This window comes from Geomicrobium sp. JSM 1781026, assembly GCF_041949955.1.
Taxonomy (GTDB): Bacteria; Bacillota; Bacilli; order Bacillales; family Marinococcaceae; genus Geomicrobium_A.
Genome location: NZ_JBHFQF010000007.1, coordinates 1 through 115,343, shown reverse-complemented (window position 1 = coordinate 115,343; position 115,343 = coordinate 1). Strand labels below are relative to the sequence as shown.

96 protein-coding genes are annotated in these 115,343 nt (G+C 45.7%); 65 read left to right on the top strand and 31 right to left on the bottom strand.

Annotated features, from left to right (window positions below):
- Positions 1 to 270: 270 nt before the first annotated feature.
- Positions 271 to 525 carry a hypothetical protein gene (locus ACE1TF_RS13925; protein WP_375017621.1) on the top strand — a complete coding sequence of 85 codons (255 nt, stop codon included), beginning with the start codon at positions 271 to 273 and terminating at the stop codon, positions 523 to 525.
- 97 nt (positions 526 to 622) lie between these two features.
- Here ACE1TF_RS13925 and ACE1TF_RS13920 read toward each other — a convergent pair whose 3' ends face one another.
- The gene (locus tag ACE1TF_RS13920; protein ID WP_375017619.1) at positions 623 to 4,288 is read right to left on the bottom strand and encodes a hypothetical protein; all 3,666 of its coding nucleotides are present in this window, start codon (positions 4,286 to 4,288) and stop codon (positions 623 to 625) included.
- Between the two features lie 228 nt (positions 4,289 to 4,516).
- On the opposite strand from ACE1TF_RS13920, the gene ACE1TF_RS13915 reads away from it, so the two are divergent.
- Positions 4,517 to 5,392, top strand: coding sequence for a tyrosine-type recombinase/integrase (locus ACE1TF_RS13915; protein WP_375017617.1), 876 nt, complete (start codon positions 4,517 to 4,519; stop codon positions 5,390 to 5,392).
- Between the two features lie 241 nt (positions 5,393 to 5,633).
- Here ACE1TF_RS13915 and ACE1TF_RS13910 read toward each other — a convergent pair whose 3' ends face one another.
- Both ACE1TF_RS13910 and ACE1TF_RS13905 read right to left on the bottom strand, forming a co-directional pair.
- Complete coding sequence (locus ACE1TF_RS13910; protein WP_375017615.1) at positions 5,634 to 7,250, bottom strand: glutathione ABC transporter substrate-binding protein; 1,617 nt, start codon at positions 7,248 to 7,250, stop codon at positions 5,634 to 5,636.
- A gap of 16 nt (positions 7,251 to 7,266) precedes the next feature.
- Positions 7,267 to 8,448 carry a M24 family metallopeptidase gene (locus ACE1TF_RS13905; protein WP_375017613.1) on the bottom strand — a complete coding sequence of 394 codons (1,182 nt, stop codon included), beginning with the start codon at positions 8,446 to 8,448 and terminating at the stop codon, positions 7,267 to 7,269.
- 142 nt (positions 8,449 to 8,590) lie between these two features.
- On the opposite strand from ACE1TF_RS13905, the gene ACE1TF_RS13900 reads away from it, so the two are divergent.
- From ACE1TF_RS13900 to ACE1TF_RS13875, 6 genes are all read left to right on the top strand, one after another.
- Positions 8,591 to 9,478 (top strand): LysR family transcriptional regulator, encoded by an 888-nt coding sequence (locus ACE1TF_RS13900; protein ID WP_375017611.1) that lies wholly within the window; start codon positions 8,591 to 8,593, stop codon positions 9,476 to 9,478.
- Between the two features lie 899 nt (positions 9,479 to 10,377).
- Positions 10,378 to 11,157, top strand: coding sequence for an ABC transporter ATP-binding protein (locus tag ACE1TF_RS13895; protein WP_375017609.1), 780 nt, complete (start codon positions 10,378 to 10,380; stop codon positions 11,155 to 11,157).
- The gene (locus ACE1TF_RS13890; RefSeq protein ID WP_375017607.1) at positions 11,154 to 13,073 is read left to right on the top strand and encodes an ABC transporter permease; all 1,920 of its coding nucleotides are present in this window, start codon (positions 11,154 to 11,156) and stop codon (positions 13,071 to 13,073) included. Before ACE1TF_RS13895 ends, ACE1TF_RS13890 begins: the two co-directional genes overlap by 4 nt.
- A gap of 15 nt (positions 13,074 to 13,088) precedes the next feature.
- A complete protein-coding gene (locus ACE1TF_RS13885) occupies positions 13,089 to 13,424 on the top strand; it encodes a YxeA family protein (protein WP_042427942.1) in 336 nt (111 codons plus the stop codon).
- A 638-nt stretch (positions 13,425 to 14,062) separates the two neighbouring features.
- The gene (locus tag ACE1TF_RS13880) at positions 14,063 to 14,356 is read left to right on the top strand and encodes a hypothetical protein (protein WP_375017605.1); all 294 of its coding nucleotides are present in this window, start codon (positions 14,063 to 14,065) and stop codon (positions 14,354 to 14,356) included.
- A 139-nt stretch (positions 14,357 to 14,495) separates the two neighbouring features.
- Entirely contained in the window at positions 14,496 to 15,221 is a 726-nt protein-coding gene (locus ACE1TF_RS13875; protein WP_375017603.1) for a hypothetical protein, read from the top strand.
- A gap of 49 nt (positions 15,222 to 15,270) precedes the next feature.
- Here the strand turns inward: ACE1TF_RS13875 and ACE1TF_RS13870 are convergent, their stop codons facing one another.
- Together ACE1TF_RS13870 and ACE1TF_RS13865 are read right to left on the bottom strand one after the other, a co-directional pair.
- Entirely contained in the window at positions 15,271 to 17,994 is a 2,724-nt protein-coding gene (locus ACE1TF_RS13870) for a purple acid phosphatase family protein (RefSeq protein WP_375017601.1), read from the bottom strand.
- A gap of 17 nt (positions 17,995 to 18,011) precedes the next feature.
- Positions 18,012 to 18,278 carry a hypothetical protein gene (locus ACE1TF_RS13865; RefSeq protein WP_375017599.1) on the bottom strand — a complete coding sequence of 89 codons (267 nt, stop codon included), beginning with the start codon at positions 18,276 to 18,278 and terminating at the stop codon, positions 18,012 to 18,014.
- Positions 18,279 to 18,765: 487 nt separating this feature from the next.
- On the opposite strand from ACE1TF_RS13865, the gene ACE1TF_RS13860 reads away from it, so the two are divergent.
- The 5 genes from ACE1TF_RS13860 (at position 18,766) to ACE1TF_RS13840 (ending at position 23,584) form a co-directional block, all read left to right on the top strand.
- The gene (locus ACE1TF_RS13860) at positions 18,766 to 19,581 is read left to right on the top strand and encodes a hypothetical protein (protein WP_375017597.1); all 816 of its coding nucleotides are present in this window, start codon (positions 18,766 to 18,768) and stop codon (positions 19,579 to 19,581) included.
- Positions 19,582 to 20,353: 772 nt separating this feature from the next.
- Positions 20,354 to 21,055, top strand: a complete 702-nt coding sequence (locus tag ACE1TF_RS13855) for a hypothetical protein (RefSeq protein ID WP_375017595.1) — start codon at positions 20,354 to 20,356, stop codon at positions 21,053 to 21,055.
- Between the two features lie 91 nt (positions 21,056 to 21,146).
- Entirely contained in the window at positions 21,147 to 22,238 is a 1,092-nt protein-coding gene (locus tag ACE1TF_RS13850) for a response regulator aspartate phosphatase (protein ID WP_375017593.1), read from the top strand.
- A 505-nt stretch (positions 22,239 to 22,743) separates the two neighbouring features.
- On the top strand, positions 22,744 to 23,088 hold the full coding sequence (locus ACE1TF_RS13845) for a cytochrome b5 domain-containing protein (protein WP_375017591.1): 345 nt from the start codon (positions 22,744 to 22,746) through the stop codon (positions 23,086 to 23,088).
- 352 nt (positions 23,089 to 23,440) lie between these two features.
- Positions 23,441 to 23,584 (top strand): hypothetical protein, encoded by a 144-nt coding sequence (locus ACE1TF_RS13840; protein ID WP_375017589.1) that lies wholly within the window; start codon positions 23,441 to 23,443, stop codon positions 23,582 to 23,584.
- Between the two features lie 229 nt (positions 23,585 to 23,813).
- On the opposite strand, the gene ACE1TF_RS13835 is transcribed toward ACE1TF_RS13840, so the two are convergent.
- Positions 23,814 to 24,650, bottom strand: a complete 837-nt coding sequence (locus tag ACE1TF_RS13835) for a hypothetical protein (RefSeq protein ID WP_375017587.1) — start codon at positions 24,648 to 24,650, stop codon at positions 23,814 to 23,816.
- A 297-nt stretch (positions 24,651 to 24,947) separates the two neighbouring features.
- Here ACE1TF_RS13835 and ACE1TF_RS13830 point away from each other — a divergent pair, with 297 nt between their 5' ends.
- Positions 24,948 to 26,090 (top strand): S8 family peptidase, encoded by a 1,143-nt coding sequence (locus tag ACE1TF_RS13830; RefSeq protein ID WP_375017585.1) that lies wholly within the window; start codon positions 24,948 to 24,950, stop codon positions 26,088 to 26,090.
- A 974-nt stretch (positions 26,091 to 27,064) separates the two neighbouring features.
- Here the strand turns inward: ACE1TF_RS13830 and ACE1TF_RS13825 are convergent.
- From ACE1TF_RS13825 to ACE1TF_RS13780, 10 genes are all read right to left on the bottom strand, one after another.
- On the bottom strand, positions 27,065 to 27,805 hold the full coding sequence (locus ACE1TF_RS13825) for an amino acid ABC transporter ATP-binding protein (RefSeq protein ID WP_375017583.1): 741 nt from the start codon (positions 27,803 to 27,805) through the stop codon (positions 27,065 to 27,067).
- 25 nt (positions 27,806 to 27,830) lie between these two features.
- Entirely contained in the window at positions 27,831 to 28,526 is a 696-nt protein-coding gene (locus ACE1TF_RS13820; RefSeq protein ID WP_375017581.1) for an amino acid ABC transporter permease, read from the bottom strand.
- Between the two features lie 80 nt (positions 28,527 to 28,606).
- On the bottom strand, positions 28,607 to 29,464 hold the full coding sequence (locus tag ACE1TF_RS13815) for a transporter substrate-binding domain-containing protein (RefSeq protein WP_375017579.1): 858 nt from the start codon (positions 29,462 to 29,464) through the stop codon (positions 28,607 to 28,609).
- A gap of 413 nt (positions 29,465 to 29,877) precedes the next feature.
- Positions 29,878 to 30,120 (bottom strand): FxLYD domain-containing protein, encoded by a 243-nt coding sequence (locus tag ACE1TF_RS13810; RefSeq protein ID WP_375017577.1) that lies wholly within the window; start codon positions 30,118 to 30,120, stop codon positions 29,878 to 29,880.
- A 202-nt stretch (positions 30,121 to 30,322) separates the two neighbouring features.
- Complete coding sequence (locus ACE1TF_RS13805) at positions 30,323 to 30,517, bottom strand: hypothetical protein (protein WP_375017575.1); 195 nt, start codon at positions 30,515 to 30,517, stop codon at positions 30,323 to 30,325.
- Between the two features lie 6 nt (positions 30,518 to 30,523).
- Complete coding sequence (locus ACE1TF_RS13800) at positions 30,524 to 30,658, bottom strand: hypothetical protein (protein WP_375017573.1); 135 nt, start codon at positions 30,656 to 30,658, stop codon at positions 30,524 to 30,526.
- A 705-nt stretch (positions 30,659 to 31,363) separates the two neighbouring features.
- Positions 31,364 to 33,103, bottom strand: a complete 1,740-nt coding sequence (locus ACE1TF_RS13795; protein WP_375017571.1) for a DUF6020 family protein — start codon at positions 33,101 to 33,103, stop codon at positions 31,364 to 31,366.
- Entirely contained in the window at positions 33,100 to 34,038 is a 939-nt protein-coding gene (locus tag ACE1TF_RS13790) for a glycosyltransferase family 2 protein (protein ID WP_375017569.1), read from the bottom strand. Before ACE1TF_RS13790 ends, ACE1TF_RS13795 begins: the two co-directional genes overlap by 4 nt.
- Before the next feature lie 84 nt (positions 34,039 to 34,122).
- Complete coding sequence (locus ACE1TF_RS13785; RefSeq protein ID WP_042398936.1) at positions 34,123 to 34,458, bottom strand: EamA family transporter; 336 nt, start codon at positions 34,456 to 34,458, stop codon at positions 34,123 to 34,125.
- Positions 34,445 to 34,804 carry an EamA/RhaT family transporter gene (locus tag ACE1TF_RS13780; RefSeq protein ID WP_375017567.1) on the bottom strand — a complete coding sequence of 120 codons (360 nt, stop codon included), beginning with the start codon at positions 34,802 to 34,804 and terminating at the stop codon, positions 34,445 to 34,447. The genes ACE1TF_RS13785 and ACE1TF_RS13780 overlap by 14 nt, the downstream gene beginning before the upstream one ends.
- 248 nt (positions 34,805 to 35,052) lie before the next feature.
- On the opposite strand from ACE1TF_RS13780, the gene ACE1TF_RS13775 reads away from it, so the two are divergent.
- Positions 35,053 to 36,045, top strand: a complete 993-nt coding sequence (locus ACE1TF_RS13775; protein ID WP_375017565.1) for a YncE family protein — start codon at positions 35,053 to 35,055, stop codon at positions 36,043 to 36,045.
- A 37-nt stretch (positions 36,046 to 36,082) separates the two neighbouring features.
- Here the strand turns inward: ACE1TF_RS13775 and ACE1TF_RS13770 are convergent, their stop codons facing one another.
- From ACE1TF_RS13770 to ACE1TF_RS13755, 4 genes are all read right to left on the bottom strand, one after another.
- Positions 36,083 to 36,589, bottom strand: coding sequence for a sigma-70 family RNA polymerase sigma factor (locus tag ACE1TF_RS13770; protein ID WP_375017563.1), 507 nt, complete (start codon positions 36,587 to 36,589; stop codon positions 36,083 to 36,085).
- Positions 36,590 to 36,775: 186 nt separating this feature from the next.
- A complete protein-coding gene (locus ACE1TF_RS13765; protein ID WP_375017561.1) occupies positions 36,776 to 37,498 on the bottom strand; it encodes an SDR family NAD(P)-dependent oxidoreductase in 723 nt (240 codons plus the stop codon).
- A 1,252-nt stretch (positions 37,499 to 38,750) separates the two neighbouring features.
- The gene (locus tag ACE1TF_RS13760) at positions 38,751 to 38,900 is read right to left on the bottom strand and encodes a hypothetical protein (RefSeq protein WP_193744669.1); all 150 of its coding nucleotides are present in this window, start codon (positions 38,898 to 38,900) and stop codon (positions 38,751 to 38,753) included.
- A gap of 2 nt (positions 38,901 to 38,902) precedes the next feature.
- Entirely contained in the window at positions 38,903 to 39,994 is a 1,092-nt protein-coding gene (locus tag ACE1TF_RS13755) for a response regulator aspartate phosphatase (RefSeq protein ID WP_375017559.1), read from the bottom strand.
- 319 nt (positions 39,995 to 40,313) lie between these two features.
- On the opposite strand from ACE1TF_RS13755, the gene ACE1TF_RS13750 reads away from it, so the two are divergent.
- Positions 40,314 to 40,763 (top strand): hypothetical protein, encoded by a 450-nt coding sequence (locus ACE1TF_RS13750; RefSeq protein WP_375017557.1) that lies wholly within the window; start codon positions 40,314 to 40,316, stop codon positions 40,761 to 40,763.
- A 60-nt stretch (positions 40,764 to 40,823) separates the two neighbouring features.
- Here the strand turns inward: ACE1TF_RS13750 and ACE1TF_RS13745 are convergent, their stop codons facing one another.
- Positions 40,824 to 42,092: an SLC13 family permease gene (locus tag ACE1TF_RS13745; RefSeq protein WP_042398768.1), complete on the bottom strand. Its 1,269-nt coding sequence runs from the start codon at positions 42,090 to 42,092 to the stop codon at positions 40,824 to 40,826.
- Between the two features lie 12 nt (positions 42,093 to 42,104).
- Complete coding sequence (purB, locus tag ACE1TF_RS13740) at positions 42,105 to 43,463, bottom strand: adenylosuccinate lyase (RefSeq protein WP_375017555.1); 1,359 nt, start codon at positions 43,461 to 43,463, stop codon at positions 42,105 to 42,107.
- Positions 43,464 to 43,679: 216 nt separating this feature from the next.
- Between purB and ACE1TF_RS13735 the strand changes: the two genes are divergently transcribed.
- Entirely contained in the window at positions 43,680 to 44,675 is a 996-nt protein-coding gene (locus tag ACE1TF_RS13735; protein ID WP_081829088.1) for a LacI family DNA-binding transcriptional regulator, read from the top strand.
- A gap of 488 nt (positions 44,676 to 45,163) precedes the next feature.
- Here the strand turns inward: ACE1TF_RS13735 and ACE1TF_RS13730 are convergent, their stop codons facing one another.
- The 3 genes from ACE1TF_RS13730 to ACE1TF_RS13720 form a co-directional block, all read right to left on the bottom strand.
- A complete protein-coding gene (locus ACE1TF_RS13730; protein WP_375017553.1) occupies positions 45,164 to 46,174 on the bottom strand; it encodes a hypothetical protein in 1,011 nt (336 codons plus the stop codon).
- A gap of 549 nt (positions 46,175 to 46,723) precedes the next feature.
- A complete protein-coding gene (locus ACE1TF_RS13725) occupies positions 46,724 to 46,852 on the bottom strand; it encodes a hypothetical protein (protein ID WP_375017551.1) in 129 nt (42 codons plus the stop codon).
- Positions 46,853 to 46,854: 2 nt separating this feature from the next.
- Entirely contained in the window at positions 46,855 to 47,931 is a 1,077-nt protein-coding gene (locus ACE1TF_RS13720) for a response regulator aspartate phosphatase (RefSeq protein WP_375017549.1), read from the bottom strand.
- A gap of 188 nt (positions 47,932 to 48,119) precedes the next feature.
- Here ACE1TF_RS13720 and ACE1TF_RS13715 point away from each other — a divergent pair, with 188 nt between their 5' ends.
- The 14 genes from ACE1TF_RS13715 to ACE1TF_RS13650 all read left to right on the top strand — a co-directional run bounded on the left by ACE1TF_RS13715 (position 48,120) and on the right by ACE1TF_RS13650 (position 64,034).
- Positions 48,120 to 49,484 (top strand): TcaA 3rd/4th domain-containing protein, encoded by a 1,365-nt coding sequence (locus ACE1TF_RS13715; protein ID WP_375017547.1) that lies wholly within the window; start codon positions 48,120 to 48,122, stop codon positions 49,482 to 49,484.
- Between the two features lie 120 nt (positions 49,485 to 49,604).
- Positions 49,605 to 50,210 (top strand): hypothetical protein, encoded by a 606-nt coding sequence (locus tag ACE1TF_RS13710; protein WP_375017545.1) that lies wholly within the window; start codon positions 49,605 to 49,607, stop codon positions 50,208 to 50,210.
- Positions 50,207 to 51,445 (top strand): hypothetical protein, encoded by a 1,239-nt coding sequence (locus ACE1TF_RS13705; RefSeq protein WP_375017543.1) that lies wholly within the window; start codon positions 50,207 to 50,209, stop codon positions 51,443 to 51,445. The genes ACE1TF_RS13710 and ACE1TF_RS13705 overlap by 4 nt, the downstream gene beginning before the upstream one ends.
- A gap of 100 nt (positions 51,446 to 51,545) precedes the next feature.
- Positions 51,546 to 52,838: a flagellin N-terminal helical domain-containing protein gene (locus tag ACE1TF_RS13700; RefSeq protein WP_375017541.1), complete on the top strand. Its 1,293-nt coding sequence runs from the start codon at positions 51,546 to 51,548 to the stop codon at positions 52,836 to 52,838.
- Positions 52,839 to 52,906: 68 nt separating this feature from the next.
- On the top strand, positions 52,907 to 53,869 hold the full coding sequence (locus ACE1TF_RS13695) for a hypothetical protein (protein ID WP_375017539.1): 963 nt from the start codon (positions 52,907 to 52,909) through the stop codon (positions 53,867 to 53,869).
- Between the two features lie 1,028 nt (positions 53,870 to 54,897).
- Positions 54,898 to 55,740: a sugar phosphate isomerase/epimerase family protein gene (locus tag ACE1TF_RS13690; protein ID WP_375017537.1), complete on the top strand. Its 843-nt coding sequence runs from the start codon at positions 54,898 to 54,900 to the stop codon at positions 55,738 to 55,740.
- Positions 55,741 to 55,859: 119 nt separating this feature from the next.
- Complete coding sequence (locus ACE1TF_RS13685) at positions 55,860 to 56,555, top strand: GntR family transcriptional regulator (RefSeq protein ID WP_042398813.1); 696 nt, start codon at positions 55,860 to 55,862, stop codon at positions 56,553 to 56,555.
- Positions 56,552 to 57,481: a hydroxyacid dehydrogenase gene (locus tag ACE1TF_RS13680; RefSeq protein ID WP_375017534.1), complete on the top strand. Its 930-nt coding sequence runs from the start codon at positions 56,552 to 56,554 to the stop codon at positions 57,479 to 57,481. Before ACE1TF_RS13685 ends, ACE1TF_RS13680 begins: the two co-directional genes overlap by 4 nt.
- Positions 57,478 to 58,389 carry a dihydrodipicolinate synthase family protein gene (locus ACE1TF_RS13675; RefSeq protein ID WP_375017532.1) on the top strand — a complete coding sequence of 304 codons (912 nt, stop codon included), beginning with the start codon at positions 57,478 to 57,480 and terminating at the stop codon, positions 58,387 to 58,389. Before ACE1TF_RS13680 ends, ACE1TF_RS13675 begins: the two co-directional genes overlap by 4 nt.
- 5 nt (positions 58,390 to 58,394) lie before the next feature.
- Entirely contained in the window at positions 58,395 to 59,858 is a 1,464-nt protein-coding gene (gene gucD / locus ACE1TF_RS13670; RefSeq protein ID WP_375017530.1) for an alpha-ketoglutaric semialdehyde dehydrogenase GucD, read from the top strand.
- A gap of 2 nt (positions 59,859 to 59,860) precedes the next feature.
- A complete protein-coding gene (locus ACE1TF_RS13665) occupies positions 59,861 to 61,030 on the top strand; it encodes a mandelate racemase/muconate lactonizing enzyme family protein (RefSeq protein ID WP_042429590.1) in 1,170 nt (389 codons plus the stop codon).
- A 20-nt stretch (positions 61,031 to 61,050) separates the two neighbouring features.
- Complete coding sequence (locus ACE1TF_RS13660; RefSeq protein ID WP_375017528.1) at positions 61,051 to 62,043, top strand: tripartite tricarboxylate transporter substrate binding protein; 993 nt, start codon at positions 61,051 to 61,053, stop codon at positions 62,041 to 62,043.
- A gap of 17 nt (positions 62,044 to 62,060) precedes the next feature.
- The gene (locus ACE1TF_RS13655) at positions 62,061 to 62,525 is read left to right on the top strand and encodes a tripartite tricarboxylate transporter TctB family protein (RefSeq protein ID WP_375017526.1); all 465 of its coding nucleotides are present in this window, start codon (positions 62,061 to 62,063) and stop codon (positions 62,523 to 62,525) included.
- Positions 62,526 to 62,537: 12 nt separating this feature from the next.
- Positions 62,538 to 64,034 carry a tripartite tricarboxylate transporter permease gene (locus ACE1TF_RS13650; RefSeq protein WP_375017524.1) on the top strand — a complete coding sequence of 499 codons (1,497 nt, stop codon included), beginning with the start codon at positions 62,538 to 62,540 and terminating at the stop codon, positions 64,032 to 64,034.
- A gap of 49 nt (positions 64,035 to 64,083) precedes the next feature.
- Here ACE1TF_RS13650 and ACE1TF_RS13645 read toward each other — a convergent pair whose 3' ends face one another.
- Together ACE1TF_RS13645 and ACE1TF_RS13640 are read right to left on the bottom strand one after the other, a co-directional pair.
- Positions 64,084 to 65,211: a hypothetical protein gene (locus tag ACE1TF_RS13645; protein ID WP_375017523.1), complete on the bottom strand. Its 1,128-nt coding sequence runs from the start codon at positions 65,209 to 65,211 to the stop codon at positions 64,084 to 64,086.
- A gap of 96 nt (positions 65,212 to 65,307) precedes the next feature.
- Complete coding sequence (locus ACE1TF_RS13640; protein WP_042398832.1) at positions 65,308 to 65,499, bottom strand: superinfection immunity protein; 192 nt, start codon at positions 65,497 to 65,499, stop codon at positions 65,308 to 65,310.
- Positions 65,500 to 65,773: 274 nt separating this feature from the next.
- Here ACE1TF_RS13640 and ACE1TF_RS13635 point away from each other — a divergent pair, with 274 nt between their 5' ends.
- From ACE1TF_RS13635 to ACE1TF_RS13530, 22 genes are all read left to right on the top strand, one after another.
- Positions 65,774 to 66,928: a ParM/StbA family protein gene (locus ACE1TF_RS13635; protein WP_042398838.1), complete on the top strand. Its 1,155-nt coding sequence runs from the start codon at positions 65,774 to 65,776 to the stop codon at positions 66,926 to 66,928.
- Between the two features lie 13 nt (positions 66,929 to 66,941).
- Positions 66,942 to 67,283: a hypothetical protein gene (locus ACE1TF_RS13630; RefSeq protein WP_042398841.1), complete on the top strand. Its 342-nt coding sequence runs from the start codon at positions 66,942 to 66,944 to the stop codon at positions 67,281 to 67,283.
- 320 nt (positions 67,284 to 67,603) lie between these two features.
- Complete coding sequence (locus ACE1TF_RS13625; RefSeq protein WP_375017520.1) at positions 67,604 to 68,359, top strand: 2-phosphosulfolactate phosphatase; 756 nt, start codon at positions 67,604 to 67,606, stop codon at positions 68,357 to 68,359.
- Positions 68,343 to 69,416, top strand: a complete 1,074-nt coding sequence (locus ACE1TF_RS13620) for a phosphotransferase family protein (RefSeq protein WP_375017518.1) — start codon at positions 68,343 to 68,345, stop codon at positions 69,414 to 69,416. The genes ACE1TF_RS13625 and ACE1TF_RS13620 overlap by 17 nt, the downstream gene beginning before the upstream one ends.
- Positions 69,406 to 70,632 (top strand): acyl-CoA dehydrogenase family protein, encoded by a 1,227-nt coding sequence (locus tag ACE1TF_RS13615; RefSeq protein ID WP_375017516.1) that lies wholly within the window; start codon positions 69,406 to 69,408, stop codon positions 70,630 to 70,632. Before ACE1TF_RS13620 ends, ACE1TF_RS13615 begins: the two co-directional genes overlap by 11 nt.
- Complete coding sequence (locus ACE1TF_RS13610; RefSeq protein WP_375017514.1) at positions 70,629 to 71,408, top strand: glucose 1-dehydrogenase; 780 nt, start codon at positions 70,629 to 70,631, stop codon at positions 71,406 to 71,408. Before ACE1TF_RS13615 ends, ACE1TF_RS13610 begins: the two co-directional genes overlap by 4 nt.
- A 149-nt stretch (positions 71,409 to 71,557) precedes the next feature.
- Complete coding sequence (locus ACE1TF_RS13605; RefSeq protein WP_042398861.1) at positions 71,558 to 72,565, top strand: hypothetical protein; 1,008 nt, start codon at positions 71,558 to 71,560, stop codon at positions 72,563 to 72,565.
- A 1-nt stretch (position 72,566) separates the two neighbouring features.
- Positions 72,567 to 74,120 carry a sigma-54 interaction domain-containing protein gene (locus ACE1TF_RS13600; RefSeq protein WP_375017512.1) on the top strand — a complete coding sequence of 518 codons (1,554 nt, stop codon included), beginning with the start codon at positions 72,567 to 72,569 and terminating at the stop codon, positions 74,118 to 74,120.
- Between the two features lie 198 nt (positions 74,121 to 74,318).
- Positions 74,319 to 75,884 (top strand): long-chain-fatty-acid--CoA ligase, encoded by a 1,566-nt coding sequence (locus ACE1TF_RS13595; protein ID WP_375017510.1) that lies wholly within the window; start codon positions 74,319 to 74,321, stop codon positions 75,882 to 75,884.
- 12 nt (positions 75,885 to 75,896) lie between these two features.
- Positions 75,897 to 76,763, top strand: a complete 867-nt coding sequence (locus ACE1TF_RS13590) for a branched-chain amino acid ABC transporter permease (RefSeq protein ID WP_042424785.1) — start codon at positions 75,897 to 75,899, stop codon at positions 76,761 to 76,763.
- Positions 76,764 to 77,765 (top strand): branched-chain amino acid ABC transporter permease, encoded by a 1,002-nt coding sequence (locus ACE1TF_RS13585; protein ID WP_375017508.1) that lies wholly within the window; start codon positions 76,764 to 76,766, stop codon positions 77,763 to 77,765.
- A complete protein-coding gene (locus ACE1TF_RS13580) occupies positions 77,765 to 78,541 on the top strand; it encodes an ABC transporter ATP-binding protein (protein WP_375017506.1) in 777 nt (258 codons plus the stop codon). Before ACE1TF_RS13585 ends, ACE1TF_RS13580 begins: the two co-directional genes overlap by 1 nt.
- Positions 78,525 to 79,232, top strand: coding sequence for an ABC transporter ATP-binding protein (locus ACE1TF_RS13575; RefSeq protein ID WP_042398869.1), 708 nt, complete (start codon positions 78,525 to 78,527; stop codon positions 79,230 to 79,232). The genes ACE1TF_RS13580 and ACE1TF_RS13575 overlap by 17 nt, the downstream gene beginning before the upstream one ends.
- Positions 79,233 to 79,257: 25 nt before the next feature.
- Positions 79,258 to 80,505, top strand: a complete 1,248-nt coding sequence (locus ACE1TF_RS13570; protein ID WP_375017503.1) for an ABC transporter substrate-binding protein — start codon at positions 79,258 to 79,260, stop codon at positions 80,503 to 80,505.
- Between the two features lie 40 nt (positions 80,506 to 80,545).
- Positions 80,546 to 80,929: a PaaI family thioesterase gene (locus ACE1TF_RS13565; RefSeq protein ID WP_375017501.1), complete on the top strand. Its 384-nt coding sequence runs from the start codon at positions 80,546 to 80,548 to the stop codon at positions 80,927 to 80,929.
- Positions 80,922 to 82,046: a thiolase family protein gene (locus ACE1TF_RS13560; RefSeq protein ID WP_375017499.1), complete on the top strand. Its 1,125-nt coding sequence runs from the start codon at positions 80,922 to 80,924 to the stop codon at positions 82,044 to 82,046. The genes ACE1TF_RS13565 and ACE1TF_RS13560 overlap by 8 nt, the downstream gene beginning before the upstream one ends.
- 19 nt (positions 82,047 to 82,065) lie before the next feature.
- Positions 82,066 to 83,241, top strand: a complete 1,176-nt coding sequence (locus ACE1TF_RS13555; protein ID WP_042398873.1) for an acyl-CoA dehydrogenase family protein — start codon at positions 82,066 to 82,068, stop codon at positions 83,239 to 83,241.
- Positions 83,242 to 83,360: 119 nt separating this feature from the next.
- Positions 83,361 to 84,122 carry an SDR family oxidoreductase gene (locus ACE1TF_RS13550; protein WP_375017497.1) on the top strand — a complete coding sequence of 254 codons (762 nt, stop codon included), beginning with the start codon at positions 83,361 to 83,363 and terminating at the stop codon, positions 84,120 to 84,122.
- A 12-nt stretch (positions 84,123 to 84,134) separates the two neighbouring features.
- Entirely contained in the window at positions 84,135 to 84,584 is a 450-nt protein-coding gene (locus ACE1TF_RS13545) for a MaoC family dehydratase N-terminal domain-containing protein (RefSeq protein ID WP_375017495.1), read from the top strand.
- On the top strand, positions 84,581 to 84,982 hold the full coding sequence (locus ACE1TF_RS13540; RefSeq protein ID WP_375017493.1) for a MaoC/PaaZ C-terminal domain-containing protein: 402 nt from the start codon (positions 84,581 to 84,583) through the stop codon (positions 84,980 to 84,982). Before ACE1TF_RS13545 ends, ACE1TF_RS13540 begins: the two co-directional genes overlap by 4 nt.
- A gap of 219 nt (positions 84,983 to 85,201) precedes the next feature.
- Complete coding sequence (locus ACE1TF_RS13535; protein ID WP_375017492.1) at positions 85,202 to 86,680, top strand: sodium:solute symporter family protein; 1,479 nt, start codon at positions 85,202 to 85,204, stop codon at positions 86,678 to 86,680.
- Between the two features lies 1 nt (position 86,681).
- A complete protein-coding gene (locus tag ACE1TF_RS13530) occupies positions 86,682 to 88,370 on the top strand; it encodes a M3 family oligoendopeptidase (RefSeq protein ID WP_375017490.1) in 1,689 nt (562 codons plus the stop codon).
- Positions 88,371 to 89,225: 855 nt separating this feature from the next.
- Here the strand turns inward: ACE1TF_RS13530 and ACE1TF_RS13525 are convergent.
- Positions 89,226 to 89,939, bottom strand: a complete 714-nt coding sequence (locus tag ACE1TF_RS13525) for a nuclease-related domain-containing protein (RefSeq protein ID WP_375017488.1) — start codon at positions 89,937 to 89,939, stop codon at positions 89,226 to 89,228.
- Between the two features lie 1,111 nt (positions 89,940 to 91,050).
- On the opposite strand from ACE1TF_RS13525, the gene ACE1TF_RS13520 reads away from it, so the two are divergent.
- The 12 genes from ACE1TF_RS13520 to ACE1TF_RS13465 all read left to right on the top strand — a co-directional run bounded on the left by ACE1TF_RS13520 (position 91,051) and on the right by ACE1TF_RS13465 (position 112,016).
- Positions 91,051 to 96,450: a S8 family serine peptidase gene (locus tag ACE1TF_RS13520; protein ID WP_375017486.1), complete on the top strand. Its 5,400-nt coding sequence runs from the start codon at positions 91,051 to 91,053 to the stop codon at positions 96,448 to 96,450.
- A 616-nt stretch (positions 96,451 to 97,066) separates the two neighbouring features.
- Positions 97,067 to 98,152 (top strand): YecA family protein, encoded by a 1,086-nt coding sequence (locus tag ACE1TF_RS13515; protein ID WP_375017484.1) that lies wholly within the window; start codon positions 97,067 to 97,069, stop codon positions 98,150 to 98,152.
- A 634-nt stretch (positions 98,153 to 98,786) separates the two neighbouring features.
- Entirely contained in the window at positions 98,787 to 101,471 is a 2,685-nt protein-coding gene (locus ACE1TF_RS13510) for an S-layer homology domain-containing protein (RefSeq protein ID WP_375017482.1), read from the top strand.
- Positions 101,472 to 101,994: 523 nt separating this feature from the next.
- The gene (locus tag ACE1TF_RS13505; RefSeq protein ID WP_375017480.1) at positions 101,995 to 104,145 is read left to right on the top strand and encodes an S-layer homology domain-containing protein; all 2,151 of its coding nucleotides are present in this window, start codon (positions 101,995 to 101,997) and stop codon (positions 104,143 to 104,145) included.
- 19 nt (positions 104,146 to 104,164) lie between these two features.
- Positions 104,165 to 106,309 (top strand): S-layer homology domain-containing protein, encoded by a 2,145-nt coding sequence (locus ACE1TF_RS13500; protein WP_375017478.1) that lies wholly within the window; start codon positions 104,165 to 104,167, stop codon positions 106,307 to 106,309.
- Positions 106,310 to 106,852: 543 nt separating this feature from the next.
- Positions 106,853 to 107,167 carry an RNHCP domain-containing protein gene (locus ACE1TF_RS13495; protein ID WP_202963220.1) on the top strand — a complete coding sequence of 105 codons (315 nt, stop codon included), beginning with the start codon at positions 106,853 to 106,855 and terminating at the stop codon, positions 107,165 to 107,167.
- A gap of 67 nt (positions 107,168 to 107,234) precedes the next feature.
- Positions 107,235 to 107,528: a hypothetical protein gene (locus ACE1TF_RS13490; RefSeq protein WP_375017476.1), complete on the top strand. Its 294-nt coding sequence runs from the start codon at positions 107,235 to 107,237 to the stop codon at positions 107,526 to 107,528.
- A 446-nt stretch (positions 107,529 to 107,974) separates the two neighbouring features.
- The gene (locus ACE1TF_RS13485; protein WP_042398916.1) at positions 107,975 to 108,355 is read left to right on the top strand and encodes a hypothetical protein; all 381 of its coding nucleotides are present in this window, start codon (positions 107,975 to 107,977) and stop codon (positions 108,353 to 108,355) included.
- A gap of 119 nt (positions 108,356 to 108,474) precedes the next feature.
- Complete coding sequence (locus ACE1TF_RS13480) at positions 108,475 to 109,653, top strand: DNA-processing protein DprA (protein ID WP_375017474.1); 1,179 nt, start codon at positions 108,475 to 108,477, stop codon at positions 109,651 to 109,653.
- A 16-nt stretch (positions 109,654 to 109,669) separates the two neighbouring features.
- Positions 109,670 to 110,374: a gamma-glutamyl-gamma-aminobutyrate hydrolase family protein gene (locus ACE1TF_RS13475; protein WP_375017472.1), complete on the top strand. Its 705-nt coding sequence runs from the start codon at positions 109,670 to 109,672 to the stop codon at positions 110,372 to 110,374.
- Between the two features lie 54 nt (positions 110,375 to 110,428).
- A complete protein-coding gene (locus ACE1TF_RS13470; RefSeq protein ID WP_373900462.1) occupies positions 110,429 to 110,881 on the top strand; it encodes a YaiI/YqxD family protein in 453 nt (150 codons plus the stop codon).
- Positions 110,874 to 112,016, top strand: coding sequence for a M20 family metallopeptidase (locus ACE1TF_RS13465; protein WP_375017470.1), 1,143 nt, complete (start codon positions 110,874 to 110,876; stop codon positions 112,014 to 112,016). The genes ACE1TF_RS13470 and ACE1TF_RS13465 overlap by 8 nt, the downstream gene beginning before the upstream one ends.
- On the opposite strand, the gene ACE1TF_RS13460 is transcribed toward ACE1TF_RS13465, so the two are convergent.
- From ACE1TF_RS13460 to ACE1TF_RS13450, 3 genes are all read right to left on the bottom strand, one after another.
- The gene (locus ACE1TF_RS13460; RefSeq protein ID WP_375017468.1) at positions 112,013 to 112,672 is read right to left on the bottom strand and encodes a GntR family transcriptional regulator; all 660 of its coding nucleotides are present in this window, start codon (positions 112,670 to 112,672) and stop codon (positions 112,013 to 112,015) included. The genes ACE1TF_RS13465 and ACE1TF_RS13460 overlap by 4 nt on opposite strands.
- 1,446 nt (positions 112,673 to 114,118) lie before the next feature.
- A complete protein-coding gene (locus ACE1TF_RS13455) occupies positions 114,119 to 114,907 on the bottom strand; it encodes a TerC family protein (protein ID WP_042397823.1) in 789 nt (262 codons plus the stop codon).
- Positions 114,908 to 115,184: 277 nt separating this feature from the next.
- Positions 115,185 to 115,343 (bottom strand): transposase (locus ACE1TF_RS13450; protein WP_375016289.1); only part of this gene is annotated, 159 nt, incomplete at its 5' end.

Sequence of the window (115,343 nt, the reverse complement as noted above, 5' to 3'; positions counted from 1 at the left end):
CTTCCTTTTTGTTATGCAAAAATAAGGTATTTGTCAGTTTATGTGTCTTGAGTGGGCTTTTATTTGATAAATATTCTAAACTAGACACTTTGTCCGTCGAAGCTATTGAACATAGGTCTTTCCTTCATCATACTTTTCTCAACAAGTGGGGGCTTGTTGTGCGAAGTTATTGACGGATCGCCGCGTGCGATGAAAGTCGCCTGCGTGGTGAATGCCTGATCGTGAGACAGGAATAGCGAATCCGTACCAGACAATTTTGACTTTCGAGAGGTGATACAAAAAACAATACATCAAGCATCCATTACTGTCACTTTTAATTTTGATGAGCCACAAGATGGAAGTGTAATCGTAGAAATGATTACTCCAGAAAGCCGTGAGTGGGGTCAGATCGAGTTGCGTGAAGATGCCTATCATCTCCCTATAAATCAACGTGCAGAAACAATGTTCCGCTTACGTGTTGACGGTGGAGTGTACAATTGTCAATACAGTCGAAAGTACATCTTAGAAGATATTAAAGCAACGTAAAGTTAAGCGTTCAAGGTAGAATTTATATATTGTGCGCACATAAACTTAGAAAAAGACAGGGTCTGCTTAAGTGCAGATCCTGTCTTTATACTTATGATTATTGAATTTCAAACTCTGCAGCGTTTGCGAGAGCATTAATAGCTTGACTAAAGCTACCAAATGTTTCCCCATCGAATGCTTCGTTATAAATACTACGCTTAATAGCATTACTATTCGAGTTTACTTCTGCTACTAAGTCTCTTACTACATTAAGAGTTCGTTCATTAGCTGTGGCTGGGTTGTCCCCAGGAGCAACTGCTAAGAAATCGTTAGGAATAGATTCTAAGGCAGTAACAGCATCAGCCAATCCTTGGTCAACCGAGCTAATCGATGTAGAAGAAGTATATTCATTTGCTAGTGTGTTAACGTTTTCTGTAACCGTTCTAAACGTAACTGCGTGAGCAAATAGGTTCTGAACTTCTTCAATTGAACCGAAGCTATCACCTTTGTTTGCAAGCACATCAGCAAACACAACGTCTTGTCTCTCAGGGACTAGTGCATTATATGCTTCATTTCCAAGCTCAAGGTCAGTAATGAATAGAGCTTGTAGGTCAGCTGCGGAATCAGCATCATTTAATTCGAAGAGGGTTCTCTCTTCATTAGATACAGTAAACGTAACAGCATCAGAGAATGCTTGATCATCTACTGAGACTACAACACTATACTCACCCTCATCTAAAGCAGGATCAAAAGTAATTGTTGCGGCAAAGTCAGCACCAGACTCTGGATCCAAGTCGCCAGCTACTGTTGAAGGTACTGACTCACCCTCACCATCAACTATTGCAACTTCTACTTCACTTTCAGCATCTACATTAATATTGGTGAATGAAGCGTCTAGAGATACACTATCTAAATCATAGTCATAGTCACCAAGTGTAGATATAGTAATGCTCGCTGGCAACGCAGCGTCATTTACATCATTTACTGCACCTTCAATCCCTGCAAGATCTAAAGCAGTGTTGTCCGGTCCTTGTAACTCATTAATTCTATTAGCATACTCAGCAAATAATGTTTCGTTAATTTCTGCATTGAATTCTGGATATATAGTGTTCAATGTGTTCAGTGCTGGAATAATGTTATCGGCAGTTGCATTGTTTACATTTGCTAGAGAAACAGTTCTGTTTGTTTGATTTACAAAATTAGATAGACTACTAAGTGTACGCTCACCAGTGTACCTGTCTACATATTGATCAGCATAAGCATCAAAAACTGGCATTGCCAAGTTATCTGGTGTAGTACTTAGATCGAATAATCCTCTAAGGTTATTAGTAAATTCAGCATTCCTATTCCCAGCAAATGCATCTCTAATTGCAGTAATTGCTTCTGCTTCGTTTTCAAATTGAGGAGTTTCACCTGGTTCGTCGTCGTCCCCATCTCCATCATCAACAGCCTCGCCATTAATAACTACAATGTCAACAAAGCGTGTACCTGCTTGAGCAAGAAGCACATCAACTGTGTCTCCATCTTCTAAGTTATTAACTAGTGTGCTGAATGAAGTTGTTGAAGGTTGGCCGTCGCCACGATTGTCAATGACGTAACCGCCGCTTTCAAGTTGGAAGTTTTCAGTACGCCCATCAAGAGTGAACTCTCTATTTGTATTGCTAGTAGCTGTTACTGTTGCTCCTGAGATAAGTTGTCCATCAGCAAACCCTGCATTTCCAACAACAACATCGTTATTATTGAGTACAAGGTTTACTACAGTACCTTGAGTAAGGTTAGTAGGAAGCGCGCCAGCTTCTACATTGTAAGTGACATACTCTCCATTTTCTAGAACACGTACTCTTGTCACTTGAGTTCCTTGAGCATTCAACCATGTGCGGTCAACAACTGAGGTAACTCCCTCATCTGCTTGATCAACACCTGCTTGCTCTCTTGTGACTACGATGTAGTCAGCAACACCTGCGTGTTGGTTGTCAGCATAGACAGTACCGCCAGTGATAAGGTCGAAGTCTTCGATGTTGCCCCAAGTGTAAATTTCGTCTACTTGATTAGTAGCTTCGTTGTAAAGGATAACCGGTGTACCACTGTACGTACGGCTGTTTCCAATGAAGTTTTCGCCAACATCTACCGGGAAGTCATTGGTGGTAATGTCGTCGTTTACGTTCAACGCGCGGATACCAACAATATCTCCATCATTGTTCTTGATAAGCTCAGGTACACTTGCAGCTGCAAACGTAGCTTCTAGAGAGTCAATGATCTGTAGAGTATCTTCATTAGTGAAGTTTACAGTTACAGAACCAGTTCCGCTATTTTCTACGTCTGTGTACGTGAAGCTTTGAACAACACGGTTATCATTTGCTAGAGGGCTCACTTGTCCTCTTACAAATCCGTTGATCTGTTGTAAACCTTGGATATGGAGTGATTCACTTGCTGTTTCACCGCTAAGATCAGTGAAGGATAGCTCTAGAATTCCTCTGTTTCCTTGTGTGAATGAGTTTGCATTCGCACTAAGGAAGACGCCGTCTCCAGTTCGAAGCATGCCATCCATGTCACCAAGTACGAAGGAGATTTCACCAGCACGGTTTAGGTAAAGTGTTACAGGCTCGTCTGCATCAACAAATCCTTCTAGGATTGGTGCATCTAGTGGCTGTACATTACCATTCTCATCAACGTAACGTGCACCTTCAAGAGAGTACTCTGTACCATCTACGATTACACTGTTGCTGAATACTTCTTCTACTTCACCAACTACGATGTTGTTGAATACCTCTGCGTACTCATACTCGTCGTTGTAGTAAAGATTGTCACCACGTTGAAGGTCGTTAACATTGATCGTTTGACCACCTTCAATGACTGTGTAATCAGAAGCGTCAATTTCTTGACCGAAGCCAGAAACAATTCCGTCTTCAACTTCTTCAACAAGGATTGGTGCATCAAGATCCCAATCATAAGCATCATAGAATGCTACTTCGCCTGAGCTGTTCAAGACGAACTTCGCGTAGTCAGCAGTTGGCTCACCATCGCCAAGATCTCCAGCTAGTGATTCCCCTACTACACCTTGATAACGCATTGCATAACCTTCTTCAAGGTCATACCATTCGCCATTCAATTCGATTTCAACTGGTGTGCCTCCAGACGTACGAACGTCGGTAACCGCACCGTAAAGTACTTCTTCTTCATCGATAAAGAAGTCAACGATGTCATCGTTGCTATCATACGCAACTGTACCACCAGTACCTAGAACCGCTTCGAAGTCTGTACCTTCTGGCGCGTTTAGAGTTGTATCATCTGAATCATTGAAAGTAAGTGTTCCGTTGCTCGCACTTGAATCTACAACACGTACTTCTTCAAGGAACGCAGGGCGCTCATAGATGTACGTTGCTGGCGCGAAACCAGGAATTGTAAGTCTGAACTCGTATGGTGTTAATGGAGCAAGAAATGCGCCGCCTTCACTCTCTACGAATTGTACTGTAGCCACGTTGCCGTCGACTTCAATATCTTGAATTCCTTGGCGTACACGCGTGTTTGCGTTACGTACAACAAGGTTGTTTGGTGCGATTTCGTCTACTTCTGCGTTGAAGACAACTTCAACAACTTGGCCTTGGTTATCAAGGGTTTCAACAGATGCGATACCGAAATCTACAGTGAAGTCAACACCGTTAACTGTCCATGTACCTGCATGCACAAGTGAAAGTGGTGTTTCGAATTCGAATACTGCTTCTGTAGCGCCTGCTTCGATGTCCTGAGCAACAACTGGAACGTTTGTCCCGTTAGGGTTTGTCACAACAACAGTTGCATCTACAAGGTCTTCAGTAACACCGTCAAGTTGTACTGCAATTCCTTCAGTTGTGATTTCTGTGACTTCTGTTACATCAACCGGAGTTATTCGTCTTTATTTCGAGAATATGTTACATTTTTATGGTAAATATTGAACAGTGTTCATGTGAGACTTTTATCATGATTGGCTTTTACTAGAGAGAGATTATTTACACGTTGGAGAGGAGAATGTGAGATGAGTGAATCCAAGGAATTCAGAAAAGCAATGCTTTTATTTGAAAGATATATGGACAGTCGAGATCGAAGTGATCGAACGATTATCGGGTATCGACGAGATCTCACAATGGTTGAAAATTATTTAAAGAATCGGTACGGTTCACGAATCTATGTTCATGACGTGACGACGAACGATATCGAAGATTATTTGTTGATGCTTAAGGTAGAGAAACAATATAAAGCGAGCAGTCGTAATCGTCATATCGGAGCGTTGAAGTCGTTTTATAAATTTTGCCAGCGGGAAGGTTGGGCGAGCGCCAGTCCTCTGGAACAAATCGAAAAGATTCGCGGCCCACAAAAGGAACGGGAAATTCTGGAGTTTAATGAAGTGAACACCTTTATTACCGCCATTGACCACCCGCTCATTCGCGTCGTTGCCCAATGCCTCTACTATACGGGCCTACGAATCTCTGAATGTTTAGGGTTACGCTATGAGGATGTGAACCTTGAGAGAAGGCGGATATGGGTGTCGGCAGGGAAGGGGAACAAAAGCCGAAGTGTACCAATTAATGAGCGGTTGTTGTTTATTTTGGCAGACTATCTAGATGTGCAAACGGATAGTGGCTCGTCCGAGTATTTCTTTGCAACAAAGAAGTCAGGGCAGCTCTCAAACGTTTATGTGAACCGGATACTTGATCGAACCCGCGTGAAACTAGGATGGAGGAAGCGGGTGAGTGCCCATACGTTCCGACACTCGTTTGCCTCACACCTCGTGCGTAAAGGAGTGAACATCGCCGATATTCAGAAAATATTAGGTCATTCGGATTTAAAAACAACGAGCGTATACTTGCACACCGACCAAGACTCATTATTGGCATCCGTTGACTTGTTATAAATAGGCGTCGCCTTGAAAGGGACGAACGCTAGTGTTGTAGCAGCAGGTGTTCCTAAGATATTCTACGAAGATGTCACCTATTTGCGGTGAATGCTAATCGTTCAGCGTGTTGGGCTATAGCACAGTAAAGTTATGGGTGCTGTATTATGAAAATCAAATGATTAGAAGCGTGTACCGCTGACGAATGGCTAAAATGCCTTGTAGTTGAGTAGCCCACTACAAGGCATTTCTTTTTTCTACATCAATAGCCTTCGCCGTTGCTGCTTTCTTCCAAATAGACTTCACGGAATGAATGATGTTCTGAGGCGAATTGCTGAAACCCTTGAACATCTGCATGCACACCTAAGATGTAGTTCGGATTGACAAAATCAATACGCGGGACGTCTTCTGCTAAGATTGTCTGAACGTCTTGGTACAGTTCTTCGCGATGAGCGTCGTCGCTTTCCTGTCGTGCTTCAATAAGCATTTCGTCAACGTCTTCATTCTCGTAAAACATGCGGTTCCCCGGCCCTCCGAAATTCGCGGAATGGAACTGGCGATAAAGGGCGTCATTTGGGTCTCCCAGGTTGTTCGACCAGCCGAGCATTGACATATCATGCTGACCATCAGCGGTTTCACTTAATAGCGTTCCCCACTCAAGCTGTTGCAACGACACATCAATGTTTAGTGTCTCCTTGAGCCGATCTTGAATATACTCTCCTGCTTGCAAAGCAAGCGCGTCACTTTCTTCGACCCATAGCGTCGTTGAAAAGCCACCAGCAACGTCTGTTTCAGACAACAATGCCTGTGCTTCATCTACATTATAAGCTGGGTAAGCGGCATTCGGGTTATAGCCGAAGATGAATTCGTTAATGGCGGCTGTCGCTTTGCTTCCGTAGTCGCCGTAAAGTCCTTCGACAAGCGAGTCCGTATCAATCGCCGCTGCAATCGCCTGACGGACGGTCGGATCATCAAACGGTTCAGATTGAACGTTAAACCCAAAGTAGTTGGAGCGCATGCTTTCTGTTGCCAGTAAGTTTGCGTGCGTCATGGACTCAACCAGGCTACTGTTTACAGGTTCAATATCATCGGCAATATGAACCTCACCCGTATCAAGCATGGCGATGCGCGTCGATTGCTCAGGGACAATCTGATACGTTAAGTGATCGAGGTGGGCCTCTTCTCCCCAGTAGTCATCGTGTTTAGTAAACGCAATGCTGTTTCCTTGATCCCAAGAATCAAAGATGAATGGACCAGTACCGACAGGGTGAAGATCGAGATTGTGATTGCCTGCGGCCTCATCTTCCATTGCTTTTGGACTAATGATGCCGCCTCCAAAGTGCGATAAATTATTCGGCAACGATAAAAATGGCTCTTCCGTCACGATGTGCACGACGTGGTCGTTGATCACCTCGACCTGTTCAATCATATTGAATTGCGAAGCCATTGGAGAGGCAACTTCTGGGTCTAACACACGGTCAAAGTTGGCTTTTACCGCTTCTGCATTAAACGTTTCACCGTCATGGAAGGTGACGTCTTGTTCCAATATAAACTCCCACGTATGATCGTCCAATTGTTCGTAACTTTCAGCTAGAAGGGGTTGCAAATCCATGTTTTCATCAGGAGCAACTAAGGTCTCGTACACATTTAATTTAACCGTTCCGGATGTACGGTCACTTGCACCATGGGCATCAAGATCGGTAATGTCCGCTGGAATGGCCATGGTTAATTCCCCACCCGCAGTGGGCTCGCTAGCAGAATCAGCATTGGCATCGGCTTCTGATTCAGTATCTTGATTCGGTGTTTCTTCTAAATCAGTTGAACAACCAGCAATCATGAACAAAGCGCTGAGTAAAAATACAAATCGTATGTGACGCATTAAAACCATCCCCTTTTTAAGTAATAATGAGCGATTCCAGGTCACGCGGATAATAGGTTAACATTTCCATACCCTCGTTCGTAATCAGGATGGTATCTGAATGCCTAAAGCCACCGAGACCTTGAACGAATAACCCAGGTTCTACGGAGAACACCATTCCTGCCTCAAGAACGGTGGCGTCCCCGGTATCAAAAAACGGGGCCTCGTGAGTGTGAACAAGGCCGAGAGCGTGCCCAGTGTGATGCAGCGACAAGTGGGAAATTCCTTCCTCTTTAAAATAATCTTGGACAGCGATGTCCACAGCGGACGCCTTAACCCCTGGCTTAATGGCATCAAACGCAATTTCTTGTGCGGTTTTCATGTGGTTGAAGTAGCGCTCTTGTTCTTTGCTCACTTCTTCAACGAACATCGTTCGCTCAAGTTCACTAATGTAGCCCCACACATGGGCTGCAGCTTGGGAAATGACATTATAGCCACGTTTTAAAACTAAATTTTGATTTTGTGAGTGTGGAAAAGCGGAATGGGGTCCGATCTGACCACGATAGAAAGCATGAGCTGGACTTCCGTTTGGTAAATATCCTTTCCCGAGCGTTTCAATCATCGCCAATGTCGCTTCCGCTGTTGCCTGTGTCTCAATCTCAACTTCTGTTTTGCCCGCGTTTGAATATTTGACGAGAAGTGAATGGGCGAGGTTCGCCCAGCGGCACGATTCTTTGATCAATTCAACTTCATTTTTAGATTTCACACTTCTCAATTCTTCCACAAGACCGTAGACCGATGTATAATGATTATCGAGCAATTCACTCAGCTTCGGCCCCCGATATCCTTTAGGGGAGCTGTAGCCGTCGCCATCAATCCCAATGGTTAATTGAGTCATACCTATCGAATGAAGATAATCTTTAAAATGTTCCATCGGGTGTTTAAGCCCGGGGTACTCAGGATAATCGTGAACGTGATCAACAAGGGCATACGTCTCTGCATGATGTTTTTCCATTAAAGGAACGAAGAGGTGAGAGCTGCCTTTTTGATCAAAAACTAAGGCAATGGGCCGTTCCGAGGGCCGAAAGTGAAACGCGGTCAAGTAAAAAATATCGATGGATGCGTACAAAATGGCTCCGTCAATGTTACGATCTTGCAATCGCTGTTTAAATATACGTTGCCTCTCTTTAATTTCAGTCTGGGGGATTTTCAGTAGCATGATGAACACCCTCTCATTTTTTCTAAATAGTATTTCATTTAGCATAACAAAGGTGAAGGCGCTTTCATCATACTTATGAGTCGGTGTATAATACGCAATAAGTATTAAACAAATATTTAAATTACGAGGGAGAGATTTATGCGTGGAGCTTAGACATTTACGCTATTTTATTGCGGTCGCCGAAGAACTTCACTTCGGTAATGCCGCCAAAAAATTAAAAATTTCCCAACCTCCACTTAGCGCGCAAATCAAAGAGCTTGAAGAAGAATTAGGTGTTCAGCTATTCGAACGGACAAAGCGGACAGTCGCTCTCACTGAAGCGGGGAAATACTATTACGAAATGTCACGTAAAACATTACAGCGAATTGATAAAGATCGGGATACTGTACAAGTTATCGCCCGTGGTGAACAAGGAAAAGTTGCCATCGGTTTTGGAGGATCGGTCGTCTATGAAATCTTACCGAAAGTATTGAAACAAATTAAGAAGAGTTTCCCGAAACTTGAGCTACACGTCTCGCAGCAGACGACAAATCAGCAAATGGCATCACTAAAAACGGGGGAGATCGACATCGCTCTGCTCGTCCCGCCAGTTGATGATGAAGATATTCATACATTCCCTTTTTACAGGGAGGCACTGATTGTCTGCTTGCCGAAGACTCACCCTCTCGCTAAGGTACCGGAACCATTGACGATGGAACAGCTGCATAAAGAACCATTAATCGTCAGCCCCCGTTCAGCAGGGGAAGGCTATTTCGATGCGATAAATGCCCTCTTTATTAAGTCACATACGACAATGAACATTTCTCAATATTCAACAGAACAACAGACCATGGTATCCCTCGTCGCTGCTGAATTCGGCATTTCCTTCGTTCCAGAGTCAACCCGACTCATCAAACATGAAAACGTTGTCTATCGACAAATTGATGTTCTCCATCATAAAGAAACGGTCCTTGCCTGGAGTAAAGCAACGCAAGTGCCGGTCGTTCACCGGATTGTGGAGTTGCTGCAAAAGATGAAATCGGAGAGGTAACGGACACGCTTTACGCGATCCTCACCCTATTGGCTTCTTTTTTTGACAAATGGATAAAAAAAGCAAAACAAGCTGCCCATGCAAGAAACTGCTTACGGCTCACGTGTAGTTGGATCGATAGAGAAAATAGAGAACCATCAATTCATTAATTTGTTCATCCATATCCTTTGTATAAACGCAGCGAAGAGACACCTTCCCTTCACGTTTTCAATTCTCGGTGGTCAGCAACAGGGATACTCTGCCAGTCTATTTTAAACATAGTAGCGTATGTTGTGAAAAACTGAAATTTTTAAATAGCAATCATCCCAACAAGATTTTCACTATGCGCTGTAGGAAAGATTATTGAACTACTCCACACCACGAAGATGATAATGGCATGTTAAACTAGATTATCTAAACGATTTCACGAGTGAAAACCTATGCTGCGTCATTCAGCAATACCTAAGTACAGGCCAACAAAATGATCGATCTTATTCTTATCCGCCTCCATCAAATAACTTCGTCGACGAAACGATTAGAGATGACAGGTATGGCTACCCCGTTTGTTCAATAAAGGGTTTACTGGAGAATGGAGGGGTGTGGCACTCAGCGACAGAATCGGCTTATCTGGAAAAGAAATAAGAAGGTAGCTACATCTTAGACTTTAGGTTACTTTAGCCGTTGGCTAAGGCATCTCTGTTTTAATGATGCTCTCAAGATATAATTCATTTAACGGATTTGACGATCATTCCAATATTCCGTGCAGGAGGAAGTAGTCAGGATATGAAAGCCTGACTGCTTTTTATTTGGCAAAGTGACAAAAATATCACATTGCCTCCCAAATTATCACCTAAAGCGTACGACCCATACCCATATAACAATTACACTATATATAGAACAACTTGATTGGAGTGTATGGAATGAAAAGTCAAAAGACACCAAAGACCGTTTTAAATGCTGAGGGAGTAAGTAAGTCTTATGGCCAAAAGGGAAATGCACAAGAGGTATTGCAGGGAATTAATCTTCGAGTGATAGAGGGAGAGTTTGTTGGAATTATGGGCCCTTCAGGCTCAGGCAAGACTACTCTTCTTAATACATTAGCTACAATTGACCGTGCCACAGACGGACAAATATTTATAAACGAGCACGAGATTTCGAAAATGAAAGATCGCCAACTTTCAAGCATTCGCCGTCAACATCTCGGATTTATTTTTCAGGATTACAATTTGCTTGATACGTTAACGGTAAAAGAAAATATCTTGCTACCTGTTTCTTTAACAAAAAAAAGCAAAAATCAAGCTGAAACGGAGTTTCATGCCATTTCAGGGATTTTAGGTATTACGGAATTAGCGAATAAGTACCCTTCTGAAATTTCAGGTGGACAAAAGCAACGCACCTCTGCAGCAAGAGCGTTAATTCACTCGCCTTCCCTTGTTTTTGCTGATGAGCCCACAGGTGCCCTTGATTCAAAAGCAGCCTCCAATTTATTGGAGAATTTAGATGAAATTAATCAAACACGACAAGTCACGATTGTCATGGTCACTCATGACCCATTGGCCTCTAGCTATTGCAACCGTGTTGTCTTTTTAAAAGACGGAAGAATTTTTTCTGAATTGTACCGAGGAGAGAAAACGAGAGAATCCCTCTTTAAGGACATTCTGGATATGCAAGCCGTTCTTGGAGGAGGCACGCAGAAATGAACACACAGAAACTAGTGATGCGGAGCATGCGAAAAAACATCAAAATGTATTATCTCTATTTTTTTGCCATGATCTTCAGCATAAGTTTGTATTTTATCTTTTCTACCCTACAAAATGACGAAATGATTGTTACTATGGGTGAAGCTAGCGTGAACTTCTCCATGGCCTTTCAAGTTGCTGGATTATTACTCATTCTCATTACCATTGTGTTTACGATGTACGCGACGAGCATCTTTATTCGAAGACGCAGTCAAGAAATCGGATTGTACCAGTTAATTGGCTTGTCAAAGGCTTGGGTCGCTAGGGTACTGATCTTGGAACACACAATTCTTGGTCTAGGCGCTTTACTCATCGGGTTGCTAGTCGGCGCTTTGCTCTCGCGACTCTTTCTTTTACTATTTATGAACCTGATCGGCATTGAAACTACGATTGGCTTAAGCTTCTCCAGTCAGGCGCTTATCCAAACCATTGCTGTTTTTTCCTGCTTAATTGCGGTTACATCCATTCAAATCATATGGACGACTTATCGAAGTACACTACTGCAATTGTTTCAAGCAAATCATCAAAATGATGAATTTGTCAAACGTCCAAGCATTGTTTCAAGCATTTTAGGGGTAGCAGGAATAAGCCTCATCGGGTTTGGCTATTACGTGTCTACCTTGATAGTAGACAATGCCGATCAGCTGCTGTTTCTTATGCTACTCGTTCTCACAAGTACCATTCTTGGAACCTATGTCGTCTTCCATACGACAATAAGTTGGATATTATATGTTTATCGAAAAAAGCAAAATGGAAACCTCGGTCTGTATAATAGCCTGTCGATCGCACCATTAATGCACAGAATGAAGGGACACGCCAATTCACTAACCGTAATCACAGTATTGTCTGCGATGACCATCACGATGATTTCCCTTTCTTATTCCTTGTATTATTCAATCGAAAATGATACGAGGTTGGCGATGCCTTTTGATTTTGCGGTGGAAAATATGCCGGAGGAAGCTGCCGCGATATCAAGTAGGTTAGAAGAGGAGCAGATTAAGTTCGAACATTATCAACTAGATGCCATACGATTTGATGGCGCGTGGGTGGAGCAGGATCCAAATGAAGACAATCGTCAAACAACGTTTATGCTTTTCTCAGCAGAGCAGGTGGCACAGGCTGGATTAGATGTTGAGTTTCCCCAAGATGGAAACGCCATACTTCATAATAATCGAGCCATTATCGAAGGGATGCAGTTTTCATCTCCAAAAGATGTGCAGTACACATCAAACGATGAAACAAATCGGCTAACTGTCTCCGAGTATCGGTTAGATAACGTAATGAATTACAGGTTCTTTGGCAATCAATTGCTTGTTACTGAAGAAACATTTGAAGAGATAAGAGATAGCATTCAAGACGATGAACGCAAAGAATACTTGAGTTTTGATACATTTCAGTTATCAGAAACTGAAAAATCAGAAATCGCCTCCGAGATCTTTCTAATCAGTGTAAATAGTGATTTTATCATTGACTATTATACCTCATATGAACAATCGGTCCAAAACTTCGGACTTCTCATTTTCATCGCCGGATTTTTAGGTTTGGTGTTTCTCCTTTCAACAGGAAGCATATTGTATTTTAAACAAATGACGGAAGCTGAACAAGAAAAAACCCATTATCGAACACTACGACAACTTGGATTCAATGTAAACGATTTGATGAAAGGCATCGTTCGTAAACAGCTCTTTGTTTTTTTGATTCCTCTAGGAGTTGGGTTATTGCACGCTACTTTTGCTCTTAATGTGGGCTCTGTTCTTATTGCCGCAAGCATGCTCACCCCAATCATCATTAGTATGGTAGTGTATATTGTCATCTATTTGCTGTTTATCATAATTACCATTCGCTATTACAAAAAAATCGTCACAAATGCTTTATAGAAAGGAAGAAAAGTGATGAAAAAGAAGATCATCATTTCTTGTCTCGCTGTCATCGTCACTATAGTTACGATTGCTAGCTTGTACCTGCTATTTCGTGAAACAATTGATCGTTTTAATCCATTGATGGAGCAGGAATATGTATATGTCGAGGTTCGAGAAGAACCTGAAGATGATGACGGAAGATATAGATATAGGGAGCAAGGTGTCACTGAAAGCGGAGAGACGAAACGAGTAGTATTCACCACCAGCACTACACTTGATCAAGGTACATTCGTAAGAGTACTCGCCAAAGGGTCTTATACAGAAGAATACGAACTTATAGAGGAAGAAAATATGCCACGGAATGAATAAACTAGCTAATGTTACGGTGTTCAAATACAGCGCCCTGTGATAGACAAGAGAATACCTTTTCACACGGAGAAGCATCAACAAGTTTGTGTAACTGAGTAATACTATTCCTCAAGTCTAGAGGAGAAGATTCAACTTCCCCTTCGCTTCATTTTCATATCGCGGATTAGGTGGTCTGGGTGGCTGTTCATGGTTCTCGCTTACTGAATGATATTTATTGTATAACCCTTTGATCGAATGGATGAGGGAAACTGAAGGAATGTCAGAGAAGGTTGAAGGACTTTCGGATACTTCTGTAAATGCCTAAAGAATTGATTAGCTTCTGCTCTTGCTATTGCTTTATGCATCGCTTTTTAATCTTTAGCCGTTTTTTAGAATATCATCGTATATTTAAGATTAATTTTATAATTATTGGATCGTGTAATTTTTGCTGTGTTTTTCTGACACCTGATAAAAAATGGAACTTTCATGCCGAAGCGTGTAGTTAAGGGTACTAAAACACGTGTCGTTTCAGGAGGCAGGTCCTAAATCTCTGCAACCCATTAGCCCTTTCGGCTTGTATTGCAAAAATTACTCATTTTTGACGCTCTAACACATAGCCTTCTTACATGGCCTTATAGCCGAAAGGAGATGGGTATGTAATGAGCGAAGAAAATAAGCACCACCATCCAAAAAAGAAGGATAATTTCGTTAAGAATACGTCTCGGGAAGTGACGGACGCATTTGGGAATACGGTCGATTCTGCGGGACGCATCGTCAAATCGGTTTCTGGTGAAGGCGGTCTCGTCGGAAAAGCAACAGACACGTCGGGGCGAATTCTAAAAGGCACGGCAGGAAAAGCGAACCAAGTGATTGGCAAATCGTCAGAAGCTCCCGGTAATCTGTACAGAAAAGCAAGAGGGACACGTAAGAAAAACGAAGATCCTAAGGAATAACCCATGCGTAATATTTCCGACAACAAACCGCCGCTCCCGTTGGGAGGGCGGTTTGTTCGATTCGATGTTTCGACCCTCAGAAGATAGGGAATTTGTACTAGCAATTCATAAAATTACAGCTGTTATTGGGGGTCACATGTTGAAGATGATACCGGTGTTTTGTTTTAGTGTGATGATGCTACCTGCCATGACTGCGTGCGGCGATCCAGAAGAATCGAACGGGAGTGCTGAAGGTGGAGAAGAAATCGATACCGATGACTTAAATGAAGCGGAAGAAGTGGCACTTGAATTCGTTGAATACGTGGAGGGGGTCAATCGTTATCGAATGGAGTATGAAATTGAGGGCACAGAAGCGATGCATGTGATTGAATACGCGGATCTTTTAGAAGGGTTCTCAAGGTCTGAGACTGATGGTGAAGAAGACGGCATCGTATACAGTGCAATGGGTGACGAATATTCGATCACGTATCATGACCATTTCAATATGTACAATGACGAAGAACTGTCAGGTGTTGAGGACAATGTGACGGACTTATCGCTCTGGGCGACTACGTTAGAAGCGAACCTTTCCGATGAAGACGCGACGTTAACATATGAAGGTGAAGAAGAAGTGGATGGGGTGATGACCCATAGAATTTCCTCGAATTACGATGATGGAGAGAGCATCTATTGGTTTGATCAACAATCCTCTATGCTCGTCAAATATTCATTACAACGTGACTTAGAACAAGACGTCACCATCTTTGATTTTGAAGAAATCGACGAATTTGAAGATGGGTTCTTCGAACTTGAAGATATGATTCCTGACGATGCAGAAGAAGGAGACATCACTGAAGCGATTGCTGAAGAGCAAGGCAATGAATAAATACGTCACTCCATCGATGTTTTTTAGTAAACATCGATGGAGCGTGACGTTATTTCTCTATCACATACTCATCGACCGTCTCCCCGTGAATGTTCATCGCTTCTAAGCGAATGTGATCGTTAGTAATGGCAAAGGAGACGATTACCTGCTCATTGTCATCATAGAGCACGTCCGTATACTCGTACGAGACACCGGGATAGAACTTCGGTCCTGCCGACCCACCGATGACATAGATGGTTCCCCCATCATCGGCAACGTTGCCGTCTACCATTGGATAGGTACGCATGTACGAATGGTCATGCCCCATGAGCACGAGGTCAACTCCCCCTTGCTCAAGAACCGGTGCAAAAATGTCAGCGGTTCGCTCTCCGCTCGTGAGCGGATTGCTTGAATAAGCCGGACGGTGGAACATCGCGATCGTCCATGTCGCATCGCTTGCTTGAAGCTGTTCTTCCAACCAATCCGCTTGCGCCCGCATCTCTTCTACCTCTGCCTCGCTATTTAGCAAAAAGAATTCGGCATCCCCATACGTGAAGGAAGAAACCTCGCCTTCTTGCCCCGCTGGTCCGTTGTGCGCGTAAGGAAGCAGCTGTTTGAACGTATTGTAGCCATCTCCATACACATCATGATTGCCTAATACCGCCATGAGCGGTCGCTCCCGAGCTAACCCGCCGACAGCGTCCAAGAAATAGTTCCACTCCGTTAAAGAATCCCCGTTCTCAACCAAATCCCCGGAGTGCATGAGAAAACGATGTTCGTCTGTGGCCACACTGTCGATTAATGATGTGAGCAGTTCAAATTGCTCCGGAGTTTGCGCTTGTGAATCGGCCGCGAATAAAAAGCTAAAGTCGTCGTCACTCGCCGTTTGAAATGTCGATGTCTCGCTCCAATTCTCATCTGTACGCACACGATACGTGTACGATTGTCCTGGCTTGAGATCCTCCACGGTCGCCTGAAACACTTGCACTTCCCCGTCCTCGTGGTAATACAACGCAGAATCTGCCGGGATTGTAATCCCTTCGACTTCCAGTGCACCGCTGTCTACAAGGGGAGACGCTTGCCACGTAACGGTTTGCGACGTGGCCGGATCAGCGCTCCACGTGAGCGTCACATGCTCTGGGTTGTTGCTGCCGAGCGCGCTCACAATGCTGCCATTCCAACGCGCGCTCACGTCCCCATCAGGAGAAACCGCCTGCAAACGCACATCTCCTCCGAGCGCAGTCAGCCGTTCGGTCTGCACCTTTCCGTCCCGATCTGTGACAGGTAGCGACGCCCAGTCCACTTCCCGAATGGCATCAGTACGCACGTATCGTTCAGTTTCCGTATCATCAATCACGCGCGCATAGCGTTCCTCTTCGTCTAGAAGTTGAAACTGCGTGCCTTTTCGAACCGGTAACCAGCGGCGGGTAAACTCGCCGTCTTCTTTCGTGAACGCCCACGTGTTTGTAATCGCCTCCACCCGTGGCGGGTCGGTTCCTACATCGAATCGCACCCCCTCGACCGGTTTGCCGTCCCGGTCAGTCACCGTCAGCTCTGTTGGCGTCCCGATAGACCGGCCGTTCATCTCAAGTGTGAGCGGAGGAATCACCGGAGCCTCGAAGACATCATAAAAGAAAACAGCATCGTTCACCTGGGCTTCGATGAGTTCAATCGCAACATCCTCGCTCACATATCGGTCAACGTCAAACGTCAATACGGCGTGATCGTCCGTTGTGAGGGTAACGGAATCTTCGTCCGCATCATACGTTCCATCCGCTACGTGCACGCGGTCGAGTGTGACTAGGTCGGAGTCAAACTGCAACACCGCCCGCGCGTCTTGGATGTCTTCGGCATTGACGAGGTCGACGGTTAAATCAAACGTCTGATTGGGGCGTACTTCCTCGGGCCCTTGTAACACAAATGCGGGCTGATCTGCCCGAACCTCAAAGCGCCAGCTCGTGTGCATCATATTCCCAGCCTGGTCGCGAACCTGTATCTCGACTTCATGAAACCCATTGGCGAGCGGCTTCTCAGGTGTGAACTTTACCGTCTCTTGTTCGTAAACAAAACCGACTTCTTTTCCATCTAACTGTACGTCAATCGTTTCTGGATCAATTCCTGATTCTTCATCACGTAAGGTAATTTCGATTTCCGGTTGGTTCGTTTGCACGGTTTCGCCAGCGGCTGGCGTTTTCTGTTTGATTTCAGGGTTGGTTACGTCCTCGTCGAAGTCCCGATACACCGCACGGATGTCGTCAATGTACAGCGTGCCTGCTCCTTTCGTTTCTTCCCGCGTGGCCATATAGCGGACGGGCATGTCCATAACATATGGCGCTTCGAAGTCCTCGGAAATCGGGGCCTCGACATACTGCCAGCCTTCCCAAGTCACACCCTCAGGCGCTTCGGGTGTGAAGTCAATATTGAACGTTTGGTCGTTTGCGTCTTTCAGCTGAGATCGGAGCCAATGCCCGGCCGCATCGCCATACACCCACATGCCGATTCGTTCAGGGTCGCCAGGGATGTCAATCCCGCCATCCACAGCTGCATACACCCCTGACGTGCCGGCAAACCCGGTGAAGTCATAGTCGATTTTCAGTGCGTAGTTTCCAAAGCGCGCCTGCTCGTTGGAACGTTCTAACTGTACGTTGTGATGGTTCACACCCGTGGCGCGCCAGCCGTCCATCTCTGTTTCGAAGTCTTCAATGACGACATAGGCGGGATCCTCCGCGCTGGAAAAACCGGCAAATAAGCAGAGTGTCAGGATCAGGAACAACGGTTTGCAGAAACGTTTCAAATGAACCTCTCCTTTCATTATAGGGCGATGGCATTGAGAACGGTTACTACGAGGAACAGAACAGCGAGTAGGGCATAAATGACCACTCTAATGTAATTTTTTCGTAGGAGATTCTTAAATGATTTTATAGAGAAAATTGCGAATATAATGATCGGAACTATTATCGCCATTGTGTTCGTGTACGATTCGATATTTGCAGCCTGTGCGAGCACACTTGAACCGAGGAGCAGCGCGAGAACAACCCATAGAAGGGCTTCAATCCTTGCGAGCGTTCGTGTAGACAATGTATCACCTGCCATAATTATATATTTCTATAGGGCTGGGGTTGCTAGGCGCCTTGAAATCACATGCTTCAACTCAGCTAACCAGCTAAACACACGGCTTTTGCTGACTAGACACCCTCTCTGCCTATTTATGTGACACTTCAATCTGAAAGCGTGTCATTTTAAGGTGCAAACTGCCCCATAAATTTTTATTTGTGACACTGCGCGAAGCTTATGTGACAATTTGCGTTAATCATGGTGCGTTTTACGAAGTGAAATGTCTCAAAAACGAACATTTGTGACACTTTGCGTATTTCTATAAAATTTTGCGCCTGCTGTTGGAGTACCGAAAAATCTAAAGTTTACGCTTTGCAGGTTGCAATGAGCTATCATCTGCACGCCTAGTCATCTAGGTCTAGCGTAGCAAAGAATTCCCCATCTGTGTATAGGTAAAAGTGGTACTGAGTCATTAAAATAGGGTATAAAGGTAGAAAAGGAGGAAGCCTAATTGATTAATCAGCCGGTCAAGCCGCACCGCTCGTCACCGATGAAGGAGGCGAGCGCCAGTTTCTCGAAAGTCGATTCCACCATCTTTGTTGCCATCGCCACTGTGTTAGGCTACCTCGTCGCGTATGGGTTCCAATTGGGTCAGTTCAATTATTACGGAATTAATACGGTGCTCATGGGCCAAATTTATTTGACCGATATTATTATATCCGCGACAGCCGTACTCGTATGTGTGGCGATCGCGCTATTTGTGCAGGCTGGATTGGAGCGGTTGTACAAGCGCGTTTCCCGCTTCTGGTCTGCCATCTTCCGCATCATCCTTCCCATTGCCATCGTGTTTTTATTAACCGCATTCCTGTTCCGCATGATGTTGTTTGTGTACTTGTTAGTTTTCTTTATTCTGCTCTATTTTTTCCTAGCACTCGTCTCTTCAAAAAAAGACTCCTATCGCGAGCGCATCATCGATTTCTTTTCAGCTGAAGGACTCCGTATCAAAAACTACTTGCCTGAAAACGTCCGCAAGTATTGGGTCCAGAAAAAAATGGGCACCGTCATGTTCCTCATATTTATCTTACCGTACCTCGCCTATATGGTCGGAATGTACACCGCGTTCTCCGCAACCAACTACTTAACCTTTGAAGAGGGTGGGTCCGAGTACGTCGTATTGACGAGCACGAGCGATATCCTCATCGCCGCGCCGCTAAACGACGAGCACCAACTCGGATCAGACGTCGTCATCATCTCCTTGAACGGCGTTGGGCACGAATCGTATACGTTCGTTCCGCAGAAATTTGAGGGCGGGTTGTTGACCGAGTAGGGGCGGTGTGAGGCGGCATCGGGCATGGTCTATGGGCGGATTGCGCGGATCGGGGCGGGGGCAAGGGTCTTAGACTTTAGAGATGACTCACCGAACGGGTCACGCCATGCTTATGTGGGTATTTCACCAAACTCCAACCACAAATCTGTCCAAATCCCATCATAAACGCGTTTATGATGGGGTTTCCAGCTTCTATGATGGGATTTGGCACCGGAAGCAGCCATGTTTCAAACGAATCCCCTCATAGAAAATTTTATGGGGGAATTTGCACGGGTCTGAGCAGGAGAGTAAAAATAGTGAAACTCATTCTGCGCACAAGTTTGCTGGACTTCTCTTGAATTGCTGGTTTTCCTTGCCCAACATGTATGCAAATCCCTCGAACACGGGCACAGTTTTAGCTTGAAGAGCGAGGGACATGTCGGCCCCGCTGGGGCCGATACCAAACCGGTCTAGGTTCGGCGCAACCCGCCCCAGGTGCCAGTTGGTTCATTGTTGGTGAGGCATGAGCTCAATCTGTTACCAAGTTCAAGAGATCTGTACTCAAGTTGGTCGTAAATTTCCGTTGAGCGGAAAAAAGAAACAAACTAGAGCACAGATGAACGCAACTAGGTAACAGTTTCTCAGTGTTCGCTAGCCAAGCAACGAGCGACATGTCGGTCCCCGCTGGGGCCGAAACAATACTAGTCCTGGCTTGTGCCGAGGTCATGCAATTTTTTGAATTAGTTAAATAATACTACCAGTATGTCGATGTAAGGAAGAAGGAGGGTGCACTATGTTAGAACTCATCCATAGTAAGTATAAAGAAAGGTATTCATTATGGTCGACATTTTTTAAAAAAACAAAGGTGTACTTCTGGCTTTCGTTAATAGCAGTCATTGCTTGTGCTACATTATTAGCTTACTACATTAGGTATGACCATTTGGCATCTGGGGTGCTAGCACTCAGTTTATTACTGCTATATCTAATAACCATACCAAAAATGGCCAAGAGAGTAAGGAAGCAAAATTATTATGTAAGATCGAAGAAAGGTTATATAGTAAAACAAAAGAATGATTTTAAGCAGGATCTAAGCACATTAGGTCTTGATTCAATAGATCAACTGAGTCAATTTTTACGTATTCTTGAAAATGAAATAAAGAAATTGCAGCCTCTTCCAATATTTAAGTGGAATAGTATGAAATCCATTTTATTACCGTTGTATGTCGCATTATTAGCATCGCTCCTTAATCCAACGGCCAATATGTATCATTCATTCTTAATGGCTGTAACGTTAGCAGCTAGCATCCTTTTCGCCTATATTTCGTATAGTTTGTTCGCTAAAGTTACGTCTACGTTCTTTCGTCCAACACTTACGAGTTATGAAAACATGCATTATGAAATAAGTGGAATTTTAGAGGAGTTGACGTTAGAAACGATAATCAAGCAGGAAAGTTCTGCCGAAATAACACAAAAAATGTCGGACACTGACGATTAATCCCTTTTTTTGCGAATCGGCTGGTATTAAAGGACTAGAAGCAATAAAATGGACGATAGGGGACGTTGAAGTTTGTGTAAAGGGTGATGCTATGAACAAGGAAAGTGAAATAATAGGTAAGATTGGGAGCTGGTTTCGGCTGTTAACGCTGTTTGAAGTAGCTGAGGCAAGTAACAAAAAAAGTGAAGTAGAAGCAGCTCTTGAGAGAACGAATGTTTCTCGTAAAACAATGATGTACTATAACCTTGTAGATTTTAGGCACAAGTTATCCTCAGGTGAGATTGTGCATCAACCGCAGCGTTACATGGACGAAAAGGTCGAGTTTGCTCTTACGGAAACGGATGAAGTGTTGCGATATTTGTATCATTATATGGAAGGTACCATTCATTTTAATTTAGAGAAATATGGGCTTGCATTGAATCATTACAGGCTAGCGGAGAAGTCGTTGCATACGGTAAGTGAACTAGAGCAAGCGGAATATTATTATCGACTAGGGTGTAATTTGTATCGCATTGACCAAAACATCATTGCGATGAACTATTTACAAACAGCTTATAATACCTTCAAAACTAGTCAAAAACATTTGAGAAAACAATTGAATTGCTTGATCAACATGATCGGTATCTACTCAGAAGCGGGTTCTTTTACGAGAGCGTCTGCAATTTACGAAAAAGCAATTGAGGAAGCAGATGGGTATCCTTATCTCCAGTCGTTACTCACCCGTGCTGAGGCACTTAATCAGTATCGGCAGAAGAACTACGAACTTGCAAAGCAGTTGTTCTGTGATGCACTTCAAGTTGGGGAACATCATAAAACCGTTGTAGGAACAAAGACAAAGTTCAATCTAGCGAATATTCTCTTAAAACAAGGAGAAGTAGAGAGCGGCATTTCTTTACTCGACGAGATTGAGGATGAGTTTAATCAGAATGAATTGAACGAGTACATTGCTAAGTGTAAGATAGCCCGAGGGATGTATACTGAGAACACACCTAACATGACGCTCATTCAAGAAGGATTGCACATTCTTGACGAGAACGATTTATATTTTGAAAAATCAGAAGTTACTGATGATGTTTCATCCTTCTTCAGGGAAAGGGATGACTTTGAGAAAGCTTTTATTTTTTTGAAACTGTCCAATCATTCAAAAGAACAACAAAACTTAGTAGGAGTTGATTCGGTATGAAGAAAATTTTAGCTTTATTCTTCGTTATAACTATGGTGTTTGCAACGTCATCCATGGATATGCAACATATTGGAGCACCAGATATTGCTCCACAAGATAAAGTAGATAGTGAGTAACAGCTTAAATTAGAGCTCGTCATACATTCACCAAAATCCAACCAGAAATCTGCCCGAATCCCATCATAAAAGCGTTTATGATGGGATTTCCAGGTTCTATGATGGGATTTGTCACGGGAAGCAGCCATGTTTCAAACGAATCCCCTCATAGAAAATTTTATGGGGGAATTTGCAAATAAAAGCGCCTCCCGACAACGGGAAAGGCGCTTTTCTCATTCATTGAATCTGTTGCGTTTTTGGCACGAATAATTGAGGTCTTCTAAAATATGAACACCATGTGTTTAAAAACTGACAAAACGATGACATGCCTTTCTAGGACTATATGCAGATGTTATATTAGCATCATGAAGTGATCTTAAATATTTATTTTATATAAGGAGTGAATTTCTGTGAATAAATTATTATTGCCGATTATTGGTAGCTCAGTATTGCTACTTGCTGCTTGTGGTGGAGATGAAGCTCCCGAAGAAGAAGCTGCGACTGAAGAAGGAGAGCAAGTATTCACATTGGAAGAACTTGCTGAGTATGACGGACAAGACGGAAACGATGCGTATGTAGCAGTAGACGGTGTTGTTTACGATGTTACAGGTGTTGGCGCTTGGGAAGGCGGCGAGCACGCTCCTGCTGGTGGACTTGAAGCTGGCGGAGACCACACTGAAGAAATCGAAGCTTCTCCACACGGCACTTCAGTATTAGAAGACTTGCCAACTGTCGGTACACTTGAAGAAGAATAAGCTATGAAATCTGACCCTTTGGATCATATGATTCAAAGGGTTTTTTAGCAAGAGAAATTGTACTTGCAAAATGGTTCGCGCCCTATAATAAGCGTTTTCTAAGTGGGATCGCTATTTCTTCCAGCGAAAGCGTACCACATTTCAGGTGGTTCCAGTGCAGAGGGTCAACTGGACTCAAGTCTCCGCTTGGGTGAGTAATATTCCTTCACCATTTCGTTTTCTACGGTTAAGGAGTCAAAGAGTGGCAACTGTATCTTCGTGCGCTTTAGAATACAAGTAATAGCCGTATATTTCTATACAAAATTGAATAAGATGGCAGTTAACGATCGGTATTGATTAGGGGGCGAATTGGATGAATGAAAGAAAAGGAAGGCTACTTAATAAATTCAAGTGTAAAAATACGATAAATCATCTCGTGATTGGCACCAATTTAAAAAATGGAAAGCCGTATGTTCATTATGTGTATGAAACAGAAAAAACGAGAAAGGAACTGTAAATTTCCTTTCTCAAATCATCGTTTATATTTATCGGTGATGTTGTCTCCTAAGTGTAATCTCGTTACTTTTTCTTCGACTGTCTGGTTATCGGATAAAGGCTGAGTTGTCTGATACTTAGCAAGTATTGCTTCTCTTCTTACTCTTTTTTGTTGTGGGGAAATAGGTCGTCTTCTTGTCAACGCATTCGTATGCATGAATGAACTCCCCTTTCTAAACGTGTTACTTACTTTAATTATACTCGATCAAATCTAGCATTTCAATTTCATTTTTGACAATTTCTGAATAATGAATAAGGCCAATTAATGTATGTTTATCCAGATCATCAAATCGTTGATCTGGCTGCTTGAACACGATTACATAGACGGTTTGTTCGGTTAAGGTGAGATCTCCATTTTCTTTAAAGTATTCAACTTCTATTCGGGTTTGAGCGACCATTAAATTCGTCGATTTACTTTTTATACGATTTTTATAGACGACTTTTTGAGCATTTCTCATTCGTTCTAGATCTTCAATTAGGACGTTCTGTTCTTCTGTAAATTTGTGATGGTCGGGAAATACCGAGACATCGATTTCATTATCGTCGTATGCCGATCTTAGTTGAGACTGATAGGAACCCATAATCGCCTTTAATACAGCAAGGTGATCCCTCTTATCTTCTTCTCTCAACATCGCAAGAGCATGTTTATGTGTCTCAATAACTTTCGATAAATAATTAATTGTGTCTCCGGCTTTTTTCTCAGTAAAGTCACTTGTATCAAACTCTACTTCAAAGTTAAAAAAACGTAGTTTCTTTGATGAAATGAGAAGAAGTGCGTTTGTGAAGAAGAAACCGAAGAAAAGGACAATGGCAGCGGCCAAAAATCCAAAAAGGATAGGTGCAACAAAGTATTTTCCTGCAGCTAAATTAGCATACAATGGATGTGAGACATAGTTTACCGAGGTGACAACAAAAGCAATAAAAGCAAGTACCATAAAAAACAGATAGCTACTTAATCGAATGGTTTGTCGGTGTTTTGGAAGATCACTCTGAAGGTTAAAAAGGAAACGTTTACAGGTGGATATCACATAAGTCCTCCTCACTTGGAGCGTTACGAAGAATGGTGATGCGGGGTTTTGTACATTTTTCAAGTGGTTTAACTATTATAATATCTTATTATTATGAAAACAATATTTCACAAAAGTTTAATGTAAAAATGGTAATAAAACAATTCAGCTCCCCGTTACAAAAACTATTGGTGAAGTGCTAGACCCCAACCCCTTTGTCGAAAAAAGCTGTCGAGAAGTATTTGCGGATTGTATATGTAATACATGGTATAGTCTGAATGTGCAGAAAATTACACCTTCTAAAAAGGGGAGAACAAAATGAAGAAGCCATTCAGGTTCTTATCAGGTACGGCAGTGATTGCGGCAACGCTATTGTTAGGTGTCTCTACGACGGATGCGAGTGAAGCGGAAAAAGAAGCCTTTTTGATTGGGTTTGAAGAGATGACGATTATGGCGGATTTTATTGAGGAGAATGAAGAGGCAGAAGGCGCGCTTTTAGCAACGGTTGCGGATGAGGAAATTGCCATTGACGTGCTATATGAGTTCGAACAAATTCCTGTGTTATCGGTGGAAATGACAAAAGAAGATGTGAGCGAATTAAAAGGCGAAGAGAGCATTTCATACATTGAAGAAGACATTGAAGTTTCCATCTCACAAACGATTCCATGGGGCATTGACCGGGTTCAAGCAACAGCTGCACATAATCGCGGGATTACAGGGAATGGGGTGCGAGTAGCTGTGCTAGATACGGGGATCTCCAATCACCCGGATCTAAACATTCAAGGTGGGACAAGCTTTGTGCCTGGTGAACCAGGTATAGCAGATGGTAATGGCCACGGTACGCACGTTGCTGGTACGATTGCAGCGCTTGATAACAACGTTGGTGTCTTAGGCGTCGCGCCAGACGTTGATTTGTTTGCAGTAAAGGTACTCGGTAGAAGTGGATCCGGAAGCATTAGTGGCATTGCTCAAGGGTTGCAATGGTCAAGCAACAACAACATGGACGTTGCGAACATGAGCCTTGGCAGCCCTTCGCCGAGCCCGACGCTCGAGCGAGCGGTCAACCAAGCAACAAATAGCGGCGTATTAGTCGTTGCCGCTTCTGGGAATTCAGGGGCAAGCTCAATTGGCTACCCAGCAAGGTACCAAAATGCAATGGCTGTAGGTGCCACTGATCAAAATAACAACCGTGCCAGCTTCTCACAATTCGGTGCCGGTCTCGACATTATGGCACCAGGTGTAGGCGTGCAAAGTACGTATCCTGGAAACGGCTACCGCAGTTTAAGTGGCACATCGATGGCTGCTCCTCACGTTGCTGGTGTAGCAGCGCTCGTCATGAGCAACAACCCGGCTTGGTCTCCTGCCCAAGTACGAAGTCACTTAAACCAAACCGCAACACCAATCGGTGCGTCGAACCAATACGGAAACGGCTTGGTAAACGCAAACGCTGCGACACAATAAGGGAAACGCTCGGTACTAAAGCATGACGAGATGTCTTAGCGGCTCGTTATAAGCTGTATTAATGAAATTCTATAGTTCTTGAGAGTATAACTGCATCAACCATTTTCTAGTCACTTGGCGTTTATGTGAATAAAATAGAGCTGAACGTTCATAGAATTGCCGAGTATCTGGTATGTGGTGGTGTTCTGTAGAGATCTAGATCGCCCAGTATTTGAATAAACCCAGCATTTTAACGCGATCTATATGGAATGAACTTAACATTTTCTTGATTTGCACTGATGGGTGTTGGGTTGGAGGGGTAGCGCGGTGCTATTTTGCGCAGTTTGTTCCAACTTGAGCGCAGATTCGATGCCCATAACCGAGCAACCTGTCGGCTCCAGTGGGACCGAAGCCATATCGAACTCGGTTCGGCGCGGTTCGCGCCGACGTCTTGCTAGGTTTTTGGCTTGGAAATGCAAAGGATGGTTCTCTGAACCCGTTGCCGCAGGGGGTGGCGGTGCATGCGGGGAAGACGAACGACCGTTCTGCGCGCTAGTTTCCCCCCATCTGCGCGCAAGTTTGCGCTTTTGACCGATTTTAGCGTGGATTTCACCAAACTTGCGCGCAGTTTATTCCAACTTGCGCGCAGATTCCAGGCTGAAGCGCCAACGACACGACAGCCCCGCCGGGGCCGAAACGGAACCGCACTCGGTTCGGCGCGTTCGCGCCGACAGCATGTGGGTACTTCGGGGCGGGGATGTACACATGACCCGGTGATCTGTTACCGAATACACCGCTTTTCCTGCAATTTTCTCCAACTTGAGAACAAGTTCGGCCCCAACTCGAACACAGTTTCCACTTTACCAAGCTTACCATTGGTTCTTGAAGGATTTATTTAGTTCAACTTATCTAAATTGCTACTACCTAGAAACCCCCAATTGCGCGTATGCGCGCTGTTGGGGGTTTTCATGACCTTGACTACCGGCGGCGCGTCGTTATTCTTCCTCAAGGAGGGATAAAAATGATTTTGTCCGCTCTTCTTGGGGATTGGTAATGACTTGATCCCCGTTACCTTCTTCGACGATGTATCCTTCGTCCATGAAAATGATCTTGTCTGCGACTCTTTTGGCGAAGTTCATTTCATGGGTGACGATCACCATCGTTTGTCCTTCGTTTGCTAACCCTTCAATCACTTTCAGCACACCTCTTACCAATTGCGGGTCGAGCGCAGAGGTAGGCTCGTCGAAGAGCATCACTTCCGGCTCCATTACTAATGCTCTAGCAATGGCGACACGCTGTTGCTGTCCGCCCGATAGGGCATCAGGGTATTTATGTTTGTGCTCAATCATGCCTACTTTTTCGAGCATCGCTTCGCTTTTCTCAATGAGCGTTTGTTTAGAATTTCGTTTCAAGGCGACCGGAGCGGTATATAAATTCTCCAATACGGTTTTGTGAGGAAACAGGTGAAAGCCTTGAAACACCATTCCTGAGTACTGGCGAATCTTTTTGATGTCTGCTTTTTTAATATCAGTGCCGAATGTTAACGCCGATGTCCCGATCGAAATTGAGCCGGCATCCGGAGTTTCTAATAAGTTTAAACACCGTAGCAAGGTGGTTTTGCCAGACCCCGATGGGCCAATTAGCGCAATCACTTCGCCTTTGTTCACTTGAAAGTCAATGGACTTCAATACTTCCGTTGGGCCAAATGACTTCTTTAGTGCCTGTACCTCAATCATGTGCGGAAACCTCCATGCCTCTTTTTTAGCTTAAATAGCGGTTATATCTCTTTTCCAAACGATCTTGGAAATACCCAATGATGATGCATACAGCCCAATAGATGAGGGCTGCGGTAATGTACATTGTCATGCTGTCATACGTTCTTCCTGAGATGAGCCTGGCGCTATACAACAATTCTTGTACTGTAATGACGGATGCTAGGGAGGTTCCTTTCACCACATCCATAAAGATGCTAAATGTCGGTGGCAATGCAATTCGGGTCGCTTGGGGGATAATGATTTTCGTCATCGTTTGGACGTAGTTCATTTGTAAAGATGCTGCCGCTTCCCATTGCCCTTTCGGCACAGACATGATGGAGGAACGAACGACTTCTGCGCTGTAGGCGGCGAAGTTCAAGCTGACCCCGACGATTCCGGCAACGATGGCGCTTGTGAATTCAATACCAATGACCGGAAACCCATAATAGAGAATAAAAATAAAGACGAGTAGTGGCGTTCCGCGCATAAAAGAGATGTATACCCGAGCCGGTAAGCGAAGAAACCAAAACTTTGACATGCGGGCGACGCCGAGCAGAATGCCGAGGACTAACGAGAAGAACATGCTGAAAGAAGCAATAATAACCGTGATCTTTAAACCTTCCATAAGGAAAGGTAAGGAGTCGACGGCTAGCTCGAAGTCATACAAATACTCCCATTGTATATTTGAAAACCACTCAAACATTTTTTCTCTCCTGACTTTATTGATGTAAGGAAATTCGTGAGCACTAAGGTAATGTGTCATCCGTCATGCTCACGACGCGTTTATCCTTCTAAACTAACGATGTCCGCATCATCATTTGGTTGTGAGACATCCTCTCCGAGAAATTCATTTGAAAGTTCAGCGACATAGCCTTCTTCAATCAGTTCGTCGATGACGACACTTAACTCATCGCGAAGCGCTTCGTTCCCTTTAAGCAAGGCAATGGCGCTTTCTGTTGCGTGGTAACGTACATCTTCAGCTAATACAAGATTGTCGTCACCAAACTCTTCGAGGGTTTGGCCGAGCACGAGGTAATCATTTAAATACGCGCTTTGATTTCCGTTCAATACGTCTCTTAAAATGGCTTCGGTTCCGCCATCATAAGCCGTACCATCTGCGCCAATATTATCGGCAAAGATGGCGTAGTTGCTCGTTAGAGAGCCGAGAGCGACCTCCACACCTTCCAAGTCATGAGCAGAAGTAAAGTGGTCCACGTCTTCCGCCCGTACAATCGCTGAACCATACGAATATTTGTGCGGTTCTACAAAGTCAAACGTCTCCAACCTTTCTTCAGTAATTGCAAAATCGTGTGCAGCCACATCAATTTGCCCATTTCTTAAAGCAGGTAGAATGCCATCAAAGTCCATCGTGCTAAATTCAATGTCTAAGTCCAGACGATTTGCTACTTCTCTGACTAATTCAACTTCAAAACCGGTTAATTCGTTATTTTCATCCATGTATGTGATTGGCGCGTATGTCCCTGATGTACCGACCACTAGTGTTCCTGAATCTTGAACATCTGTCCAAGACGTGTCGCCGTCCCCAGCTTCGCTACCCGTATCTTGTTCGTTTTCCCCACCGCATGCAGCTAGCATTACCGTGGCCATTCCTAGGTAAAATAATAATCCGCTCTTCTTCATCCTCATCCACCCACTTATTTTATAATGCATATCAGTTTACTTGGTTTAAAGTAGCACCTTATCAGAAAATTGTCAATGGTTTGGGCGTGGGATGGGGTGCTTTATGTATGGGGGTGATTTAGAAAAGGCTTAGACAAAAAGTTATAATAATGCTAAAGCCTAATCCGTGTTTATAAAAGTACAAGTAATATAAAGTAAAAAAAGTAGGGATATAGTATATTTTCAATAGTGATAGTATGAAAAAGTTTAGTGTAGCATTTGCATTTGTATTGGCAATTAGTTTCTCTTCAGTAGGCATTGGTGAAGCACAGGAGGTAAGTCCTGATGGCAAAGTTGATTCAATCTTTTAATGCAATTAGAAAAAAGCTTGCCAGCACCCCTTTGCTGAGCAAGCTTTTTCTGTTTTAATGATTCTATTCCTCAAACACATACCCATACCCGCGTACATCAACGTCAGCGACCTCGCTCAAGCTATATGGATAGTAGTTAAGGTAGGCTTCGAACGTCTGAGTTTGTCCAGGCTTGAGTGTTTCAATATAGCTAAATGTGATACTCAAAAGTTCCTCGGCGTCATCGTACGTAGCAACAGCAACATCAACCATGTCGACAAACTCGTCTGTTTGATTTTCGGCTCGTCCAATTACGCCTTCCCCCATTTATGTGCGTTTCAAGTAGGTCTAGTTCATAGGCATCCCCATATGTACGGTCGGTGAGGAAGAGGGTGAGCTCATGACCTTCAATGCTGTCATCTTCTCAGAATGTTTGCGTGAATATCCAAGCGGTTTCGCCTGGTTCTACTGTTTGTGGAATGTTTGTTACATTTTCATTGACATCGACCATGCCCCCATCAGAATTGAGCTATGTTAGACTGCCATCGATATTGACAGCTTCGTCGTTATCGTTTTGTACTATAGCAAAGAACATACTCATAAAGTCTTCAGAGTACTCTCGTTGCCAAGATTCACTTGATTCCAATAGTATCGTTATTTCGCTGGATGTAGGGCCTTCAGCAATTTCTTCCTCCTCTTCCTCAGCAGGCTCTTCCCCTTGCACATCGTCTTAATCATCTTCCACTTCTTCTGTATTTTTCTCTGTCGTCGCCTCTGCTTCTTCGACCGTTGGTGCCGCGTCACCAGTGCACGCTGCAAGTACGACTGCCGAAGAAAGTGCCGTTAAAGCAAACATCTTCTTCAATAAAATTCTTCCTCTGTTAAGACTATAGTATTCATAATATTTATATAATAATAGTGTAGCCTATATATTAGAATGTTACTAGCTAAATATTAGGTTTATGTGCCTATTATTTTATGATGATGTGAGAGAGCACGATGAGTTTATGGCTAAAGAGCAAATAATCTAATTCACTCAACATAAATCGTTATCGTAGCAAGTATAGGTGTTAAACAAGAGCGTACATCTGACCAGTGAGCGCAGATTGGCAGTGTGATCGGCCTAGCCCGTTCTCCGTAGCAGAACCCCAAATTCCCATCGGCGCGAGCTGCGCCGAACCCAGACCGGTTTTGTTTTGGCCCCGCTGGGGCCGACAGGTTGCCAGTCGTTTGGCTTCAATCTGAGCGCAAGTTGGAACAAACTGCGATCAAGTTTCGCGAAATGAGCGCTAAAATCGTTAATAAAAGCAAACTTGCGCGCAGAACGTGTAAACTAGAGCGCAGATTGAGGTGTTAAGCGACTGTGCACGAGCCACGCCTCTGGACTTGACTGTCGATAGCTCTTCAGCATAGTTTTGCCTTAAAACTGTTACCTAGTTAATACCATCTGTGCTCAAGTTTTCATCATTATTCCGCTCAACGGAACCCTCACCTCAACTCGGTAACAGAATGAACGCCGCCCCGCTCCATCACACAGAAAAACCCCCGCACGTTGCGTGCGGGGGTTCGATCATTCGCGACGGTATTTTCCGAGCGAGAACAGGGCGACGACGAATAGAATAAAGTAGTTTCCGAGCAGGTATCGGAAGTCTTGGGCCGGTATGGCTGCAAGCATCGTTGCCCAATTGAGCAGTACTGGGGCGCTGACAACGAGTGCGGTCATGCCGTTTTTGATCACGCCTGCTGCGGTAATGAGAATGAGCAGCAAGGCGAAGAGAGCAGGGCGCCAAAGGAGCTCAAGGGTGTACTCTTCGGTATATTCGAGATAGCTCATCAGCTCGGTGTGTAGCCGATCGCTGACGGGGTTCATTTCAATGCCATGTTCGTTATCAAAGACTCTATGTGCGTAGGCGGCTGTATACCCTTGTTCAGGCAGGTGAACTTGCCAGACGACGGATGTTTGCAATAGGTAGCCATCAACTGCTAGCCCAAAGTTACCTGAGACAATTCCAGCCCAATTGCGAATATATTGGGGGATTTCTTCAGCCAGCTTCTCTCGATTTAAATCATCATGGAATTTAATATGGTCCGACAAAAATGGATGGTAAGCTTCTTTCCAAGTTTCAATTGGCATTAACCGTTCCAAATAGGCTTCTTGTTCGTCTGTAAGCTCCCCTTCGTTATTAAGGATGTAGCCAATCTGTTGATGCGGGATACTGAGCGACTCAATTGATTGAGCGGAGTTAACGCTCATAGCATCAAACACGGGCCCCGTAATGATTACATACGTGAGAACAGTGGTACCTATAGGTATAATGATTCTCTTCCAATGCTTGAAATAAAATATCCCAAGAATTAATAATGAAACAATTACAATCGGTAGACCGTTATTTCTAAAGAAAGAAAGCATGATCATAGTAATTGTTAGGAGGATAATTGATCGCCATGAGAGCAACCATTTACCTTTTGACATTACGATGTTCATAAAGAAAACTGTAAAGAGCATTAAGAAGATACTATAAAGAACGTCTTTCCAAAAAGTTACAGCATAGATGCCCGCCGCAGGCAAAATTATGAAGAGCGCAGTTGCTATTATGAGTGGCAAATAAGGTAGTCCAATTCTTCTCAATGAATACATGCTGTAACCGTAGACGCTAGCTAGTACGAACACTTGGAAAAGGGTAACGACTGCAGGATTATCCCAAAATGTTGTTAAGATCATAGTTAAAGTTGTATAAATCATTGGATGCCAGTTACTAAAGTCGTGGTCTATGGACTGACGCCAATGGTTGAAGGAGTCGGGCGTCATTGGACCAGGGAAAAATCCAAACCAATAGACGGTGCCCATTATAATGACTGGAATAGCGAACCATAGGATGACAAGTTTTGACGGCATTTCTTGCTGCCAACTAATACGCCAACTCACGTTAATAATCGTATACAAGATCGTCCATGAAAGGACTGCATATGTGAGGATGGCGAGTGTTGTAATTGGAAATATGCCAATACTTCCTCCGATTTCAAGGTGCTCCATCTCTCCAGCTGTACTGAAATAAAACAGATAAGTCATTAGAGCAACAACAATGAAATGATATGGTTTGAATAAATCTAAAAGAAACTTACGCCCGTTATGATAAAGCTGATGGAAAAATAGAAGATACATGGTTATGAATAGTAGTGTAAAGATAATAAGCCTTGATGGTTGCTCCTCCCATGTTATATATACAGGCTCAAACAACGTCAGAATCGTACGACCGCTGATCACGCCCAATAGGATGGCAAGTAACAGGTAGGTGATTAATCGTTTCATCTTAAATCTCGCCTCAACTCACTAGCAATTCTATTTAGCTCAACTTCATATTGCTTTTTCTGATTTGCTGCTACTGTGTCGAGAATAAGCCCACAAATTATGGCTAGGACACTAAGAACAATTAGCCCAACGGCAAGGATTGCTGAAGGGATTTTCGTAATAAAGTCAGTTTGGAAAAACTCAACAATAACTGGAATCCCAGCAGCTAAACCGAGCACAAGAAAAAGAACACTCCAAATCGTGAAAAAAGAAAGCGGTTTGTATTCTTTGAACAATGTGAAGATCTTACGCAACACTTTGAACCCGTCCGAATACGTGTTCAGTTTCGATTCACTGCCTTCTGGCCTGTCTTGGTAGTCAATGGGTACTTCTTTCACATTCAGGCGCTTGTCCAACGCATGAATCGTCATTTCCGTTTCAATCTCAAAGCCTGGACTCATGACCGGCATCGTTTTTACGAATAACGGATCAAACGCCCGATAACCTGTCATAATGTCTTTCACGTCGCTCTTGTATAGGAAGTTAATCGTATTCTTTACGAGATTGTTCCCTAAGTCATGGAAGGCGCGTTTGTTCTCGTCGGTATATGTACCGTTCGATAACCGGTCACCGATGACCATGTTTGCGTTACCTTGTATAACGGGTTCGATGAGCTCGTGAACGAAAGTTGCTGGGTAGGTAAGGTCGCCATCAACGACGACGTAGCAATCGGCGTCGATGTCGCGAAACATGGAGCGGAGCACGAACCCTTTGCCTTGGCGGGTTTCGGTTCGTACGATCGCTCCATGTGCGCGGGCTACTTCTGATGTTTTGTCTTTTGAGTTGTTGTCGTATACGTAAATCGCTGCGTCAGGCAGTTCGCTTTGGAATTCGTCAATGACGGCACCGATCGTCTGTTCTTCGTTATAGCAGGGAATTAATATGGCTACGTGCATGGTGATACACCCCGTTCTTCTGTGACTAAATGCCTCTATTAGTATATCAAAACACGTCAACAAGCACACACAATAATTTACAAATTATAGGACTAATAGCCAAGCTCCGACAAGGATGAAGATGGCACCAACAAGTTTCCTGCCGGTAATGGCTTCTTTAAGGAACAAGTAGGAGATGATGAATGTCCATAAGTACGTAATGGATGTGAGCGGGAACACGACGGTAAGGGGGAGATACTGCAGCACGTAAATGTTGAGCAGTGCCCCGAACCCGTAAAACCCAGCGCCTATACTTAAGTTCATGATAAATGTTCGGTGCAATCCGATGCCCCGGCTCGTTGCCCGTTTAAAGAAGTAAGCCCCGATGGAGCCGAGCAGTGTGAATACGAGGATAAGGCCAATCCAACTAATGATCGCCACCCCCAATTAATACCGCGCCACACACGATTAGAATTGTGCCGGCAACATTTGCGATGGACAACGTTTCTTGCAAGAAGAATACGCCAAGAAATACAGCGACGACATAGCCGATGCTAAGCAGCGGATGCAATACGGACAATGCGCCAAATCGAAAGGCAATGATCATAAGAACGGCGCCAGCGCCGTACAACATAAACCCAGATATAAGAAAGGTATTTAGTTCTGATCCAGAGAGCTTCCAAAAGAATTGTCCAAATGCTGTAGAGAATGAAGCGCAAATCATAAGTGTTATGCCCAACCAATTGCTGCGAAGTGAGGTGGTAAGCCGATGTATTATAGTCGTCATCTAACGTTCATCTCCTCATCTATAGGATATTTTACGTGATCTAGCGGGAGAAGGGAAGGTGAGAATTCGACAGTTTTTTCCATTATTTATAAAGGTAATGTTTTTTAATTCGTTCACTAACAGGATATGGACCTTTCTCATATCGTTTATCGGGATGTCCAATTGTTGGGTGAGAAAGATAGGGTACCTTCCCACACTACTGTCAATTGTCGACATATGCTGTATGTAGTAGAAAGGAGTGTACTTGGGTGAGTATAGAAATTACGATTAATCTTATTAACGGTCCGGGGAACGTGCCCCCGCCAACGCCGCCGACCGCCCCCACATCCCCGACGAGTCCAACACCACCGGTTCCGGCAGTTTGTGGAAGGGTGTTTGTCGGTGTGGATGGAACGTTATACGTCATTGATGCGGTGACGGGTCTAATCATTGATCGTATTGAATTGACTGATGGCTCGAATGCTTTGAATGTAACGGTAAATCCGTTTAGAGAGCAAGTGTACGTGTCAACAGGCTTAGACAGGTTATTCATTATTCTCGATGTGCGTACGCTGACGATCGTCGCAAACATTGCCTTAGGGTATCAAGTGAATGAAGCAACGTATAGTCCAATTGACAACCTTATTTATGTCAATGCCGGTTCAGGATTCATTGACATTCTTGATGGGGATACGTTCGAGCAAGTAGAGAGAATTACCGGTTTGAATACACCTGCACGAGTGGTCTATGATTCGCGTACGAATTATGTGTATTCTACAAATAACTTATCTAATGATGTTGTTGTCATTGAAGGAACAAATGAAATACTACGAATTGTTGTCGGGCGAAGACCAAATCAAATTGCTTTGAACCTTGTAACGGGACTGATTTATGTTTCAGTAAGTGGTGAGGGTTCTATTGCAGTTATTGATACGACTACAAATACTGTAATAGAAAACATTTCAGTCGGTGCAACTCCTTATGGAATAGCTGTTGATACGATTACAAACCGAGTGTATGTCGCAGTGTCGGGCAACAATGTCAATGTATACGATGGCGCAACAAATCAGCTTATCGATACATTATCGGCGGGTGGGTTTACCTGGGGCGTTGCCCTAACACCGACTTTACAACGAGGGTTTGTGACGAACCGCAATAGTCGGACTGTGTCAATGATTGATCTGACTACGGATGAAGTGCTCGCTGACATCCCGGTAGACGGAACGCCGATAAACATCACCGCACTAGAATTTATATGTTAAAAAAGAGGGTGCCCTTTTCCGGGCATCCTCTTTTACTTTAAAGCTCGAAAGTCAACGTTCTCAACTTCTTTAATGCACGTTTACGCCAATCTTTTACTGCATCAACCGTAACTTTGTGTTTTTCCGCAATCATCCTTGGCGGCAAGTCGTTCACGCTGTGCTCTACGACCCAAATGCTTTCTTTTTCACTTAAGTGAGGAAGAATCTGTTGTAACCATTCATCATCATTCTTTTCGTCGACGTGGCCAAAATCATCGTCATGCTCCCCAAACTCAGTCGGTTGATGTCGGTTCGTGTAGGTTGATTCTTTTCGTAGATGCGTCAACATTTCATGTTTTACGCAAAGTTTGGCATACGCCGGAAAAGGTCCCCTTGCTGTGTCGTGTGTTTCGTATGCTTTCCATAAACCGATATACCCGACTTGCATAAACTCCTCGTGGTTTTGGTAGATCTGAAGTCGGTGCAACGTAGCTTTAATTAGTCTGGTGTAGTGCTCATAAACAACCTCGAAAGTGAACTGTTGACGGATCGATTCGTGTGACACTGAAAAACAACCTTCCAGTGACGGATCCGCCCCGATAGATTTCTCGAGATAAGACCATTATACCTTTATATATGAACAAAGTCTCTTTATTTTATGTAAAAATAAGAATAATTAGTTAGTATTTCTAGTACTTATATCTGGCATAAAAAAAGCTGACCTGTCTTCAGGTCAGCCGAGCGGGAGTGGTTACGCTGAAATTCCACCATCAACGGGGATTGTAACCCCTGTAATATAATCTGCACCATCGCTAAGTAAAAACAATACGCTATTTGCGATGTCTTCCATTTTTCCGAGTCTGCCCATCGGGATGGATGCGGCAATTTCGTCTTGTGTTTCAGGATCAATATTGCGGATCATCGGTGTGTCCACACTGCCGGGTGCTACGGCATACTCGAGCGCGGCTGACTTTGTGAAACCGATCACGCCGTGTTTTGATGCGGAGTATGAACTCATGCCCTTTGTGCCATCTAAACCCGCTCCAGAAGCCGTACTTACAATTTTGCCTCGACCGGCCTTGACCATTTCAGCAAGTACATATTTCATGCCGTACATCGAGCCGAGCAGATTGATTTCAATCGTTTTTTGGATCTGTTCAATCGGCTGTTCGGCAAGATTGGCAGTGTCACCAACAATGCCAGCGTTGTTGAAAAACAAATCGATCTTTCCATGCATCTCTATTGTTTTATCCACATAATTCTTCACATCATCAGCGGACGTAACATCCGCTCGTATGAAGGTGGCTGTCCCGTTGTTGTTAATAATTTCTTCAACCGTTTCTTTGCCACCGTCTTCAACAATATCTACCGCTACGACACATACACCTTGCGCGGCGAGCTTCGCGGCAACCGTTCGCCCCATACCGCTTGATGCACCTGTAACAATTGCTACTTTGTTCGTAAATTCACTCATCTATATAGGATGAACTTAACATTTTCATGATTGCACCGTTTGTTGTTGCTTTCCAATGCAGGCGGATGCTTGCACTCCAGAGCACAAGTGCAACATCGGTGGCCAAAGTACGCCCACCGTGTTTTCTTGACAATCCGTAGCATAAGGGCGACATCGATGGCGAACTCCTGCCTAGAGGTCACTAAAAAAAGAGAAATTAAAAATCATATAAAAGTGTTTGCCTTGATATAAATGGTGAAAATTCCATCATAGATCAGTCTATGATGGAATTTTCTTCATTTAAGAACATTTTTCGTCAGGAATCCCCACATAGAAAGGCGATATTCCCACATAGACGCTTCTATGATGGGATTCTTAACGATCGTAACACGATAAATTGTTGATATCCCCACATAGATGTAACCAATACATCGAGTTAACGAGTCACTTATGAAGAGACACGTTAACTTTTCAGCGCCGCCCGTGCTACGGTGTGTGGAAAGAAGTCCAAATGCCCCATATATTCATATTTGTGACATTTGAGAAAGAAAAATCATGATTTTAAACGTGAATGCGCACATAAACAGTGTCAACTGTCACAAATCGTGCGATTTGTGACAGTTGCGTGCCGCAAGTGCCCGGTTTGAAGGCTGGATTGTCACATACGTAATCGACTGTCACATGCTTGTGGCAGGTGGTGAGCCTTGGTCACGACTTTTTACTCTTCGGCAAACGTTTTTCGGGTTGCCCCCAACCCTTGCAGTGACGAACAACGATTGGCAACGAGATGAATTTCAACACGCAATATGCAAGCACTCACCCGCAAAGACCCCTCTCGGTCATCCGATTCAGTGAATTTCTTTAGTTCAACTCATCTAATCACTCTTTTCATATAGTAGTTAGTGACTATCTAACCTTATTTTCAGAAAATGAAACAATCGAATCGTAAACAGGGATCAAACAGTTAGAAATATAGAGGGAATGTGGGTTGGTTTGCCTACTTGTGGATAGATTGGGTATATAGGTGATACGGTCCGTGAGTTTATCCACAAACAACCAATGCTACTGAAGAGGTGGCGACTCAAAACCAAATAGTCCACGGCATGCGGGTTATGCATAGGGTAATCGAATGGCCTACACTGAGTACGCTTGGTATAGAGGTGTGTGCAAGTGTCCACTGAATAGCCATGACCTATGCGTTTCATTCAATGACAAGTTAAAACCCCCTGGTGATGATCACCAGGGGGTAGGGGGGACGTTTTGTTATTTAAAATTACAATTTGCCGTCAGCTTTTGATTGGATACCGATGCTATCGAACACTGTGACATCAGCTTGTGCGTCTGTTCCGAAGTCGCCACCGGATGCGCCAACGCCAATCGTTAATACTGCAGCGAGTGAAACCGTCAAAAATAGTTTCTTCATATTTATTCAACTCCAATTGAATTTTGTTTAATGCGGAGCTCATTCGCAATTTTTAAATAGTGTAAAGAGCACTGAAACTCACCATGATCTTCTAGGATTTTGGCAATTTGTTCAGCTGCCTCTGTCGCTTCAAAGTAAAGTTCGTGATCAATCAGCTGGGTAACCCCTTCCTCAATGAGTTCGAGGTTGTAAATATCGACATAAAGTCCACGTGTAATTTTGTTCAATGCTGTAAATTCGACCATACTGTATTGTTCAGCAGCAATTTCTGCGTCCCTCAGCATTGCTAACCCCTCAGGGTCTTGAAGTCGCATGAGAATATTAGCTAGGTTGGTTTTGGTTTTGATGCCGATTAATGTCTCTGATTGATTTCCAGTATAAAGAGAGTCAAAGAGCAATTGCTTTGCACTCTCAAGTTCATTGTGGCGTTCTTTATGAAGGCCATATGCTCTCAGTAACAAAGAACGAGTATATTCGTCTAAGCTGGTATTAGCTAGACTCGCATTAAATGTTTCCTCTGCCTTATCATAAAAGTTAAGCTCCGAGTATATGGCTGATTGTAGGAAATTACACGTATGCACTCGATCAGCATGTTGTGGACTTTGGGAAAATAGCTCTTTTGCTTGATTAAAATAGGAAGTAGCGTGCATATATTGGTTAATACGATAGAATCCTTGTCCAAGCAAATAGTAGAACTCGGCTTTCTCCAAGTCACTAACATTTACAAGAGAGAGCTCAGCTTCTTGAAAATGCCGAAGTGCCAACAAATAACGTTCCTTGTCGAATTCTTGTCTACCTTCCATATAATGATACAAATATTTAAGCACGTTATCGGTATCAGTAATGGATTCGTCAACGATTGCTTTGTCTTGGCCTAACGGTCGATGGAGAATCTCTTCTGTGAGAATCTTGTGACGAAAATCGACGAGTTGATAGTACGTTTGCACCTTCTTGTCGGGAATTACATGTCTGCGCAATTCCTCCGTGTACGTTTTCTTCTGTTTTGCCCCGGCAATGTCGTGCTGAACGATGGCGTTGTACCACTCGCCAATCGCTCCGACGAGCATGTCCGTGGATGCAGCTGTTTCGGTCATCAATAACCTCCCATCTAGCAATCCTCGATCTTGCTGTGTGTCGAGTATACAAAATTGTGTCGAAGAATGCTATATTATCTGATTAATAAAAATATTATTTCCAAAAAACTGACAAGAGTCGTCGTTGTTCGTCAAATTCTTACAGTGATCTTGCAAATATGTGAAAATTTAACATATGTCGTAAAAGTTATCAATTATAGAAAACAATAGAGTCTAGGTTATCATAGCAAAAAATTCACCGCTCGTCACTTAACGTGACTCGGTCTTCTAACAAGCCGTGCGTGCATACGTTTATGAGGGATATGAAAGGAGATGACGCATGAGAAAATGGACCGCTTTCTTATTCTTCATATTAATGGCCGGGTGTTCAGGTGGCGACGATGAAGTGAAAGGCGTGGCAGAGGCATATTACGAGCGAATGCTTGCGGAAGATTACGCGGGCGTGCATGACATGATCCACGACGATTTCCTCGAATTCATCGGCTTGGAAGACAAACAAGAATTCCAAGAATACTTCTCCGGCGGGGACATGTTCGCCACAGAATTCGACGTCGTTGATGTGATTCCGATGGAAGAAACCATCTTGAGTTCCGCGTATGAAACGTCGAACTTCTCAGCCGGCGTCGCCGAGCACGAAGACATTTATTTGGCGCGAGTGGAGTTGTTGTACGAAGAAGACGGCGGACTTTATCCAGGTGTCGACGATGTGCTGCTTGTAAATGAAGACGGGGAGTGGCAAGTGTTGGTTGTGTTTAGTATGTTTAATTGAGGTACAGAAGAAGACCCTCCGTACGAACGTTATCGTGCAGAGGGTTATGAACTATAGTACTTACTGGAATGGCCAAATTAATGGAACGATCGTGACGCAAATGATGAGTTGAATAATGAGAAACGGCAACCCACACTTGATGTAATCGAGGAATGTGTATTGACCAGGTCCAAAGATCATCGTGTTCGGGGGAGTTCCGATCGGTGAAGCGTACGCGGCAGAAGCGCCTACGCAAACGGTCATGAGAATTCCTTTCGGATCAACACCCATACTAGCTGCGATAACGAGGCCAATGGGAGCCATAAGGGCGGCGGCCGCGGTATTGGACATGACTGACGTTAATAGCGCTGTAACACAAAACAATAGCGCAGTAATAAGGTAAGGCCCTGCGCCTTCACCGGCCAGTGTGAGAACAAAGTCTGCGATCATCTGCGCTGCACCTGTATCAGCCAAGGCAGTCGCCATTGGCATCATGGCTGCGACGAGAATAATTGTAGAAAAATCTAGGGATCGATACGCCTGCTTTTCCGTCATCGTTCTAGTGATGATAATGATCATCGCCCCCATAATGGAAACGATGTGAAGCGGAATGCCGATTTGTGATTCGAATACCATAAAAAGTACCGCAGCAATGAGAACGGAAACGGCGATGATTTGTTTGGTGATACTTTCATTTTTAGGTTCTTCGAGCTCTTCAGCAGTCGAATCTTCTTTCATGCTCTGATGATCGGGAATTAGCCGATATCCGATCGTCATCATGTAAATGATGCCAATAATGGTAAGGGGAATGCCGATGTAAGCGAATTCAAAAAAGCCAAACACAGGCACATTTTCATTCTCCATAACACCTTGAACCGCTAGGTTACCGTTTGTTCCAACGAGTGTAATCATCCCACCGAGTGCAGTTGCATAGGCGAGAGGCATGAGAAGCTTCGATCTAGAAAAGCCGGCAGTAGCCGCAATGGCTATGACAATCGGCATCATAACGGCGGTAGTGCTTGTGTTCGACAGGAACGCTGACAAGCCAGCACCAATAATCATAATGGCTAAAAGCAATTGTTTTTCAGTTTTTGCGAATTTTGTAATGATGTTTCCCATTCTTCTAGCGATGCCTGTTTCGAACAGTGCAGCACCAATAATGAACATACCTGTTATGAGCAACACAACGTTGTTTGTAAATCCAGCAAATATCGTGTCAGCATCAATAACACCTGTGATGTACAACAACATGGTTGCTAGAAGAGCAGTCATTGCCACTGGAATGACGCCAGTTAAGAATAGAATTGCTGCCAGCAGCAAAATGAGTAATGTAATCATTGCGGCACTCATTTACATACCTCCTTAGATTGACCGGTGCGCCCAACGTTTGTGAACACGATCTACAAATGTTTTGCTCAATCCGATGTAGCTTTTCGGGTCTAACAAGTTTCGAATTTCCTGCTCTGAAATATGTTCAGTAATGCGCGAATCTTTAACGGCAATGTCTGCGAGTGGTTGATTTTCTTCGAATGCCTTCATCGAAACATCGTAAATAAGGTCATGGGCAGTGTCGCGACCGACAAATTCTCCAAGAGATAACATGAGATTCTCTGAAACGATTAAGCCTTGCAGTTGATTAAGGTTGCGCTCCATGTTGTCTGGGTACACAATCCAGCGGTTTAATACGCCGGTCATCTGTTCAATGCCACCACTCGTCAACATGCAAATCTGTGGAATATACGACCATTCCGTCGTCCAAAACGTCATGTCTCGCTCGTGTTCTTGGATCATGGCATCAAAACTCAAACTTGCATTTCGTTGCACGAGTCTTGTAAGCCCGACGACGTATTCACAGATCATTGGATTACGTTTGTGAGGCATGGTGCTACTCCCGACTTGCCCCATTTTGAAACCTTCTTCAATTTCCCCGATTTCTGATTTCTGTAGATTGATAATTTCATTCGCGATTTTCCCTATCGTCCCTGAAATCATCGCAATAATACTTGAGAATTCAGCAAGGCCATCTCGTTGTACATGCCAAGTAATGGTAGGTTGTTCTAAATTTAAAGATTCACAAAATGCTTGTTGAACATCTAAACCATCCTCGTGGATGGAAGCAAGCGTACCTGCTGCACCGCCCAGTGAACCAACGAGATACCGTTTTTTGCCGTCTTCTAGCCGATCAAGGTGTTTCCCAATCTCATCAGCCCAAATTGCGATTTTGTAACCTAACGTAATGGGTAATGCATGCTGACCATGAGTTCTTCCTGGCATGACAGTTGATTCATGCTCTTTTGCCAGCTTTAATAGTTGGTCTAACAGGCTACGAAGTTGCTTTTCTAATAAAATTTGTGCATCTTTCATTTGCAGGACTACGGCTGTGTCCATGATGTCTTGTGTAGTCGCCCCCCAGTGAATGTATCCACTCGCTTTGCCGCCAACCATTTTCGTGAAATGACGAATTTGTACGATGAGTGGATGTGTCGTATCAACAATTCCTTCTCGGATGGCTACCTTATCAAACTTAGAAACATCCGCATTCTTTTCAATTTCGTCAGCGGCTTCCTTTGGGATAATCCCAACTTCAGCTTCAGCTTTTGCTAGAGCAATCCAAGAATTTACCCACTTTTGTAATAATTGATCGTCTGAAAAGATTTCGCGCATCTCTTCAGACACGTAGATCCCTCTTAAAAGCTCTGAATCTAGCACACTAGATGTCATTATAACTCCTCCATATCATTATAGGAAAACGATTTCCTTTAAGGTAAAAAAATAAAAAATATACGGTATATATTTTCAAGAAAACGTTTTCCTTTTGTTAGTATAAAATGTAAGATAACTGTTGTTGTTTGTCAATATGTTATTTGAGAGAGATATATTTTTCCACGTGTTATAATCTTTCTACATGACATACTGCATGAAGGAAGTGGCGTTGTATTGAGTACATTAAAGGACGTAGCTAGATTGGCGGGCGTGCACCCTTCGGTCGTATCGAGAGTGCTAAACAATGATGAACGTTTGCATATTAAAGAAGAAACGAGAACGAGGATTTTCGAATCGGTGAAAAAATTGAACTATCGCCCGAACAGCGCGGCGAGAAGTTTGAAAATGAATCAATCAAACATGATTGGCATGGCGATTCCTGACTTTCGTAACCCTGTATACTCGAGCATTATACATGGTGCTGAAGATGAGGCGATGGCGAAAGGGTATCATTTGCTCGTCTATAGTATGAAGCAAAAGGCACCGTTGTCCGCATCGTTATTAAAAGAACGCATTGATGGACTGTTAATTGCGACTTCAGATTTTCACGATGATGAGATTGCTCGGGTTGCTAACACTGACAAGCCGTTTGTCCTAGTCAATCGACTTATTGAACAATCCCAACAGTACGTTGTATTAGAGGATTACCTTGGAGGGGAAATGGCGACACGGCATTTGATTGACTTGAACCATGAACACATTGCTCATATTGCTGGACCACTTAATACAGGTACGGCGCTCCAACGGTACGATGGCTACAAACAGACAATTAAAGCAGCAGGCATTTCTTTTCGATCTCACTATGTACAAGAAAGTGATTATACAATGGAGGGTGGGTACGAGGCGATGGGGAAGCTATTATCCTTAAGAACCCCACCGTCAGCAGTTTTTGCATCAAACATTATGGTTGCTATGGGAGCAATGAAAGCGATCCGTGAACACGGAATGGACGTGCCTGGCGATATTTCTGTGATCGGAATTCATGATGTGTTTTTTGCATCAGGCTTATCACCCACACTTACAACCGTAAAGATGCCGCTATACGAAATGGGAGTGGAAGCAGTCAAAGAACTAATTAAAGCGATTCAAGACAAAAATTATAAAATGGGAGGAATTACTATCCCTGGCGCAACACTCATTAAACGAGAGAGTACGAGTGAGTGCCCATGATGCCGTTAAGGCACGGGCTAACCAGCGAAATCTTGCCCGGTTTGCAGTGGACAATTCAACTCTCCTCAGCAAAGAGCATCTGCATGCCCATTAATTCCGGCAGATGTTTTTAGTATTTTGTTTTTTTCCTGAAATCGAGCCACTAAAGGCAATGAATTCTTTTTAATACTATGCCCCCATTTCATACTTGTTGACCACTCTGCATATCAAAAGCCAACGTGATGTCGGCAGGAGGCATACTGTAAACCGATCTATTTCGTTTCGGTGCCGACAGGTAGATAGCCTTTGACAATAAATTGGTCAATCACCCAAGGTGTAAGGATCCGTCAGATTTGGAGGTGACTCCCCCAAACAATGGAATGAGTTTAGCACGAGCCTACCTTCGCCTTATTCTTGTGCCACCAAAGAGGGCTGGGTGATGCAAGCCGGGGCTATCCCAAATCTTGTTCCGCTCAGATAATGAACTTTCCAACACTACCCTCGAAAAATCACCCTTTTCTCTGTGACCGCCCACGCTGTTTAAGCGTAAGTGTCTCCGCAATCGTCCAAACCCGAGCGTCCCGCCCTTTGCCGATACGCTCGTCCAATTCTTCTAGGCGGGCGACGCGGCTGTGCGCGAGCATGAGTAACAGAACGGCGATGTAAGCGAAGGTCATGTGATAGATGCTAAAGGCCATCGCTTCGCTAAAGCCAAACCGTTGCAACGTGTCTGTCGCCAAGCGATCGGTCCGGTAACTGCCGCCTAAAACGAGCACGACACCGGGCGAGAAAGCGGCGAGGTAGACGAGCCAGAATTTACTTTGGACACGCAAATAAAAGTGTTCAAACAACGAGCGTCGTCCCCAATGAATGAGCACTAAGCTGATCATATATATAGCGAGGACGCCGGTAATCACGCCTAGTTGCTCGCTGAAATTTGCGATCGCCATTAAAAGAAGTAGGGCACATACGAAGTGCATGTTGGCGACGATAAATGTTGTTCGCCAGCGAACGAGCATGACTTTGTCTGTTACCGCCCCGTAAATCCCCCAAACGGCCAAAACGCTCAATAGGCCTAACCATACGTACGTGACTGCCTCGCCTGCGAATTCAGGCACGACAACGACACCAACGACAAAAGGCAAAACCGGGGCGAGGGCGCCGATAGCTTTTGTGGCTGCCTGCTGTTTTTCCGATTGGGTACGCCACCGCTTCGGATTCACGACGAGAAAAGCGACGCCTGTAACGATCATCGCGCCGGCAACGAGCATGAAGACGAGTCGATCTTCAGGATCGGTTGTACCGATGATAAGTGCAAATCCACCAACGAGAAAGGGGAGCGATCCCCAGCGGAGCGGTGTAAAAAACGTTTTTCGGACGAATCCCGTCACGCCCCCGATTCCGATGATCAAAAGAACGAAGCCGATTTCCGCAAACGTCACATCGCCGGCGGCGATAATGCCTAGCCCCCCGACAACACCGAGCAAGATAATCAAACTGCCTATGACTTTTCTGATCATCCGGCAAGCCCTCCGATCATCATGAACAAGATGTACAAGAGGGCGGCGAAAAGGATGAATGAAAAGATCAGTTTGCGGCCGCGCGCCCGGGTGACGTGGAAATTAAACGTGTTCGTATACACGTCTGCGGGCAATCGGTGGGCTTCCTTGCAATACGGACACGCCCACTCCGCGGTGTCTCGGTCTTCGAACCTGTCGATCAAGTTGCCGTGTGCGTGACAGTTTCCGCACATGGCGTGATGGAAAGTGGTGCTGCACGTTGAGCAGCGGAGCCGGTGAACGTGGCGCTCGTTCACATCGTGGGGTGTGTCGAACGTTCCGCGAGCGTTGCAAGTCTGGCAAAAACTAGGAACCGAGTATGTATGTGGCATGGAAACACTCCAATGAGCTGTTTAACTCTAGTAAACCATGTAAGCGTAGGGATTCCAAGGGTGGTCGCTTAGAGTATTGGGGTGCTGGATTCAGGGTGCAAGAAAAAATTGAAGGCATCACGCGCAAAAAGAGGCACAAAATCCTCCAAGCTATGTAAATAGCTCGGAGGACTACTGCTTACCTTGAACCATCTGCTTTATCAAGTGGCTGAATCATATCAGCAGCAAGAATGCTTGATTGAATGTCATTTGCTACGAAAAGGGCAACTGCGGCAACTGCTGTAATTACGAATGATAAACGTTTCATGATTAATCGACCCCTATTGTTTGATGATTGATGCGAAATGTATTCGCTTGTTTCATATACTCATACGCAAGTTCGAACTTATCTTTCTGCTCATAATAATTGGCGTTTTCTTCGCAAACTTCAGTGGCTTCAAAGAACAGTTCATTGACCTTTAACATTTCAATCGCTTCGTTGACTTTTTGTTTATTTCTCTCAACATATAACCCTCTTGTTGCCATGCAACGTGCGATATACTCTGTTAGACCGTAATCATTCGCTAACTTTTCACTTTCCTCTAACCAATTGCTCCCTATATCACCCCTTCCAATTCGGAAATATAGGTTGGCAAGGTTGCATTTGGTTTTAATGCTAATGATTTTAAGGTCGTGTTTTGGCAAAGCTTTTTCAAGTAGAGCAATTGCTTCTTCAAATCGTTTTTCTCTTATCCTGTGCAAGGCGATGGCTCGGAACACAAGAGACTGAATGCCTTCAGGTTTCTGCTGACTAACCTCTAGGCAACGATTATAATAACGATTTGCGTCTTTAAAAAGGTATAATTCTGAATGAATAGCACCTGTAAATATTAAGCTTGAAACAATCCGGTGATTCATGCGGAACTTTTCATATAAACAGATGGACTTCTCAAGGTAGGCGAGAGCGATCGTGTATTGATTAATTCGATAATAAGCCTCGCCAACACGTTGAAAAAACTCGCCTTTCTCTTCATCTTTTACACAATCAAGATGCTTTTCAGCAATTAAAAAGAAATGAATGGCTCGCTTATATCGACCACTATAATATTCATACTGCCCTTCCATATATGCATACAAATACCGAAGTATTTGATCCGTTTCGTCGATAGAATCCTGAAATACCCCCGTTTGCTGGGAAGGGGATTGCAGTGACGCTTCGGTCATGACCCGATACCGAAAGTCAATCAATCGGTAGTAGGTTTTCGTCTTTTCATCGGTGCTCATATGCTGCATGAGAAAGTCGGCTTCTTCTTTTTGCTTGTGTGCCAGCGGCATATCCAATTCAACCATCGCCATATACCAATTACTGAGAACTTTCTGAAAATCGATAATTGTGCTTGCCTCCACCATTCCTCCTCCTTAAAATCTGCCTTAATTACCATTTCTAGACAAATTTCGAGATTCCTTCAACTTTTTTAAAATTTTTCGTTTATTCTGTCGTTATTTCAAATAAAGTAGAATAGAACTATAAAAAATATCAAAATCCATTCGAATATAAAGACAATAAGACTATAAAAAGGAAGGGGTTGTGACTTTTGTTCTGTGAATCTTGTGGGTCTAGTTTAGAAACAGATGTTAAGTTTTGTGCAGAATGTGGCACACGAATACATAAAAACGTGGCGAAGCCGTCGATTAAGTTCTCAAAGCCATCCAAGAAGCAGTCCGTCATACTCGCTAGCGCGGCCGTTGTCGTCGGCATCGGTGTGGGCTCCGTCTATATTCTCAATGAACTTCACTCCGTAGATCGTGCGGTCGCTGAATTTCAGGAGCTGTTGCACGAACAAGATCGTGCCGCATTGGCAGCAGCGGTCAAAAGTGAAGGGTTTGGCGAAGCGGAGGCAGAAGGGGTCCTGCAGTTGTTGGACGCCGACCCGGATCTTGCCTTAACCACCCATACAGCATTCGAGGATTATGTTGCGTTTTATGATGCGGATGCGGCGTATGCAGAAAGTTCAACCGGTCTATTCACGATCGAACGAGAAGAGGGGATGTTGTTCAACACATACTCGTTTGACGTGCCGAAGCTTACCTTTGAAGTTTCGGGAGATGCCGGCACCTTTGCGGATGTGAAAATTGGAGAAACTGTGAGCGGGACGCTTGACGAAGATGGATTCTTCTTCACGGAAGTGTATCCGGGTCTCTATGACGTGAACCTCGTATATCCGTCCGAGTATACCGAACTCGCCGTCTCAGACGTCGCTCAAGTGAGCGAAAGTGGAGGTCAACTCGTTATGCACTTTGGTGCCTCTCACCTCGTCATCCACGACGATTGGTCATCAACGGTGCCAAGTCAGCTAATCATTAACGGTGAACAAACGCCGTACACCGTGTCGGACAGTTTCTCAGCAGGGATGTTTCCTTTGGATGGAAGTGTCACGGTAGCAGCAACCTATGATTTCCCGTGGGGCACCGCCGAAACAGAGAGCGTGTCCGTGACAGACATGCACGTCATAGATCTTCCACCGATCACGTCCGCCATTGACGACGCCCAGTTTGAAGAACTCGCCACTTTGCTTCATGACTTTCATTTAGAGTCACGCGACGTTGTTGAGACGGAGGACCAACATCTGTTTACCGTCCCGATGCGCAACGAGCTCTTTAATGATCGGTATTTTCTCAATAAGTTCAGTGGATGGGCAAACGACGATCCATTGCCGTTCACCGTCACGTGGGTGTCTCCGGAGTCGGTCGACGTTTCACGGGTGAACGATGAGTTGACCGTGAAGGCGAGTGCCTTGTTCGGGCAAGCTGACACGGAGGATGCCGACCTGATTCCTGACGAGTATGCCGTGTTTGACGTCACATTCGTATATGACGACGACTGGACGATCCTGAACTTCTCGCTCGACCGTCACCGTTCCTACTTGTTTGAAGAATCCGCCACATTTATTGAAGCCTAAGGAGATGATCCGATGAACTGCCCAGCTTGTAACCACAACGTCAATCCCGCCGCCAAATTCTGTACCCAATGCGGTCAGCCGCTCACCGACGCCGTACCTGTCGCAGCCGCAGCGCCGCCAGTGACCGACGCCTTAAAGGCGCACACAAGCGGTTATATCCAATCCGTCCGTGACGCCATCATCCGCCCAAGTGCATTTGAACACGTGTCAGAAAGCAGATTCTATTTCGCACTCATCAATATTCTACTATTCAGCTTACTCGTACCCGTGGCTATGACGGTACTCATCAATCGAATCGCATTTCTCCCCGTCGCCACGTTCCCGATCGTCAGCCGCATCTTTCTCGGGACCCTCATCATTCAGGCGCTGGCGCTTGGTGTTATTTGGATCGTCAACCGCATGCAAGGCTCAACCGTTGGGATCAAGGCCATCGCGAGCGGCTACGGCATGTTCATTAGCATCAGTGTCGCCAGCGTCGTCGTTGCTCTTCTGATGAGCATTGTCGGAGTGCCAACGTTAACGTATTTGTTTATCGTGTTAGGCGTGCTTGTCGTCAATCTCGGCATCATCTTAACCGGCTACGCCTACCAAAAACAAATCGAGAGCCCACGGTTTGATCCCTTGTACGGCGTCCTCGCCGTACAAATCAGCATCATCCTCGGCGTCTATTGGATCGTTGAGAGTGCAGTAGCGGATGTTGTGGGCACTTTTGGGATGTTCTTATGAGAAAACAGATGATGATTGTTGGTACGCTTCTACTCACCGTAGCTTGTAGTGACGCTGAACCCGAAATGACAGCTTCCCAAGAGATCGTAGAAGACAAACCCATTGAAATAGAAGAAGAACAAATAGAGAAAGAAGATGAAGAAGCACACGCGGATGAAATCAATATAGAAGTGGAAGATAAAGCAGTTCTAGAGTTAGGGAAAGATGAGATTCGTACGGCCATAGACGAGTATCACTTCGGTCAGAACCGGGAACGTGAATTGCACCTGTTATATGTAGAGGAGCTCGAGTTGGAAGGGCTAAATCAACCTCATCTGCTCGTCTATACATCTCCTGGACAAATGGATTCGTCAGATCTCTTCAACGTCGTTTATTCCGTAAATGAAGTTGAAGTAATTGCGTTCGAAGAAGGGGAAGTGATTCAAATCTATTCATCGAATAACCAACGAGACGTATCCCCTTTAGACGATCATTTCATCGTCAACAATGATGTTTTACTTTACACAGATGTCTTGCAAAGTGACTCCTATCACATTGTTGAAGTCTATACAGCCTTCTCGTCCACAGGTGCTATGAGTCACACAGCGTATCTTTATGGCATTCATGAATATGACCCAAGTACTCAAACGTTTGTATATCAACAATACGCACATACGTTTAACGACTGCCATGACACGTACACAACTGAGTGTGGACCAGACCGAGAGATGGAAGATGATTGGTCTGGAAATGAGCAGTATCAGTATTTAAACGATGTGTTTGTGAATGAAGGTGCTGGGCTCCACGAGAACTTACTGAAAGATGTTGATTCAGATAAAGAAGTACTCAACCTTTCCTACTATGTCGATGAGAACATTCAAACAGATTATGGCATAGGTTTCCCTATCGATTCCATCGATAATGTTGACCAATTAGATATGGACTATTTCACAGGCGGAGCCTTCCTGTATGGCGACCATTTGGATGCTAGTTATTTTTATAATGAAGTGAGTGAAACAATTAATGGATATATGATCGCTGATCCGAGCATCTCAATATTTGGGGCGCATATTGGCATGAACCTAGATGAATTAAACGAGCATTTTCCTCGAAATGCTCGTTCAGAAACATTCGAGTCAGAGACTTCCGGATATATTTATGTATATAACCTTCCAGACTTGAGAGTGACTTTCTGGGCTGATGAATATGACGGTCCAGCGACGATGGCCACCATTATTTATCTCCCAGACAGATAAATTTTTATTTTTCTATTAAACAACAAAGCCACACAGCCGATATAAAAAACAGGCACACAAGGACGTGGCCTGATACTTAAAACTCAAGGAGGAATTACACATGATTATCAACAACAACATGTCCGCAATGAACGCACACCGTCAACTCGGTGTCAATCAGAACCAAATGCAATCTTCAATGGAGAAACTATCTTCAGGTCTCCGCATCAACCGCGCAGGCGACGACGCAGCCGGCCTTGCAATCTCAGAGAAAATGAGAGCGCAAATCAGTGGTCTTGATCAAGCAAGCCGTAACGCGCAAGATGGTATCTCTTTGATTCAAACAGCTGAAGGTGCGTTGGATGAGTCTCATAGTATTCTTCAACGTATGAGAGAATTGGCAGTTCAAGCATCAAATGATACGAATCAAGATCAAGTAGACCGTGAAGCTATCCAAGAAGAAATGAATGCACTAGCAGAAGAATTAGACCGTATTGCTGGTAACACAGAGTTTAACAATAAAAATTTGCTAGACGGTACTTTCGAAGGTAAATTCCATATTGGTGCAAACTCAGGTCAAAGCATTGACGTTGCAATTGGAAACCTAAATGCGTATACACTAAACGTAGCTGGTACTGGTGAATTTGATACTGCTTCCACTGAAACAGCAAGCGTAAAAGGAATTGATGGGCAAACTGTTCTTCAAGATGAAAGAGGCAATAACGTAGCTGTCAGCATACAAGACGATGACGGCAATGCTCAATGGTATAATCTATCAGACGTTAGTGTAAATGAAAATGGCGATGGGTTAGTAGTGAACAGTGGTGCGGAGGCCTTAGAAATACGTGAGTCAACAACATACACTCAAGATGGTGAAACTTTAACACGCGAGAGCCATAGTGAAATACTTGAACATGCAACAGGAGATGATGTAACTTTTTCTGGTGACGTACTAAGGAACGAAGCAGGAGATATTGTAGCTTACTGGAATGACTCAGATGATCAGTGGGCAGCTTCTATTACTAATGATGGTACTGATGGAATTACTTTCGGAACAGAAGTTGGGGATATTGATGAAAGTACGTTAAATGTTGTTGATGCAACCTATGGTGGAATAAGTGTTTCTAGTCAAGAAGATGCAGATTCTGCAATCAACGATATTAACAATGCAATTAATCAAGTATCTGAACAGCGTTCATATCTCGGTGCAATTCAAAACCGCCTAGAGCACACAATCAACAACTTAGACAACGCTTCTGAAAACCTACAAGCTGCGGAATCTCGTATCCGCGACGTAGACATGGCAAGTGAGATGATGGAATTCACGAAAAACAACATCCTTTCTCAAGCTTCTCAGTCTATGCTTGCGCAAGCGAACCAACTTCCACAGTCAGTACTTCAATTGCTTCAATAATTTCAAATTAGGTAGTGGGGCAACCCGCTACCTTTTCTTATATCAACGTCAAGGAGGTATTGAAACATATGACTTTAGAAATGGGATATGAGTTTCGGAGATTTAATCAAGTTTCCCCGGATAAAAATATTTATAATGTATCTAATGGTGTATCTAATTTAATATTTACAAAAAATGAGTTGCTAAGGGCTGCTTATACTGTTGGTAGAAGCTGTATGGATCATGTTTATAGTTATCCATTCTATTCTGAAAAAGAAGTAAGTCTCCGAATAGCAATAATGGAAGCTTATATTGATCTAAACTCTAGCCCTATCACTATCTCACCAGCGTTTGATCTACTTGACCCCTCAGAAAAGGGAGGATTCAGATTCTTAATTGCTTCTGCGTTCTCCAAGTTGTATGCAGAAAAGTTTTTGAATGTAGAGTTTCTTATGCACTTAGATGTTTATCGAAGAAATGCATATGATGACAACGGTGTAGAAATAAAATTAAAAGATGGAGATCGTAGACCTGACTTTATCGGCAAAAGTCCTAGAGGGTGGGTTGCGGTTGAGTCTAAGGGGAGAGTTAATAAGGTTGCGAATGCAATAACAGCTGGTCATGAACAACTAGAGAACCTGAAGACAATAAACGGAGAAGCTCCTATATATAAAGTGGTCTCCATGATGCACCAAAAAGGGAGGCAAATAAAAATGTTCCTTTCTGATCCTGAAGAAGCTGAGGATAATTCATTTAATTTGCAAATTAAAGAAGCTAATTTCATACGTGATTACTATGCAGTTGTGATGCTGGAATTAAATGAAGCTAATGTGGACACAGTTAAAGAAAATGCGATTGAATTTTACATAATTAGAAATACGTGTAATCAATATGAAATCGGTTTGGCGAAAGTGATTTATGAGAAGCTTAAACATTTTTTGGATTCAGATATTGCAAATGAAATTAATTCTCTATTAAAAGGTGTTGTTGCTGAAACTACCGATATTGATTACATAGGCAATGACGGAATCTACTTCAAATCATTACATTAAAAAAGGAGCCTGCCCACCCATGAACGTTCACTACTTCCTGGGCTACAAACAAACGAAGATACGGTAACTAACAATAAGTCGTTGTCTACCAGCATGACGCGAAGGTGTTTCAACGGTTTTAGGATGAGTTGATTTCCACGACGCTCATTTCAAAAAAGACAGTCCAGGCGGCATGCCTGGCAACCGTTACTTCGATCTCGGAGAGATTCTTTACCCCGACAACCCTGAACAAGTTACCAACCATACCACCGAACACATCGCCCGAATGTTACAAACAAAAGTGTGGATGTAGGACCCTACTCCTCCACCAACACCGGATACCAGCACACATTCAAATCCCCGTCGCCGAGGTCAATTACATAAAAATCTTCCTCCATCTGCCTCTCCTCCTTGCCCCCAGTGTCGCCATTGATCGCAACTTTTAATCTATGAAACTTCATGTTTAGGAAAGAAAGAAGAAGGGTAAAAAGAAGCACTCGGCTGTGGAGGAGATGACGAATTGACCCGTTCGTTCTATACGGTTTTCTTTTATTTTATAATGATTACAGGAGTGATGGTCGTTTCCGTGTTCCTCATGTACATCGTTCTTTTAGGGTATAACTACATCCGCTGAGTGGCTCCGGCCGCCGGCTTTTTTTGTATGAACAAAACCGAAACCTCTTGATGGACTGAGCCGACAACAGTTATGTACATGTGACCTTGTAGTCTGTTCCCGAGCTCGCCCATTCTGTCAGCAAGTTTACATGAATGGGCGTTCTTTATTACGAATTCTCCCAACGACATATCGGCCCCTTTGTGGCTGAGGCCAAACCGGCCTTCGTTCAGCGAGGCTCGCGCCGACAGCAATTTGGTACTTCGGCTCAGTGAGTCTTCGCTAATGTGCGCTCTAGTTTACGAGTTCTGCGCTCAAGTTTGCACTTTTTACAGATTTTAGCTTCGATTTCGCGGAACTTGAGCGCAGTTTATCCCAACTGGATCGCAGATTGAATTCATCTGAAACGCCCGCCGACAGGATATAGCCGTATAAATTGTTGCCGAGTTTACTCATTTCGAGTAAAGTTGACGATTTTTCCGAATTTTTCCTATACTATAGAGAATATACGTCTAAGTGGGGAGATGATCGTCTGCTTGAGAAGCCAGTAGCAATTCAATTGTACACGTTGAGAAATGAGCCATTCCAAGATTTCGCTGCCTTGCTGAGTACGGTGGCACAGATCGGTTTTACGGGTGTCGAGTTTGCTGAGTACTGGGGAGAGGACGCGCACCAAACGAGGAGGATCCTCGATAAAAATGGGTTACGCACCACAGGTAGCCACGTACCGTTTGAAATGCTTGAAACGAGGCTTGAAGCAGTCATTGCCGATCAGCACATTCTTGGCAGCAGTCACATCACATGCCCAATTCTGCCCGAGCAGTATCTTCGCTCAATTGACGACTACAAGCACGGGGCGGAGCAGCTGAACCGGTTTGGGAAGCGGTGCAAAGATGCCGGCATCACCTTTAGCTATCATCACCATGACTTTGAGCTCCGACCGTTGGATAGGCAGATTCCACTCGACGTCATCTTTACTGAGACAAACTCCGAATACGTGCAAGTAGAACTCGACGTGTATTGGCTCCAGAAAGCAGGGGAGGACCCGCTAGATTGGCTCAAGAAGTATGCCGACCGCACGCCGCTCGTCCACGTAAAGGACATGGACGCCAGCGGGCAGTTTGCGCCGCTTGGCACCGGGGGCGTGGACGTTGCCGACATACTAGTATTCGGTGAGAAACAGCTAGACCGCTTAGATTGGTGGATCTTTGAGCAGGATGAGTCAACGAACGCGCTTCATGATGCGAAACGAAGTTTGCAGTATTTATATACACTCTAAAAGACGACATAGTTGATGTCGTCTTTTTTATTCAGAATTGTTTTGACAAAAAAAGAATCTTGCTTTATTCTGTGATATATCAGATATTATATTTCATAAAACCAACTGGGGATGATGGCATGACAGAACGAAATGAAGCATTCTTCTCGGTCGATCCAAACTTGGTTAAATCTTTGCGAGAGCTTGTCGTGGAGAAGATTCGAGAAGGAATTGTAAGCGGATACTTTGAAGAGGGAGAGCACTTAAAAGAGCGAGAGATTTCAAGCATGATGGGCATTAGTACGACGCCGGTGAAAGAAGCGTTTCGTATCCTTGAAAATGAAGGCATGCTCGTAACGGTTCCTCGAAAAGGCACGTTCGTCTCTGAGTACGCATCTACGTCGATTGAGGAAATCTTGCTGTTGCGAGCGTCGGTGGAGTCTCTTTGCGCACGTCTGGCTGCGCTGAAGATGACGGATGAGGAATTAAATGAGCTTGAGCAACAGATGCTCATTATTGAAGGCCTTCATAATAAAGGGGATTCAGAAGCGTTAATTGAACAGAATTCCATTTTCCACCAACAAATTATTGATGGAGCTCGCAATGTGATGATGCACAATATATTGGGCAATCTGCGAAATATTGATAAAGCGTTTCGAAAACGAGCATTAAAGATTGAAGTCGAGCGTGAGGTTGGTTTCCAAGAACATTACGCTGTGTTTGAAGCGATTCGTGCGCGAGATCCGGAACGAGCAGAAGCCACCATGAAGGCGCATATTCTACGAACGAAAGATAACATTCTTGCTGCTGAGCAGCATCGGAGTGAAAAAGGATGAACGTACTTGTACCACAAACCATCCACCCTGATGGCATTGACTATTTAGAGCGTCATGGGCTAGAGGTGACTGTTCTTCCTCAGGATACTCCGGCACAAGTAGCCAAGCACATTGTCTCCGCGGATGGGGTGCTCATACGGACAACGCCATTGCCTAAAGACATTCTACAGAAGGCACCTCGTCTAAAGGTCATAGCAAGACATGGCATCGGGCTAGATGAAATTGACCAAGCGTACTGCGTTGAGAAGGGCATCGGTGTTTACAATACGCCTCGTGCGAATGTGAATTCTGTCGCTGAACATGTTACCTCGTTTATTCTCTCGCTTGCACATCGAATTCCAGAAGCGGTTCATGCCTTGCGAAGAGATGACTATGCGAGCCGCAATCGCCTCATTGGGATGGAGGTGGCTGGGAAGACACTTGGATTAATTGGGTTTGGGAACATTGCTCAGGAAGTGGCGAAGAAATGCGGCACAGGGCTTGGAATGAAGGTCGTCGCTTATGATCCTCAAAAAGAGACGTTTCCCGATGGTGTTGAACACGTTCATACGCTCGATGCGCTTGCGAGGCGGTCTGCTTTTGTATCGGTTCATGTCCCGTTACTTCAGACGACAAGAAACATGATTGACCGCACGTTCTTCGATGCGATGCAGCCGGCAAGCTATTTTATTAATGCAGCGAGAGGCGGAATTGTAGATGAAACGGCACTGATCGAAGCGATAACTTCTGGGAAGCTTGCAGGCGCGGCACTCGATTGTTATGCCGAAGAGCCGATGCCGGTTTTTTTTCCACTAAAAGGTATGGACAATGTTTTATTAACGCCTCACATGGCCGCCCACACGGAGGATAGTATGCGGGCGATGGCAGTAGGGGCAGCGGAGGCAATTGTCCGCGAATTAATTTCTGAAAAGGGTGAGGATTCATGACATTAGCGAGCAAGCTGGAGACGATTTCTGGCATTCCGATTACACCGTTTCGGCAGTCGGATGGCGGAATTGATTGGAATCATTATGAGGAGACGTTGAACCGTATTGTTGAACAGGGCATTGAAATTGTTGTTCCTTGTGGCAATACGAGCGAATTCTATGCGTTATCGCTTGACGAGGCGAAAGAAGAGATTCGACGTACGGTGGAAATTGTGAATGGTCGCGCGCTTGTAATGGCAGGTATTGGGTATGCAGTGCCGACAGCTATTGAACTTGGGAATTATGCGAAGGATGCAGGTGCCGATATGGTCATGATTCATATGCCGGTGCATCCGTATGTGACGTCTGGCGGTGTGAAAGCATATTTTCAAGATATTATTGAGGCCATTGATTTTCCGACTGTCGTGTATTTTAAAGACCCGGAAGTCTCTGATCAAGTACTCGTTGAGCTTGCACCATTGGAGCATTTTATCGGTGTGAAATATGCGGTGAACAATTTGCCTCGTTTTGCGAAAGTTGTTCGATCAGTACCGAAAGAGCACGGGGTGACATGGATCTGTGGGACTGCGGAGAAATGGGCGCCATTCTACTGGAATGCTGGAGCGAAAGGATTTACGTCAGGGCTAGTGAATATATTGCCAGGCAAGGCACTTGAGATGTTGGAGGCACTTCGACGTGGCGATGAGTCATTGACGTGGAAGTTGTGGGAAGAGATTCTTCCTTTTGAAGATTTACGTGCAAAGTACAACCAAGGAAACAATGTGGTTGTCATTAAAGAAGCGATGGAAATGATCGGTCAAAATGCCGGGGTGACAAGAGCACCGGTCGACCAGCTAAATGACGAGGACAAACAGCTCGTTGAAGAAATGCTTCAAAATTGGAACTTGTTACAACCAACGAAAGGGTGAGGACGATGACGGTAAAAACAGATGTTGTTTATGGAAACTATATTGCAGGCAAATGGCAAGAAGAGCAGGGAGAAGCAATTGCAAGCATCAACCCGTCCGACATGCATGAGGTCGTCGGGTATGTTCAGAACTCGAGCTCTGACACGGTCAATCAAGCTGTACGTGCAGCGGACGCAGCTGCCCGTGCGTGGCGAAAGCTCTCTGGTGCCGAACGAGGAAACTACTTATACCGTGTGGCAAATGTACTTGAAGAACGGTTGGATGATATTGCCGAGACGTTGGCAAGAGAAATGGGGAAGACGTTGCCGGAGTCAAAAGGGGAGACGGCTCGCGGAGTTGCCATTCTTCGATATTATGCTGGTGAGGGGATGCGGTCAGAGGGTGACGTGATTCCTTCTACAGATGCGGATGCGCTTATGTTCTCAACACGCACGCCACTTGGCGTCGTTGGTGTGATTACGCCTTGGAATTTCCCGGTAGCGATTCCAGTATGGAAAATTGCTCCTGCGCTCATTTATGGGAATACGGTCGTGTTTAAACCAGCCACTGAAGCAGCGGTAACGGCTGCGAAAGTGATGGATTGTTTTGATGCAGCAGGATTGCCAACGGGTGTCATCAATTTTGTGGCCGGAGCAGGTCGGGTCATTGGCAATGCCATCGTGGATCATGAAGCGGTACACGCTGTGACCTTTACTGGGTCTGAAGGGACGGGCCGTACGATTGGACGAGTAGCCGCCGCACGCGGTGCAAAATACCAACTAGAAATGGGTGGCAAAAATCCAGTCATTGTTGCTGAGGACGCCGATCTTGAACTGGCAGTGGATGCGACAATTAGCGGTGCGTTTCGCTCCACGGGTCAAAAGTGTACCGCGACGAGCCGAGTAATTGTTGCAGAAGCCGTATATGAAGCGTTTCAACAGCGTCTATTACAGAAAACCGAGGCAATTCAAATCGGCAATGCTGTAGAAGATGGGGTGTGGATGGGGCCATCGGCAAGTGAAGCACAGCTGAATACAGTGCTTGATTACATTCAAGTCGGAAAAGATGAAGGTGCCAGATTACTGTTGGGCGGAAATCGCTTAACGGAAGGTGCATATGCGTCTGGATACTTTGTTGAACCGACCATTTTTACAGATGTACAGCCGGAGATGCGCATTGCTCAAGAGGAGATCTTTGGTCCAGTCATTACGCTAATCAGAGCGAAAGACCTTTCTCATGCGCTAGAGGTTGCCAACAATAATCGGTACGGTCTCAGTGCATCAATCTTTACGACGAACATTCAGAAGATGCTCACGTTTATTGATGATATGGATGCAGGACTCGTCCGTGTAAATGCCGAGAGTGCAGGCGTTGAATTGCAAGCACCATTCGGAGGAATGAAGGCATCCAGCTCACATTCGAGGGAACAAGGGCAAGCAGCAAAAGAATTCTATACATCGATTAAAACTGTATTCGTAAAGGGGTCATGACGATGAGAATTACGGATGTAAAACTTACAGCGATTGGTATCCCTCGTTTAACAGGATTTGTGAACAAGCATGTGATCGTACAGATTTTTACAGATGAAGGGGTGGAGGGTATTGGTGAGATGTCCGATTTCTCCCATCTTCCAAAGTACTCCGTCGATATCGTGGATTTGGAACGGACGTTAAAACAAATCCTCATTGGAAGTAATCCCTTTGACATTTCTCCAATTAACGTTGAGTTAAATGGGAATTTCCCTGAAGCGATGTATTACTATGAAAAAGGCAGTTTCATCCGCAACGGTGTGGATACGGCTTTATATGATGTGTGTGCAAAAGCGATGAACGTATCGGTTTCTGATCTTTTAGGTGGGCGTATTCGAGAGAAGATGAAAGTTTGCTTTCCGATATTCAGACACCGCTTTATGGATGAGGTAGAGGAGAATATTGCGTTAGTTAGAAAGCAATACGAAAAAGGGTTTGATGTGTTCAGGCTTTACGTTGGTAAGAATGTCGATGCTGACGAGGCTTTTCTCGATCGCGTGTACAAAGAGTTTGATGGCAATGTACGTATTAAGTCATTTGATTTTAGCCATCTTCTTGATTGGAAAGATGCACTGCGAATTACTCGCAGGCTATCTAAATATCCAGTCGATCTTATTGAGAGTCCAGCGTTTCGTAACGATTTTGAAGGATTGCGTCATTTCCGGTTGCAATGCGAGCTTCCGGTGAGTGAACATGTATGGAGCTTACGTCAGCAATACGAAATGATTAAACAAGATTCTGTCGATATTTTTAACATTGCCCCTGTGTTTATTGGAGGAATGACATCTGCTAGAAAAGCAGCTGATGCAGCTGGTGTAGCGGGGAAAAGTGTACTCATCGGCACAACTCAAGAATTGTCAATTGGCACGACAGCGATGGCTTATTTCGGCTCAACGCTGGACAATTTAAACTACATTTCAGATCCGACAGGACCAGAGCTATACGTTGGTGATGTTGTAAAGACGAAAGTTCATTATGAAAACGGTTACCTTCATTTGCCGGATCGCTCTACAGTCGGTCTAGGGATGGAACTTGATTGGGATCAAATTGAGCAATATCGTGTGGAAACATTAAGTTGGGACGATGTTTCTGTACATCAACTCCAAGATCGTACCGCTCAAACACGTGTATAAACGGAGGAGGGATTGACGTCATGCCATCGTCTTCACGTAAGTTGGTTTTCATAACTTTGATGCTCATCACGCTCATTCTTACTGGATGCACCAGTGAGAATGAGGCGGCAGTATCTGAAGCAGCGATTGAAAGTTATCCAAATCAAACCATTGAACTGTATGTACCGGCTTCACCAGGAGGACAATCTGATGCTGGAGCAAGAGTACTTGCCCGTCACATGGGAAAATACATGGACAGTGATTTTGTTATTGTTAATCAAGATGCTGCGGGTGGTGCACTCGCATTTGAAAATGTATACCGTGCTCCTAGTGATGGCTACAAATTGCTGTATTACCACCAAGCTCTTCATACGAGTTACGCGGTAGGCCAACTTGATTATCCTGCACTTGATATGCAACCAATTGGAACATTTGCCGGCATTAACCAAGTGTTTGTCACCCGAGCAGATGCGCCGTGGGATTCACTGAATGAACTTGTTGAAGTGGCGAGACAGGAACCGTATGGCGTGCTTTATGGCGGACAAATTGGAGGAACGACGCATTTTATGGGCGAGCAGCTCAGTCAAGTTGCAGATGTTGATATTAAAGTGCTCGACGTTGGTGGAGAGTCCGATCGCATGACAGCACTACTCGGTGGACAGATTGATTTTGTATCGACGGGCATTGGGAATGCGATCAATTATGTGAACTCAGGAGACTTTAAAGCACTTGCCGTGCTCTCGGAAGAACGTGACCCTCTTGCACCTGACGTGCCGACAGCACTCGAGCAAGGGTACGACGTACAATTTCCGATCGTTCACACACTGTATGGTCCTTCTGGATTGCCAGATGAAATTGTCGAGCAATGGAATGAAGCTACCGTCCAACTTTCAGAAGATGAAGAGTACATCGAGGATCTTGCGACTACCTTCCAAAATCATGTGCTTATGGATCATGTTGAAGCGGCCACGTATAACGAAGAAGAGCTAAGAAAAGCAGAGGACATAGCAGAACAGTTATTTACCGACGATTAAGGTAAGGGGGGATTGGAATGACAAAAAAAGACCGTTGGATTGGCCTTGGTGTACTCGGTGTTGGCATTTATATGATATTGGAAACGCTTACAATGAATTATATGAATCTTATGGATGACCCAGGTCCTGTCTTGCTGCCACGAGTCGTCGGAAGTGCTCTTGCACTTTGCGGGGTAGGACTAGTAATTGGAGGAATCAAAGCGACACCTAAAGAAGAGAAGACACCCGAAAAGAAAGCAATGGAAAGAAAGATGTTCACAGTTTTTGGTGCTTTAGTTGTTTATGCAGTCGCATTTCCCATTCTAGGCTACTTGCTTAGTACCTTTCTCTTTTTAGTCGGTACAATGCTTTATTTAGCGAACAAAAGAACAGGTGCACACACGATCAAACTGGGTGTTGCATCAGCAGCACTTACTTTTGCATTGTATTGGGTATTCACGGAATACTTAGATGTTATTTTACCAAGTGGATGGTTCGTATAGGAGGTGTAGGGAATGGATGTATTATTGCAAAGTATGAGTAGTATGTTTACGCCGATGGTTATTGTTCTCATGATTCTGGGTGTGTTTATCGGTCTCATCTTCGGCACGGTTCCAGGATTAACATCAACGATGGGCATGGCCTTGTTTGTTCCATTTACGTTTACACTCGAACCGGTTCAAGGGATCAGTTTCCTAATTTGTCTTCATCTAGGTGGCGTTTCAGGTGGGCTTGTTGCCTCCACCTTGCTAGGTATTCCCGGTACACCATCGTCCATTGCGACGACATTCGACGCGTACCCAATGGCGAAAAACGGTCAGCCCGTTCGTGCACTTGGTATTGGTGTCATTGCATCTTTAGTTGGGGGAATTCTAAGCTTTATTGCTCTAGCGACGATTTCTCCTATTATTTCAAGGTTTGCCGTACAAATGGGTCCTTTTGAATTTTTCGCACTCATCTTCTTTGCTTTATCTTTACTCGCTGTGCTAGCGCAAGGCAGTATGCTAAAAGGCATCACTGCGGGATTTATTGGATTGGCGATTGGTATGGTCGGTTTTGCCCCTGTTGATGGCCTTGAAAGATATACATTTGGTGTTTTAGAGCTTAAAGGTGGCATCGCTTTACTGCCTCTTATTATGGGACTATTTGCGATTGCACAAATCCTATCAGAAATTCGCGCTGGAGATAAGAGACAGGAAATGAACTTTAAGGTAAAAGGCATCGGCATAAAGATGGCGGAATTTTTCGCGAATAAATGGAACCTGTTGCGCTCTTCGGTGATTGGAATTGCCTTTGGGATTTTACCGGGCCTTGGAAGTGGGACGAGTAACCTTGTTGCATATGCTCAGACAAAACAAGCTGCGAAGGACAAAGAGAAATTTGGAAAAGGGGCTCCAGAAGGTATCTATGCCTCGGAGTCGGCGAACACAGCAGCGGTTGGTGGATCTTTGATTCCGATGCTTACCCTTGGTATCCCTGGAGACACTGTAACTGCAATATTACTCGGTGGATTTATGATCCACGGTATTCAGCCTGGACCTTTGTTTTTCGCTGAAAATCGAGATATTGTAAATGTTGTATTTATTGCATTCTTTGTAGCCATTTTCCTTGTGCTACTTTTCCAGTTATTCGCCATGAGGTTCTTCACCCGTGTTCTAATGGTTCCAAAAGAATATCTCTTTCCTGTCATTCTCGTCTTATGTTTTATCGGGGCGTTTGCAACGAATTCATCCTCATTTGATATTGGTGTGATGCTTTTCTTCGGAGTGATTGGGTACATACTGCTACGAAGTGGTTTCCCAATAGCTCCGCTCATATTAGGGTTTATTTTAGGTCCTTTGCTAGAGACTTATTTACGCAGGGCTCTCATGTCGACTGGGGAAGTGACGGATTTCTTTACACGTCCGTTCTCGGCAATATTCATTTTGTTAGGTATTGCTTGTGCAGTGTATACACTGGTGAATGAAATTCGTTCCAAGAGAAGTAAGCAAGCACCTAGCGTTGGTATGTAAATAACAAGGCCATGAACATCTGATCATGGCCTTGTTATATAATGGACCGTCATTCCTTCACAAAATCAACGGCAAAGGTTGCGCTTGCCCCCATGAAGGCGATGCAGCCGATCGTTTCGGTGAGTGATAACTGGTCGGTGTTAAAGTTGAACGTAATCACGCACGGTTCAAAGCCGTCATATTGGACGGTGTAGGTCGCAGTATCGACACCTCGTTCGACGGTACCGCCATCGCTCGTACCGATTGCAGCCACGCCGCCCATTGACAGTACGGTTTCAAATTCAAACGATGTGTCAGTCACGTTCCAAATATTCATGTTCCCGAAATTGCTCACCCATGTCCCTTCAATTGTCGGAGGGGCGGCTTCAAACTGGTCTTCAACGGCTTCCTCTGCGCTGCTAGTATCCGTATCAGAAAAAATGCTCGTCGGTATATCATGCATCACTGGCTCAGCGCCTTCTGTGTATCCATAAATTCCGCGCTCGGCACTTTCGGCGACGAAAATTGTCTCGCCCGCGTCCTCGAACTCACCAAGCACTTCGGCATCGGGATGGTTTTTAGCAATATAGTTTTCAAATTCTTCCAGACTCACTGAAATTGATCCCAAATCTTCCTCATAATTATACCCTGCAAATACCCACGCATCATCCTGAGCTTCGAACATCAGAATGGCCTTTCCTGGCGCAACGGGACCCGTGCCAAACGTATAGTAGGATACCGACAACTCTTCCTCATTTACATCATGCACGTCGGTCGCAATGAGCGCCTCAGCACGGTCCAACCCTTGGTGCCCGTGGGCGAACGCCTCTTCAAATCGGCCACTTTCTATCCAATAAGTATACGTCTCATCCGCAAAGTATGGCTGCACTTTCTCATCCAACACAGCGTAATCAATCGGCTCCAACGTGCCTTCTAAATAAGGATCTATCCAATTTTGCTCTTCTGCGAGAGCGTACAGTTCGGTAACTAAACGATCATACACGTCGAGTGCATCATCCATATGTTCTTCCGGGGTACGTTCAACTGGCTCTTCTTCGACTTCTTCAACCTCGAGTTTTTCGACCGTACTTGCGGTATCTTCTTCGAGCTCAGCATCAACGGAACAACCGGCAAGCACGAGTGAAGCCGTGAAAATGGCGACGATTCCACTAGAGTTTCTTCGTAGTTGTTTTTTCATAGATGTTCTCCCTATATTTGAATAATATGTATCATAAATATGACATAATACCCACATATATGCAACGAAACAAAAAAAAGACACGCCGAAGCGTGCCTAATCTTTGAGTAATGCCCAAACCAATGAGCCTACCCAGCCAAGAAACGTCCATCCTGCTAATAGATTCAAAACAAGAATCGCAATCTTGTTCTGCTTGTTTCTTGCAAAAGCAATAATAGTCGGTACGAAATAGACCGCAACCCCTACGAGGGCACCGATCGCAAGTAATAGGAATAGAAAAATTTCCATCGTGTCACTCCTTCACTTATTATTTCGGCGGAAAGAAAAGGATTTCCAGCCCAAATCTCGAAATGAATAAATGAAGAACAGGTCGGAACGTTTTGTCGAAAAAGGAATCTTTTTGCAACCTTTTGTCAGGAGTCTTGAAAACTACGATAAATTTCTCATTCCATTTCCTAGTAATTTTCAGTATGATATTCCATAAGGAAACCATAGAAAAAGTTTAAAAGATTCCTTTATGGTTTCTTTTGACAAATATGAACGATAAAAGGAGAGCTGATTGATGCTAATCGCAGCCGATCTAGGAAACTCAGAAACAAAGGTATACATGGATGACGTCTTTATGAAACAGCCGTCAGTTATTAAACGACTTTTCTCTAAACCAGAAAACCAAGAACAAGATGTCGAGAAATCAATGATGAACCTCGACGAAGAATTACTCGTCAACGTTTCTTCCACGTCGATTCGACATGACGGACTGTTTATGATCGGCAAGCGCGCAAGCCGCTCGTCTGACGTCGAGAACATGAACATTAAACTCGGCAACAAGTACAAGCATGACTTACCGATCGTCGTGCTGCTCGGTATGGTCGCAAGCCACGAAGTGACGAACCACTACAACGAGAAGAACGAATTGCCATCTTTCCTTGAGGTGAACGCCAAACTATCAACGGCAATCCCTGCAAGTGAGCATACGAACGAGAAAGCGGACAAGCTTCGCTCGAGACTGAGTGACCATAAGCATAACGTCACGCTTCACGTTGGCGAGCAACAAGTCAACCTCGTCGTATCTTTTGACGAAGTAAATGTGACGCAAGAAGGGATTCCAGCGCTGTATGCACTAAGAGGAGCAAATAGCGATATTTTAAGTGACTACGCGAGTCTGTATAGCTACAATGGTTCTCAAGAGAAACTAGACAAGTTCCCGAAAAAGCTTGCTGAGAAAAATATCGTCCACGTCGATATTGGGGATGGTACCACTGAATTTAATTATACAGAAAAACTAAATCCAGTCCTTGATTTGAGTGACGGTCAGCGTTTTGGTGTCGGTCATGCGACGCAAGAGGCGATTCGTCTTTTGAAGGCGGAAGTTGGCGGATATTTGGAGTTGAACCGTCAGCAGTTTATGGACATTCACCGCGACCGCAACAATACGCTCCATAAAGATGCGGTGCAGAAGCTCCGCGAAGCGAAGTATACGCAGTCTCGGTTGTTGCTTGAGGCGGTTCAGGAGAAAGTGTTGCAAACGGCGGGTCGTGTGAATTACATCATGGTATATGGTGGCGGCAGCATTCAGTTTAAGCAAGAGTTGTACGAAGATCTCGTTGATTTTGCTGAAGATGCGAAGCTTGAAGTCATTTGGGTGCCAGAGCAATTTGCGATTAACATGAACGTTGATGGTTTGAAGATTCTCAACGAAAAAGTACTCTATGTATAGGATGTGATTCCGGATGAGAAACAGTTATACATGGAAGCTGAACAAAGAAGAGAACGCTGAAAAGATCAATGAGTGGCTAGATTCCCAGAAGAACATCCGCGACTCGTTGTCCTTTGCCGTGCAGCTCATGCAGCAGCACCTCGGCAACGTTGACATTCGCAGCTTTGAGAACGCCAATGAACTGATGAGGCTTTTCCAAGAAGCTCAAAGTGCCCAACCGCAAGCCGAAAAAGAAACCGCCGCTGCGAGTGACTCCGCTCGTCCCGACCGCCGCCACATCCCGTCGCCATTCGAAGAAGAAGACGACGATTGGGCCGGCGTCATCGACAAAGGCGCCTTATTCGGAAGAAAATAATCATCAGACGCCCCGCACACGTTGCGGGGCGTTTTTGTGCGTGGCGGGGTGCGGTTGAATCTGCGCGCAAGTTTCGGGAAAAGAGCGCTAAAACCGTTAAAAAGCGCAAACTTGATCGCAGAACACGTCAACTAGAGCGCAGAATCCGAGCGCGAGCGTGAACCGACCCCCGCTAGCTCCCCCATCCCCGCCCCACAATTAACTCAAGTTTGACTCAATCAACTCAAATGTGAATTGCCAAGCCGAAGAACGGACGGATATTGTTGTTGTTCTTGGCTTGGCATTTTTTTTGCATCTGCTATCTGTATGGAGGTGTCGATGTGAAGCGTTGCAGGTTGTGGCTTTCAAAGGAAGAGGTTGATCGTGATCGACTGCGAGGGAAGATGGTGATCATTATTGATGCGTTGCTTGCGACGACGACGCTGATTACGATGATGGAGCGTGGGGCTAAACGCGTGTACCCGGTTGATTCGCTAGAGGAGGCCGATCGAGTCCAAACGTCGCTAGCTCCTTCGATTCACGCAATCCGTGGTGGGGAACAAGGTGGGTTTCCTGTGAACGGATTTGAGATCGGTCATCTCCCGACAGAATATCCCGAAGATGTGGTCGCGGATGCACACATTATTTTTTTATCAACGAATGGTACGAAAGCGATTCGTAGGACGGACGCGGCATCCAAGCGGTTGCTGTGCAGTTTTCGGAATGTGCATAAGGTGGCGGAGTATGTGCAGGCGGTGAACCCGGAAGAGGTGGTGATCGTTTGTTCTGGTGCGAGCGGTCATTTCTCAATGGAGGATTATTTGTGTGCTGCCCGGTTTCTCGAGCTGTTAGACCTTGAAAATGTGAAGCTAGATGATGCGAGTATTCTTGCGACGCACACTCGTTATACCGATCGGGAGATTGCCGCACTCGTTTCGAAGAGTCGCATCGGTCGCTCGATGGTGAGAGAAAATCTTCAGGAGTTGCTCGATTTCGTGCTCGGCTTTCGGACGCAGTCGCTTCTCGTTGAAGTAACGAATGAGGGGACGTTATCTGTTTTAGAAGAGGGAGGAATTGTACATGAGTGCGCAGAATGAGACGATTGCGGTTCGCCCGGGAGAAGGGTTGGACGTGTCGGCGTTATCCAACTTTCTTACAGGTGCATTCGACAAATTTCCGGCGGATGAACCGCTCGTAGTGACGCAGTTTCCGGCAGGGGCTTCAAACCTTACGTACTTGCTTGAGTGCGGTTCGTTTGAAGCAGTGCTCAGGCGACCGCCGTTCGGCCCATTGCCAGCAAAAGGTCACGATATGAAACGTGAATATCAATTCTTGAAAGCGCTATCACCGGTCTTTTCTTATGCGCCTAAACCATTTGTTATAGGGGAAGACACAGAGGTGATGGATGCGACCTTTTATGTGATGGAACGAAAGCGCGGCGTTGTCGTCGACAAGAGAACATCAGGTGTCCAGCCAACGGCGGAACAAGCGCGGAACATATCGGAAATGTTTGTACGGCTGTTAGCGGATTTGCATCGGGTTGATCCAACTTCAGCTGGTTTGGATGCTTTCGGCCGTCCGGAAGGCTTTATGGAACGTCAAGTGAAGAGTTGGATCCAACGGTTTGAGCGAGTGAAAACCGAGGATGAACTGGGATATGAGAGGCTGAAGGAATGGATGCTCGCAAACATCGTAACGAGCGGTGAAGCGACGGTCATTCACAATGATTTCAAGCTGAACAATTTGCTCTTTTCTACGGATTTGAGTGGCATCGAGGCTGTCGTTGATTGGGAAATGGCGACCGTGGGTGACCCGTTATTTGACCTTGGGGTAGCGCTTAGTTACTGGACAGAGGCGGGGGACTCGCCTCGGTTGCAAAATGGGTTTAAGTCGGTGACGACGAATGAAGGGTTTTTCACACGAAATCAATTCATTGAGCGATACGAGCAGTTAACAGGCAGAAATTGCGATGATATTTTATTTTATCAAGTGTTTGCGTACTTTAAGCTAGCAGTTATCGTTCAGCAAATCTACTATCGTTGGAAAGTGGGTCAAACCGAGGATGAGCGATTTAAGATGTACGGTCCGATGGCAGGTGAGCTGATCAAGCAAGCGGTCTACATGATGGAAGGGGAGAAGAAGCTTGAATTTTGAGTATAGTGACAACGTCCAACAGCTGCAAAGCGATGTGCGGACATTCATTGAACGCCATGTGTTGCCAAATGAAAAGGTGTATGCCAATCAGCTAAACGAGGCTTCGTCTCGGTGGTTGGTACCGCCGGTCATTGAAGAATTGAAGAAAGAAGCACAATCAGCACGGCTTTGGAATTTGTTTCTTCCTGAATCTGAATACGGTGCGGGCCTTACGAATGTTGAATATGCGCCGTTATGCGAAGAGATGGGGCGAACGAGTATCGGGCCAGAAGTGTTTAATTGTTCGGCACCGGACACAGGCAACATGGAGACGCTTGTCCGTTATGGAAATGAAACGCAAAAGGAGCAGTGGCTCCAACCGCTCTTAGCGGGTGAGATTCGTTCAGCATTTGCGATGACTGAACCCGACGTGGCGTCCTCGGATGCGACGAACATTGAGACGCGTATGGAGCGCGTTGGTGAAGAGTATGTGATCAACGGGCGGAAATGGTGGACGTCTGGCATTATGGATCCGCGCTGTGATGTCCTTATCGTGATGGGGAAAACCGATCCGTTCGGTCCGACGTACACGTCACAGTCGATGATTTTAGTTCCGAGGAATACACCGGGCATTACCGTTCAGCGACATCTGCCGGTGTTTGGTTACGACGATGCTCCCCACGGACACGGGGAAGTGACGTTTGACAATGTGCGCGTGCCTAAAGAGAACATGCTTTGGGATGTGGGCAAAGGATTTGCGATTGCCCAAGGTCGTCTCGGACCCGGTCGAATTCATCATTGCATGCGTCTCATCGGTTTGGCGGAACGGTCGTTGGAATATATGTGCGATCGTGTGTATGCGAGGTCTCCGTTTGGAAAGCCACTCGCAGAGCAAGGTGTCGTACAAGAGTGGATTGCTGATTCACGAATAGAGATTGAACAGGCTCGATTGCTCACACTAAAAGCGGCGCACATGATGGATACGGTCGGAAACAAACAAGGGAAAAAAGAGATTAGCATGATCAAGGTCGTTGCACCGAACATGGCACTGCGTGTTATTGATCGGGCAATTCAAACGCACGGGGGTGCAGGTGTGAGCGATGACTTCCCGCTGGCAAAAGCGTGGGCAGGAGCAAGAACGCTTCGTTTAGCGGATGGTCCTGATGAAGTGCATCGACGTGCCATTGCCCGGCAAGAATTAAAGCCATATCGCGTGAAGGAGGAGGCAGCAAAATGAGTGTGATGAATTTGTTTGACCTTAAAGGAAAAGTGGCGATTATTACTGGTGGTGGTCGTGGACTTGGTGAAGGAATGGCAGAAGCATTATCTGAAGCTGGTGCAACGGTTGTACTTTGTTCTCGCAAGGTAGAAGCTTGCGAAGAAGTGAAAAAACGAATCGAAGAAAAGGGCGGGAAAGCAAAGGCGCACGCTTTAGACGTCACCGACGCGGAACAAGTGGAGCGTGTCGTCGCGGCTGTTCAGGAAGAGTACGGGCACATCGATATTCTCGTCAATAACAGCGGCACATCTTGGGGTGGCTATCCCCCTGAAGAAATGCCGATTGATAAGTTCCAAAAGGTTGTAAACGTCAATTTAGTCGGTGCGTTCATCATGACACAAGCAGTTGGAAAACGAATGATCGCCGCTGGGACGAAAGGGCGGATTGTAAACATTGCCTCAATTGCAGGTTTTCGTGGCTCGAAGCCTGAAGTGATGCAGGCGATTGGGTATAACAGCAGCAAAGGCGGATTAATTACGATGACGAAAGACTTCGCTGTTAACTGGGGCAAATACGGCATTACCGTCAACGGCATCGCCCCTGGGTTTATTCCGACGAAGATGACGAAAGACGTGATCGCGCCAATTGAAGACAAAATGATTGCAAACGTACCGGTCGGCCGTCTCGGTCAAATCCAAGATATGCAAGGGGCTGTCTTATATTTGGCATCCGACGCCGCCTCATTCATGACGGGCCAGATGTTGATACTTGACGGTGGTGTCCTCTCACAATAAAGGGTTACCATGCAAAAAAAGGCGGCGTTGTTCACGACAACCGCCGCCTAAGCTCGATTTAACAAACCTCTTTCCTCCCCTCTGATTTCTAAAATGTGCAGGAATTCCATGTGTAAAGGGAGTAAAATACATAGACGGGGAGGCGATCAATGATGAAGACAAACCATTACATAGTCGTTATTTTGGCGATGATTTTGACAGGGTGCGGGATGGGTGGTGCGGAGAGTGGGCCAGCGGAGCCTGATGTGGAGATTACCGCTTCGGTTGAAGATCAGACGTATACACTTGAAGACACGCTCGCGATCCACACCCGAGTAGAGAACGTTTCAGATGAGCCAATTGAATATACGAGCGGCAGTTGTGATCATCACCCGACGTTAGAGATGGGGGACCTGGGGTATTTTTTCGAAGGTGATTACGGGGAAGAAGGCATGCCGGTCTGTACGATGGAGCTCCGCTATCTCGAATTGGCGAGTGGGGAAGTACTGGAACATACATACACATTTAACGGCCGACGATTTTTAGATGATCCGCGGATTTATCAAGACGATGAGCTATCATTTACTGTTGCATTTAACGACGAATCGATTCGTGAACTGATTGACTTGGATATCAAACCGACCGATTTGGACCGGGTATCACTCACACGTACCTTTCAAATGATTGAAGAGCATGAAACCTTTCAAGCGTACCTTGGCGAACACGACCTATCTGCTCCCGCTGAGGAAAACTTGACGGTCGCAAACGAACAGTATGACCATACCCACGTTGTTTATGAGCTTCAGTTGGATGAACAGACTTCATTTATCATACGTGTAAACGCTGACGAAAATGAGATTCACCACATTTCATATGAACATTCTGATGGGGAAACCGTTTCATTTGGCGACGTGTACACGACAACATTGACGAAAGAAATGGAGAACACGTATATGTCGAAAGGAGATGAACGCTTGACTGCGCTCGTAGAGCTTTACGAAGACGCACAAGACGAATGGGAAGAGTTCATTGATGAATACGATGCAAAAGCGGACCAAGGAATGGTGAGCGTATCCGCTGTGAATTACGTTAAGATGTCCCAAGATGAGCGCGTGCAACACATCCAGTCGATGGAGCACTCAGGCTTAGTCGTACCTTATACAGAGGGGGATGAATGAGGTGGAGCGTTGCTTTGCTCATGTTGTGACCGATATGAACGGTGAAATTGTCCAAGCGAACGAAGTGTTCTATGAATGGTTCGACGTTGCTGAGCCTTCTGTGAGAGGCGAACTCCTGTTGCACTTATATGCTACCCGGTCGCGTGAACAACCTGTCCAGTTCGATGGCACACGCTATCGCACTTTGACGTTTCTTAAAGACGAGGACGGTCTGTTTTCTCACCTTATATTTCAAGATGATTTGTTCGTTGATTTGTACAATGTGGTGGAGCGGTCGTATGATGGCATTTCTATGACGGATGTGCACGGGGTGACGAAGCTGGTGAATGGTGCGGTGGAACGATATACCGGCATTCCGCGTGAGTATTTTCTCGGGAAAAGTGCGGATCGCTTGGTGACGCGAGGGTTCTTGCAGGAATCGGTCACGGCAAAAGTGCTGGCTGAGCGCAAGCCGGTTACGGTTTTTCAAGGTGGGACGAATGATCAACAAATTGTGATGACAGGCTCGCCGCTGTTTAATGACACGGGTGAGATTCAGCAGGTGGTCATTAATTTTCGCGATATTAGTGAGTTGGTGTATTTGTACCAGCAACATTTGCAAGAGAAGCAAGTGAATGATTATAGTGGCGAACGTGCGGAGCATCAAGATGTAGAAATGCAGCAAATTTCATCGATGGTGAAACGTGTCGCGAATGTGGATGCGACGGTGTTGTTTATGGGAGAGACTGGCGTTGGAAAAGATGTGTTTGCAACGGAACTTTATGAAAGAAGCCGCCGTTCTGAACATGGTGATTTCATTAAGGTGAATTGTGGAGCGATTCCGATGGACCTTTTGGAGTCTGAACTGTTTGGCTATGAAGATGGTGCATTTTCAGGGGCGAAGCGTAAAGGGAAGCCAGGCATGTTTGAGTTGGCAGACAAGGGCGTGTTATTTCTAGATGAAGTAGGGGAGTTGCCGAGCACGTTACAAGTGAAGTTGTTGCGTGTGTTGCAAGATGGAGAAATTCGTAGAATTGGTGGTACGAAAACGAAGTTTGTAGATGTGCGCATTGTCTCGGCAACGAACCAGAATTTACGAGAGATGGTGAAAGACGGTACGTTTCGAGAAGATTTATATTACCGGCTAAATGTGTTGCCGATTAAGATTCCACCGCTTAGGGAGCGAAAGAATGATATTGATTGGTTCGCTCAACATTTTATGGATCAATACAGCCGGAAATATCGGGTAGAAAAAACGTATTCAGAAGACTTCAAGATATGGATGCGAGCGTACCATTGGCCGGGCAATATACGTGAATTGGCGAATCTGATTCAGCGCCTCGTCATTACGGTGCCAGACATGATGATCGATGTTCGTCATTTGCCAGCGGACTACGCTAAGCCTGTTCAAGATGGCGGGGATAACTTATTAAAGAGAGCGGCGGAAAATGCAGAGCGGGAGTTGCTAGAAAGGACGTTCGCGGAGCATAAGACGACGTATGAGGTCGCCCGCGCTTTAAATTCTAGTCAGGCTACGGTGGCGCGTAAAATGAAAAACTACGGGATTAACGTATAACAAGACGTACCTACACGACGATGGGTGCGTTTTTGTTTTGCACGCTTCATCATTCCCTGCAACTCATACTTGGATTCGCATAACTCATATTTGAATTGGTACGTTGGCGGGATGTCCGAACCGCGGGAGTTTCAGGTTGGCATGAGTGTTGCAATATAAAAAAGTAAGCGCTTACAAATGATGATTGGAGGTTTTTGTATGGGAAATGAGTTTGTGTACGAAGACATCACGATTCCTGAGATGTCAATGCCTGAGCTTTTGCATGAAAGCGTGGCGAAGCATAATGTAAAACCGGCGATGACCTTTGCCGGAGTCGAGACGACGTATTCAGAGCTGCTGGACCGGGTCCAGCGTGTCGCAAAAGGGTTAAAAAATCGAGGTGTATCCCGCGGTGACCACGTCGCGCTCATGTTGCCGAACTGCCCACAATATCCAATCAGTTATTATGCGACGTTGTATCTCGGTGCTGTCGTTGTGCAAGTAAACCCGATGTATCAGCCCGATGAGTTGCAACACGTGCTTTCCGATGCGGACGTGAAATTGCTCATCGTTCTCGACGATTTACAGCCAGTGTATGAAGCGATTAAAAGTGAGACTGGAGTAAAAGAAGTAATTTCTGTGTCACTGACAACAGCTTCTTCCTTTGATGAGTTGACCCAAGAGGAACCGATAGAAGACGGCCCGGTCATAATTAACCCGAAACAGGATGCCGCGGTTATTCAATATACTGGTGGGACGACAGGGCGTTCAAAGGGTGCTGTCCTCACCCACTTCAACATCGTTGCCAATACGTTGCAATCTTCTGCCACTCAAACCGTTCAACAAAATGTAGGGAACGAAAAGGTTTTGACTGTGATCCCGCTCTTTCACGTCTACGGCATGACGAGTGCGATGAGTCTGACGTTCTATCGCGGCGCTAACATGCTCTTACTTCCGCGTTTCGATGTAGAGCAAGTCGTGGCCATGATCGAGACCGAGAAACCGACGAGTTTTCCAGGCGTGCCGACGATGTATATGGCATTGCTTCAGTATTATCAAAGGAAACCGTTTGATCTCTCTTCCTTATCGGTGTTTACGAGTGGCTCGGCGCCGCTGCCGGTTGAGGTGATCAAGAAAGTGAATGGATTAACGACATCGCCGGTGCTAGAAGGGTTTGGTTTATCAGAGGCGTCGCCAGTTACGCATCGAAATCCGCTGGACGGGATGCAAAAGACGGGGAGTATCGGGGTGCCGATTCCGAATACGAAATCGAAAATCGTTGACATCGCTACGGGTGCGGTTGACTTGCCGGCGGGTGAGGTCGGAGAGCTTGTTATTGCGGGTCCACAGATTATGAAGGAGTATTATAAACTGCCTGACGAGACGAGGAATGCGATTCGTGATGGCTGGTTGTATACCGGGGACTTAGCGAAGATGGACGAGGATGGCTATTTCTTCATTGTCGGTCGTAAGAAAGAGATGATTATTGCGAGTGGTTTTAATGTGTATCCGATTGAGGTGGAGGGTGTGATTTACAAGATTCCGGGTGTGCAGGAAGCGGCTGTGATTGGTGTGCCTGATGCATACCGGGGCGAGACGGTGAAGGCTTTTGTTGTTAAGGATAAGGATGCGTTGCTTCGTGAGGAAGATATTGAATCGTATTGCAAAGAGAAGCTTGCGTCGTATAAAGTTCCAAAGGCGATTGAATTTCTAGAAGAGCTCCCGAAAACGGCCGTCGGCAAAATATTGAAGCGGGAATTGGTCCGCACAGAAAAGACGAAATAGTGAGGTGAGCGAATGGATGTTTTAGCTCAGCAACTGTTTAATGGACTAACGGTTGGAAGCGTTTACAGTTTGGTCGCACTTGGATTGACGCTTGTTTACGGCATTCTGCACATTCCAAACTTCGCTCACGGGGCATTGTATATGGTTGGCGGATACGTAACGCTCATGGCCATGGCGTTGTTAGGCATGCCGTATTTCGTCGCGATGGCGGTCTCGATCGTCGTCGTTGGAGCGATTGCGATGTTGATGGAGCGAATCGTCTTTCATCCACTCAGGCATTCCCCACCGATTCATGACAAGATTGCAGCCATCGGGATTTTATTATTTTTGGAGGCGCTCGTACAGTTCATATGGGGCGCTGAGTACCGGGCGATGTCGACGCCGTTTGCTGACACGGTTTCATTTTTAGGCATTACCGTGACGTGGCAGCGGGTGATGATTATCGTTGCGGCTGTCATTGCGATGCTATTGCTACAACTCTTCTTAAAGAAAACGATGGTCGGTTCAGCTATTGTTGCGATGTCGCAAAACCGTGAGGGCGCCTTTCTTGTTGGCATCAATGCAAATCGGGTAGCGATGCTTACGTTCTTCATTTCCGGAGCACTAGCTGCGATCGCTGCATCGATTGCTTCACCGATCAACCTCGTATATCCGGGGATGGGGCATCTCGTTATATTGAAAGCCTTTGTCATTATTATCATTGGTGGAATGGGGAGTGTGCCTGGGGCCATTGTTGGCGGATATATTTTAGGCTTTTCAGAAAGTCTCGGGGCGACGTTCATATCGAGCGCATACAGTGATCTAATTGCCTTCTTGCTGCTCGTCATTATTTTGACGATCAGACCTCAAGGGTTATTTGTGAAAAAGGGGGCGCATTAAATGAAGACCGCACTGAAGAAACAGCGATTGCCTCTTTTCTTTCTAGGTGTTGCGTTGCTTTTCCCTTTATTTACAGATAATCAATATTTCATTTATGTGGTAGGGCTTTCGTTCATTTATGCAATTGCTGTGTTTGGGCTGAACTTAATTGGAGGTTATACTGGGCAACTGTCGCTTGCCCATGCTGGATTTTTCGCGATTGGGGCCTATTCACTCGGGTTGCTCACTGTTGATGGAGGCGTTCCGTATTGGCTCGCTTTTCTACTCGCTCTAATCATTACGACGGTTGCAGGTACCCTTGTCGGGCTCATCGCTCTGCGCACGAAAGAACATTTTTTCGCGATTTATACGCTCTGTGTTGGTTATATTATTTACCTCGTTATTTATGAATGGGATGCGCTCACGGGTGGGGTGCGTGGCTTAATCGGCATAGAAGGGTTTGCTCCGATTGGCATGCTCACCTTTAACAGCAGTACGTCGTCGTACTATCTCGTGCTCGTCTTTCTCGTTCTGACCGTCTTATTCATGAAGTTCTTAACCGAATCGATTGTCGGTCGGACGTATGTGGCGATCCGTAATTCTGAGGAATTGGCGCAAACGATTGGTATTAATACGATGAAGCAAAAGTTAATTTCCTTCGTGTTGTCTACATTTCTAGCGGGACTTGCCGGGGCGCTATATGCTTCATTCACACGTTTTATCGGACCCGATATTTCGTACACGATGATGATGTTTGACATGCTTACATTTGCGCTCGTAGGCGGGCTCGGTACGTTATTCGGTCCAGTCGTTGGTACGCTCTTAATCGTAATTTTGACGCAATCACTTCAATTTATGGAAGATTATCGGATGCTCATTTTCGGTCCGTTACTCGTTATGATTGTGATCTTCTATCCGCGTGGTCTTGTCGGTGGCTATCTCGTATGGAAGGCGAAGCGCGCGTATAAAAAGCGGCAACACGAGTTCGAGGAAAAAGGTTCCACATATGAGGGGGGAGATTAATGCTCATTGAAACGAGTGGACTGACAAAACAGTTTGGAGGGCTCACAGCTGTTAATGATGTGAACGTACGTATTGAAAAAGGGAAGATCACTGCCATCATCGGACCGAATGGCGCAGGGAAGTCAACATTATTCAACGTCATTAGCGGTTATCATGCAGCGACCGGAGGCACGATCCGATTCAACGGGGAGGACATTACGAAAAAGCGCCCGTACTCAATTGCCAAGCTCGGCGTCGCAAGAACGTTTCAAACGACCCATCTGTTTGAGACGGCATCGGTACTGGACAATGTCATTGTCGGTCACCGCCTGCGCACGCGTTCAACGGTATTTGATGCGATATTTCAGACACGAAGGCTCAAGCGTGAAGAAGAGAAGTGTCGCCAAACCGCTGAAGAAGTGTTGGACTTTGTTGAGCTGTCGGGGCAAGCCGACCGCCTCGTCCAAGATATTTCTCAAGAAGCCAAAAAGCGGGTTGCTGTTGCACTTGCACTTGCGACGGATCCAGAAATTGTGTTTCTGGATGAGCCAGCGGCTGGCATCAATCCTGATGAGACAGATGGTCTCGCGATGTTAATCCGAAAAATGGTCGATCGTGGGCTGACTGTCTGTCTAATTGAACATAAAATGCAGATGATTATGGGGCTTGCCGATCATATCGTTGTGCTAAACTACGGCAAAAAAATTGCGGAAGGGACGCCAGAAGAAATTCAGAATAATGAAACGGTCATTGAGGCGTACTTGGGAGGAGGTGCGTCTCATGCTGAAGCTACGTGATGTGTCGGTGCGTTACGGCATGTATGAAGCCCTCGCTGACGTTTCGCTTTCCGTAGCTAAAGGAGAGCTCGTTGTGTTGCTTGGCGCAAATGGGGCGGGAAAGAGTACGATTTTCAGAACCATTAGTGGTTTGAATAAGCCGACGCAAGGAGAGGTGACGCTTCACGAGAAATCGATTGGTGGTCGTTCGGCGAGTCGCCTCGTGAAGATGGGCATTGGGCACTGTCCAGAAGGAAGAAAGCTCTTTCCACAAATGAGTGTGTTTGAAAATCTAAAAATGGGTGCATACGCCGTTCGCAGAAACAAGAAAGCAACGAGCGATGTGCTCGCACAAGTGTATGAGCTCTTTCCAATCCTAAAAGAAAAACAAAAAGAGAACGCAGGATCTCTTAGCGGTGGACAGCAGCAAATGCTTGCGATTGGACGGTCACTCATGTCCCGGCCAAAAGTAGTGTTATTTGATGAACCGTCGATCGGACTTGCGCCATTAATTACAAAACAAGTGTTTGACGTGATTGAAGAGATCAACAAACAAGGAACGACGGTGTTGCTTGCTGAGCAGAATGCGAATGCCGCACTTCGGATTGCCGACCGTGGTTATGTCATTGAGAATGGTCGAATTGTGATTGAAGGCACTCGGGAACAGTTGCTGGAAAATGATGAAGTTCGAAAAGCCTATATTGGTGCGTAATTAAACGTTAAGGGGGCTGTTCAAAATGAAAAAAATCATGATGAGTGTAGGAGTGACAACGCTGTTGATTGCAAGTGCATGTGACGCTGACGAGACGATTGTATCTAATGGTGGTGAGGGTGATACGCCAGAAGCGGATGTAAACTCTGACGAGGAAGTGGAGCCTGAGGAAGTTATAGAAGCACAAGGAACCGAAGTGGTCAACATCGGCTACTCTGGACCTTTGTCAGGTGCGGCTGCTTTTTATGGAGATAACACATTGAGTGGGTTGTCGGTCGCTGTGAATGAGGTGAACAAAGCAGGAGGGTTTGAAGTAGGCGGGGAAATGTACTCGTTTAACCTCGTCAGCCTCGATGATCAATATTTACCGAACGAAGCGGGTGTGAATGCACGACGGTTATCGCAAGAGTACGACACACCAATTGTTTATATTCCACATAGTGGTGGGATTTACGCCTCACAAGTATTTAATGAAGATGAACAGTTCATGATTGGCGCTTACTCGAGTGAACCAGACCTTACTGACCAAGGAAATGATCTGACGTGGCGGATTCCCCCGACCTATGATCTCTACGCTCGACCCTTCTCTGAATATGCGATGGAGCGGTTTGGGAACCAGCTGGCAATGCTGCCCCCAAGTACCCAGTATGGAATGGACTGGGCAGAGGAGTTGGGACCGTTATGGGAAGAGATGGGCGGGGAAATCGTTTATGACGGTAGCATTGATTTCAGCCGCGAAACAGACTTCTTTACAACGATCACGAATGCGTTGAGTGATGATCCTGATGTGTTATTTGTTGGAGGATCTTCGGAGCCAACCGCTCAAGTAATGCAGCAAGCGAGAGAGCTCGGTTTTGAAGGTGGATTTATCGTCATGGACCAAGCAAAAATTGATGAAATTGAGCGAATTATTGGAGAGGGAAGTGAAGAAGTCATTGAAGGTGCAGTTGGCGTTCCTCCGCTCATCTACGACGTTCATGACGGCAATCAAATTTTCATCGACGATTATCAAGAGGAAATCGGAAGAGAGCCTGGTTCTGAGGCAGGTTATCATTATCTTTCGATCATGATTCTTAAAGAAGCGATGATTGCTGCAGGAACGGTTGAAGATGCCACCGAAATCATGGCTTCACTTAATGACGGGTTAAATAACGTACCGTCAGAACAGCTCGTTTATCGTGTAACCGACATTGACGAGCTCGGTGGAATGAATACAGAGTTACGTTTCTCATATGTAGAAGATGGAGAGATTCTTATTGTCGATCCTGAATAGTTACTTCAGAGGCTTTTAGATAGAAAAAGGGGAGATGAGTATGGAGAAACACAGTCCATTTTACGAACAGCTCGGTTTTCGTAGTGGGGTTTGTGATCCTGAAGGCGTCTATATGGAATTGACCATCAGTAATGAACATCTAAATAGAAATGGCTCACTACATGGAGGCATACATGCCACGATGCTGGACAACGTTTTTGGCGCGACCATCCATCACTTAACGGGCTGCAAAAACGTGACGGTCACGTTGAACATTCACTATCTATCTCCGGTAAACAGCGGAACGATAACGGCTCGTTGTCAAGTGCTGCACATGGGTTACAAACTAGCAGCACTTGATGGCTTTATCCATGACGAAGATGGAAACCAAATTGCGAAGGGTAGCGGCACATTTAAGCTGCTAAGGGAGGGTGCAAATGTCTGAAGTTGTAATCGTTTCGGCCGGTCGCACGGCAATCGGTAAAAAAGGTGGTACGCTTTCCGAACTCGAACCTGCCGTGTACGGAGGCGCAGTCATTCAAGAAGCGCTCAATCGTGCAAGAGTAGAAGGGGAGGATGTTGATGACGTCATCTTTGGGAACTGTTTAAGCGGCGGTGGAAACCAAGCCCGTGTTTCAGCGCTAGAAGCGGGGCTTCCTTATACCGTTCCTGGATTAACGATTGATCGTCAATGCGGATCAGGCATTAACAGTGTGACACTCGCTGCGGAACGAATTGCTAGCGGGCACGGTGAGATCGTTGTAGCCGGTGGCACGGAAAGTATGTCATTGCGACCGCACTTGCTCAATGTTCACGGCCGTGAACCGACATTCTTTAAGCCGCGCCTCGCGCCAGAGGAAATCGGAAACCCACCGATGGGAATTACTGCAGAAAACTTAGCATTGAAGTATCGGATCAGCCGAGCAGAACAAGATGAGTTCGCGATCCGAAGCCGAGAGCGGATGGGTGAAGCACAGAAAAAAGGACGTTTCGACAGTCAAATCATAGCCATTGATGATTTCAGCGTTGATGAACATCCGCGACCAGACGTGACGCTAGCTAAGTTGTCGACGTTGCCTCCTGTCTTTAAAAAAGAGGGAACCGTGACGGCAGGCAACAGCTCAGGTGTGAATGACGGGGCGTCAGCACTCGTATTGATGAGCGGAAAGGAGGCTCGCCGTCGTGGCCTTAAGCCGATGGCTACCGTCAAAAATTGGGCGGTTGCTGGCGTTGATCCGAACATTATGGGCATCGGCCCAGTGCCCGCTGTCCAAAAAGTGTTGAAGCGTTCCGGAGAGACGCTCGTCAACATAGATCTCATAGAATGCAATGAAGCTTTCGCAGCCCAGACACTTGCTGTTGACCGCGAACTGGAGTTTGATCACGCCAAGCTGAACGTGAACGGCGGAGCGATTGCTCATGGACACCCAATTGCCGCAACGGGAGGAATGCTTATCACGAAAATGGTCTATGAGTTGGAACGAAGAGAAGCGCGTCAAGGGCTGATTACGGCATGCATTGGCGGCGGTCAAGGTATTGCTTTGCTCGTCGAAAGACAATAAAAATAAGGAGTGGGTACAGATGGATTTACGCCTGACGGAAGAACAGCGGATGGTGCAGTCAACGATTCGTAGGTTTGTGGAGAAAGAGCTCATGCCGCTAGAGAATGACGTTTTGAGAAACGAATTAGAAGGAAAACCAAGCCTTTCTGTTGAAAAGGTTAACGAGCTGCAGAAAAAAGCGAAAGATGCAGGATTTTGGGGAATTAATACGCCAGCCGAGTACGGCGGGGCAGACCTCGGGCAAATGATGCTCGCAATCGTCTTAATGGAAGTATCAAAGACGTTTGTGCCGTTTAGTTTCGGTGGATCAGCAGATATCATTTTGTATCGCGCCAACGATGCGCAAAAGGAGAAGTACTTACTCCCAACAATCGCAGGGGACAAAAAATCGTGTTTTGCTATAACCGAACCTGGTGCAGGATCTGATACTCAAAACATTAAGATGACGGCGTTCAAAGACGGAGATGAGTGGGTACTAAACGGTGAAAAGACGTTCATTACCGGCGGAAACGAGGCAGACTTCGTCATGGTAATTGCTATCACCGATCGCGAGTTGCACGAGCGTACCGGTCGCGAAGGGGTGACGTGCTTTATTGCAGATCGCTCGATGGGTTGGACGTCCGAATACATCCACACGATGGGTGAATGGGGGCCGGCCTCTCTCTTCTTTGATGATGTGCGTGTACCTGAGGAGAATATTCTTGGTGATATTCATAAAGGGTACGACCTTGGGCTCGAGTGGATTGGTTTTGCCCGCTGGATCGTAGGAGCAAGAGCCGTCGGTTCGGCGGAGCGATTGCTGAACATGGCCATTGATTACGCGAAAGAACGAGAAACTTTTGGCCGACCGATCGCTGATCGCCAAGCCATTCAATGGCAAATCGCTGATTCTGCAGTTGAACTAGAAGCAGCGCGCTGGCTCGTTCTGAACGCCGCATTTAGCTTGGATAACGGTGAAGATAACCGACACCTTGCGTCAATGGCGAAGCTATACGGTGCAACGAAAGGTAACGACATTATCGACCGTGTCTTACAAATTCACGGTGGAATGGGGTATACGAAAGAGCTGCCGATTGAACGTTGGTACCGAGAAGCAAGGCTATGGAGAATTTATGATGGGACAGACGAGATTCAGCGGCTCATCATCAGCCGCAACTTGCTCAAAGGCCACGTGAAACTCGGGCAATTCATTTAATTCATTCATGCATTAAACAATTCAATTCTGCATCAACGACACGCTCAGCGCACCCAATGACAAGACATACAAACTGGCATTGTTTTTGCATTATGTAACGGTGAAACGGAGGAATCGACATGGGAAACTTAACGGGAAGAACCGCACTCATCACGGGTGGCAGTCACGGCATCGGACTCGCCATCGCCAAGCGTTTTGCCGATGACGGGGCGAACGTTGCCATTGTGGACATTAACGAAGACCATCTGGCCACCGCGAGCGCCTACTTTGCCGACAAAGGCCAAGCAGCGAAAACACTGCAAGCCGATGTGACCGATAAACAACAAGTGGAAGCGGCAGTGAAAGAAATCGTTGAAAGCTATGGCCAATTGGACATCCTGGTGAACAATGCCGGGGTAATCCGCGATAACATGTTCTTTAAGATGTCGGAAGATGACTGGGATATGGTGATGAACGTTCATTTGAAAGGGGCGTTTCTTGCGACAAAAGCGGCCCAGAAATACATGGTCGAACAGAAGTATGGCCGAATCGTCAACATTTCGTCAACATCCGCACTTGGAAACCGCGGTCAAGCGAACTATTCTACCGCGAAGGCTGGTTTACAAGGGTTCACGAAGACGCTGGCGATCGAGCTAGGCAAATTCAACATTACGGCAAATGCGATTGCCCCTGGCTTTATTGAAACGAACATGACGCGGGCGACGGCAGAGCGAATTGGCGTTGATTTTGACGACTTCGTGCAAGCGAGAGCGAAAGAGATCCCGGTTTCCCGTAGCGGCAAGCCTGAAGACATTGCGAACACAGCAGCGTTCTTTGCCGATGAAAGGTCATCGTTTGTGAGCGGGCAAGTGATCTATGTGGCTGGCGGGCCGAAGGCGTAAAGGAGGGATCAAATGTTTGAACAGTCGATCGGAAAACGATCTGAAAAGGTGAAGAATACGGTCGAGCGCGGGGCAGTGAAGAAGTTCGCGGAGGCGATTGGCGACTTGCACCCGCTCTACATCGACGAGGCGTATGGTCAGCGTTCTCGCTTCGGCGAAAACATCGCACCGCCAACGTTCCCCCGCGTATTCGCGTATGGCGCGATTGAAGGGTTGGTGCTCCCGCCAAAGGGCTTAATTCATGGTGAACAAAGGTATCACTATACACGCCCCCTTCTCATCGGAGAAGACGTCTACTGTTTTCTCGAAGTGAAGAATTATGAAGAAAAAGCGGGCAAAAGTGGGCAGATGGGCATTCTTACGCTCGGTGGCCATGGGCTTGATGATGCGGGTGAAGCGATTTTTACTTCCGAGCAAGTGATTATTATTTCGGCGGCGGTCAGGAGGATGATGCGTGTATGACGATGCGCACAATGCAGCCGGGCGAGGAGCTGAAATCGGTGACGCTTCCGCCGGTATCGCGACTGGATTTAATCAAGTATGCGGGTGCTTCAGGTGATTTTAATCCGATTCATACGATTGATGAGGAGGCGGAGAATGCGGGATTGCCAGGCATTATCGCCCACGGGATGTGGACGATGGGCAACTTGACGCAGTTGTTTACCCCGTATCTTGAGGACGGTCTCGTCACTGACTACCACATCCGGTTTCGCGGCATGGTATTTCTAGACGACGTACTAACGCTCACTGCCACGTTGACTGAGCGAGACGGGACGCATTTGACGTTTGATATTGGCACAGTAAAAGCGAATGGAGACACCGTTCTTGCTGGGCAGGCGGTCTATGAACTTTATGAATGAGGGTAAGGGTCCGGTTCGGTGAACCGGGCTTTTTTTGTGCGGAAAAAAGGAGATTTTCTTTACTTCTCGAATGGTTCAGCAACTGGAGGTGAGGATATGGGAGACATGACGCTTTTGCTCGTTTTTTGCCTAGTGCCTGTCATGCTATCTTTTGTGCTTGGCGGCTATTGGCTCAAGCATGAACGTTTTCCGTGGGAAAAAAAGTAGGAGGTGAATGCGTTGATCTATGTAGGAGTAGCGATTGTGTTCGTGATCATGATTGTTACAGGTGTGAACTCGTACTTGCAGTCTAAAGGTCTCACGTCATTTTATGTTGCCGCTCGGAGTGGACGCTGGTATTTGCTAACGGGATCGTTATTTGCCTCAGGGGTGAGCGGGGCGACGTTTCTTGGCATGATGGCCTGGTTTTATGATTTTGGGGCAGGAACGATGTGGATTCCAGCAGGTATTGCGTGGAGTTATTTCGTTCTTTGCTTCTTAGTCGGTCCGAAATTACGACGTTTCGGTGAGTTAACGATTTCTGATTATCTTGCGGCACGGTTTGATAGCCCGTTGCTCCGTCCGGTATTTTCCATCATCGTCTCGGTCTGGATGGTCATCCTGCTCGGGTCCTTATACGTGCAAGGCGGCCTGTTGTTCGGAGAGATGTTTGGCTTTACGTATGCACAAAGCACGCTTATGACCGCAGCGATTGTCGTCATCTTTACCGTGTTTGGCGGGATGGTCATCATCTTAAAGACCGACTTTATTGGAACGTTTATTATCATCGGTTCCCTCCTCGTGACGATGCCGTTTCTCATCTCCGCAAGTGACGGCTGGTCGTCGGTCGTCACGACCATTCAAAGTGAATCCCCCGACTATTTCACCTCGAGCGGTGAACTGTCAGCAATGATGGCTTTTTCATGGTTTTTTATTTGGTTGTTCGGATACTTAGGCAATCCTGGGTATTTGACCCGATTCTACTCAGCTGTGAATGAACGAGAAATCATTAAAGCGGGGATTGCCGTTGCTGTCATCTATTTGCCTGCCCTCACCCTATTTTTCATTTCGGCAATGTATGCGCGCACACTATTTCCTAACATTGCCGACCCAGAAATGCTCTGGATTGCATACACGTATGAGTATGCGCCACCGATCATCATCGGCATCGCGATGGCCGGTATGTTCATGGCCGTCCTCACCTCCGCCACCTCTTGGCTGCTCGCCGGTGCGTCTAGTTTAGGTCGAGACATTTACCAAAAAATGATTCATCGGGACGTTTCTGAAGCTCGGATGCTCGTCGTGACGAAGCTGATCGTTCTCGGCTTAGCGGCGTTATCTGTACCCATTGGAATTGCTCGTCCCGGATATATCATGGAAATGATGAATCTCGCCTATTTGATTGCCGGAAGCGCCGGTGGGCTCGTCATTTTAATCAGCATGTTCTACCGGAATATGACGCGAGCGGGCGCTTGGGCAGGCATTCTCTCTGGTGGGGTCATCGCCATCGGTGCCACGGCTTTGCAATATGTTGGTGTTTGGCCGGAAGAGGTCGACCCGATGATTCCGACGGTTGCAACTGCATTTCTCATTATTCTGTTCGTTAGCCGATTTACGCGTCCAAACGATAAAATGCTCGAGGTATATGACCGGATGAATCAGCGTTCAAGTGCAGGGATTTCGAATGATATGTCGAATAAGCAAGACGAGGTGATATGAGATGAAGAGCTTTCATGATATTGAATATGTCGGAATTGATGTTGAGCACGTGAATGTGCGCACGAAAGAAATTACAGACGCTTTTAATGACGCGGAATCTTTTGAGCGACAAGTAGAGCTATTTGACAAGATGACTGTATTGAAAAGCGATGTGTATACACAAGGAACCTTGGCGATGATTCGTCATTCGATGGATACGACAGATGTTTTCTATAAAAAGGAAAAAGCGATTCTAGATGAGCAGATGCCGCAATTGGGCGAGGCGTTTAATCTGTTTTCACGGGCGCTCGTAGATGCGAAGTTCCGTCCGCAGCTGGAAGAGAAGTATGGCCCGCAATTGTTCCGGTTAAAGGATTTGGAGTTGCGTACGTTCTCCCCGGAGATTGTCGGGGAGTTGCAAGAAGAAAATCGGTTAACGACGGCATATTCGCAGCTAATTGCGTCTGCTAAGATTCGTTTTGACGGAAAGGAATATACGCTGGCGCAGCTGCAACCGTTCGAGCAGGATCCAGACCGAAGTGTGCGCGAACGGGCGGTGAAGGCGCGCACGTCTTTCATGCATGAAAATGAAGCGGAACTAGATCGTATTTACGATGAGTTGGTGGCGGTGCGGACGAAGATAGCGAAAAAGCTTGGGTTTGAAAACTTTATTGGGCTTGCGTATGCACGAATGAGCCGCACGGATTATGGTCCGGATCAAGTCATTCAATTCAGGAAACAGGTGAGAGATCATATTGTGCCGCTTGCATCGAGGTTATGGGAAGAGCAGCGACAGCGCATCGGTGTGGATTCGCTCATGTATTATGACGAAGGGTTTCAGTTTCCTGACGGTAATCCGAAGCCAAAGGGCGATGATGATTGGGTGCTCGAGCAGGGGCGTGTCATGTACGATGAATTGTCCGCCGAAACGAAAGACTTCTACCGGTTGATGCTAGAGCAAGATTTGATGGACGTGCAGAGCCGTGATGGGAAGGAAAGCGGCGGATACTGCACATTTTTGCCGAATGAAAACGTGCCGTTCGTCTTTGCTAATTTTAACGGAACGGCAGGAGATGTCGGCGTGTTAACCCATGAAATTGGCCACGCTCTCCAAAACTATGAAAGCCGCGACCTCGGCGTCATGGAATACTTAGTGCCAACGATGGAAGCCGCTGAAATTCATTCGATGAGCATGGAGTATTTCACGTACCCTTGGATGAACAACATCTTCAAGGAAGACACAGACAAATATTTATACAGCCATATTGCAGGGGAAATTCAAGCATTGCCCTACATCGTTGCTGTCGATGAATTCCAGCACATCGTGTACGCCAATCCAGAGATGACCCCCGCTGAGCGAAAACTCGCGTGGAAGAGCCTAGAAGAAACGTACTTGCCGCACAAGAACTATGGCGGCAACGAATACTTGGGTGGCGGCGCCCTTTGGCAGCGACAGCTCCACATCTACGGCGCCCCGTTCTATTACATCGACTACAGCCTCGCGCAAATTTGTGCCATGCAGTTTTGGAAGCGTATGAACGAAGACCGGGAGGCCGCTTGGAACGATTACCTCGCTCTCTGCAAATTAGGCGGTTCAAAATCCTTCACTGAACTCGTCAAGAGCGCCGGCCTCACCCTTCCATTCGAAGACGGCTGCGTCAAAGACGTTGTCGAGGAAGTCGAGAGCTGGCTCGAGACGAATCGCATGTAGTGCGGCTTGCCCGCATGGTGGGGTGGGCGAATTTCTCCGAAGTGCGAGCAAGCTGTCGGCGCGGGTCGCACCGAGGGGAGGGCGGTTTTGGTTCGCCCCCCTGGTGGGGGGCGACGTGTCGCAGGTTGTTGGGATGATGAGGAAACTGTGCCCGAGTTGCGACCAAACTGTTCTCAAGTTTGGGGGAAATCGCCGTAAAAGCGGCCAATACTCATGAACTAGGTAACAGAATTGGCGAACTCGGTAACAGATGGCGCGGTCACGTTCGCATCGATGCATGAAGTGCCAAAATGCTGTCGGCGCGAGCCGCTCCGAGGGGGGCGGGGCGGTTTCGGTTCGGCCCCCGGTAGGGGCCGACAAGTCGCAGGTTGTTGGGATGATGAGGAAACTGTGCCCGAGTTGCGACCAAACTGTTCTCAAGTTGGAGAAAAACGCAGGAAAAGTGGTCAATTCTCATAAACTAGGTAACAGAATGGCTGAACTCGGTAACAGATGAGATGGGCACTTTTGCATCCTTGCATGAAGTGCCAAAATGATGTCAGCGCGAACTGCGTCGAACGGAGACTGGTTTGGCGTAGGTCGTATTTCACTCAATAGGATATGGAATATGATAAGTGGATTTATTAGTATGACCTGTGCGGCTCAAGGCATATTTTCTCAATATATGCTTTGCTTGATGACGGTCTGTAAGTTGTAAGAAGGAAATGCAATCTTGAATGGTAAGTTTTGGAGAGATAAGCATCGCGTAGTCATGTAGAGCGTCCTTCGCAGCTAACGGTGCTCTTACTAGGCAATTCGTGCACGTCCAAGATTTTTTTGGTATTAGTGTCATCTTATTTTGGCAACTTGTACATATCACGCCCCCGGCAAGGTTTTTTGTTTGATATCGAAAGTGCTTAAGGGACTTTTCCATGATGGGGTGTGTTGGTGGAGAATAGTTTTTGAGAGTCTTGTGATTTGATTGGATGTAAGGATGGGCTCGGTAAACCGGCCATTTAACGCGTGGATTTCTGACAAAAGTCCTTCTAGCCGTAATACTCGTTGAAAGACTGCTTCCCTGCACTCTGCGGAAGCAGTTATTTTTGTGTTGTGTGAAGAAAGAATTACGCGACATATGACTGGATATGTGAATGGAAAGTTTTGTGTCTCTAGAAAATTAGAGAATAGTTTTTCTTGACGAAGACATTGATCCAGAGGGTTTTCAAATATATCAATTTTGGGGCCGATCTTGCGGGAGAATTGGTGTAATGTGCCGAAATGAACCGAGCCGTTGATATGCTTATTCTCTAAAATTAACGCATAAAAGGCAGTGAGTACGATGAAATCAATTTGAAAATATGATCCACTCTTCAAGCGTATATTGTGGAAGATAAGGTAACGATTAGAGTCACTAAACAAATGATGAAAAGTTTTTCCAAGTAGTTTTTCGCCAGTATATCCTGCTTCAACATGGCTGAGTTTTTGTCTGACATTTTGTATTACAGGGTTTTTTGTTGGTAGCCGTCGAACCAAGGAACGCAGCATCAGCAGTTGTTCAGGTGGTTTGATGGGTTTTACGTAAGTGATCAATGCATAAATCGCCTCCTTTATTAGTATTACATTCGACTAAGTTTGAATAGATCCTCCCCTTTAAGCTTATAAATTTAAATTGTGTAGAATAATTCCCAAAAATGATGTCGGCGCGAGCCGCGCCGAACGGGAACTGTTTTGGCTTCGGCCCCGGTAGGGGCCGACAAGTCGCAGGTTGTTGGGATGATGAGGAAACTGTGCCCGAGTTGCGACCAAACTGTTCTCAAGTTTGGGGAAATCGCCGTAAAAGTGGGCGATTCTCATAAACTAGGTAACAGAATGAGTGAACTCGGTAACAGATGGCGCGATTACGTTCGCATCCATGCATGAAGTGCCAAGATGCTTTCGGCGCGAGCCGCACCGAGGGGAAATCGCCGTAAAAGCGGTCAATTCTCATAAACTAGGTAACAGAATGAGTGAACTCGGTAACAGATGGCGCGGTCACGTTTCCATCCTTGCAAGAAGTGCCAAAATGCTGTCGGCGCGAGCCGCGCCGAACCGAGACCGATTGCGTTTCGGCCCCGTACGGGGGCCGACGTGTCGTAAGTAGTTTGTTTAGGTTCAATCTGCGCTCAAGTTGAAACAAACTGCGCGCAAGTTTCGGAAAAAGAGCATTGAAATCGCTAAAACGCGCAAACTTGATCGCAGAACGCGTCAACTAGAGCGCAGATTGGAAGACTCCCACCCCCCCACTCGAAAAATACTGGATGCTGCATCCACCCACAAGGAGAATCCCCGCACTTTATGCCAAATGATGTCAAAGAACGGGAATTCGGCATTGTTCTACACGAATCGACAAGAACTGGGATGGTTTCTTTCGGAATCGACAGGTTTTGTCATGACAATGGGCGGGCGGAAGGCTCTATCGTTATGCCTAGATCCCGGTGTATGTTCGACGATTTTGGCTAGGATAGCTACAACGTTCGACCTAAGACTGGGAAAATAGGAAAGTGGTTTATTCTCATTTTTTTAAATATTAAATCTAGTAATATGATAGGACACCACAGACTTAAGGCTCTGGAACATACTGCTCACGAGGAGGTGACGTTCGGTTCTGTTCCCTTGTACATAGGGGGTTGAAAGACCGAGAAAAATTTTAAGGAGGAAACAGATGGGAAAAAAGGTAACGTATCGTCGGAATGTCGCTGTGATGATGATCGGTGCTCTTGTGATGTCTCCGTACGCTGGAGTGTTTGGGTCGGGTACGGCTCAAGCGGCTGAGCGTTCGAATGTGACGGACTTGCAGCGTGAGAATGCGGAAAGAGCGAACGAGAAAATTGATGATGAGGTCGCACAGGCATTCCGGAACAATGACCATGTTTCTGTACTCATCGAGATGTCTGATCAAGTCGATACGTCGGCAGCTGCCCAGCAAGGGTTGCAAACGGTCGGCAGTGACGCCACGCCGCACCAACAGCGTCGCGCGATGAGTAACAGTGTATACAATGAACTTCGCAGTACGGCCATCGACACGCAAGCGACACCGCTTGCGATGTTGGAGCAAGCAGAAGCGGATGGCAAAGTGCTCGAGTATGAGAGTCTTTATATTATGAACGTCATTGCGGCAGAGGTGGACCGTGATACAGCACGGGCGCTATCCTTCCGTCCGGAAATTAGCCGCATCAAGATGGATGAATTTATTGAACTCGATCTGCCGGAAATGTCGCCAGAGAATATGGAATTGGCTGATGACAGTGTCGAGTGGAACATCGACCGTGTGAACGCTCCCGATGTATGGGATGATCTTGGCATTACGGGCGAAGGGGTAACGGTCGGGATTATTGACTCGGGCACAGACTGGACGCACGAAGCGCTACAACAAAATTGGCGTGGTTACAATCCTGATGATCCAGAAAATTCCGACCCATACGGCAACTGGTTTGATGCCGTTGAAGGGCAAGATATGCCTTATGACTTAGCTTCTCAGCCTCATGGTACACACGTCATGGGAACGATTCTAGGACAAGACCCTGACGGCGATAACAAGATTGGGGTTGCACCGGATACCGAATGGATCTCAGCCCGTGCATTCTCGGCACTTGGGGGTACAGAATCTGACCTGCTTGCCTCTGGGCAATACATGTTAGCACCTGAAGATGATCCTAGCTTAGCACCGGACATTGTGAACAACTCTTGGGGCGGGCAACCAGGCGTGGATGATTGGTACCGACCGATGGTTCAAGCATGGCAAGACTCCGGGATTGTTGGCGTCTTCTCTGCGGGGAACTCAGGTCCTGGATCGGAGACGGTAACGCCGCCGGCGAACTATCCAGAAAGCTATGCCGTTGCAGCGGTAGATATTAACGATGCGGTCGCAAGCTTCTCAAGCCGCGGGCCTTCACAATACGAAGACGATCTGAAGCCAAACATTTCCGCGCCAGGCGTGAACATACGTTCATCCGTGCCCGGTGGTTATGAAGCAGGATGGAACGGAACGTCGATGGCCGCACCACATATCGCAGGGGCAGCCGCATTGCTGCTATCTGTAGACAGTGGACTGTCGCCAAACGAAGTGTACGACATTTTAGACGAGACGGCTGAGCCGTTAACCGATAGCCAATACACAACTGTTCCAAATGATGCGTACGGACTTGGGATGCTGAACGCATACGAAGCCGTCGCCTCAATCTCAGGAGACCTTGGAACGTTAGAAGGACAAGTTTTACAAGAAGGCAGTGACGATCTTCCACCGGAAATCGAGCACTCGCCAGTTGATTCCGTTTTTGCTGGGTATGACGTACCGGTAACAGCCACGATTAGTGACGATGTGTCGGTCATTGATGCTGAAGTGTGGATGACAAACGACAACATTAACCACTATTATGTGTTCTCGATGGAGCAAGTCGCAGGAGACCATGAAGAAGGAACGTATCGTGCGCTTCTTCCAGCGAATCTCATCGATGAAGATGGGTTTGAATACTATATTCAAGCACGTGACTACGGTCGAAATATCGCGCAAACCGACACGTACAATGTGGATGTCGACTTCGGTGTCGAGCCAGGCGAATATAGCGAGGACTTCAGTTCTGAGCCTGTCGGCTGGACATTTGACGGCGACTGGGCGTGGGGTGAACCTGAATCAGGCCCTGAGCCTGTGAATGGTGACAAGCTCGTCGGTACAAACCTTTCTGGCAATTATTCTGACGATACGCACGTACTGTATAGCGTGCCACTAGACCTTCGCGACAGCGATACCGCTTCCCTACGTACGAACCATTGGTATGACGTCGTTGGTGGTGTTGACTATGCGAATGTGCTCGTATCCGATGATTATGGTGACAGTTGGGACATCGTCCAAGAGTTCACAGGCACAAGCGATGGTTGGGACTCACTGTATGTCGATTTAGATGAATATGCAGGTTCAAGCGAACCGGTACTCGTTTCCTTCGTCCTAGAGTCAAATAGCTCAACGACAGCTGAAGGCTGGTACTTGGACAATGTGAACCTCGTCGGTGAAGATACAACCGCACCGAACGCACCGGCAAACTTAGACGTGCAATCAAGCACGGCAGGACTTCAACTTAGCTGGGATGCACCGGCGGATGAAGATCTTGATTTGAACAACTACTCGGTATACCGTTCAGTTGGTGACGGGTTTGATGAAATTGGCAACGCGACGTCCACAACATTCCAAGACATGGACGTTGAAGGCGGTACGGAATATACGTACGCCGTAACAGCGAACGATTATGATGGCAACGAAAGTGAAACATCCAATGAAGCGACAGCCATCGCACCGAACATTTCGGTATTCTACCATAGCAACTTCCAAGATGATGACGGTGAATTTGAAAGTGGTGGAACGAACAGCTCATGGGAATGGGGAGAGCCAACCTCAGGCCCGAACGGGGCACTCACTGGCGACAATGTGTGGGCCACAAGCTTGTCAGGGAACTACAACAATGCGGAAGACAGCTATATCGGCAGCCCGGTTTTAGACTTGTCAGACGTTGAGCTAGCGGAACTGCACTTCAACTACTGGCAAGATATCGAAAACAACTGGGATTACGGCTTGGTTCAAGTGTCTTCAGATGGTGGCGATACGTGGGATGAACTTGCAGAGTTCACGGGTCGTGACCAAGAATGGGCACAAGCTGAAATTTCGCTAAATGATTATTTAGGTGAATCGATTCAACTCCGCTTCGCTTTTGATTCTGACAGCATCATTACGTATGCTGGCTGGTACATCGACGATGTAACCGTCGTCGGAACGAGCGAATCGGTCGATCATGTTGCTGAAAACGAAGACGTATCCATCGAGCGTCCAGATGTGGAACGCGTGGAACGTGATCTCGATGCGGTCACGAGTATTCCAGCACCAGACGGGACGTCTGATTATGAAGAATCTGACGTTCGTGAAGAAACGAACGCCCAGCGTCCAACCGTCGCCGGTCTCCCGGTTGATGCGGACGTAACGATTCTAGAAACAAACCGTTCGACAAGCACGAATCCTGCAACAGGCGCTTACAGCTTAAACCATAGCGAAGGTACATTCACTGCGGTTGCTGAAGCGTACGGATTCTATGCAGAAGAACAAGAAGTCACCATCAGCTCAGGTGAAAGAACGACAGCGAATTTCATGCTCAATGAAATTCCGACTGGAGAAATTAGCGGTACGGTCGTCAATGAACGTAACGATGAGCCAATTGAAGATGCAACCGTACGTGTGCTAGAAGATCCTTCTATCGTTGACGGTGTGACCGATGAAGACGGTACATTCCTCATTGAAGATGTGCTTGAAGGAAGCTACACACTGGCTGTTTCTGCACCGAGCTATCACAGCACGCAAGTGAGTGGTATTGAAGTCGTTGGTGGCGAAGTGACCGAAGTATCGGTTGAATTGCGCCCATTCATCGGCTTCGATGATGAAATCGCTTATGACAATGGAAACCCAGAAAATGCACTCGTATTGAATGCCGCGAACAACGGGATGGCCGTTCAATTTACACCAGCGGAAGCTGCCATTGTCAACGGGGTGAACGTGTATGTGTGGGGAGATGACTTCCCAGTACCAGGCGGTACAGAAACGCAGTTTGCCGTCTATGATACCGACGGAAACGGCAACCCGACAGACCGACTCGTTGAACCATTTGTCGTGGACGTCGAACGGGATGCATGGAACTATATCGACCTTTCAGAACATGGCATTGTAACCGATCGTGATTTCTTCATCACTTCCATTCAGACAGAAATCGGTGACTTGTCACCAGCGATTGGTACGGACATGGCAACAGGTGATGCTCAAGCTGAAAGATCGTACTTGTACGTCGGTGGAAGCTTCCAGCAAGAACTTGCTTACGGAAACTTTATGATCCGTGCAGACGTTTCTTATGAACTCGAAGCACCAGTCATTGAAACGCCTGAAGATATGACGTATACGAACGAAGATACGATTTTAGTTGAAGGTACGTTGAATGAAAATGCAGACGCAGAAGTGATCATTTATAACAATGAAGAAGAAGCTGCGGTAACAGAAGCGGATGCGGGATCATTCAGTGTTGAAGTACCTCTTAATGAAGGGGAGAACGAACTTGTTGCCCGTGCAGAAGTTGAAGATGGTCTGAGTGACCCGTCAGCACCTGTAACGGTCATTCAAGATACTGTTGCACCGAACGTAACGATTGAATCACCAGAAGACGGTGACATCACGAACCGTGAAACCGTCACCGTAACGGGCTCAGTCGAAGAAGAGAATCTTGATGAGCTCACCGTAAATGGTACTGTAGTTGAAGTGGACGAAGACGGTAACTTTAGCCACCGTGTGCTCCTTGACCTTGGTGAAAATGAAATTGTCGTTGAAGCGACAGACCTTGCAGGAAACACGACAACGGAGAGTGTAACGATCCGTGCAGGTTTTGAAGCGCCAACGATTGAAAATGTTCAACCTAGTGAAGACCGTCACCTTGATGCAGGAGAAACGGTAACGATTTCTTTCGATTCAGTGTCTGGACTGGACGCGTACTTCTCGATTCGCATGCCACTCATCAATGACCCGAGCAATGTCGTTGAGTTGCCGATGAGAGAGACGTCTGACGGTCATTACGTCGGTTACTGGACGGCGATCTCAAACGCTGTTGCTGAAGGCGCACAAATTGAAATTCGTGCGACAGATGAATTCGGCAATGAAGTCCGCGAAACGGCGGATGGCAAGCTGTACATCAACACGCCTAGTGATGATGAGCCAGCACCAAGTGAGCCAAGAGCGGTCATCGACATGCCGGCATCAATTGATTCTGGCAAGAGCTTTGTATTAGATGCGAGCTCGTCTGAAGCGGATGGCGAAATTGTTGATTACTCATGGTCATTCGGCGACGGCACGCGCGCTTCCGGAGAATCGGTGTACCATACGTACCACCGTTCTGGCACGTACACGGTAACGCTCGGCATTACCGATGAGTATGGCCAAACCGATCAAGTGACGCAACGTATCCAAGCAATTGGAGAAGCGTCCGTCATCCTTCCGGTCCCACGCCCGGGACACGGAGATGTACGCACACCATTCTCCTTCTAAAATAGCCCCCCCTGGCTAAATGAAAACCAACCAAAACCCAACATCTATTATGGATGTTGGGTTTTGGCGTGAGTGGAAGGTGAAGCGAATCCAGACCCAACTTGCTGTCGGCGCGGCTCGATGCTCGGCGGAGAGGGGGCGCCAAGCTGCGCTCCAGTTTGCTCGTTTTAACGATATTTGCATTGATTTTGTAAAACTAGAGCGCAAATTAGCCACATTCTTACTTCAGATGACATGTCGGTTCTTCAACTGCGATGCTTGGCGGGATGCGAGAACCCTGATTCTGTTACCTAGTTTAGGCACTCTGTACTCGAGTTGGGGAAAAGTTTCCGTTCTGTGGAACCATTGGACCAGCTTGGGCTCAGATAGAAGGAACTAGGCGCAGTTTCTTAGCCAAGAAACGAACCCCTCACCCTACACGCCAAATACTGGGAGAGCCGCACGGTCAATGCCTATGATAACGCTTTAAATGATGCATTGTTGGGCGGTTTTTGTTGTTGTATTGGCGCTATGCTCGCTAGGGAGATTGTCATTTTGCAAGGAATGGATTATCGTAGTCTTATAGCATGACATTCGCTTGGTGGTGAGCCAAGCGTTTTATATGTATAAGGAGCGGATGATCATCGAACATGTAGGAAGAAATGAACCTTGCCCGTGTGGAAGCGGGAAAAAATACAAGAAATGCCACGGAAAAGAACCGGCAATGCCGATCGCACAAACGGTTAATGAAAATTTAAAGTCGTTGCAAGAGGAGTTTTTGCAACAAACGATGAAAAAAGATGCGAAGAGAATTGATCGAGTCATTCGGAGTGTATATGACTTGGACAAACTCGATCGGCAAGGCCGAGATTTTGCGTACTTTTTTTCGGGGTTGTGGGTCATCACGAAACATCCGTTTGAGGGCCATACGATGATGGAGCGTTTTGTTAAACATAAACAAAAAAGTATTTGGAGACCTTCTGTTGAGGAAAGTTTCAAACGCTGGCCATCTGTCGGTCCTTCGGTCTATCGTGTGCTAGAAGCCGAGTCAAAGGACCTTATCTTTGTGGAAGACCTGTTTTCTAATGAGAGAAGGCAGCTTATTTTAAACCCTGAGGAGCGTTCGGAAGATCGAGCACCGGAACGTGGTGAAATTTTGCTGGCGGTATTATTGCCAGCAGGCGACAGTTACCAATCACTTGCCGCTCCGTTGCACTTACTCGGAACGGTTGCAAAGGATCGAGAACAACTGATCATTGAGGCCTTCGAAGCGAGTGATCAATCTGAAACGTTTATGGATGATCATTTCATGCATGTGCTTATGCTTAGTTTATACGGAAAAAAAGAAGAGCAAACGAGTGAAACACGCACTGAGCGTTATGATTCAAAAGAACAACAAGTCGTGGCGAACGGGTACAATAGCTACATTGAAGCCCATGGAAAGCCTGAGTATAAAGAAGTGGGAGAGTTGTTGTGGCAGCGGTATACTGAGCGTGAAAATCCGCGCATTCAAAAGCCTGAAAGCTATGCGGCCGCACTCACTTACTTGATTGAAACAAACATCGCAGGTGAAAAGGTCACAAAGAAATCCATTGCTGAACACTTCTCCATTTCGACGAGCACATTATCCAACAGGCATAAACAGATGGTGAGTGTTTTGGAAGAAGATATTCAAGAAGTGAATACAGCTCTGGAACAACTCGAAGCAACTGAATCGGTGTGAAAAAAACAAGCGTTAGGATCGGCAAAGGTCCTAACGCTTGTTTTTATGTATCGTCGAGCATAGCTTGGTTTAGGTATTAATGACCCACGACAAAAGACATACAGAAGCGTCAGTTTCACTTCAAGAAGTGGTGGGAATTTAGTTGTGTGTTGAATTAGTAATATAGAATCTTTATAAGTTGAATAATTCATAAACTATATGTTCATCGTGTTAGATTGAAGTGAAAATAATAGAATAAAACACAAAAAACAGACCATGGAAGTATTTTTATAGAAAAAATCATGAATTCGAGAAATGAGCAAAACGTAGGTTTAAGATAAGGGAGATGAGTGATATGGTAGTTTATGAAATATACTAGTAATGTTTTCCTGTAAAACTATTTTTGGGTCTTGTTAATCCTAGAAATTATTAGCTTGAAAGGTTATAAAACCCATGAAAGCGCTATATTTTCAAGATCAATATTCAGAATATCCAGTGATGACAGGAAAAATAGTACATGGGAAATATATGAAAATATTATTTGACATACTAAATTCATAGTTTATATAATATTTCATGTTAGTATCTTCCAAAAATGATCTTGGGGTCCTAATCCTAAAAACTCAGTATGATAATTTGCTAGGAGGCAATATGAATGGCTTATAATCCGAAGTCTTATCGCAAAGTAATTGCAGGTACAATGACTGCAGCAATGGCGGCATCTGCATTCGCAGTAACGACACCGCAGCAAGTAGCAGAAGCTCAAGAGCAAACATTTGTTGATGTTCCACCAACGGATACACATTTTGAAAATATTGAACGTGCAGCGGAGCGCGGCATTATCACGGGCTATAGCTCAGATAACACATTCCGTCCATCAGATAACATTATTCGTGGACAAGCAGCGACAATGATGGCGCGTGCCCTCGATCTTGATGTTCCTGAAAAAGTAGAAGAAGATCTTTACCCAGATGTTTCATCTGCAAGTAGTTTTGCTCCTGTTGTTAAAGCGGTAACAGAGGCAGGCGTTATGACTGGACGTCTTGGTAATACACAATTTGACACAGGTCTTGATGTATCTAGAGAGCAAGTCGCATCGATGATCGTTCGTGCGTTCGATCTTCAACCAATTGAAGGTTCTGACGCAGTTGTTGAAGATATCGATGATGCATACTCTGCACACCGTGAAAACATCGAAATTCTCGCTCAATACAACATCACGTCAACGAGAGATAACCACTTTAATCCACAAGCGTCTGTAACACGTGGACAAATGGCAACATTCTTAGAGCGCACGTTCGACGTTGTGCACACACAAGATTCTGGTCTTGTAAGTGTTACTGCTTTAGACCAAAACACAGTTGAAGTGGCGTTTGATCACGAAGTTAATGCAGAAGACATCACAGCTGATTTCTTTACATTCAACAACGACCTTGACGTCTTAGATGCTGAATCTACAGACGACAATGTGATTACGCTTACAACGAGTGACCAAGTTGAAGATACAGCGTACACGCTTAGCTTCGACGGCGAGCGCACGACGCTTTCATTTATCGGTAGCGGCGAAGCTGGTGAAGTTGAAGAAGTGGCGATTGAAACTGCTGAAGCAAACGTTGAAGGCTCAACTGCAACAGTTACAGCTGACGTAACAGGTGCTGCTGAAGATGCAGAAGCGCACGTCGCAATCGTTGACGCTGACGGCGAAACAGTTCAAGAAGCAGACGTAGCGATTGAAGACGAAGCAATTTCAGCAGAATTTGCTGGATTCCTTCCAGGCGAATACACAGCTGAAATCACAGTTGGCGACGCTGAAGCAAGCGTTGATTTCGAAATTACAGAACTCATCCTTCCACTTGAAGCAGCAGCAGCTACAACAACAATGATCCGCAACGAAGAAGGCCAAGCGCTTGAATTCACTGTTGACGGACATGCATTTTCTGCAGCTGAGCTTGAAGAAGCTGGGTATGAGGTGGAGTACGTATTCAACGACAACGACTTCGAATTAAATGAAGACGGATTGTTCGATGCAAGCGAATTCAGCCATGAGGACACAATTTCTTACGCTGTTGAAATTACTGACGGTGAAACGACAGTTCGTACAGAGCGCCAAGACGTAAATATCTTTGATGCAAACGTAGCGACAGAAGTTCCAGAAGCTGCACTTTTCATCGGGGAAGATCAGCTTGAGAACAATCAAGCGCCAATTAACCATGACGATGAGGTAGAAGTAAGAGCTGTTGGAGCGGTAAATGCATTCGGTGAAGAGCTGGACGAAGAAGTTGTTGAAGAACTTACAGTAGAAGACATTCGTTCTAGCGTTTCATCAGTTGCGAACTACAACAATGAGCGCTTAAACCTTGTTAATGAAGGAACAACAACTCTTACTGTTTCTTTTGACGGTATTGAAGAAGCGGTAACATTGGATATTGAAGTTATCGGTGCGGAAGAACTTTCTGCAATTAAAGAAGCTGGTGAAACGAATCGCTTCGTTCGCAATGCTGATGGAATTGTAGGAAACCTTACTGTAAATGCAGTGAACCAGTACGGTGGTGTTTGGACAGGTGATGAGAGCGTTGATGTTGAGATCACTGATGCTGAAGGTGAAACTGTGACAGATGATCAGTCGATTAATGACGAAGGTCAAATCATCGTTAACCTTAATGAAGTAACTGAAGGTGGTCTTGAAGCAGGTACGTATACCGTAGACTTCACTCATGATGATGTTGAACTTGGTTCCGTCACTGTTGAAATCATCGAGCATGAAGACAATGGCGTAGATAGCTACTTCTTTGACATGGATGAAGAAGTTCTTGATCTATTCGTTGAAGATGCAGATACACCAACTGGAGAAGTAGTTACTGAGACGTTGTCAGTAAATGGCTCTTATGAAGGTGTACAAGTTGCACAAGCAGATGTCGCCGCTGCGCTTGACGCATTACCTGGCAGCATTGAAGTAACGTCTTCAAACCTTGATGTTGTAGACATCAACAACGGTGAGAACGTTACTGACTACGCTGTAGAAGCTAACGGTGTAGGTACAGCTACGATTACGCTTGAGCAAGTTGAAGGTGGCTTTAGAACAGTGCTAGCTTCAATCGAAGTGACTGTTGAGAACAGTGCTCCACAAGTAACTGAGCTTACTGTTAAAGAAGATGAAGAGCTCGTTGTAAACGCTGAAGGTACGATGATTTCAAACCTTGAAGCTCTTGAGTCAAATGTAGAAACAATCACTGCAGATATGATTGAAGAAATTATCTTCTCTAGCAGCGATGAAGAAGTAACGATCGTTATTGCTGACCTTTACGGCGGTGGAACATTCGTTCTTCCGGCAACTCGTTAATAAATGTAATGGCGAAAGACCGGGCACTTAGCCCGGTCTTTTTTTATGATAATGACTAGATTTTAAAATGCTAGTCCAGTGGTTTACTAGATTAAGATCAACACAATCGAAGATCGAACCACCGCTTCCATGTTTGAACTCATCACCATCTCTATTAAATCTTCCATATCAAGGGTAAACTGTAATTGAGTCATTTCATTTCCTCTTTTCGGATTGTTTTTGGTTGGACAAAAACAGTTTGGTCAAAAGGGAATGATATGACTCTTTCTTTTTACACAATTATACGGACGTAATCCCGAATGAAAAACCTCAGCGTACAAGAATTCCGAGTAGTTACCGAGACAGGGTGGGTTTTGTCGGCAAAATATTAAATCAATATACACCTTTGAATACTAACGTTGTCTTTTTAATTAGCTGTAATCTCTGAAATAAGTTTAAATTATTTGAAATGTGTGTGTAAAAACAAGATACATAGGGTAGTAGAACTATAGTCTGAATTTATAATTGATAAAGGAGAGGTTCCATGAGCTACAAACCAAGGTCTTATCGTAAGTTTTTAGCCGGAACAGTTACGGCCGCAATGGCGGCGACGGCTTTTACGGTGACTACCCCAGCACAGGTAGCCGATGCAGAAGAAGGTGCAGTGTTTAGTGACGTCACACCGAGCACGTTTGGCTACACAGAAATTCTTCGCAATGCGGAGAGAGGCATCATTAGTGGCTACTCAGATGGTACATTCCGCCCAGGTGAAACGATCAACCGTGGGCAAACGGCGAACTTGCTCGTCGATGCGCTAGGGTTTGAACGTGACAATGTTACGGATGTTCCGTTTGATGATTTATCAAGTAATAGTGTGTACGCAGAAGCGGCGACGATCATGCAAGAAGAAGGCATTATGGTCGGCCGTTTCGACGGCACGATGTTTGACGCAGGCAACGGCATTAGCCGTGAGCAGATGGCGTCTGTGCTCGTGCGTGCGTTTGGGCTTGAGAATACAGGTGAAGATACGAACCTCGTCGACTTGGATGACGCATACGCCGCCCATCGTGAGAACATCGAGATTCTGACGCAACACGGGATTAGTACTGTAGAGAGCGGAGAATTCCGTCCAGGAGAGACAGTGACCCGTTCAGCTTTTGCCGTATTCCTAGACCGTGCGCTCATTCATCAGTATACCCAGGAAAGCGACATTACCGGCATTGAAGCGGTAAACCATACGACGGTTGATGTACACTTTGATGTGGTGCAAACGGAAGCGGATGCGATGAACTTCACGTTTGACGGGTTAGAGACGCTCGATGTCGACATTATCGACGACGGCTATACGGTTCGCGTAACGACGAGCGAGCAAGAGGAAGGAACGGAGTATTCGTTCTGGTACGGGGAATCGCCGACGACGCTCACGTTTACCGGTGTCGCCGAAGCGGACGAGCCAGATCCAGAACCTGAACCTGAGCCGGAACCAGAACCAGAACCGGGCACGATTGAAGCGGCAATTGCTGATCTACAAGTGGCGTACGCTGATGAGGATGACGTGGAATTTCTGGAAGCGCTCAATGAAATTTATGAGTTTGAACATGATGATTTGTCTGCCGAAGTGTACGCCGAATACGTGACGGCGTATATGGATGCGTATAAAGGTGAGTCGAGCGTGTCTGACATTGACAGCTGGGTTTCCCGCGTTAACTTAGACACGACACTCGTTATGATTGAAGCGGCAGATGAAGATGATTTACTTCAGGCGTTAAACCGGCTCAGTCAAGTGTCTGACTTTGAGTATTCGCCAATCACTGGTATTGAAGACCTTGATCGATACGTAGAGCAAATTTCAGCGCTAGATTTTGATAGCCCTGACATTATTGATCAAATTCAAGAGACAGTAGAGCGTTTGAATATTGAGTTACTCATTGAGGGTTTGCACGACATGGATGACTTAGATGAAGACATGATTCCGAGTGAAGTGACCCGTGGACTTCTTGAGCTAAGTGAACTTACTGGAGCCTTTGAAAAGCAACTCGTTCTTCCGTATCGAGCGGAGCAATACAGCGAAGCTTTTGCAGATGATGATTATCCAACGGGAACGGTTGAGGATATTGTTGCGATGCTCGAAGACATCAATGCCGGTGACACGATGCCAGACATTGAAATTACCATCGATAGCGTCGATGAATATGATTATCGTCTCGAAGAATTAACGTTTTCTGGAACTATTTCAGAGTGGGACATTGAATGGCCGATGTCGTTCATTCCTGAACTTGGTGATGAAGACGGTGGGATGTTGGATGAACCTCATGGCGGAGCAGGCATGACGATGCACGAAGATGGCGAATTCGTGGGCATGATTGACATGGAGCGAATTGAAGAGTCCGGCATGTTTACCGTGATTTTAAACAATGATTGGGCTGATGAAACGGTGTCGTTCCCGTTCTACTTCCACGTTGAACCCCGTCTAATTAACGACTTGGGAAGTGCTGAAGAGGCGAATGCGGACTATTTTGCCTGGCTAATCGAACATGCTGAAGAGCTTGAGGTGAACGCTGAGGCGTATGAAGCACTGAGCGATGAACAAAAGCGATCGGTCTATGAAACTGTCGTGAATGAACGACCGGATGAAGGTTATGAAACGGTAAGTGACATTGTTGACGTATTTAATGAAGCTGTAAGCAATCAATAAAAAATAAGGGAGAGATTTGATGAGTTATCAACCAAAATCGTATCGTAAATTTTTAGCCGGAACAGTTACTGCCGCAATGGCAGCGACGGCGTTTACGGTGACTACCCCAGCACAGGTAGCCGATGCAGAAGAAGGTGCGGTGTTTAGTGACGTCACACCGAGCACGTTTGGCTACACCGAAATTCTTCGTAATGCAGAGCGTGGAGTCATTAGTGGTTATTCTGATGGCACGTTCCGCCCAGGTGAAACGATCAACCGTGGGCAAACGGCGAACTTGCTCGTCGATGCGCTAGGGTTTGAACGTGACAATGTTACGGATGTTCCGTTTGATGATTTATCAAGTAATAGTGTGTACGCAGAAGCGGCGACGATCATGCAAGAAGAAGGCATTATGGTCGGACGTTTCGACGGCACGATGTTTGACGCAGGCAACGGCATTAGCCGTGAGCAGATGGCGTCTGTGCTCGTGCGTGCGTTTGGGCTTGAGAACACAGGTGAAGATACGAACCTCGTCGACTTGGATGACGCATACGACGCCCACCGTGAGAACATTGAGATTCTGACGCAACACGGGATTAGTTATGTAGAGAGCGGAGAATTCCGCCCAGGAGAGACAGTGACCCGTTCTGCTTTTGCCGTATTCCTAGACCGTGCGCTCATTCATCAATATACCGAAGAGAGCGACATTACCGGCATTGAAGCGGTGAACTATACGACGGTTGATGTTCATTTTGATGTGGCGCAAACGGAAGCGGATGCGATGAACTTCACGTTTGACGGTTTAGAGACGCTCGATGTGGACATTATTGACGACGGCTATACGGTTCGCGTAACGACGAGCGAGCAAGAGGAAGGAATGGAGTATTCGTTCTGGTACGGGGAATCGCCAACGACGCTCACATTTACCGGTGTGGCCGAAGCGGACGAGCCAGATCCAGAACCTGAGCCAGAACCAGAACCAGAACCAGAACCAGAACCAGGCACGATTGAAGCGGCAATTGCCGATCTACAAGCAGCGTACGCTGATGAGGATGAAGCGGATTTCTTATCTGCCCTCAATGATTTGTATGACTTTGATCATGATGATCTGTCGTCAGAGGTGTTCTCTGAGTACGTGAGTTCCTACATGGACGGTTATGATGGCGAGTCGACCGTACTGGATATCGACCGTTTCGTCGCAAGCGTGAACCTTGAGACGACACTTGTAACCATTCAAGGCGCGGATGAAGACGACATCTTGCCTGCACTCAATCGCTTGGAATTGGTAAGTGATGATTTTGAGTATGTGGTCGGTGGTATTGTTGAAGGCCAAGTGTATGTGGATGTGGTGAGCGAGCTAGATTTTGATGCTGATGATATTATCGATCAGCTACAAGCAATGGTGGAACGCATTGCCATTGAGAGTGCACTAGAGCAATTGAATGAGATGGATGAAGAAGACGCTGAGCTGATGGTTATCTCCAATCTCCATAACTTACGAGAAGTTACCGGTGCGTTTGATGCCAATATGGTGTTGCCGTACCGAGCAGAAGCTTATGCAGCAGCATTTGCAGATGATGATTATCCGACGGGTACGGTTGATGAAGTGGTCGCGATGCTAGAAGACGTCAACGACGGCGAAACGATGCCTGAGATCGAAGTGACGATCGATTCAATCGGAGATTATGATTACGTTGAAGAACAGATGGAATTGACGGGCGAAATTGACCCATATGATTCAGAATGGATGGTCAATGTCACACCGACCGTCGTTGATGAAGATGGCGATATTGTCGGTGTTGGGGTGACGATGGAAACAGATGAAAACGGTGAGTTTGAAGCAATCATCATGATGGACTTGGCTGAAGAGTCTGGAGAGTACTATATCGAGTTCTCAACGCTATACGTGGATGAGGAAATTGTAAGCGTACCGTTTTATTTCCATGTTGAGCCTAGAGAAATTAATGAGTTAGATAATCCATCAGATGCAACCTCTGAACATTTTGCATGGTTGATCGAACACGCTGAGGACCTTGGTGTGAATGTGGAAGCGTATGAAGCGCTAAATGAGGAAGAACGCCAAGCAGCGTATGAAATGGTTGTTGAGCGTAAGCCAGAAGGTGGTTTCGCATCGGTACAGCAAGTCGTTGATCTCTTTAATGCAGCAACAGCAGACCCATCATAAATGATCGAGAAGATCCGGGTATCGCCCGGGTCTTTTTTTGTGTTTTCACTTCTCAAACGACTGGTCTCGTGTTTCATGAGTATGGCTCCAGTATTTGCATACGGCTGTGGAGGGAGGAAAACGCTACCGGTCTCGCAAAGGCGTTAAGGTACGATCCGCCACCCATCCTAGCTCACGAGGCGTATATAGAGATGCTCGAATCGTCACAAAAACTAATATTTGTGACAGTTGATAAAGGGAAATTCACTCTTCTTCATCCGAATGCTCACATAAACGTCATCAACTGTCACAATAAGAAATATACGAGGCAGTTGGCTCCTTAAAAGACCCTATTTGCAGGACGGATTGGCATATATAAAAATAGTCAATTTGAGTGATGGTCGTTTTCCTCCATAATATGACCACAGTTGGGGTCTTTTTACAGACGGACGTTTGCACGTAACAATATCGGGACTAGCAAAATCGGCACCGAAATCATCAGAAAGATCTCATTACGTGATTTATGCTACACTGATCTTCAGGTTGTTTATTGGAGGTAAAGACGTGAGTCGTTCAGATGAGAATACGCAATTTGTTTGTGAACATTGTAGGGAACAAGTCGTTCCTTTAAGTAATGGCAGCTATCGTAATCATTGCCCGTTTTGCTTGTACTCAAAGCACGTTGATATTGTACCAGGGGACAGAGCATCGTCGTGTCATGGCTTGATGGAACCCGTTGATGTAAAGTCTCACTCAAAAAAGGGGTATCAACTCCTGCATAAATGTTTAGTTTGCTCACACGAGCAATACAATAAGGTCGCGGATGATACGGAGCAAAGTGATGATTTAATTGGATTTATGAAACGTCTTCACCCGTAGCAATGCACCGAATTCCTTTTCTCGCATAGGCTGATGTATCAGTTGAAAGAAAGGGGTGTTACGTGCAATGAATATTGAAACTGAATACCCATATGAAGGGCAAGAATTTAACTACGAAGAAGAGGATGTACGGCAGTTCGGGCATGGGCATGGACATGGTCACGGTGGAGGAGGGCATCACCACCATCACCATCATCATGGACCACCTCGTCCACCACGCCCGGGGTATGGTTTTGGTGGAGGATTTATTCCTGGACTCATCGTTGGTGGAATTGCTGGCAATACATTTGGAGGCCCTGGGTATTACCCTCCATATCCACCCCCTTACCCACCGTACTATCCGCCGTATTATCCGTATTAAATACTCAGCGCATGCTCCGATTGGGGCGTGCGCTTATTTATTATATATAGAATGAACTAAATATTTTCCTAAATGCACTATTGTTGCTTTCCACTGCTGGTGAATGCTTGTACTCCAAAGCACAAGGTCAACATCGGTGGTCAAAGTACGCCCACCGTGTTTTCTATGTAGTCCAGACTACAAGTGCAACATCGGTGGTCAAAGTACGCCCACCGTGTTTTCTATGTACTCAAGAGTATAAGGGCAACATCACCTTGGTGCTGCACCTGTATCTACTTTGGATGGATGTTTAGTGTTGGTAATTTCTGGGAGATTGGTGATCTAGATCACACCCAAAATGGTCTAGATCACGGTAAAAAAGTCGATTTTCCCAAATTCTTGACGATCTATATGGAATGAACTTAGCATTTTCTTGATTTGCACTGTTGGGTGGAAGGGGGAGCGCGGTGCTGGGTGCCATTTTGCGCGCTAGTTTGCGCTTTTCACCGACTTTAGAGCTGATTTCCCAAGACTCCTGCGTAGATTCCAGGATGAAGTGCCAACGACACGTCGGCCCCACCGGGCCGAAGCCAAATCTGACTCGGTTCGGCGCGAGCCGCGCCGATGTCTTGTGGGTAGCTGAGCACAGTTTGCACTTACCAAGCTTACCATTGCTTTTTGAAGAAATTCTTTCGTTCAACATATTATGGATTAATTATAAAAAACATCATTCGACAAATAACGCTAAAAACCGCGGTAAATGTCGATTTTTGCGACTCGAAGCAAGTGGAAGCGGTATCAATTTAACGAAAAAGTTTGAAAATAACATATACAATAAAAACGGATAGTGATATGATGAGTGTAGATGTTATAAAGTCAAGGGTACATGTAATGGTTTCTGAATGATCCGTCTCTTTGACCGAATAACAATATAGAAAAACAAATACACAAAAAAGGATGAGTGCAAATGAACGTGAAGGAGATGGATTCAAGGTTTCTTCGGCCCGTTATTGAACAAGAAATACTATTTGCTAGTGAAGCAGCATCATATCTCGGTGTGACCCCGCAAAGGCTGAATCAGCTTGTGCATACAGGCAAGGTGAAGCCGGTCCGGACGAGTCCGAGTGGAAATTTATATATGCGTACCGATCTGGAGGAACGCAGAAAGCGAATGGATGGGAATCAGATGATGTTCATCACTGCGCTCTTCCATAAAAACGAGCCGGAAGTCGTGTATGAAGCAATAAATTATTTCACAATTCAAACGATATTTAATGGATCAGATAAGAAAACGGTTCCGATGTATGAGCGCTTGTATGACAAGTGGCCAATGACAGAGGAACTCACGCCACACATTCGAGAGATTAGTGAGGATTTAGGCGTTGAGCAAGAGGCGTTAGAGAAAGCGTACTCTACCGTAGTTGGTGGTTTTCAACAGTTAGGCGAAGAGGATCTCATTGTGAAAAAAGGCGGTGTCCATTATCCACCGCAGTTGAATACACTATCAGATGCCCCGTTATTTCTTTTCATGAGAGGCAATCCGGACTTGCTGGAAGAGCATTTGGTTACCGTCGTTGGCAGCCGTAAGCCTTCAAAAGAAGGAGAGGAAACGGCTTACCAGTTGTCCAAAGAGATCGGAAAACAAGGGTATGTCATCATTTCAGGTTTATCCAAAGGCATCGATTCGATCGTTCAACAAGCGACCGTTGATGAAGATATTCCAACGATTGCCATTCTTGGCACACCAATAACACACTTCCATCCTCGTGAACACCAGTCATTGCAAGGCAAGCTGGAGAACAAAGGGTTGGTGATTTCCCAATTTCCTCCTTCAGTCAAAGTGCAACGCTGGCATTTCCCGATGCGCTATGCACTCATGAGCGGAATGGCAGCAGCAAATGTCATTATTGAAGCGAGTGATAAGAGCGAAGTGTTGCAACAAGCGGATTATGCAATGGAACATAAACGTCCAATATTGCTACCGCAATCTGCGCTCAACAACCGAGGTCTGCAATGGCCAAATCGCTACATTGATTATAAGCACATGTACGCATACCGTAAGATGAGTGACGTGATTAAGCGAATGAACATTATTACAGAAGGCGAGCATGATGCAGAAGCTAAGCGAGTGAAGCAAACTGTGTAAAAGGAGTACGGATCGTATGGAGAAGCCGATCATCGGCATTACCTCAAGCATTAAGGAAGACGGCACCCACATGATTTCTAAAGATAACATTCGTAGTATTGTCGATCATGGAGGGGTACCGTTCATTTTGCCGAATGTTACGCTCGACGGGGCGGCAGCATTGATGAGTGACAAACTCGACGGTTTGCTCGTTACGGGGGGCGGAGACATTGACCCTACGTTGTTCGGAGAAGAACCGCACCCGAGTTTAGGAACGATCCACCCAGACCGCGATACGTTTGAAATGCGGATTATTGAGGAATTCTTAAAGAGAGACCTTCCGATTTTGTCGATATGCCGTGGCTGTCAAGTGGTGAACATTGCAGCTGGAGGCGATATGTATCAAGATATATATGCGCAGAAGGATGAAGAGCTTCTGCAGCATCAACAAAAAGCACCGAGGTTTCACACGTCCCATTATATTGATGTCGTACAAAACACGAAGCTCGCTGAATTGTCTGGGAGCACCCGTTACCGGGTAAACAGCTATCATCATCAAGCGGTTAGAGAGATAGCTCCAGGCTTTCGTGTGAGTGCAACGTCATCAGACGGCGTCATTGAAGCGTTTGAAAGTGACGCTCACCGTTTTGTTTTGAATGTTCAGTGGCATCCGGAGAATTTATCTGAAGATGTGTATGCCAATCGTTTATTTGCGGCATTTATTGAGGCGACGAAACAATAAGGAGAAAAGCCCGTGAGGTCAGTGACCGTTACGGGTTTTTTACGTAGTAAAGAGGTGAATAGATTGAAGATTTTAGTGGATGCTGACGCAAGCCCCGTACAAACAGAGATTATTGAAATGGCGCAGCGATTTGCCATTCAGGTAGTGCTCGTCAAAAGTTATGCGCATTTTTCGATTGTAGAAGATGAAGGAGTTGAAACGGTCTATGTTGATCAAGGGGCAGATGCGGCTGATTACAAGATCATCCAGCTTAGTACGCCAGGTGATGTAATTGTGACCGGTGATTATGGGCTCGCGGCTCTTGGACTTGAAAAGCAATGCATCGTCATGCACCATACCGGATTTTTCTTTTCAAAAGAGAGCATGGATCGCTTGCTCATGCAACGTCATGAAGGGGCGATGCGGCGAAAAAGTGGGCAGCGTACAAAAGGGCCAAAGCCCTTTACGAACGAAGAAAGAGAATACTTTCGCACACAATTAGAAAAGGTGTTGATCGGTCTTGAATGATACGTTGGCGATTGAACATTTAAAAGAAATATTACAAATGGACACGACGAACCCGCCTGGGAATGAACGACTCGTTGCGGACAAGCTCCGAAGTATATTTGCAGCGTACGGAATTCCTACCGAGGAAGTGGTGTACGGAGAAGATAGGTCAAACGTGGTTGCGACGTTACGTGGAGATGGCTCTTCAAAAGATGTGATCGGTCTGTCAGGCCATATGGATGTGGTCCCACCAGGGGAACAGCCTTGGGATTACCCGCCGTTTTCTGCTAAAGAGCAGGACGGCAAGATCTATGCTCGGGGTGCGTGTGATATGAAGAGTGGCTTGATGGCAATCGTAGCGACGATGTGCCGATTGAAACAATCCGGGAAAAAGCTTCCGTTTGATGTGAAATGCTTTGCTTCTGTCGGAGAAGAAGTCGGTGCCGTTGGTGCAAAGCAACTTGCAGAAGGCGGTTATACCGACGATGTGAGTGCGATGATCGTTACGGAGCCGACGAGCGGAAACGTCATCATTACACATAAAGGGGCACTGTGGCTGGAACTTACGACAAGGGGGCGCACCGCTCACGGATCGCGGCCTGATCGCGGTGTGAATGCGTTGATGCACATGGTTGCAATTATGAATGAGTTAAATCGTTCTGAGTTTCAATTGTCCCATGAACCGGATGCACTGCTTGGTGGTCCAACAATGAGCATGAACGTGTTATCGGCGGGTAGCAATACGAACGTCGTCCCTGATCTGTGCCGACTGCAGCTCGATATCCGCACGGTCCCGTCGATGCAGCATGTAGATGTAATCCGTGCCGTACAAGATCGGATTGATTCGGTCAATAAAACAATTCCTGAATTGGAAGCACATATTTCGGTTTTAAACGACTTGCCTCCGATGCAGACTGCTGAAGATCACCCTTTCGCACAGTTTATGCTAGAACATTTCCAGCGCCCGGCGAAAGGGATGACGGGTTATACAGATGGATCTCAATTCATGGGGGCTCAGTCAAAGTACCCAATAATTATTTGGAGTGCAATTCGAGGTCAGACAGCACACCAACCGAATGAGTGGGTCGCTGTCGATGATTATGTGCAGACAATCGAGCAGCTCGAGGGGCTGCTTTGGCACTACGGAAGTCGTTAAGTCGTTGTTAGCGCTTCCAAATAAGCCGCACCTCTCGCTCGTTCTGCAGCACTAATTTCAGCGATGACCGCATGCACCTCTGAAATGTCTCCAGACTTCATGGCGGTAAGCAATTGCTCGTGCTCCTCTAACATTGTATGTATCGCATTTTGACTTGGTCCAATCGCGTAGATGGATAGTGGTGAATACGTAGATTGGACGAGCTGTGAGAGACGTTGGTTTTTGCACACCGTGAAAAAATGCGCATACATAAAATGCAATGTTTGCATGCTCTCATCTGTTGCATTGCCCGCCGTTTGACGTGCAGATGCCAACCGATTTCTCCATTCATCAATCTCAAGGTCGGTAAGTGACATGTGTACATCCGCAATAAAATCCTTTTCCAAGATCATGCGACAGTCAAATAGCTGCTCAAAATCGGACAAGCTCAAACTCATCACTTTCAATGTGCCGTTGCGGTCGACGGTCACAAGTTGATCCTTCAATAATTGTCTAAATGCCTCGCGCAGCGGGGTACGGCTAATTTGTAGTTGTTCTGCCAACTGTGCGACGACAATCGTTTGGCCCGGTGCAATATCACCGTGCATAATTAACCTTTTCACAAGTTCATAGGCTTGTTCGTACAAAGGCTTTACATGACTGAAAGTTGTGTTCATGCACGGTCTCCCTTTCTTCTGCTGCTTTTTATGATTTCCGAAATGCTGGAATAATTATAATGTTAAGTAGGACGAGCGAATCTGTCAAATTTTGATTAAAAATAGAAGAATTTTATATAGAATTATAAAGGAAGAAATGGCTGGGGTTTTGGCACAGGTTGTAAGTATAGACACGTCGAGACGTCATTTTATACGGTTCACAAATACCGGATGTCTGTCAGGACTAATTATGTTATTGAATAGGCCGTGAGTTTGCGTTGATTAAAGACGTGAGACGGAATTGGGAGTAGTTCGGTGCAACTATAATCAAGACCTGATATTGGAACTGCGGCTCGGGTGCGTGCGCAATTTTGTGATTAATTTTACTAATTGTGCTGAATTGGTAAAGATTGAGCGCAGATCGGTCCAACTCGCGCGCAGTTTTATCTTGCCGGCGTGGAAAACATGTTGGTAGCTTGAGCGGGATGGGACGCCGCACCTGGCTCAACCTGTTCTCGAGTTTTGGGGATTCTGTTCCCGAGTTGTGCGCCAGTTCCCGCTGAGTGGAAAATGAGATGAACTAGGGTATAGATCGGCGCAACTAGGTAACAGTTTCTTCGCAACTATGCTTAAGATCTAGTAACTTGTCGGCCCCTGCGGGGCCGAAGCGAAACCGGTCTCGGTTCGGCGCGGCTCGCGCAGACGGGATATTGGGATTTGGGGCGTATTGCCGCTTTATTCTGCGCTCAAGGTCGCTTTTAAAGCCTAAAGCTCAGTGCCCGACTCCGGTAGTGTGAGTATTTCGAATAACTTAGGGGTTTAGTGATCTATATAAGTTGAACGAAAGAAATTCATTGAATCGGATGACCGAGATGGGCCTTTGCGGGTGAGTGCTTGCATATTGTCTGTTGAAATTCATCTCGTTGCACTTCGACAACATCGTTGCCGATCGTTGTTCGTCACTGCAAAGGTTGCGAGCAACACGAAAAACGTTTGCCGAAGGGTAAACGTTAGGACCGAGGGTCACCACCTGGAACAAGCATGTGACGGTCGGTCACGTATGTGACAATCCAGCCCTCAAACCGGGCACTTTCGGCACTCAACTGTCACAAATCGCAATATTTGTGACAGTTGACACCGTTTATGTGCGCATTCACGTTTAAAATCATGATTTTTCTTTCTCAAGTGTCACAAATATGAATATATGGGGCATTTGGACTTTTTTCCACACCGTAACCAAGAGGCAGCACCGAACCGATGTCGTACTTATGCTCTGGAGTACGTAGAATACACGGTGGCAGATGTTTCGTCACCGATGTTGTACTTGTAGTCTGGACTGTAAAGAAAACACGGCGGACGTATTTGGACCACCGATGTTGACCTTAAACGATCCAAACCGTCTTTACACCAATAAGAATTGCCCCAACCTACGCGAGGGCTGGGGCGATTGATTTTACGTGTCTCGTTTTACAGGTTCGAGATTTCCTGAGTATCTGATTTCTTCTGCTGTTTAGGGGCGGAAAGTAGCCAACTGAGTACGATGATGAGTGCCATGATTCCCCAGAAAAATAGTTTCCATACGGTGCTTTCAGGAAAGTGTTCAGGTAAGATCGCAAGGCTTGGGTGAGCGAGAGTAAATACGGCGAGTTTGACACCGACCCAGCCGACGATTAAATACGCGCCGTTCTCGAGTCCAGGGCGGTTTTCCAATACCCGAATGAAAATACCCGCGGCAAAGCGCATAATGATGACACCTGTAAGACCACCGATAAATACGACAACAAACTGTGCTCCGTCAAGTGGACCTACCGTAAACCACCCCGTTGGGGTGAGCGTCATCGCCAAGGCGACAGCCGCAAGGATGGAGTCGACGGCAAAGGCAATATCGGCAAGTTCTACCTTTAATACGGTCATCCAGAACCCTGACTGTTTGGGTTGTTTTTTGACCTTTTTCACGTTCGTTTTATTGCGCACGTACTTTTTCACAAAATGATTGATGGCGATGAACAACAAGTATAGCGCACCGATGGCTTGCACTTGCCACACTTCAATGAGAATGGCGACGAACGCAAGAGCAGCTAATCGGAAAATAAAGGCACCAGCTAGCCCGTAAAATAACGCTCTTTTTCGTTGTTTTTCTGGAAGGTGTTTTACCATCATCGCTAACACAACTGCATTATCAGCTGCGAGTATTCCTTCCAAAATAATGAGAATGATGAGAACCCAACCGTACTCTAAGAGAAGTGTCCATTCCATTTAAAGTCGCTCCTTTTTTTGTCCATTCAACGAAAAAAGGTTCTAAGTCAAATGTTGGGGTAGAGACAATACGCCTCTGAGGCTGTTGAAAAACCTAAATGTTGTTTTTATAGAAGTGTAGGGGGTGTCATGGCTACGCTTGCCACGGGCGTCGCCTCAGCTATCGCGCTTCGCGCGAGGATCTTCGGCTGACGCTACTCCCGTAGGCGTCTCCGCCATGACACCCCTTCTCATTTTGCACAAATTGAGAGACTGCCACACACCTCTGCTCCTTTGTTTATCCTACTCGACTTGTATGCTCTTTTAATTGGTGATGCAATAGCACCTTCAAACGCAGCCGGTCATAGCGGCGAAAGCCAAACGCATTGCGCTTAATGACCTTCGTCTGGTTGTTCAGCCCTTCAATCGGACCATTCGTGTGACCAAAAATAAAGCT

Excerpts from the sequence above, each read along its gene's own strand:
- ACE1TF_RS13550 (WP_375017497.1), top strand. The coding sequence starts at position 83,361 with ATGGGAAACTTAACGGGAAGAACCGCACTCATCACGGGTGGCAGTCAC.
- ACE1TF_RS13455 (WP_042397823.1), bottom strand. The coding sequence starts at position 114,907 with ATGGAATGGACACTTCTCTTAGAGTACGGTTGGGTTCTCATCATTCTC.
- ACE1TF_RS13655 (WP_375017526.1), top strand. The coding sequence starts at position 62,061 with ATGACAAAAAAAGACCGTTGGATTGGCCTTGGTGTACTCGGTGTTGGC.
- ACE1TF_RS13685 (WP_042398813.1), top strand. The coding sequence starts at position 55,860 with ATGACAGAACGAAATGAAGCATTCTTCTCGGTCGATCCAAACTTGGTT.
- ACE1TF_RS13530 (WP_375017490.1), top strand. The coding sequence starts at position 86,682 with ATGAAGAGCTTTCATGATATTGAATATGTCGGAATTGATGTTGAGCAC.
- ACE1TF_RS13825 (WP_375017583.1), bottom strand. The coding sequence starts at position 27,805 with ATGATTGAGGTACAGGCACTAAAGAAGTCATTTGGCCCAACGGAAGTA.
- ACE1TF_RS13810 (WP_375017577.1), bottom strand. The coding sequence starts at position 30,120 with ATGGGGGAAGGCGTAATTGGACGAGCCGAAAATCAAACAGACGAGTTT.
- ACE1TF_RS13480 (WP_375017474.1), top strand. The coding sequence starts at position 108,475 with ATGAACGTGAAGGAGATGGATTCAAGGTTTCTTCGGCCCGTTATTGAA.
- ACE1TF_RS13540 (WP_375017493.1), top strand. The coding sequence starts at position 84,581 with ATGACGATGCGCACAATGCAGCCGGGCGAGGAGCTGAAATCGGTGACG.
- ACE1TF_RS13760 (WP_193744669.1), bottom strand. The coding sequence starts at position 38,900 with ATGAAGAAACTATTTTTGACGGTTTCACTCGCTGCAGTATTAACGATT.
- ACE1TF_RS13665 (WP_042429590.1), top strand. The coding sequence starts at position 59,861 with ATGAGAATTACGGATGTAAAACTTACAGCGATTGGTATCCCTCGTTTA.
- ACE1TF_RS13620 (WP_375017518.1), top strand. The coding sequence starts at position 68,343 with ATGAGTGCGCAGAATGAGACGATTGCGGTTCGCCCGGGAGAAGGGTTG.
- ACE1TF_RS13915 (WP_375017617.1), top strand. The coding sequence starts at position 4,517 with ATGAGTGAATCCAAGGAATTCAGAAAAGCAATGCTTTTATTTGAAAGA.
- ACE1TF_RS13510 (WP_375017482.1), top strand. The coding sequence starts at position 98,787 with ATGGCTTATAATCCGAAGTCTTATCGCAAAGTAATTGCAGGTACAATG.
- ACE1TF_RS13725 (WP_375017551.1), bottom strand. The coding sequence starts at position 46,852 with ATGAAACGTTTATCATTCGTAATTACAGCAGTTGCCGCAGTTGCCCTT.
- ACE1TF_RS13635 (WP_042398838.1), top strand. The coding sequence starts at position 65,774 with ATGCTAATCGCAGCCGATCTAGGAAACTCAGAAACAAAGGTATACATG.
- ACE1TF_RS13660 (WP_375017528.1), top strand. The coding sequence starts at position 61,051 with ATGCCATCGTCTTCACGTAAGTTGGTTTTCATAACTTTGATGCTCATC.
- ACE1TF_RS13645 (WP_375017523.1), bottom strand. The coding sequence starts at position 65,211 with ATGAAAAAACAACTACGAAGAAACTCTAGTGGAATCGTCGCCATTTTC.
- ACE1TF_RS13680 (WP_375017534.1), top strand. The coding sequence starts at position 56,552 with ATGAACGTACTTGTACCACAAACCATCCACCCTGATGGCATTGACTAT.
- ACE1TF_RS13840 (WP_375017589.1), top strand. The coding sequence starts at position 23,441 with ATGAATGAAAGAAAAGGAAGGCTACTTAATAAATTCAAGTGTAAAAAT.
- ACE1TF_RS13500 (WP_375017478.1), top strand. The coding sequence starts at position 104,165 with ATGAGTTATCAACCAAAATCGTATCGTAAATTTTTAGCCGGAACAGTT.
- ACE1TF_RS13640 (WP_042398832.1), bottom strand. The coding sequence starts at position 65,499 with ATGGAAATTTTTCTATTCCTATTACTTGCGATCGGTGCCCTCGTAGGG.
- ACE1TF_RS13560 (WP_375017499.1), top strand. The coding sequence starts at position 80,922 with ATGTCTGAAGTTGTAATCGTTTCGGCCGGTCGCACGGCAATCGGTAAA.
- ACE1TF_RS13585 (WP_375017508.1), top strand. The coding sequence starts at position 76,764 with ATGAAGACCGCACTGAAGAAACAGCGATTGCCTCTTTTCTTTCTAGGT.
- ACE1TF_RS13700 (WP_375017541.1), top strand. The coding sequence starts at position 51,546 with ATGATTATCAACAACAACATGTCCGCAATGAACGCACACCGTCAACTC.
- ACE1TF_RS13850 (WP_375017593.1), top strand. The coding sequence starts at position 21,147 with ATGAACAAGGAAAGTGAAATAATAGGTAAGATTGGGAGCTGGTTTCGG.
- ACE1TF_RS13820 (WP_375017581.1), bottom strand. The coding sequence starts at position 28,526 with ATGTTTGAGTGGTTTTCAAATATACAATGGGAGTATTTGTATGACTTC.
- ACE1TF_RS13780 (WP_375017567.1), bottom strand. The coding sequence starts at position 34,804 with ATGACGACTATAATACATCGGCTTACCACCTCACTTCGCAGCAATTGG.
- ACE1TF_RS13695 (WP_375017539.1), top strand. The coding sequence starts at position 52,907 with ATGACTTTAGAAATGGGATATGAGTTTCGGAGATTTAATCAAGTTTCC.
- ACE1TF_RS13730 (WP_375017553.1), bottom strand. The coding sequence starts at position 46,174 with ATGATCAGAAAAGTCATAGGCAGTTTGATTATCTTGCTCGGTGTTGTC.
- ACE1TF_RS13580 (WP_375017506.1), top strand. The coding sequence starts at position 77,765 with ATGCTCATTGAAACGAGTGGACTGACAAAACAGTTTGGAGGGCTCACA.
- ACE1TF_RS13675 (WP_375017532.1), top strand. The coding sequence starts at position 57,478 with ATGACATTAGCGAGCAAGCTGGAGACGATTTCTGGCATTCCGATTACA.
- ACE1TF_RS13830 (WP_375017585.1), top strand. The coding sequence starts at position 24,948 with ATGAAGAAGCCATTCAGGTTCTTATCAGGTACGGCAGTGATTGCGGCA.
- ACE1TF_RS13610 (WP_375017514.1), top strand. The coding sequence starts at position 70,629 with ATGAGTGTGATGAATTTGTTTGACCTTAAAGGAAAAGTGGCGATTATT.
- ACE1TF_RS13880 (WP_375017605.1), top strand. The coding sequence starts at position 14,063 with ATGAGCGAAGAAAATAAGCACCACCATCCAAAAAAGAAGGATAATTTC.
- ACE1TF_RS13755 (WP_375017559.1), bottom strand. The coding sequence starts at position 39,994 with ATGACCGAAACAGCTGCATCCACGGACATGCTCGTCGGAGCGATTGGC.
- ACE1TF_RS13490 (WP_375017476.1), top strand. The coding sequence starts at position 107,235 with ATGAATATTGAAACTGAATACCCATATGAAGGGCAAGAATTTAACTAC.
- gucD (WP_375017530.1), top strand. The coding sequence starts at position 58,395 with ATGACGGTAAAAACAGATGTTGTTTATGGAAACTATATTGCAGGCAAA.
- ACE1TF_RS13765 (WP_375017561.1), bottom strand. The coding sequence starts at position 37,498 with ATGAGTGAATTTACGAACAAAGTAGCAATTGTTACAGGTGCATCAAGC.
- ACE1TF_RS13885 (WP_042427942.1), top strand. The coding sequence starts at position 13,089 with ATGAAAAAGAAGATCATCATTTCTTGTCTCGCTGTCATCGTCACTATA.
- ACE1TF_RS13705 (WP_375017543.1), top strand. The coding sequence starts at position 50,207 with ATGAGAAAACAGATGATGATTGTTGGTACGCTTCTACTCACCGTAGCT.
- ACE1TF_RS13555 (WP_042398873.1), top strand. The coding sequence starts at position 82,066 with ATGGATTTACGCCTGACGGAAGAACAGCGGATGGTGCAGTCAACGATT.
- ACE1TF_RS13575 (WP_042398869.1), top strand. The coding sequence starts at position 78,525 with ATGCTGAAGCTACGTGATGTGTCGGTGCGTTACGGCATGTATGAAGCC.
- ACE1TF_RS13505 (WP_375017480.1), top strand. The coding sequence starts at position 101,995 with ATGAGCTACAAACCAAGGTCTTATCGTAAGTTTTTAGCCGGAACAGTT.
- ACE1TF_RS13895 (WP_375017609.1), top strand. The coding sequence starts at position 10,378 with ATGAAAAGTCAAAAGACACCAAAGACCGTTTTAAATGCTGAGGGAGTA.
- ACE1TF_RS13460 (WP_375017468.1), bottom strand. The coding sequence starts at position 112,672 with ATGAACACAACTTTCAGTCATGTAAAGCCTTTGTACGAACAAGCCTAT.
- ACE1TF_RS13590 (WP_042424785.1), top strand. The coding sequence starts at position 75,897 with ATGGATGTTTTAGCTCAGCAACTGTTTAATGGACTAACGGTTGGAAGC.
- ACE1TF_RS13605 (WP_042398861.1), top strand. The coding sequence starts at position 71,558 with ATGATGAAGACAAACCATTACATAGTCGTTATTTTGGCGATGATTTTG.
- ACE1TF_RS13570 (WP_375017503.1), top strand. The coding sequence starts at position 79,258 with ATGAAAAAAATCATGATGAGTGTAGGAGTGACAACGCTGTTGATTGCA.
- ACE1TF_RS13815 (WP_375017579.1), bottom strand. The coding sequence starts at position 29,464 with ATGAAGAAGAGCGGATTATTATTTTACCTAGGAATGGCCACGGTAATG.
- ACE1TF_RS13795 (WP_375017571.1), bottom strand. The coding sequence starts at position 33,103 with ATGAAACGATTAATCACCTACCTGTTACTTGCCATCCTATTGGGCGTG.
- purB (WP_375017555.1), bottom strand. The coding sequence starts at position 43,463 with ATGACATCTAGTGTGCTAGATTCAGAGCTTTTAAGAGGGATCTACGTG.
- ACE1TF_RS13630 (WP_042398841.1), top strand. The coding sequence starts at position 66,942 with ATGAGAAACAGTTATACATGGAAGCTGAACAAAGAAGAGAACGCTGAA.
- ACE1TF_RS13905 (WP_375017613.1), bottom strand. The coding sequence starts at position 8,448 with ATGCTACTGAAAATCCCCCAGACTGAAATTAAAGAGAGGCAACGTATA.
- ACE1TF_RS13595 (WP_375017510.1), top strand. The coding sequence starts at position 74,319 with ATGGGAAATGAGTTTGTGTACGAAGACATCACGATTCCTGAGATGTCA.
- ACE1TF_RS13515 (WP_375017484.1), top strand. The coding sequence starts at position 97,067 with ATGATCATCGAACATGTAGGAAGAAATGAACCTTGCCCGTGTGGAAGC.
- ACE1TF_RS13855 (WP_375017595.1), top strand. The coding sequence starts at position 20,354 with ATGTTAGAACTCATCCATAGTAAGTATAAAGAAAGGTATTCATTATGG.
- ACE1TF_RS13650 (WP_375017524.1), top strand. The coding sequence starts at position 62,538 with ATGGATGTATTATTGCAAAGTATGAGTAGTATGTTTACGCCGATGGTT.
- ACE1TF_RS13910 (WP_375017615.1), bottom strand. The coding sequence starts at position 7,250 with ATGCGTCACATACGATTTGTATTTTTACTCAGCGCTTTGTTCATGATT.
- ACE1TF_RS13750 (WP_375017557.1), top strand. The coding sequence starts at position 40,314 with ATGAGAAAATGGACCGCTTTCTTATTCTTCATATTAATGGCCGGGTGT.
- ACE1TF_RS13890 (WP_375017607.1), top strand. The coding sequence starts at position 11,154 with ATGAACACACAGAAACTAGTGATGCGGAGCATGCGAAAAAACATCAAA.
- ACE1TF_RS13565 (WP_375017501.1), top strand. The coding sequence starts at position 80,546 with ATGGAGAAACACAGTCCATTTTACGAACAGCTCGGTTTTCGTAGTGGG.
- ACE1TF_RS13790 (WP_375017569.1), bottom strand. The coding sequence starts at position 34,038 with ATGCACGTAGCCATATTAATTCCCTGCTATAACGAAGAACAGACGATC.
- ACE1TF_RS13545 (WP_375017495.1), top strand. The coding sequence starts at position 84,135 with ATGTTTGAACAGTCGATCGGAAAACGATCTGAAAAGGTGAAGAATACG.
- ACE1TF_RS13520 (WP_375017486.1), top strand. The coding sequence starts at position 91,051 with ATGGGAAAAAAGGTAACGTATCGTCGGAATGTCGCTGTGATGATGATC.
- ACE1TF_RS13475 (WP_375017472.1), top strand. The coding sequence starts at position 109,670 with ATGGAGAAGCCGATCATCGGCATTACCTCAAGCATTAAGGAAGACGGC.
- ACE1TF_RS13745 (WP_042398768.1), bottom strand. The coding sequence starts at position 42,092 with ATGAGTGCCGCAATGATTACATTACTCATTTTGCTGCTGGCAGCAATT.